Raw genomic sequence first — 111,387 nt, 5'->3', positions numbered from 1 at the left:
ATCGAGCACCTCGGGCACCTCGACTCGGCGCTCTGACCCCGCCCACCGCGCGGCCCCACCTCCGTTGCGGGCCGCGCGGGGGCCCTCCCACGGGGGGCGGTGCCCTCGGGTCTGCGGCATCGCGTGGCATTTGCCCGGCGCGGGGTAGACGGCCACCGTGAGGTTCGGCAGGTCGAGGAGAGGAACGTTTGTGATGCGTGCTCGGAGCATAGGTGCGGCAGCCGCCACGGGGCTGGCGCTGGTGGCCGCCCGCGACCTCGTGCAGAAGAAGCACGCGCTGCTGAGGAACTTCCCCCTGGTGGGACACGCCAGGTATGCGCTGGAGAAGATCGGCCCCGAGCTACGGCAGTACATCGTGACGTCCAACGACGAGGAGCGTCCCTTCAGCCGTGACCAGCGCAGCTGGATCTACGCGTCGGCGAAGGGGGAGAACAACTACTTCGGGTTCGGCACCGACAACGACATCGAGCACGTCCAGGGTTACGCATACGTGAAGCAGCGTACGTTCGCCGACGCGCTGCCCGATCTGAGCGACCCGCAGGCGGCGTTGCCCTCGGCCAAGGTGCTCGGCGGACCGCGCGGTCGCGCGAAGGCGTTCCGACCGGCGAGCGTCATCAACATCTCGGCGATGAGCTTCGGCTCGCTGTCCGCCGCGGCCGTCACGGCTCTCAACAAGGGCGCGGCGCTGGCCGGGACGATGCAGAACACCGGCGAGGGCGGCCTGTCGCCCTACCACCTCAACGGCGGGGACCTCGTCCTCCAGATCGGTACGTCGTACTTCGGCTGCCGCAACGAGGACGGGACGTTCAACCTCGACAAGCTCAAGTCCATGATCGCGGACGCGCCCGTCAAGGCGATCGAGATCAAGCTCTCGCAGGGCGCGAAGCCGGGGCTCGGCGGCATGCTGCCGGGCGCGAAGGTGAGCGACGAAATTGCCAGGATCCGCGACATTCCCGCAGGCGAGGACTGCGCCTCGCCGTCGCGGCACACCGCGTTCCACGACGTGGACTCGATGCTCGACTTCGTGGAACTTCTTGCCACGGAGACCGGGTTGCCGGTCGGGATCAAGAGCGCCATCGGGGAGATGGACTTCTGGGAGGAACTCGCCACCCTGATGGAGCGGGGCGATCGCGGGGTCGACTTCGTGACCGTCGACGGTGGCGAGGGCGGCACCGGGGCGGCTCCCCTGATCTTCTCCGACTCGGTGTCCCTGCCGTTCCGCACGGGCTTCACCCGCGTCTACGGCGTGTTCGCCGAGCGAGGCCTGACCGACGACATCACCTTCATCGGCTCCGGCAAGCTCGGCCTGCCCGAGAAAGCCGTCGTCGCCTTCGCCCTCGGCGTCGACATGATCAACGTGGGCCGTGAGGCGATGCTGTCCATCGGCTGCATCCAGGCCCAGAAGTGCCACACCGACAAGTGCCCCACCGGCATCGCCACCCAGAATCCGTGGCTGGCGCGCGGTATCGACGCATCCTCGAAGGGCGAGCGGGCCGCGATGTACCTGCGCACCCTGCGCAAGGATCTGCTGAAGGTCTCGGGCGCCGTCGGTGTCCTCCACCCGTCACTCATCACCCCCACCGACATAGACATCCTGAACGGCGACTACGACGCCCGCAGCCTGGGGAGTGTGTACGGCTACAAGGATGGCTGGGGCTCGCTCGGCCCGGAGCTCGCCGAGGAGCTCGCCGAGCTGCTCTCCACCTGAGCCGGCTGCCCGGCCACCTGTCGTCAACCACGGTCGCACCCCTCGGCGGTGGTCCGCTGACGCCCGAGGCCGACTCTTGTCGCCGTGCTCCAGGCACGGGGAGTTCGGCATGGCTCACCGGACGTCAGCCGACCAACGCTGAGATGAAGCCGACGGTCGCCCTCCTCCACGAGGTCTCGCGGGACCAGGTGACGAGTGGGGACCGTCGGCTTCGATCCCCATGAGGCCGAGGGGACGGGCGGAGAGCCGAGGGGGACCTCGGGTCACACGGTTCAGGCCGCGCTGGTGAGCCTCACCGGTTCGATGCCCGTCTCACTGTGCCGTTCGGCCCAGCTCTCCAGCGCTGTGCGGCAGGCGTGGTCGAGGTGGTGCAATCCTGAAAGGTCGAGTTCGACCGGGCGGTCCTGAGGCAGGGACTCCAGAGTGTCGAGGATCTTCGGCAGGCGGAGGAACGTGGCGTTGCCCGACACGTACGCCTCGATGGGACCCGCGCCCTTGTCGATGACTTCGAGCCTGACGTGCGAGGCCTCCCAGGCGGTCTTGGCGACGGCCAGCGCCAGACCGATCAGAACGCCTTCGAACATGTTCACCACGACGATGGCGAGAGCCGTGATGACCAGGATCGCCGCTTCGCCCTTGTGCTCTCGCCACAACCCGGCGATCTGGCGGAACGGGATCAGCTTCCAGCCCGCGTGGACGAGGATACCGGCGAGCGCGGGCAGCGGAATCAGAGCCAGGGCCGAGGGGAGTGCGGCGGCGAACAGCAGCAGCCACACGCCGTGCAGGACGCGTGACGCCTTCGTCCTCGCACCGGCGGTGACGTTGGCCGAACTGCGGACGATGACTGCGGTCATGGGCAGGGCGCCGAGCAGTCCGCAGACCGTGTTGCCCGTGCCCTGCGCGACCATCTCCTTGTCGTACTCGGTGCGCGGACCGTCGTGCATCCGGTCCACGGCGGCAGCGCTGAACAGACTCTCCGCCGAGGCGATCAGCGCAAAGGCGATGATCGTTCCCCAGATGGCGGGACTGGCCAGTTCGCCGAAGGCGGCGGCGCCGGGCGGCTGGACGACACCGAGGAGGCCTTCCACCTCGACGGTGGCGACCGGCAGTCCGAGGGTGAGTGTGAGGGCCGTCGTCAGCATCACCGCGGCGAGGGCCCCGGGCACGGACTGGGCGCGCTTCGGCAGCCTCTTCCACAGCACGATGACGGCGATGGTGCCCGCACCGATCGCGAGGGAAGCCAACGCCTCGGCGCTCCCGTACACGTCGGCGAACGCGCCGGGCAGACCCGTGATCTTCCCGACGCCGGTCTCCGGAGCCTTCAGCCCCGCCGCGGCGTAGATCTGCCCGGCGATGATCACCAGGCCGATGCCGCAGAGCATGCCCTCGACGACAGAGACGGATATCGCCCTGAACCAGCGACCGATCCGGAAGAAGCCCATGGCGAGCTGGAGCAGACCCGCGATCAGCACGATCACACCGAGAGTACCGACCCCGAACTCACTGACCGCCTCGAAGACGATCACCGTCAGCCCGGCGGCCGGCCCTGACACCTGGAGACTGCTTCCGCGCATGAAGCCGGTGACGAGGCCGCCGACGATACCGGTGATGAGCCCCAGCTCGGCGGGGACACCGGAGGCGACCGCCACTCCCACACACAGGGGCACCGCGACGAGGAAGACGACGACGGAGGCGAAGAAGTCCTGACGCAGGTAAGGGAACTTGGACAGCATAGTGATCACCCGTTCCTTCAGAGCGTCTCGAAGGAGTGCGTCCCCGTGCGGTATTCGTGTACGAGGCCGGTGTGGACCTCGTAGTACCAGCCGTGCATGCGCAGGGCGCCGGCTTGCAGGCGTTGCTCGACGCAGGGGTAGGAGCGCAGCCGCAGAAGCTGCGTCAGGACGTGGTTCTGCACAGCCTCGGCGACCGTCGGGTCGGCCGGGTCGGAGCACTCGGGCTCGTCCGCGGCGTGCGCGAGCCAGTCCCGTACGGCGGGAACGGTGTTCAGATCGTCACCGCGCACCACGGCACCGACCGCGCCGCAGTGGGAGTGGCCGCACACCACAACGTCCGTGACGCCGAGGACTTTCACGGCGTACTCGATCGTCGCTGCCTCGCCGGTGGGAGTGGCCGATACGTAGGGGGGAACGATGTTGCCGGCGGTGCGCAGCTCGAAAAGCTCGCCGGGCCGCGCACCTGTGATCAGGGCCGGTACGACCCGGGAGTCGGAGCAGGTGATGAACAGGACTTCAGGGGACTGTCCTGCGGCGAGGTCCGCGAACTCCTCGGGCCGCCGGCCGAAGGTGCGTGCGTTGTCGATGAGAGGCTGCATGGCGTGGTGAATCCTCCTGGCGCGCCGCGATGGCGCGTCGGACTTGCGTGACGGAGATGTGGGGGGCGTTCCACCGGCTGAGCAGCGGAACATCTGGCGTGTGGCCCGGAAAGGGCCGTGGATCTGCTCGACGCTCGACCACGCACAACGCTGGGCGCGGACGTGTCGAGCTTGGTCACCGTCTTCGGTTCGCGGCCGCCGGCGACCGGTCGGTCGCTCCCGACGTATGCGCGTCCGTGTGGTGGCGGACACGCGTCCGAGGCTGCCCTGCCGGGTCACCATGGGGCGGGCGGACGGAAAGGCACGGGGCCTCGTGCGGCAGTTCCAGGACGGACGAGGTGCCCCTGACCTGGATGCCGGTGTAAGGAGAGCGAACGGCGTGCGGAGGCACGGCAGGAGACGAAACCGCACGGAGCGGAGAAGCGGGCAGCAGGGTGCCGCAGAGCGCTGGTGCGCTTTGGGTCGTCGCAGCTCGCAACAGGCTCGTCCCTCCCGGCTGGTTCACGCGTATGGCTCGGACCAAGAGATGGTCATCGAATGATCAAGAACACCATAGGTAGGTAAAGCCGCGTCCAGGGTTAACTCCACGTGTCGGCCGAGAGAAAGACCTGAAAGCAAGCATCGCCTGGCCGAATCCGCGCCCGATCCTGGAACCCCGCCACCCCGAAGAGTCACGTGTTCCAGCACCCGCATATTCCGAATGAAGATGCATTGGGCACAGCCGGTCGGCCGACCGATCGGCCCGGCCGCAGATGTCGTTCGGCCGCTGTCTGCTCCAGGGGGCGCGGTGGGCGGCAATGGCCCCCGGCAGCCCTCTCGCACCTTCTTTCGAGCAGCCTGCCCGGGCGCGGTGACGGGTGTGTGGAGCGGCAGCGGGCACAGTCTTCGGCGAACCTGGACGGCCTGCGCCGCCCGGCCTGCCCGGCGAGCCCCGAACCGTGGGCGGCTCGGGGCTCGCGGGCTGTTCGCGACTCCTCCACAGGTCGAACACGCAGTGCTCGATGACGATGAAGCGCAGCTCGTCCAGGGTTCTGACGAGGCGGCGACCATCCCGGAAGTACCTTCTTCGAGTGCTCCGGTCGCCGTCTCTTGAAGGAGTTGGGTGGCGTCCTGCTCCCGGTCGGCCGTCATGCCCGGGCCGTGTGGCGCCTCGGCATCAGCCCCGGGAGATCTCACCCACGACATACGCGCCGGCCGAGATGAGGCAGACCGCGCCTACTCCCAGGAAGAGGACTCGCGTGACCGACTTGCCGATCAGCGCATTGCGCGCGTCCTGTCGCGCCGCGATCATCCTGCCTTGCGCCCGGGATGCATGGATTCCGATGGTGACGAACAGCACTCCGAGCAGGACCAGTACGACAGCGACGATCATGATGGGCCTCCTGGTGGGTAATTGCCTGTTGACGAAGTCTTCGGCGGAATGACTTCCGAATTCCGTCGCTGCGTAGCTGCCGAATCCGACCGCAAGACCCGCGCCACCCCCGTGGTGACGCCGAAGGCGGCCGCTGTTGCCCAACTGGTGGCCCCCATGAGCGTGCCACCGGTCCATGCCTGCCAGGCCGGTAAAGCCCGCTTCGGTAGCGCCGCCGGCGAATTCACTGACGACTCCGCCGATATCGAATGCCTGTTCAATCTTGTCCGCGAACCAGCCCGGTCCGAGGAGTTGGGTGGGGTCCTGATGGCCGCCGGAGAAGCGGTAGGACTGGGTGCCGTTTCCGGGGCCCCGCCTGCACCGTCCCCCGGGGCAGCCCGCGCTTCCCATTCGTCGTGGGCGCGGTCTGCCCCGTTGCCCGTGTTCCGCGTGGCGGGGAGGGTGCGAGACTGGCCGGTATGGACATCCGCCGCAGGAACAACGTCACCGTCACCGGCCGTACGGACGGGCCGGTGCTCCTGCTGGCGCACGGATTCGGCTGCGACCAGAACATGTGGCGGCTGGTCGTGCCGGCGCTGGCCGAGGACTACCGGCTGGTGCTCTTCGACTACGTGGGCTCGGGGAAGTCGCTGCCTGCCGCCTGGAGCGAGCAGCGCTACAGCTCCCTCGCGGGCTACGCACAGGACGTGCTGGAGGTCTGCGAGGAGCTGGACCTGCGGGAGGTCACGTTCGTGGGGCATTCGGTCAGCGCCATGGTGGGGGTGCTCGCCGCGGCCACAGCACCGGAACGCTTCTCGCACCTGGTGATGATCGCTCCCTCGCCCCGCTACATCGATGACGACGGCTACCGGGGCGGCTTCAGCGCCGAGGACATCGACGAGCTGCTGGAGTCGCTGGAGTCGAACTATCTGGGCTGGTCGGCGGCGATGGCCCCAGCCATCATGGGCAACCCTGAGCGGCCCGAGCTCGGCCAGGAGCTCACCACGTCGTTCTGTGCGACGGACCCGGACATGGCGCGTGTCTTCGCCCGCACCACGTTCCTGTCCGACAGCCGCGCGGACCTGAAAACGGTCACCGTGCCAACGCTGATCCTGGAGTGCCGCCAGGACGTGATCGCCCCGCCCGAGGTCGGTGCCCACGTCCGCGACGCGATCCCCGGCAGCACACTGGTCACCCTGGATGCGACCGGGCACTGCCCGCAGCTCAGTGCCCCGCAGGCCACCACTGCGGCGATCACCGACTTCCTCGGAACACGCCGGTGATGTGCCGTACCAGCCAGTCGTCCGAGCCCAGCGGGGACGAGGGCGTGGAGGCCACCGACGCGGCGTTCACGGCGCTCCTGGAGGACAGCGCCGAGGAGTTGTACGAGCAGGCGCCGTGCGGGTATCTGTCGACACTGATGGACGGCACCATCGCGAAGATCAACAGCACGCTGCTGGACTGGCTGGGCCTGGACCGCGCCGAGGTGGTGGGCCGGATGCGGTTCACCGACCTGCTCACCATGGGCGGCAAGCTCTACCACGAGACCCACTTCGCCCCGGCGCTCCAGATGCAGGGCGGGGTCAGCGGCATCGCCCTGGACATCAGGACCGCCGCCGGCCGGATGCCGGTGCTCGTCACCTCGAAGGTGAGGACCAGCACCGACGGCGAGCCGGTACTGATCCGCACCACCGTCTTCGACGCCCGCGACCGCCGCGCCTACGAGAGGGAACTGCTGCGCGGCCGTAAGGCCGCCGAGGAGGCCCGCCGCCAGGCGGAGGCCGACCGCGAGCGTCTCCAGGAGGCCCTTGCCGTCCTCCAGCAGAACCTGCTGCCCGCGGTGCTGCCCGCCATCCCGGGCCTGGAGGCCGGCTGCTACTACCACACCGCTTCCCCCGACCTGCTCGGCGGAGACTTCTACGATCTGTTCCCCCTGGACTGCGGCCGGTGGGCGTTCTTCCTGGGCGACGTGTGCGGCAAAGGTCCGCAGGCCGCCGCCGTCACCTCCCTGACCCGGTACACCCTGCGCGCCGCCGCCCTGCACGACGCCGACCCCGTCACCGTGCTGACCACGCTCAACACCGTCCTGCACGAGCGCTACCGCAGCGGCGACACCAGGTACTGCACCGCCGTGTTCGGCACCCTCGAACTGGACCCCGCGGGCGGTCACGTCGACGTCCACCTGGCCTCCGGCGGCCACCCCTCGACGCTGGTCCAGCGTGCCGACGGCAGCGCCGGATACCTGCCCACCCCTGGCGGCATGCTCATCGGTGTCCTGCCCCGGGTCCAGTTCAGCGCCGCCCGCACCCGCCTGCTGCCCGGCGACACCCTGCTGCTCTACACCGACGGCCTCACCGAAGCCCGCACCGGTCCCGGCCGGGAGATCTACGGCGAGGACGCCCTGCACGCCTTCACCACCGGACAGCCCCCAGCAGGCCCCCAGTCCCTGATCACCGCCCTGTCCGGACTCCTCGCCTCCTTCGGCGACGGCCTCGACGACGACACCGCACTCCTCGCCCTGGGCATCCCGGCCCCCGCCGGGGCCACCACCTCCGTGAGGACAACCTGAGATGACCGCGCTGACCATCACTTCCCGCTGCACCGCCACCGGCCCCGTACTGGAGGTACACGGCGGCCTCGACCACGAGTCCGCACCGGACCTGCGCAAGGCGGTGGACGGTCTCACCCTGGCCCCGGGGCACCTGCTGGTGATGGATCTCGCCGCCCTCGACTTCTGCGACTCCAGCGGCATCGCCGTCCTGCTGGCCGCCCGGAACCTGGCGGGCGAACAAGGCGCCGACATCGCCCTGGCCGCAGTCCCCGCCAACACCGCCCGCATCCTGGCCATCGTCGGTCTGGACCGGGTCTTCACCTTCCACCCGGACACGTCGGCCGCCACGATCAGCCCGGCGAAGCAGACCTCGTAACCATGCCGCGCCGTTGCCCCCCTCATATAGGAACGAGCGGTCCGTCGGCAGACGATCTCGGCGACGACCTCGGCAGGCTGTACTTCGCCTTGCCGAGGAGGAGGACGATCCGCACCGTGGACTGCCCCTTTCGATGGCCGAGGAACTCAAGGACATTCCTCACCATCGGTCACCCTTGGTTACTATGCTTCTCCATTGATTACAAGGTTGAAGAGATGGGTGGTCTGCGAAAGTGTTGCAAGAAGTCGTAGCGACTCGCTATGTCACCCCCCTGCGTGAGGGTGGCTCGCTCCCCGGGATCGTCGAGGCCGACGACCTGGGCACGTACGTCATGAAGTTCACCGGGGCGGGTCAGGGTCGCAAGACGCTCGTCGCGGAGATCATCTGCGGGGAGCTGGGCCGTCGCCTGGGGCTGCGGGTGCCGGAGCTGGTGACCATCGAGCTCGACCCCGTCATCGGCCTCGCCGAGCCCGACGAGGAGGTGCAGGAGCTGCTCCGCGCGAGCGGCGGACTGAACCTGGGGATGGACTACCTGCCCGGCTCGTTCGGGTTCGACCCCCTCGCCTACGAGGTCGGGGCGGCCGAGGCCGGTCGGATCGTCTGGTTCGACGCGCTGATCAACAACGTCGACCGCTCCTGGCGCAACCCGAACCTGCTCGTCTGGCACGGCGACCTCTGGCTCATCGACCACGGCGCGACCATGATCTGGCACCACAACTGGCCCGGCGCCCAGGCCTCCGCCGCCAAGCCGTACAACGCGTCCGACCACGTCCTGGCGCCCTTCGGGCCGGACATCGCGGCCGCGGCCGCCGAGCTCGCCCCGCTGGTCACCGAGGAGCTGCTCACCGAGGTCGCCGCGGACGTGCCGGACGTCTGGCTGGCCGACGAGCCCGGCTTCGCCTCCGCCGACGAGGTGCGCCGGGCCTACATCGCCCCGCTGCTCGCGCGGGCTGCGACCGTCCACGAGCGGATCACGCTGGACGCGCCCACCGCGACCCGGCCCTCCCAGGCTCCGGGCTGGCTCACCGACCGGCTGCCACCACGGCGGAAGCAGGCCGCGGGCGACGACCGCGCCGCGGCGGTCGCCCGCACCGGCGAGGAGGGCGGCCGATGACGCGCCGCGACGTCTTCGAGTACGCGCTCCTGCGCGTGGTGCCCCGTGTCGAGCGGGGGGAGTGCTTCAACGCCGGGGTGCTCGTCTACTGCCGGGCCCACGCGTTCGTCGCCGCCCGTACGCACCTCGACGAGGCGAAGCTGAAGGCCCTCGATCCGGACGCCGACGTCGTCGGGGTGCGGGCCGCCCTGCGCGCCGTGGAAGGGGTCTGCGGCGGTGGTGAGGGGGCCGGTCAGGCGGCGGACGACGACGCCGGGCGGCGGTTCCGCTGGCTGATCGCCCCACGCTCCACGGTCGTCCAGCCCGGCGCCGTGCACAGCGGGCTGACCACCGACCCGGCCGGTGAGGTGGACCGGCTGCTCGACCTCCTCGTGCGCTGATCCGCGCCCCGGCCGGACCCTGACGTCCCGCCGGGCGGGCGCTTGCGCCCGGTGTGACGTGCGGCCCGCCGGGGCGTGCGCCGTTGACACCGGGTGCCAGGGCTTCTAGCGTCTCGTCTGCTGAAGGTACTAAGCGGTTGCTCAGCAATCGGGAGTCTTTCTGTCAGGGAAACGCTCCGACGTCCGCTGAGCCCCGATCCAAGGGCGAGGAGAACCAAGCATGTCCACCACCGAGCAGCGCGTCGCCATCGTGACGGGAGCGGCGCGGGGCATCGGCGCCGCCACCGCCGTACGTCTCGCGGCCGAGGGCCGTTCCGTCGCCGTACTCGATCTCGACGAGGCGGCCTGCAAGGACACGGTCGAGAAGATCACCGCCGCCGGGGGCACCGCGCTCGCCGTCGGCTGCGACGTGTCGGACGCCGGCCAGGTGGAAGCCGCCGTCGCGCGGGTCGCCGCCGAGCTGGGCGCGCCGACGATCCTCGTGAACAACGCGGGCGTGCTCCGCGACAACCTGCTGTTCAAGATGAGCGAGTCCGACTGGGACGTCGTGATGAACGTGCACCTCAAGGGCGCGTTCCTGATGGCGAAGGCCGTCCAGGCCCACATGGTCGAGGCCAAGTTCGGCCGGATCGTCTCGCTCTCCTCCTCCTCGGCCCTCGGCAACCGGGGCCAGGCCAACTACTCCGCGGTCAAGGCGGGGCTCCAGGGCCTCACCAAGACGCTGGCCAAGGAGCTCGGCAAGTTCGGTGTCACCGCCAACGCCGTCGCGCCCGGCTTCATCGTCACCGAGATGACCGCGCAGACCGCCGAGCGCGTCGGCATGGGCTTCGAGGAGTTCCAGGCCGCGGCCGCCACCCAGATCCCGGTCCAGCGCGTCGGCCGTCCCGAGGACGTCGCGAACGCCATCGCCTTCTTCGCGGGCGACGACGCGGGCTTCGTCTCCGGCCAGGTCATGTACGTGGCCGGCGGACCCCTCAACTGATCCGAAGGGCAGCGGACATCATGACGGTGCAGGACAGCGGAAAGGTCGCCCTCGTCACGGGCGCCAGCCGGGGCATCGGCTACGGGATCGCCGAGGCGCTCGTCGCCCGCGGCGACCGGGTCGCGATCACCGGGCGGGGCGAGGACGCCCTGAAGGAGGCCGTGGAGCGGCTCGGCGCCGACCGGGTCATCGCCATCCCCGGCAAGGCGCACGACGAGGCGCACCAGGCCGCGGCGGTCGAGCGCACGATGGAGGCGTTCGGCCGGGTCGACTACCTGGTGAACAACGCCGGGACCAATCCGGTCTTCGGACCCATGGCGGAGCTCGACCTGAACGTCGCCCGCAAGGTCTACGAGACCAATGTGATCTCGGCGCTCGGCTTCGCCCAGCAGACCTGGAAGGCCTGGCAGAAGGAGAACGGCGGGGCGATCGTGAACATCGCCTCGGTCGCCGGCGTCGCCCCCTCGCCCTTCATCGGCGCGTACGGGATGAGCAAGGCGGCCATGATCAACCTCACCGCCCAGCTGGCGCACGAGTTCGCCCCGGTCGTCCGGGTCAACGCCATCGCCCCGGCCGTGGTCAAGACCCGGTTCGCCGAGGCCCTCTACGAGGGGCGTGAAGCGGAGGCGGCGGCAGCCTACCCGCTGGGCAGGCTCGGTGTGCCCGAGGACATCGGGGGTGCGGCGGCGTTCCTCACCTCCGCGCAATCGGACTGGATCACCGGCCAGACCCTCGTGGTCGACGGGGGAATTTTCCTCAACGCCGGCGTGGGCTGAGAGCGGCCTGGGCCGGTTTGGCCCCGATTGAGTCAAGTGCCCCGCCGGGCCAGCGGATTGACCGGTGGGGCGCTGCGGTATGGTCTGCCGACCCATGGCTGATCGAGGAGCGTGCACGTGTTCTACCGGGCCAGTCTGCAGGCTGCTGCAGCCCTAGCTTCCCTTTCTCTGCTGGCCGGCTGCGGTCTCCTTTCCGACAGCGGATCGGAAGTGGACCAGAAGATAACCGTCGGGACGACCAGCTCACCGTCCACACTCGATCCCGCGGCAGCCTGGGACGGTTCCTGGGAGCTGATGCGGAACGTCTACCAGACCCTGGTGAGCTTCCCCTCGGGCAGCACGAGCCCGGAACCGGACGCGGCGGAGTCCTGCAAGTTCACCGACGCCACGAGCATGGCGTACCGGTGCACGCTCAAGAAGAACCTGACGTTCTCCAACGGCGAGAAGCTCGACGCCGAGGCAGTGAAGTACTCGATCGACCGCATCGTGGACATCCACTTCAAGGGCGGCCCGGCCGGAATGCTCGGCTCCCTGGACCGGATCGAGACCAAGGGCGACGACACGGTCATCTTCCACCTGAACAAGTCCGACGCCACGTTCCCGTTCATCCTGGCCACGCCCGCCATGTCGCTCGTCGCCCCCGGCGACTACCGCAAGGACAAGATCCGCGACGACGGCAAGGTCACCGGCTCCGGCCCCTACCTCCTGGAGTCCTACGAGGACCGGGTCACCGCCGAGCTGAAGAAGAACCCGGACTACAAGGGCTTCGCCAACCGGAAGAACGACGCGGTCACGATCCGCTACTTCGAGAAGTCCGCCGACATGGTGAGCGCGCTCAAGGCGGACGAGATCGACGCGACCTACCGGGGTCTGACCGCCGAGGAGGTCGTCAGCCTGGAGGACAACAAGGACGACAACGCCGGCCTCCAGATCGTCGAGTCCACCGGCGCCGACATCCGCTTCCTGGTCTTCAACCCGAAGGACCCGGCCGCCGCGAACCCCGCCGTCCGCAAGGCCATCGCCCACGTCGTGGACCGCGACGCGCTGGTCGCCAAGGTCTACCGGGGAACCGCCGAGCCGCTCTACTCGATGGTCCCCAAGGGCATCGCCGGACACACCACGAGCTTCTTCGACACCTTCGGCGACCCGGACGTCGAGAAGGCGAAGAACATCCTCACCAAGGCCGGTATCACCGAGCCGGTGAAGATGAAGTTCTGGTACACCACCGACCGGTACGGATCCTCCACGGAGCCCGAGTTCGAGGAACTCAAGCGGCAGCTGGAGGACTCCGGGCTGTTCGAGATCACGCTCCGGGGCGAGCCCTGGAAGGTCTTCCAGGAAGGCTTCAACAAGGGCGAGTACCCGGTCTTCGGCCGCGGCTGGTTCCCGGACTTCCCGGACCCCGACAACTTCATCGCCCCCTTCGTGGGCAAGGAGAGCGTCACCGGCACCCCCTACATCAACAAGGAGATCACCCAGCAGCTGATCCCCGCCTCGCGGCAGGAGAGCGACCGGGGCGCGGTCAGCAAGCAGTTCGAGCGGGCCCAGGAGATCCTCGTCGAGGACGTCCGCCTGCTGCCGCTGTGGCAGGGCAAGCTCTACGTCGCCGCGGGCGAGGACATCGGCGGCGGCGAGCGCGCACTCGACCCGCAGACCGTGATGCAGCTGTGGGAGCTGTACCGCAAGGCCAGCTGGTAGACGTCGTACGGAGGGGCTCCCGGGGCCCGTTGTCAGTGGTGACCGGTAGGTTCGGGGATCAAGAACCTGTTGCTCACCGGAGGTTGTGGACGTGACCGATATCGACCTGCTGCCCGAGTCCTGGCGCGCAGTCCTCGGCGAAGAACTCCAGAAGCCGTACGTCAAGGAGCTCGCGGACTTCGTCGAGGAGGAGCGGGCCAAGGGGCCCGTGTACCCGCCCCGCGAGCAGGTCTTCGCCGCCCTGGACGCCACGCCGTACGAGAAGGTGAAGGTCCTCGTCCTCGGCCAGGACCCGTATCACGGCGAGGGCCAGGGGCACGGGCTCTGCTTCTCCGTGCGGCCCGGCGTGAAGACGCCGCCGTCGCTGCGGAACATCTACAAGGAGATGCATCAGGAGCTCGGCCTGCCGATTCCGGACAACGGCTATCTGATGCCCTGGGCCGAGCAGGGTGTCCTCCTGCTCAACGCGGTGCTCACCGTCCGGGGCGGCGAGGCCAACTCCCACAAGAACAAGGGCTGGGAGAAGATCACCGACGCCGTGATCCGCGCCGTCGCCGACCGGCCCGACCCGGCGGTCTTCGTGCTCTGGGGCAACTACGCGCAGAAGAAGCTGCCCCTGATCGACGAGGAGCGCCACGTGGTGGTGAAGGGCGCGCACCCCTCGCCGCTCTCCGCGAAGAAGTTCTTCGGCTCCCGCCCCTTCACGCAGATCAACGAAGCCGTGGCCGCCCAGGGGCACCAGCCGATCGACTGGCGGATCCCCGAGCTGGGCTGAGTACCGGCCGACGGGCCCGACGGACGGGCCTCGATGCCCGTGTCTGACCGGTTGCGGGGAAGCCCGGCGTTAGCGTCGGACCGACGGCAACCGGCTGGACCGGCGACGGAGGAGACCGCAGTGGTGGAGCAGCAGGAGGCGTCCGAGGACGCCGTCATGACCAGGATCGGCCAGGCGATCATGCTGCTCCACGGAGGTGACCGCGAGGAGGCCCGCAACCGCTTCGGCGCGCTCTGGTCGGAGCTCGGGGCGGACGGGGACGCCCTGCACCGCTGCACCCTCGCGCACTACATGGCCGACACCCAGGACGACCCCGGCGACGAGCTGGCCTGGGACCTGCGCGCCCTGACGGCCGCCGAGGCACTGAGAACCGGCGAGGGGCCGGGAGGCGGGGACGGACCGGGCGCCGCCGGGGGCGGGGGCGGCGGCCCGGGCGCGGAACACCGGGACACCCCGGCCGTCCGGGCGTTCTACCCCTCGCTGCACCTCAACCTCGCGGCGGACTACCTCAAACTCCAGCGCCCCGACTCGGCCCGCGTCCACCTCCAGCGGGCCCGCGCCGCGGCCGAGTCGCTCGCGGACGACGGGTACGGCGGCGGTGTCCGCGCCGCCATCGACCGCCTGGAGCTCCGCCTGCGGGAGCAGTGACCCGCGGCGGCGGGAGCGTCAGCGGCCGTACGCCTGCGAACAGATCCGGGACTCCGGGCTGCCCCCGGGCCAGCCGCCGTACCCCCGGCCGAGCGCGCAGACGTCCACCCCGCCGCCGTGGACGCGGGGCAGGGCGGGCACGGTCACGGAGGGGACCCCGGCGACCCGGCGCGGTGCCCGGGACTCCGGCGGGTCCGGGCGCTCCCGGGGACGGGAGGCCTCCGCCGGCGCGGTGCGCCGGGTCCGCGGCGGGTCGCCGGCGGCGGGGGAGGACGGCGGGGCAGCCGACGGGCCCGGTTCCGGCACGGCCTCCAGCGCCTGGCGGGCTGGTGGCTGCACGATCTGCGGGGCCACGTCCTGGGCCGGCCCGGTGGCGCCGGGATACGGCGGGGGAACGGCCCGGGGCTCGACCGAGACGCAGCCGGAGACGGCCGTGACCGTCAGCCCGACCAGGAGTTGCGCGGCGATTCTGGTTCTCTGCACGCGGGTAACTCTGCGGTGCGGCCCGCCCGTCGCGGGCCCGGAGGGCGCGGAATGGCCCGCACGAGTGACCCGGTCAGCAGCGCGCCCCCAAGGGCGCGTCACCCATGATCATGTCCCTGGTCAGGGGTTTCGCGAGCGGAACCGGTGCGCGGGCCCACCGTGGCCGCGGCGTATGCTGCCGGGGCGCGAACAGCCGCGTACCGCGGCGCGGCACGGCGACAGGGAGACCTCGTGAAGATCGGTTGCATCGGGCTCGGCGACATCGCGCAGAAGGCGTACCTGCCGGTGCTCACCGCCGTACCGGGGGCCGAACTGCATCTGCAGACCCGCACCCCCGCCACGCTCCACACGGTCGGCGACACCCACCGCGTGCCGGCCGACCGCCGTCACACGACCCTCGACTCGCTTCTCGCCGCCGGGCTGGACGCGGCGTTCGTGCACGCCCCCACCGCCGTGCATCCGCAGATCGTGGAACGGCTCCTCGAAGCCGGTGTCGCCACCTATGTCGACAAGCCGATCGCCTATGAGTACGCCGAAACCGAGCGGCTGGTGAACCTCGCCGAGGAACGCGGCGTCAGCCTCGCCGTCGGCTTCAACCGCCGTTTCGCCCCGGGCTACGCGCAGTGCGCGGAGCACCCGCGCGAGCTGATCCTCATGCAGAAGAACCGGGTCGGACTGCCCGAGGACCCGCGGACGATGATCCTCGACGACTTCATCCACGTCGTCGACACCCTGCGCTTCCTGGTCCCGGGCACCGTCGACCGCATCACCGTGCGGGCCCGGATCGTGGACGGGCTGATGCACCACGTGGTGCTCCAGCTCTCCGGCGACGGATTCACCGCGATCGGCATGATGAACCGGCTGAACGGGTCGACCGAGGAGATCCTCGAAGTCTCCGGCCAGGACTCCAAGCGACAGGTCCTCAACCTCGCGGACATCGTCGACCACAAGGGGCAGCCCACCGTGCGCCGGCGCGGCGACTGGGTTCCCGTGGCCCGGCAGCGCGGCATCGAAGCCTGCGTGCACGCCTTCCTCGACGCCGTGCGCCGGGGCGAGACGCTCAGTGCCCGGGACTCCCTGGCGACCCATGAGCTGTGCGAGCGGGTGGTCCGGGAGGCCCTGGAGCAGGCCTCCTGAGGGCCCGCAGCCCCTCGACGGCGCACAGCACGGCAAGCGCCGCCAGCGCCCCGTACACCGGCCAGTCGCCGAGCCGGTTGTAGAGGGTGCTCCCGCCGGCCAGCGGCAGGTCGAACACCTCCGCCGCGCTCGCGTCCGTGCCGAGCGGGCGCCCCACCCGCTCACCCCGGGGCCCGTACGCCGCGCTGATCCCGGTGAGCGTCGCATGGACCATCGGGCGGCCGTTCTCGGCGGCCCGCAGCGCCCCCAGCGAGGCGTGCTGGGCCGGGGCCCAGCTGTGCTGGAACGTGGAGGTGGCGGACTGGGCGACGATCACCTGCGCGCCGTCGCGCACCAGCCTGCGGCTCATGTCGGGGAACGCCGTCTCGAAGCAGACCAGGGGGCCGATCCGCAGCCCCCGCGCCCCGTCCGGCAGGGTCATCACCACCTGGCGGTCGCCGCGCAGCCGGTCCTCGCCCGCGGCCTTGCCCACGGAGGTCGCCCATCCCAGCAGGGAGCGGGCGGGGACGTACTCGCCGAACGGGACCAGGCGCATCTTGTCGTAACGATCCCCGGTCGGCCCGTCGGGGCCCACGAGCACCGCCGACTTGAAGATCCCCGACCGTCCCGAGCCGTCCGTCTGCCGGGCGTCCACATTGACCAGCAGATCCGCACCGACCAGGCGGGACAGCCCGGCCAGTCGCCGCGCGGTCTCCGGGCGCTCCCAGGCGCCCGCCCCGATACTGCTCTCGCCCCACACCACCAGGTCCACGCCCCGGCCCCGCAGTGCACGGGTCAGCTCCTCGCCCCGGTCGAAGCGGCGAGCGACGCTGCCCGGTCCCTCCACCACGCCCGGCTGCACCACGGCGATCCTGACCGCACCGGTCTCCGTGGGCCGCGGCGCCCAGGCCCACACCGCCGCGACGGACAGGGCGCACACCGCCAGCAGGACGCCGCCCGTCCTACGGGCCGCCCGGTCGGCGACCAGCAGGGCCACGCCGGTGTTCACCGCGAGCACCAGCAGACTCACCAGCCACACCCCGCCCACCGAGGCGACGCGCAGGGCGGGGGCGACGTCCCACTGACTCGCGCCGAGGAGCCCCCAGGGCCCGCCGAGACCCTCCCAGGACCGGACCAGCTCGATCATCAGCCACCCGGAGGGCACGACCACCACGGCGGCGACGGCTCGCCCCGCGGAAGGGGACCCGCCGAGCAGCCGCGCCACCAGCAGCCCCCAGGGCGCCCAGAGCAGCCCCAGCAGGGCGGCCAGCAGCACGATGAAGACGTGGAGGCTCGGCATCAGCCAGTGGTGCACCGCGACGACGAAGCCGATGCCGCCGATCCAGCCGTCCAGTGCCGCCCGGCGCGGCGAGCGGGCGCCGCGGATCAGCAGCAGCCAGGGGACCAGCGCCACATAGGCGAACCACCAGAGTCCGGGGGCGGGGAAGGCGAGCGCGGGCAGCGCGCCGGCCAGCAGTGCCGCAGCGCCCCGGGCCCAGGCGGACGAGAGCGCCCCCTCGCGGGCGGAGCCCCGTCCGCGGGGTCCCGGGCCGTCATCCGGAGGTCCGTCGCCGGAGGCGTCGTCCCCGGCACGGCCGCCGGATCCGCCCGCGGCAGCCGTGCCCGCCGCGTGACGACGGGCCGGGAGACGCGCGCCCCGGATTCGCATGCCGTGCCCTCCTCGGTCGTGCGCGGCGGGCGGTCGCCGTCACCGCGTCAACCCCTGGATACCCAGTGTGGGGGAGGTGATCCCCGCCGGACACAGGACACGGGCCGAGCGGGGCACGGGGGCGGGGAACCGGGGCGCGGGGGAGGGGCGCGGGCCCGGGGTCCTCGCGGTGGCGGTGCGGCGGCGGTGCGAAGGAGGGGCTATCCGCCCGGGGCCCGTCGCCACTTCTCGTGGACGGTGACCGTACGGATCAGCCAGGCCGGTTCGGCGCGGCGCAGCTCGAAGGTGTACCGCCCGCCGGTCACGAAGTCGGGCGTCGCGACGCCGGGCGGCCCGGACTCCGCCCCGTCCGCCTCCGGTCCGTCCGCCGTCCTGTGGGCCAGGCACATCGGGTTGAGGTAGTCGGCCCGCACCTCGGCCCGGTCGCCCGTGTAGCCGCCCAGGTCCTCCAGGTCGATCCGGCGGTTGACGATCAGGTGCTGACGTACGGGGAAGAGGCGCATCGTCTCCTCCAGCCACCGGGCGATCTCGTCGGCCGGGCCCTCCACGCCCCCGGCGCCCCGGTAGTCCGCGCGGCCGTCCGGGGTGAACAGGGCGCCGTAGTCCGACCAGGCCCCGTCGTCGACGGCCACCGCGTACCCGGTGATCACCGCATCGATGGCAAGCCGGTCCAGTACGGTCGCGAGTGCCACACGCTGTGTCATCGGGCAAGTCTCGGTCAAGCCGCCCGCCAGGCCAAGAGGCCCGTACCGACGGGCCGCGTCCGGCGACCCGTCGGCGCGGGGGAGAACGGCGCGGCGGGGGAACCGCCGCGCCACGGTTCACGGGCCGGAGAATTGCTCAGCAGGGCACGACGGCGACCGGCCCCAGCGCGTGCGTGACCGCTGTCTGCGCCACCGGGGACAGACCGAGCCCGAGCGACTCGCCGCCCTTGCGACGGCCGACCACCGTCAGCGCCGCCGTGGCCGACGCGGTCACCAGGGTGCGCGAGGCCGAACCGTTCACCGGCTCCCGGACGATCTCCACCTGCGGGTACTTCTCGTGCCACCCCGAGGTCAGCTCGGCCAGGGTCCGCTCGGCCGAACCCGCCGCCTCCCGCCGGTCCAGGACGGGGCCGCCCGCGAGCATCGAGGAGAACATCGTCCAGCCGTGCACGATCCGCAGCCGGGCGCCCGGCCGGGAGGCCGCGGTGGCGAAGGCGAACTCCAGGACCGCCTCGCTGCTCTCGTCGGCGGCCACCCCCGCCACGATGTCGGTGAAGGCCCCGGCGTCCCCGGGGCGGCTCTCGTCGCCCTCCGGGCGGTCCTCCTGCACGACCACGACGGGACAGCTCGCCATCGACGCGGTGGCGAGACTGTTGGAACCGACCATCAGCGAGCGGAAGCCGCCGAGCCCGCGCGAGCCGACCACGATCATCGAGGCGTCCCGGCCGAGCGAGACCAGCGCCGCCGACGGGAAGTCCAGCGGGGCCAGCGTCGAGGGCCGCAGCTCCGGAGCGATGAGCGCGCTCCGGCGCACGGACTCGGCCAGGAGGGCCTCCGCCTCGCGCCGTCCGGTCTCCTCGTCGACCTGCCGGGTGAGCGGGCGGACGTGGACGATCAGCAGGGGCAGTCCCCGCCGTACGGCTTCGTGGGTGGCCCAGTCGAGCGCCTGCCGACTGTGCGTGGAGCCGTCGACTGCGGCGATCACGGGAAGATCGTTGGTGGTCATGCCTCCGAGCGTACGTCGCCGGCCGGACGGCTCCGGCCCGTGGTGCCGGGTCCCGCCCGTGGCGCCGGGCGGATCTCACCCGTGGCGGCGGACGGTGGGCACGCACGGTGCCGGACGGCCCCTCAGTCGTGGTTGTGGGTGGAGGTGGTGTCCTTCGGGGGCACGCTGCGCCCGCCGTCGCTGCCGCTGGCCACGACGGCGACGAGAGCCGCCAGGACCGCCACCACGACGAGCCGGCCCCCCACCCGCAGAGCCCACCCGGTGCGGGCCCCGGCGGTCGCTCCCGGCCGGCCGGGCAGCTTCTCGGAGCGGCGGGCGGGCCGCATCAGGCGCAGGAGCAGCAGCGCCGCGATCGGGAGCTGGAGCAGCCAGACGCTCGTGCGGAACCACCCGTCGTACCAGACGTTGGTCCCGTACAGCAGGGTGTGCCAGACGCTGAGGACGTACACGACGATCACGCAGCGGTGCAGGATCCGCCAGGTCTTCTGGCCGATGCGGTGGCGTACGTAGAAGATCAGGCCGAGGGGGATCGCGAGGTACAGGGCCGCCTGGCCGATGGGGATGGCGATCTTGCCGGTCCCCGAGTCGTAGCCGCCGGGCACGAGAGCCTCCACGAAGGCGGTGGCGACCGCGGAGTTCCAGGACGCGGTGTCGTGCCGGACCAGTTCTGCCCCGAACAGCAGGGCGTGCGCCGCGATCAGGGCGATCGTGTTGAGGCTCGTGGTGCGGTGCAGACGTTCCAGCCGGGGGCCCGAGAGCGGCAGGCGGCCCGGCCGCGGGCCGGACAGCATCAGCCCGAGGATGACGGTCCCCCAGGCCCAGAGCAGGGCGGACCAGCCGAACGCCTGGCTGAGGAAGTACATCCAGAAGCCGCCCGCGTCGGCCATGAACGGCATCACGGTGACCGTGGAGGAGGTCTTGTTGCGGATGCGTATGTAGAGCAGGACGAAGATCGCCGCGGTGATGAGGAGCGCCACCAGGCCGTCGGGCCACGAGGCCCGCAGATCGGAGCGGAGCGTCGGGCGTCTCTGCTCCCCCCGACGGGGAGCGGGGACCTGTCCGTCGTCCGGTGCGGGACTCCCGGGGACCGCGCCCCCGGTTCCGGGCCCGGCCCCGGTGGCCGGCGCGGTGCTTCCGGGCGTCTCGGCGGCCGCTGCCGGTTCGGGGGTGGGGAGTGGGTTCGTCATGCGGCCTCTTCGGGGCGGGGGCGTGGGGTGGGGGGCGGATGCGGGCCCCGGGCCACGAGGCGTACGCAGACGCGTTGTTGGAGCAGTCGGACGCGAGGAGGGAAAAGTTCCCGCCCTTCGTGTGTGACATGGATCACGTCCCACTGCTGGTGGGGCAAACGCGGCGAACTCCCGTTGTTTCGGCATCTGGTGCTCTTCTCGCCGGGGTGGGTGCGACTGGCACGATGGCTGCCATGGGAGCCGGAACCGCACTCCGACTCGGGCGCACCGCGCTGTTCGCGGTGGTGTGCGTCGCCGTGTCCGGGCTCGGCCACGCGCTGATGTCCGGCGCGCCCCTGCCCCTGCTCGTCCAGGCCGCCGCGCTGGTGCCGGTGTGCGGGGCGGGCTGGTGGCTCGCCGCGCGGGAGCGGAGCGCTCCGGTGACCGTGACGGCCCATGTGCTGGGCCAGTTGGGGCTGCACGCCTTCTTCGCCTGCGCCGGAACCTGGCTGCCGGCCGGTCTCGGCGCGCACCACTCGGGTGGCGCACGCCGTGCGCCGGACGCGATGAACCACTCCGCCCACGAGGTCCCGATCGGCGGTTCGTCCGACCTGATGGGGCTCCTGGCCGCCTTCGACGGGGCGGTCTTCACCCTCGGCATGGCCGTCGCCCACGCGGTGGCCGGGCTGATCTGCGGCTGGTGGCTGTGGCGCGGGGACGTCGCAGTCGCCCGGCTGGGCCGCTGTCTGGTGCTGTTCCTCCGGGCACCGCTGCGGACGGCCTGGCTCCTGTGGTCCGCGACGCCGCCCGCGCCCGCGCCGCCCACCCGACGGCGCGTCCGCCGCCGGCCCCGCCGCCCCCGCGACCCCCTCGCCCTGCACGCCATCTCCCGGCGCGGGCCACCGCTCTCCCTCCGCTTCTGCTGACCTCCATCCGCCCCCCGGCCGCTGTGCGCCGGAGGCGGTACGGGTGTGCGCCGCGCACACCCGTGACAGGCATGCCGGTTCACCGTGCCGCCCCCGACGGGGCCCGGGTCCGGCCGCCGGAGCCGCGCGACCACTGCCGCGGCTCCGCAAGGACGCGAAGGACTGCTGTGACACTTCCTGCCCCCGCGCTACCGGCCTCCGCGCCGCCGACCGCCGCGCTGCCGGCCACCGCGACGGCCGTCCCACCGGCCCCCGTGCTGCCGGCCGTCGCCCGGCCCGCTGCCGCCGCGCCGCCGACCGCCGCCCGGCTGCCGGTCATCCGGGTCACCACCACCCGCTCGGCCCGCCCCCGGGTCCCGGGCGCCCGGCAGAACGACGGGCAGATCACCGACTGGGCGCTCGCCGCGGGCGGCGGGGACCGGGAGGCCGCCGACCGCTTCGTCCGGGCGACCTACGAGGACGTCCGCAGATTCGTCGCCTACCTCAGCTCCGACGTCCCCGGGGCCGACGACCTGGCTCAGGAGACCTACCTCCGGGCGATGAGCGGACTGGCCCGGTTCGGGGGGCGATCCTGCGCCCGGACCTGGCTGATGTCGATCGCGCGACGCGTCGTCATCGACCGGCACCGCGCCGCCGCCGTACGCCCCCGGACCGCCGACACCGCTGACTGGCAGACCGCCGCGGAACGCGCCCAGCCCCGCCACCTCCCCGGATTCGAGGAGTCCGTCGCGGTCCTCGACGCCCTGCGCCGCCTCGACCCGGCGCGCCGTCAGGCCTTCGTCCTCACTCAACTGCTGGGCGTCTCCTACGAGGAGGCGGCAGCCGCCGCCGGCTGCCCGATCGGCACGGTGCGCTCCCGCGTGGCCCGCGCCCGCCGCGAACTCGCCGGGCAGTGGCGCGCGGCGCCGGGCGAAGCGCACCGGCACCCCCTCCCCACATCGGCCTGATCCGGACGTCCGGCCTCACCCGGCGCCCGCCCGTGATCCCTCGGGGTCCCGGGCGGCGCGCCGCCGGCGGAGCAGCAGCACCGGCAGCAGCAGACACTGGAGGCCGACCACCGCCCAGAACCCCCGCGCCGAACCCGCCGACTCCGCCGCCCCGTACAACTGCCCGCCCACCACCCCGCTGGCGAACGCGCCGATGCCCGCCGCCAGCCGTTGACGCCCGAACACGCTCGCCGGGGCGGCCGACGAACGGGCCAGCGCCTCCAGGTCGTTCTGGAGGAAGAGCACGATCTCCCCGAGGCACAGCAGCGCCCCGCCCACCGCGATCCCCGCGTGCCCCCCGGCCCCGATCGCCGCCATCCCCAAGGCCATCGAGCCGAACCCCCACCGCAGCGCGGCCGGATAGCTCAGGGCGGCGACCCGTTCCGCCAGCAACGGCTGTCCGACGACGAGGAGCACCGCGTACCCCGTCAGCACGGCCCCGTAGAACGCCGCCGACGTCCGGGGCACCGCGTACAGCGCCAGGTAGTGCTGGAAGAACATGAACGCGTACACGCTCAGCACGGTCACCACGAACGGGGACGGCCCGGGGCGCTGCGCGCCGGACTCCGGGGCCCGGCCGGCGCCGGTCGTGGCGGAGGACCCGTCCGTGGTCCCGTCGGCGGGCCCGCCCGCCGCACCCCCGGGCAGCAGCGCGTGCCCGGCCGCCACGAGCGCGAACAGCACGGTGACGCAGGAGAACAGCACCCCGGGGGAGCCCATGACGAGCGGCGCGGCGGCCGGAGGGCCCAGCGCCATCCCCGCGTTGAACGCCGAGCCGCTCGCCGACAGCAGCCGGGGGCGCCGCTCCTCGGACGCCCCCTCCACCAGATACGCCTTGTTCGCCGGGAGGTACAGCGCCGCACCCGCCGACACCAGCAGCAGCGCCCCGACCGCCAGGACCGGACTCGTCAGCCCCGGGACGAACGCGGCGAACCCCGCCGTACGGAGTGCCAGCGCCAGCAGCATCGCGCGCCGCAGCCCGATCCGCCCGGTCACCGGCCCCGCCACGACGCCGCCGGCGAACTGGATCAGCGAGGCGACGGCCAGCACGAGGCCGACCGTGCCGAGTCCGAGGCCGAGCCGCTGGTGCAGCAGCACCGACATGTAGGGCAGGACGGCGAAGCTGCCCAGCGTGATCAGGAACGAGCCCGCGAGCAGGAACCGCTGGGGAGCGGTGAGCGGAGTCCGGACCGTCCGGCCGGAGGCGGCCCACCGCCGTGTCCGGGCCGTCCGGCCCCGGCCCGTGCCCGCCCCGGGCCCCGGAGCCCCGTCCGTGCGGTGCGGGCTCACCTGCCCGGGCTCACGCCGGGCCGGCGAGCACCGGGCGGACCCGGACGGCCGCGCTCCAGGCCCGGTGCTGGGCCAGCTCCGCCGTCCGCGCCTCGGCCAGCACCATGCCCGTGCAGCCCCGCTGGTCGCCGACGTGGAGCACACTCTCGCCGGGCTCGCGGACCGGGAACCACTCCACCGCCCCCGGGAACGTCCCGAGTTCGTCGAGGCCGTGCCACCCCTTCAGCACCCCGGGCCGCTCCGCGTACACCAGGACGAAACCGTAGGCGGGCCCTCCGGTGTGGAGCGGGGTGTCCAGCAGCGCCGGGCGACGGCCGAGCGCCTCGTCCATCATGGCCCTGTAGACATTGGTCCGCAGCGTCCTGCACAGCACCTCGCCGACCAGCGCACCGCCGATCCTGCGGTTGACCTCCACCAGCTCGGGTCCGTCGGCCGTCAGGACGAACTCCACATGGGCGAAGCCGCGGGAGTGCCCCGCCGCGGCCAGCACCTGGCCCACCCACGCCTCGATCCCGGCCCGCTCCCCCTGGGCCAGCGCCACCGGGAAAGCCGCCGCCTCCTCCCGTACCACCGCCGCCCGGGACGTCTGACGGCTCAGCACCCCGAGCAGCCGGGTGGTCCCGTCCCAGCTGAGCGTCTCCGCGCTGTACAGCGGCCCGGCGAGGAACGCCTCGGCGAACAGCTCACCGGCCAGACGCTGTCGCGCCGCCTCCGCCAGCGCCCGGTGCAGGGCCTCCTCGTCGTGCACGATCCACACGGAGCGCGATGAGGTGCCCGCCGAGTCCTTCAGGACCGCGGGCAGCCCCACCGCCCGCAGCACCTCCCCGGCGCCTTCGGGACCCGGCGGGACGGATACGGCCGCACTGCGGCTCAGCCCGCGCACGTGCAGGGCGTCCCTGACCCGGCGCTTGTTCCGCAGCAGCCGTACGGCGCCGGGATCCGCGCCCGGGAGCCCCAGTTCGGCCGCCAGCTCGGCGGCCGGCAGGCTCCAGGTGTCCGTCGTGTTGATGAGCCCGGCCAGGCCGGGCACGGCGGCCAGAGCCCGACGGGTGGCCTCCTGGTCCATCGTGTCGACGTCCACGACGTCCAGAGCCTCCGGCGGCAGCACCGCCAGCTCGTGCCGGTAGACCGAACGGTCGCCGGTGAGCAGGCACAGCCGGTGCCCCGCTTCGGCGGCGGCCTCGGCCATCCTGCCCAGCCCGAAGGAGAGGGACTCCAGTGCGACGATCGTCATGGCAGCAGCTCCGCGGTCGGTACGGGGGAGGGGGCGTCGCCCTCGACGGTCCTGGCGGCCTCCGGCGCGGCGCGCCCGGCCCATTCCAACACCGACCAGGGCGGACGCAGATCGGCCGGCGACGCGATGATCCTGGGCCGCAGCCCGGCCGGGTCCAGAGCCTCGGCGTGCCGGGCGAACACCCGCTCCGCGTACCGGTGCCCGGTGTCGGCGCCCAGCACCAGATGCAGCCGCCCGGGGTCACGGGCCGCCTCCCAGCCCGCCGCCAGCTGGGCCGCCCCGGTGGACAGCCCCGCGAACACCGCGTGTTCCCGCAGCAGTCCGACCGCCCCCGCCATCGCATGGCGGAAGTCCAGCCAGTGCACGGTGTCGTACAGCTCGTGGCGGACGTTCCCGAACGGTATCGAGCTGCCGATGCCCGCGATGATCGCTTCCGGGTCCTCGAACCGCTCGCTCCCGAACGTCACACTGCCGAACGGCTGGATGCCCACCAGCCGCACCGACCGCCCCGACTCCCGCAGCGCGCGCGCCAGTCCACCGGTCGAGGCGCCCGTGCCCACCGCGCCGACCACCGTCAGCGGCCCCCCGGGGAGCGCCCCGGTGAGCAGCTCCGCGAACTCCCGGTAGCCCTCGTGGTGGACCTGGTCGTGGTACTGCCGCATCCAGTGGAAGTCCGGGCGCTCCGCCAGGAGCCGGCGCACATGGCGCACCCGCAGCTCCTGGTCCAGGCGCAGACTCTGCGAGGGCGGCATCGCGTCGACCGTCGCGCCGAGGATCTCCAACTGCGCCCGCATGGTGGCGTCCACGGTGGTGGAGGCGACGATGTGGCAGCGCAGCCCGTAGCGGTGGCAGGCCATGGCGAGCGCCAGCGCGTAGATCCCGCTGGAGCTGTCGACCAGGGTCTGCCCGGGGACCACCCGCCCCCGGCGCAGCAGCGAGCGGACTGCGCCGAGCGCCGCGTACACCTTCATCGTCTCGAACCGGGCGAGGACGATGTCGTCGGTCAGCCGGATGAGGTCCGGGGTCTTCACGGCGTCGGTGATGTGCTCGTGGACCGTCGCGACAGCCGGCCGCGCCGAAGCGTTAGGCCCCGCGGCGCGCGGACGGGCGTCCGCCCCGGCCCTCACTTGCGCCGCCCGCGGACGATCAGCCGGTCCGAGCGCTGGTCGTAACCGGACGCGTCGAACCCGCCGAAGCACTCCACGTCGGTGAAGCCCGCGCTCTCGAAGAGGGCGTGCAACTCGGCCGCCGAGTAGAGCCAGGAGACGATGGACGCGGTGCGCGCCGTCGTACCGCGCACCAGCGTCCAGTCCGTGCGCAGCCGCCGCCAGCTGTCGAGGACGGTGTCGCGCTGGACCACGTAGGCCCCGTCCGGCAGGTCGACCGCCTTCGGCCGCCCGATCCAGCCCGCCAGCACCTCCTTGCCCATCACGTCCACCAGGAGCTGCCCGCCCGGGGCGAGGCTCTCGTGGGCGTTGCGCAGCACCCGGAGGTTGTCGTCGGCCTCGTCGAAGTAGCCGAACGACGTGAAGACGTTCAGCACCACGTCGAACGCGCCCGGCTGCCGGTACGTGAGCATGTCGGCGCGCTCCAGCCGGACCTCGGCGCCCGCCGCGTCGCAGGCGGCCCGGGCGCTCTCCAGCATGGAGGGCGACAGATCGACCCCCGTCACCTCGTACCCGCGCTCCGCCAGCGGCACCACGAAGAGACCCGGCCCGCAGCACAGGTCCAGGACTCTCGTGCCCGGTGGGAAGTCCAGCAGGGGAGAGGACGCGACCAGGGCGGCGGCGGACTCGGCCCGCGCCGCCGAGAACATCGTCGGGGCGAAATCGGACCAGAGCGCGTCGTCCTCGTACCAGTGCATGCCTCGCGGCCTCCTCCCGGGCCCGGGGCCCATGGGTGTCCTGCTGCCGTCGCCCGGCGGCCGTGTCACGTCCTCGGCCGCCGCTTCCGTCACCGGACGGGCGTCCCGCACCCGGCGTCTCTCCAGTAGTCGGCCGCCCCGGCGGGGAAGTTCCCGCGTGATCCCCGCCCGATCTCCCGGGTGCCGTGCGGGCGGTCCGGGCGAAAGGCTCACCGACGGCCTCCGGGCGGTGTGCAGGCGACGTAACCGGCGTCGTTCGCCGGGTGTCATCCCCGGGTAACGGGCCCTTCCTAGATTCGGGGGCGACCGCAGCACCGACCCCGCGTCCCTCCGGGGACGCCCGCCCCCGAAGGGCCCCCATGACCGTGCCGACCCCGCCGCCGGATGCTCCCGCCACCGACCGGGTGCGCACGGTCTGCTCGTACTGCGGCGTCGGCTGCGGGATCGTCCTCGACACCGCCGCCGGCCCCGACGGCCGCCGCACCGTCGTGAAGGCCTCGGGGGACAGGGCCCACCCGTCGAACGCCGGCCGGCTGTGCACCAAGGGCGCCACCGGGGCCGACCTCCTCGCCGCCCCCGGACGGCTGACCACCGCCCTGGCCCGCACCGACCGCGGCGAGCGCCCCGTCCCGCTCGCCCGGGACGCGGCCATCGCCGAGACCGCGCGCCGGCTGCGGTCCGTGCTGGACGCCCACGGCCCGGACGCGGTGGCCCTCTACGTCTCCGGCCAGATGACGCTGGAGGCCCAGTACCTCGCCAACAAGCTGGCCAAGGGCTTCCTGCGGACCAACACCGTCGAGTCCAACTCCCGGCTCTGCATGGCGAGCGCGGGCAGCGGCTACAAACTGTCCCTCGGCGCGGACGGGCCGCCCGGGTCCTACGACGACTTCGCCCACGCCGACGTCTTCCTGGTCACCGGCGCCAACATGGCCGACTGCCACCCGATCCTCTTCCTGCGGATGATGGAGCGCGTCAAGGCGGGCGCGAAGCTGATCGTCGTCGACCCCCGGCGCAACGCCACCGCCGCCAAGGCCGACCTGTACCTCCGGATCCGGCCCGGCACCGACCTGGCCCTCCTCAACGGCCTGCTGCACCTCCTCGTCGAGAACGGGCACACCGACCCCGCGTTCATCGCCGAGCACACCGAGGGCTGGGAGCGGATGCCCGCCTTCCTCCGCGACTACCCGCCCGCCGCGGTCGCCGAGATCACCGGCATCCCGGAGGACGACATCCGGCAGGCGGCCCGCTGGATCGGCGAGGCGGGCGAGTGGATGAGCTGCTGGACGATGGGGCTCAACCAGTCCACCCACGGCACCTGGAACACCAACGCGATCGTCAACCTCCACCTGGCGACCGGTGCGATCTGCCGCCCCGGCAGCGGCCCGTTCTCGCTCACCGGCCAGCCCAACGCCATGGGCGGCCGCGAGATGGGCTACCTGGGCCCCGGGCTGCCCGGCCAGCGATCGGTCCTGGTCGACGAGGACCGTGCCTTCACCGAGGAGCTGTGGGGCGTCCCGCCCGGCACCCTGCGCGCGGACGGCTCGGGCAGCGGCACCGTCGACATGTTCCGGCGCATGGCAAAGGGGGAGATCAAGGCCTGCTGGATCATCTGCACCAACCCGGTCGCCTCGGTCGCCAACCGCCGGACCGTCATCGAGGGCCTGGAGGCCGCCGAATTCGTCGTCACCCAGGACGTGTTCGCCGACACCGAGACCAACGCGTACGCCGATGTCGTCCTGCCCGCCGCCCTCTGGGCCGAGTCCGAGGGCGTGATGATCAACTCGGAGCGCACCCTCACCCTCTCCCGCCGGGCCACCGACCCACCCGGGGAGGCCTGGCCGGACTGGCGGATCATCGCGGAGGTGGCCCGCGCCATGGGGTACGAGGACGCCTTCGGCTACACGAGCGCCGAGGAGGTCTTCGCCGAGATCACCCGCGCCTGGAACCCGCGCACCGGCTACGACCTGCGGGGCGTGACGTACGGGCGACTGCGCGAAACGCCCGTCCAGTGGCCGAGCGCGGACGTCGAAGGCCCGGCCCGCAACCCGGTGCGCTACCTCAACGACGGCGTCAGCCAGGAGCTGACCGTGCGGCCCGACGGGAGCGTGCCGAGGATCGCCTTCCCGCTGCCCGGCGGCCGGGCCGTCTTCCACGCCCGGCCGCACCTGCCGCCGGCCGAGACGCCGGACGAGGACTTCCCGTTCGTCCTCAACACGGGCCGGCTCCAGCACCAGTGGCACACCCTCACCAAGACGGCGAGGATCGCCAAACTGAACCGGCTGGACCCCGCCCCCTTCGTGGAGATCCACCCCGACGACGCGGCGGCCCTGGGCATCGGCGAGGACGACGGCGTCGAGGTCGCCTCACGGCGCGGTCGCGCGGTGCTCCCGGCCCGGATCACCGACCGGGTCGGGGCGGGGGAGTGCTTCGCCCCCTTCCACTGGAACGACCTGTTCGGCGAGTACCTCGGGGTGAACGCCGTGACCAACGACGCGGTCGACCCCGTCTCGTTCCAGCCGGAGTTCAAGGTGTGCGCGGTCCGGCTGACGAAGGTCGCCGTGTCCGCGCCGCGCCACCCGCCCGCCGATGCGCGACGGCCCTCGCCCGCCGGCGGTCCCGGACGGGGGGACGCCCCCGACCCGGCCGGCGCATCAGGACCGGGGGAGACCCCGGGACCGGTGGTGCTGCCGGGATTCCTGGGCGCGTCGGACCGCCCGGTGGACACCTCGGGCCTGGTGGGAGTGCTGGGCCCGGCCGACACAGCCCCACCCGTTCTCACCGACCCGGAACGCCGCTATCTGGCCGGATTCCTCGCGGGCCTGGGCGCCCGGCCGGAAGGCACCCCGGTGCTTCCGGCGGGCGCCCCGTTCGCCCCGGACCACGCGCTGTGGGTCAACGGAGTGCTCGCCGGCACGTACTCCCGGCTCGCCGGGACGCCGGATCCCGGGGCGGCCCCCGCGCCATCGGCGGGCGGCCCGGAGCAACCGGGCCGCCCGGTCGTCGTGCTGTGGGCCTCCCAGACCGGCAACGCCGAGGAGGCCGCCGCGACGGCCGCCCGGACGCTGGCCGCCGAGGGGTACCGCACCACGCTGCTCGGCATGGACGACGGGACGCCCGACGCCCTCCCGAGCCCGGCCGACCTCCTCGTCGTCACCAGCACCTTCGGCGACGGCGACGCCCCCGACAACGGCTCCGGCTTCTGGGAGGCGCTCAACGCCCCTAGAACCCCGGGCCTGGAGGGTCTCCGCTACGCGGTCCTCGCGCTCGGCGACTCCAGCTACGACGACTTCTGCGGCCACGGCCGCCGACTGGACGAACGCCTCGGCGAACTGGGCGCGGAACGGCTCCTCCCGCGCACCGACTGCGAACCGGAGTACGAACAGCCCTTCGGCCAGTGGCTCAAGGAGGTGCGGGCGGCGCTGGAGGGGACGGCGGCGGCCACCCCCTCCGCCGTCACGGCGACCGCCGCGCCGGCGGGCCCGGCCCCCGACCGCCCCTCCCGGGCCGCGCCCGTCACCGCCCTCCTCACCGGGAACCGCCTGCTGAGCCTGCCCGGCGCGACGAAGGAGGTGCGCGCCTTCACGATCGACACGCGGAGCGCCGACACCCCCCTCACGTACACGGCCGGGGACGCGCTGGGCGTCCAGCCCCTCAACTCACCCGAGCTGGTGGCCGAATGGCTCGCCGTCACCGGGCTCGATCCCGCCGCCGAGGTGGACGTCCCCGGCCACGGGCCCCTCGCCCTCGGCGAGGCCCTGCGCCGCCACCTCGACATCGCCCGCATCACCCCGGACCTGCTGCGCCTGGTCGCCAACCGCACGGGAGACCGGTCCCTGAGAAAGCTCCTGCGCCCCGACAACAAGGGCGAGAGGGACCGGTGGGCCTGGGGGCGGCAGGCCGTCGACGTCCTCGCCGAACACCCGGTGCGGGCCACGGCCGCCGCCTGGGCCGAGGTGCTCGGGCCGCTGCGGCCCCGGCTGTACTCCATCGCCTCCAGCCCGCTCGTGGACCCCCACCGGATGCGGCTGACCGTCTCCGTGATCCGTTACGAGAGCCGCCGCGGCCGGATGCGCAAGGGGGTCGCCTCCGCGTTCCTCGCCGACGCCCCACCGGACAGCCCCCTGCCCGTGTTCGTCCAGCGCAACGAACGCTTCCGCCCGCCGGCCGACCCGGCCACCCCGATGATCATGGTCGGACCGGGCACGGGAGTCGCACCGTTCCTGGGCTTCCTGGAGGAGCGCCGGGCGCTCGGTCACCCCGGCCGCAACTGGCTGTTCTTCGGAGAACAGCACCGCGCCACGGACTTCTACCACCGCGACGAGTTCGACGCGCTGAGCCGCTCGGGCACCCTCACCCGGCTGGACACCGCCTTCTCCCGTGACCAGCGGAGCAAGGTCTACATCCAGGACCGCATGCGTGAGCACGGAGCGCAGCTCTGGTCCTGGCTCCGCGACGGCGCCCACCTCTACGTCTGCGGCGACGCCTCCCGCATGGCCAAGGACGTCGACCGGGCCCTGCGCGACATCGCCGTCGCCCACGGGGGGCTCGACCCCGACACGGCGGCGGCACAGGTCAAGCAGCTAGCCTCGGACCGCAGATACGTACGGGACGTGTACTGACGGGACGAGGGAGTACGGGGATGGCCTGGGCGGACGTACCGGTGGACACCGGGTCACCGGCGGTGGGCGCGGTCCTGCTGACCGGCATCCCCGGCAGCGGCAAGAGCACGGTGGCCGCGGCCCTCGCCGCCCGCTTCGCCGCCTCCGCCCACATCGAGGTGGACGCCCTCCAGGAGCTCATCGTCTCCGGCGGCCGGTGGCCCTCGCCCGAAGGGGACGAGGAGGCGGACCGGCAGATCCTCCTCCGGGCCCGCAACGCCTGCCTGCTGGCGGACAGTTTCGCCGCCGCCGGCTTCCTCCCGGTCATCGACGACGTCGTCGTGCGCCGCGCCCACCTGGACTTCTACCGCGCCACGCTGACCGGCGGACCGCTGCACCGCGTCGTCCTGGCCCCGGGCGCGGCGAAGGCCATGGAGCGCAACCTCGCCCGGGACAAGAGGCTCACGACGGACTGGTCGTTCCTGGAGACGGCGATGCGCGCCGAACTGGCCGACGAGAAGATCTGGATCGACAGCGCGGAGCTGACCGTGGCCGAGACGGTCGACGCGGTCCTGTCCGCCACCGGCCTGACGCCCGCGCCGGCCTGACGCCCGCGCCGGCCTGACGCCCCGGCGTTGTCAGACCCCCGCCGTACGGTGGGGACATCTATCCGCGCTGCTGGCTGCTGCGCTGCTGGATCGCCCCGCCCGGCTGCTCCCGGGCGGGGCGCACACCGAGGGAATCAGCCCGCCGACTCGCCCGCGTGCGGACTGAGCACCCCGGCCCAGATCAGGATGAAGAGGACGACGCCGAGCAGGATGCGGTAGATGACGAACGGCATGAAGCTCTTGGTCGTGATGAACTTCATGAACCAGGCGATGACGGCGTATCCGACGAAGAACGCCACCAGCGTCGCGAAGATCGTCGGCCCCCAGGAGACATGCCCCTCGCCCACGTCCTTGAGCTCGTAGGCGCCCGAGGCGAGCACCGCGGGGATCGCCAGCAGGAACGAGTAGCGGGCGGCCGACTCGCGGGTGTAGCCCATCAGCAGACCGCCGCTGATCGTCGCGCCCGAGCGGGAGACGCCGGGGATCAGGGCCATCGCCTGACAGAACCCGTAGATCAGACCGTCCTTGACGCCCAGGTCCTTGAGCGTCTTGCGCTCCTTGACCACCCGGTGCTTGCCGCCCGTCTCGTCGCGCGCGGCCAGCCGGTCGGCGACGCCGAGCACGATGCCCATGACGATCAGCGTCGTCGCGATCAGCCGGAGGTCCCGGAACGGCCCCTCGATCTGGTCCTTGAGCGTGATCCCCAGGACGCCGATGGGGATCGAGCCGACGATGACCAGCCAGCCCATCTGGGCGTCGTGGTCACCGCGCATCGAACGGTCCGTCAGCGAGCGGAACCAGGCCGACAGGATGCGTGCGATGTCCTTGCGGAAGTAGATGAGCACCGCCGCCTCCGTGCCGATCTGACTGATGGCGGTGAAGGCAGCCCCCGGGTCGTGCCAGCCGGCGAACGCGGCGGTCAGCCGCAGATGGGCGCTGGAGGAGATCGGCAGGAACTCGGTCAGTCCCTGAACGAGTCCCAGGACGAATGATTCGAACCAGCTCATGGGGCTTAGGCCATCCCGGAGGTGATCGTGCATCGGTCACGGGCGACTGGGCCCGCCGGCCGGGTGCGGAGTACGGAGTGCGGTCAAGGACATCGGGGTCGCGGGCAGCGTATCGCCCGAAAGTAAACGTCAGGCCTACTGCACAGGTCGTCCACGTGCCGCCGCGCCCTCAGTCCTGCGGCGTGTCCCGGCCGAGCCGGTGGCGCTTGCGCCAGGCGACCAGCGCCCCGCCGAGAGCGGACAGCACGATGAAGCCCGTGGCGGCCAGGAAGACCGGCGAGGTCGGCGACGCGGCCTCGCTGCCGGCTATCACGTACGCCGCCGTGTTCGGGATCGACCCCAGCCCGGTGGCCAGGAGGAACGGCGGAGCGCTCATCCGGGAGGTCGCCGCACAGTAGTTGGCGGCGGCGAACGGGATCCCGGGAAAGAGCCGCAGCGCCAGCACGGACCGGAAACCGTGCCGGCTCAGCACCCCGTCCGCGGCGGTCAGCAGCCTCCCGCGCAACAGGGTCCGCAGCGCGTCCTGGCCCAGCACCCGGCCCAGCATGAACGACACGCCCGCGCCCAGCACGGTGCCCGCCAGCGCAGCCGCGAGACCCGCCTGCGCGCCGAACAACGCGCCCGCGGCGATGTTGAGCAGCGGGCGCGGCACGAACGCCACCGTCAGCGCCCCGTACGCCAGCCCGAAGACCATCGCGGCCGTGGCCCCGGTCAGCTGGGGCGGCCAGCCCGACGCCAGCAGCCGCTGTGGCTCGAACAGCAGCATCGTCGACGCGGCCCCCAGCAGGACGGCCACGAGCAGCGAGAACCGGGACCACGGTGACAGCAGAGCCCTGGAGAGGCGCAGCGCGGGACCGGTGGCGGGCCGGGCGGTGGGGACGGGGTCGAACATTCGGGGAGAGTAACCGAAAAGGCTGTGTGATCGCCGTAATGTGCCTCGCGTGAACCCCGCCGCCGACGCCCCCGTCCCGCCGGACAGCACCCTCGCCGACACCGTCCTGGAGCGGCTCGTCGCCGTCTACGCCCCGGCCGCCGACCCCGTACGGGCCGAGGGGGCCGCCGCGTACATGAAGCACGTCGCCCCCTTCCTCGGGATCCCCACCCCGGAGCGGCGGGCCCTGTCGCGGACCGTGCTGGCGGGCACCGGGCGGCCGGACGAGGCGGACTGCACGGCGATCGCGCTGCGCTGCTGGCGGCTGCCGGAGCGGGAGTACCAGTACTTCGCCGCCGACTACCTGCGCCGGTACGCGGGCCGCTGCACCTCCGGCTTCCTGCCCGTTCTCCACCACCTCGTGACCACCGTCCCCTGGTGGGACACGGTCGACGTGCTGGCCGCGCATGTCGCGGGACCGCTGGTCGCCGCCGACCCGGCGCTCGCCCGCGAGATGGACCGGTGGATCGACGACCCCAGCCTCTGGGCGGCCAGGACCGCCCTCCTCCACCAGTTGCGCTACCGCGAGGCCACCGACACCGACCGCCTCTTCGGCTACTGCCTGCGCCGCGCGGACCACCCCGACTTCTTCGTCCGCAAGGCGATCGGCTGGGCCCTGCGGGAGTACGCCAAGACCGACCCGGCCGCCGTACGCGACTTCGTCGCCGGAGCCGGGAACCGGCTGTCGCCGCTCTCCGCGCGCGAGGCGCTCAAGAACCTCTGAGACGCCGGGAAAACCATTCGACGGCAACGCCCCGCCCGGCCATGATCAGGGACATGTTCCGGTACGCCTTCCCCGCAGCGCCGTCCGCAGTCGCGGACGCGCCGAAGGCTGCCGCGAACGACACGGCCCACCCGGCGGCCCTCGCCGCGGAAGCCGCGGCGTGCACCGCCGCCGCAGCGCCCTTCGGCGGCGCCCGAAGCTGACCCTCCCCCGACAGTCCGGCGGACCCCGCAAGGGGAGGGTCGGCGGGGCCCTGGGGTCTTCTCTTCGCAGCTTCGAGTTCTTCAGAAGGAACGAGCCATGTCCAAGACGGCTTACGTGCGCACCAAGCCGCACCTCAACATCGGCACCATGGGCCACGTCGACCACGGCAAGACCACCCTCACCGCCGCCATCACCAAGGTCCTCAGCGAGCGCGGTTCCAGCTCCACCTCCTACGTGTCCTTCGACCGGATCGACCGGGCCCCCGAGGAGGCCCAGCGCGGCATCACCATCAACATCGCGCACGTCGAGTACGAGACCGACACCCGCCACTACGCCCACGTCGACATGCCCGGGCACGCCGACTACATCAAGAACATGGTGACCGGAGCGGCGCAGCTCGACGGGGCGATCCTCGTCGTCTCCGCGCTCGACGGGATCATGCCGCAGACCGCCGAGCACGTGCTGCTGGCCCGTCAAGTGGGCGTCGACCACATCGTCGTCGCCCTCAACAAGGCCGACGCGGGCGACCCCGAGCTGACCGACCTGGTCGAGCTGGAGGTCCGCGAGCTGCTCTCCGCGCACGGGTACGGCGGGGACGCCGTACCCGTGGTCCGGGTCTCCGGGCTCAAGGCGCTGGAGGGCGACCCGCGGTGGACGACGGCGATCGAAGGGCTGCTGGACGCCGTCGACACGTACGTACCGATTCCGGTGCGCTACACCGACGCGCCGTTCCTGCTGTCCGTCGAGAACGTCCTGACCATCACCGGCCGGGGCACCGTCGTCACCGGCGCCGTCGAGCGCGGCACCGTCCGCGTCGGCGACCGGGTCGCGGTGCTCGGCGCGGACGTCGAGACGGTCGTCACCGGTCTGGAGACCTTCGGCAAGCCGATGGAGTCCGCCGAGGCCGGGGACAACGTCGCGCTGCTGCTGCGCGGGGTGGAGCGCGACCGGGTCCGCCGCGGCCATGTCGTGGCCGCGCCCGGCAGCGTGGTGCCGAGCCGCCGGTTCACCGCCCAGGTGTACGTGCTGTCGACGAAGGAGGGCGGCCGGTCGACCCCGGTGGCCACCGGCTACCGGCCGCAGTTCTACATCCGTACGGCGGACGTCGTCGGCGATGTCGACCTCGGCGAGGCGGCGGTCGCGCGCCCCGGCGACACGGTCACGATGACCGTGGAGCTGGGCCGTGACGTGCCGCTGGAGTCCGGTCTCGGCTTCGCGATCCGCGAGGGCGGCCGCACGGTCGGCGCGGGCACGGTCACCGCGCTGCTCTGAGCACCACCGCTGCCCGCCACCCCTCGTCCCGGGGTGGCGGGCAGCGGGGCGCGGGAGGCGACAATGGGGGCGTGAACGAGCCGATACCCGTCATCCGCGAGGTCGACTGCGGCACCGCGCGGCTGCTGCCCGACGTGGACCGCGACCGGGCCTGGCTGCTCACGGTCGACGACGCCCCCCAGTCCTACGTCGACCTCGACGACCCGTCCCACCTGGAGTTCGAGTACGTGCGCCGGCTCGCCCACGTCGTGGACGGCGCGGCCGGGCCGGGCGCGCCCCTGGACGTCCTGCACCTGGGCGGCGGGGCGCTGACCCTGCCCCGCTACGTGGCGGCGACCCGCCCCCGATCGCGCCAGGACGTCGTCGACGCGGACCGGGGGCTGCTGCGGCTGGTCCGGGAGGAGTTGCCGCTGTCCGGGGGCAGCGGCATCGCCCTGCACGCGGCCGACGCCCGGGAGTGGCTGGAGGCGGCGGCCCCCGCCTGTGCCGATCTGCTCATCGCGGACGTGTTCGGCGGCTCCCGCGTTCCGGCGCACCTGACGTCCGTCGAGTACGCGCGCGCCGCGGGCCGGGCGCTGCGCGGGGACGGGATCTACGCCGCCAACCTGGCCGACAGCGCACCGTTCGCCTTCCTGCGCTCGCAGGTGGCGAACTTCGCCGCGGTCTTCCCCGAGCTGGCGCTGATCGGGGAACCGGCCGTGCTGCGCGGGCGGCGCTTCGGCAACGTGGTGCTGCTCGCCTCGTACGCGCCCCTCGACCTGGCGCCGCTCGTCCGGGCCTGCGCCGCCGACGCCTTTCCCGCGCGGGTCACCCACGGCCCCGCGCTGACCCGGTTCCTCGGCGGGGCCCGCCCGGTGGCGGACGTGGACGCGGTCGCCTCGCCCGAACCGCCCGACGGAGCCTTCAGCGTCGGCTGAGGCTCCGTCGGGCGGTTCGGGGGCGGGAGGGGGCGGGCGCGCGGGTCAGCCGGTGGGATCGCCGGCGAGGCGGACCGTGCTCAGGATCTTCTGGATGGTGGTGTCCGGAAGCTCGTCCTTGACCCCGGCGGCGGCGTAGAGGACCCAGGTCGAGAAGTCGCCCTTGGAGTTCTTGAAGGAGAAGGCGATCGACTTCCCGTCGCTGTCGCACTTCTCCTTGTTGGCGAGGCCCAGCGCGGTGGCCTGGACGACACTGCCGGAGAGACCCGACTCCGTGGTGTACGCCTTGGGCTTGCCGACCTTGACCTTGCTCTTGGGATCCAGCTGGGCGTAGGCCGCCCACACCCAGTTGCCGGCCTCGTTCGTCGCGGCCTCGTCGGTGTTCTTGGCGCCCTGGGCGCCCTTCGTCCCGACGCCGGCCAGCCCGGTGTCCTCCTGGCTGCCGTCCCCGTCGGAGTCGTCGACGCACCACTTGCTCTTGTAGTAGGCGGGTGCGGAGAAGCCGGCGACCGGCTTGCCGGTGGGCTCCTTGGCGTCCTCGAAGCCGGAGAACATCCCCGAGCTCGCGACCTCCCAGTCACCGGGAACGTCGAACTGCGTGCCCCACTTGGGGTTGGTGACGACCTTCCAGCCCGGTACGACCGGCTTGGGGTCGCTCTCGGAGCCCCGCGGGTTCTCCGCGGGCGGCGCGGAGCCGTTGTCCGCCCCGCTGGGCTGGGCGCTCGGCGACGCGGACTTCTTGTCGTCGGCGACGGCCCTGCCGCCGTCGTCGTCCTTGCCGAGCACGAGGAAACCGGTGACGCCCGCCGTGATCACGACGGCGGTCGCCGCGACGATCGCCACGATCGTCGTCTTCTTCTTGTCGTCGCCGGGCTTCGGCCCGCCGGGCGGACCCGGAACGGCGTACTGCGGCGCCGTCGGCTGCTGGTAGGGATTGGGCTGCTGGTACCCGGGCTGCCCGGCGGGCGGGCCCTGCGGGTACCCGTAGCCCGGTTCCGTGGGCTGCCCCGGCAGGCCCTGCGGCGGATATCCCGGCTGCTGGTAGGGATTCGGCTGCTGGTACCCCGGCTGCTGGTACGGGTTCTGATTCTGGTCCTGCGGGTTCTGCTCGCCCCCGGGCGGCTGCGTTCCTGGCCACATGGCCAGTAACCATAGATGGGCCGCCCGGCCACTTCTACGGCCGCCCTGTCCCAGAGCCGTCACAAGGGGATGGCCAAACGGTTCTACTGGTGAGTAACCTTCGGGCATGAGCGCTGAACAGATGACCGTGGGCGAGATGCTCGTCGCGACGGTCCCGATGGCCCGGACCCTCAACCTCGACTTCCTGGAGACGACCCCGGAGCGCGCCGTCGTCCGGCTGCCCGACCAGGCGGATTACCACAACCACCTGGGCGGACCCCACGCCGGAGCGATGTTCACGCTCGCCGAGTCCGCCAGCGGCGCGATCGTCATCGCCGCCTTCGGCGACCAGCTGTCGCGCGCCGTGCCGCTCGCCGTGAAGGCCGAGATCGGCTACAAGAAGCTCGCCAAGGGCGAGGTCACCGCCACCGCGACCCTCGGCCGCCCCATCGCCGACGTCGTCGCCGAGCTGGACGCCGGGCAGCGGCCGGAATTCACCGTCGCCGTCGAGATCCGGCGTGGAGACGGCGCGGTCACCGGTGAGATGACCGTCGTGTGGACCCTGCGCCCCAACGGCTGAGAGGCTCCGCACGCACCCGGGCCGCCGCCCCTCCCCGAACGGGAGCGACGGCGGCCCGGGCGTACGGCGGCCGGGGCCGGGCGTCAGCCCCCGTGCGCCTCGCGGTGCGCCTTCGCCAGCTCCACGTATCCGGCCGCGTTGAAGCGGATGCCCTCCAGCTCCTCGGCGGTCAGCGGCCGCTTCACCTTCGCGGGCACCCCCGCGACGAGCGAACCCGGCGGCACCCGCATCCCCTGCGGCACCAGGGCCTGTGCCGCGACCAGCGAACCCGCCCCGATGTGCGCCCCGTTGAGCACCGTGGCGCCCATCCCCACCAGCACGTCGTCCTCGATCACACAGCCGTGCAGCACCGCGTTGTGGCCGACCGAGACCCGCGCGCCCACGGTGAGCGGGAACCCGGGGTCGGTGTGCACGCTGCAGTTGTCCTGGATGTTGCTGTCGGGTCCGAGCGAGATCGGACCGCAGTCCGCGCGCAGCACCGCCTGGTACCAGACGCTGGAGCCCGGGGCGAGCGTCACCTCGCCGATCACCACGGAGGTCGGGGCCACGAACGCGTCCACGTCGATGTCCGGCTCCTTGCCGCCCATGCCCGTGATCAACGCCTGCTCCGCCATCGCCTGCTCCTTCGCGCCGGTGTGGTGCTTCCGGGCCCTCCCGTCGAATCGGTCGGATCCGCCGGGCCGGGCCGACACACACGGTAGGGGACGGCCCCCGCGGCCGACGCCCGGTGGGGCGAACATCACAGGTCATCGCGCGGACCGCCACCGCGCCGCCGACTACCGTGAGCGCGTGCCGAAGAACCGAAACGCGTTCTCCTTCCTCGCCCGCTGGCCCCGCCGTGCCGCCTCCCGCGCGGTCCACCGCGGCTGGGCCTGGGCACAGCGGACGGGCGCGGTCACCGCCGAGCACCCCGGGCGGCTGCGATTCCGCGCGATCGGCACCGGAACCCGGCTCGCCTTCCCGCAGGGGACCGTGTTCGGAGAGCCGTGGATCGAGCTCGGCGCGCACTGCGTCATCGGCGAGCAGGTCACGCTCACGGCCGGAATGATGCCGGACCTGGACCTCGGCCCCGACACCGTGCTCACGCTGGGCGACGGCGTGGTGCTGGGGCGCGGCAGCCACGTGATCGCCGACACGACGGTGACGATCGGCCCGGACACCTACTGCGGCCCGTACGTCTACATCACCTCGACCAACCACAGCTACGACGACCCGCACGAGCCGGTGGGCAAGCAGTGGCCCCGGATGGAACCCGTGGCGATCGGGCCCGGCTGCTGGATCGGGACCGGCGCGGTGATCCTGCCCGGCGCCCGGCTCGGCCGGAACGTCGTGGTCGCGGCCGGCGCTGTCGTCCGGGGCGAGGTCCCCGACCACGCCGTGGTCGCGGGAGCCCCCGCCCGCGTCGTCCGCAGCTGGGACCCCGAGAAGGGCTGGCGGCCGCCCCTGCGCACGCCCGCGCCCGTGCCGATCCCCGAGGGCGTCACGCCCGAACAGCTCCTCGCCCTCGCGGAGCTCGACGAGGCGCCCGAGAAGCCGTAGGCCCTGTCGTAGGAGGACGGTGGCGGCAGAGCCCTCCGGACGCGGGAGCGCACCGTGGGGCCGTGCAATATTCTTGACCGCGGCACACGCCGTACCCGAGCCGGCCCACCGCACTCGGTACGCCGCACTCCGCCACCCGCACTCCGCCATCCACCGCAGGGACGGTACGTGTCCGACCTCGACCAGCTCACCCAGTCGCTGGCCCGCAACCTCAAGCGCTGGCGGGGGGAGCGCGGCTTCACCCTCGACGCCCTCGCGGCCCGCGCCGGGGTCAGCCGCGGGATGATCATCCAGATCGAGCAGGCGCGGACGAACCCGAGCGTCGGCACCACCGTCAAACTGGCCGACGCGCTCGGCGTCAGCATCACCACCCTCCTCGATCACGAGGAGGGCGCCCAGGTCCGGCTGGTGCCGGAGAGCCGGGCCGTCCGCATGTGGTCCACCGAGGCGGGCAGCTCCACCACGCTGCTCGTCGGCGCCGAGGCCCGGGGCCCGCTCGAACTGTGGACCTGCCGGCTGGTCGCGGGCGAGGGCACCACGTCCGACCCGCACCCCGAGGGCACCGTCGAACTCCTCCACGTCACCGAGGGCGAACTGACCCTGCTCGTCGACGGCCGCACCCACCCCGTCCCCGCCGGAACCTCCGCCACCTTCGAGGCGCACGTTCCGCACGGCTACCGCAACGAGGGCACCGGACCGGCCGTGTTCACCATGGCCGTCGCCATCCCGCCCGTCCGCTGAGACACCCGGCCGCCCGCCGCACCGCCGCTGTTAGCGTGAGCGCCATGCGCGCACCCATCGGCACCTTCGAGGACGCGGCTCCCGCCGCGGAACGGCTCGACCTGCTCCCCGCCCCCGTCGTCGCGGCCCTGACCGCCGGCTGGGGCGAATTCACCGCGGAGCACCTCATCCACGTCGACAGCGACCCGGCCGTCGCCGACACCGCGGTCTTCGCCGAACACCACGGCGTGGAACTGCTGGACACCTCGGCCAACTGCGTCGTCGTGGCGGGCAAGCGCGGCCAGGACATCACCCTCGCCGCCTGCGTGGTGCTCTCCCGCACCCGGGTCGACGTCAACGGCACGGTCCGCAAACACCTCGGCGCCCGCAAGGCCTCGTTCGCGTCGATGGACACGGCGGTCGGCGAGAGCGGCATGGAGTACGGCGGCATCACCCCGATCGGCCTGCCCGCAGCCTGGCCCCTCCTGCTGGACCCCGCCGTCGTGGACGAGGAGTGGGTGCTGATCGGCAGCGGCAGCCGGCGCGGCAAGCTCATCGTCCCCGGCAAGGCGCTGGCCGCCCTCCCGGGCGCCGTCCTCGTCGAGGGCCTCGGCGTCTGACCCTCTCCCCGGACGGCCCGGGGCGACCGGGTCAACTCCCGGCCCTCCGGTGCTCCGTGAGCCAGGCCGCGGCGAAGTCGACGGCGGGGCGCAGCCGCACGAGCCGGCAATCGGCGGCCCCCACGGGTCCCGCGCGTACGTCTCCGTCCGCCGCGGCATCCTCGAACGCCGTGCCCAGGGCGGCGAAGTCCCCGTCGTCCAGGGCGACGTCCTCGTACTCCCACCAACGGCGCACCCCCCGCGCCATCACCACACAGCGGTAGCCGCGCCGCGGCGGACCGGGCATCCGGTACTCGCCCAGGTGGAACGCCGTACACGTGGCGTAGCCGGTGCCGAGCAGCAGAATCCGGGCATCCGCCTCGTAGAGGCGGGCCAGCGGCGAGTCCTCCCCGAGATGGCAGTCCGCCCGGTGCCCGGCGAGCAGCCGGCCCGCCGCCGGGCCGAGCGCGGCGAACGAGGTCTGCGGATGCGCGCTGCGCCCGGCCCCCGGAGCCGTCCGTACGGTCTCGGCCAGCGCGCCCATCGACGGCGCGGGGGTGCGCGCCGGGTCGTACGCCGGCATCGCGGCGCGCACGGCGTCCACGGCCCCGGCGGCCAGCCCCCGCACCCGCTCGCGGTAGTGCGGAGAGGTGTCGGAGTTCTCCGGGGTGAAGGCGGGGACCACCACCGTCCCCGAAACCCCGACGGCCCGCCGCAACGCGTCCAGCACCCCTCGCGCCCCGCCCTCCGGCCGCCCCAGCGAGCGCAGTGAGGCGTGCACCAGGAGCACTTCGCCGGGCCGGACGCCGAGCGCGGTCAGCGCGGCCGTCGTCCGGGCCCCGTCGGTCATGTCGCGTACGTCCTCCACGGCGGAGATTCTGCCCACCTCACGGCGCCCCGCACACCCGGGCGGCTCAGGCGCGCGTGCCGAGCCGCGGGATCTCGATCGCCGGGCACCGGTCCATCACCATGTCCAGGCCCGCCGCACGGGTCCGCCCGTAGGCGTCCGGGTCCACGACGCCGAGCTGGAACCACACCGCCTTCGCGCCCACCGCCACCGCCTCGTCCGCGACGGCGCCCGCCAGCTCGCTGTTGACGAACACGTCCACCACGTCGACCGGGAAGGGGATCTCCGTGAGCGAGGCGTATCCCTGCTCCCCGTGCACCGTCTCGGCCTTCGGGTGCACCGGCACCACCCGCTTGCCGAACCGCTGGAGGACCTCCGCCACTCCGTACGCCGTCCGGGAACGGTTGCCGGAGAGGCCCACCACCGCCCAGGTGCCGCCCGTGTCCTGGAGGATCCGCCGGATCGTCGCGTCGTCCGCGTACGCGTCCACCGCGCCGCCGTCTGCCGTGCCGTCTGTGTCCATGCCCGGACAACCGACGTCCCCACCTCCCCATTCCCGCCGGGGCCCGCCCTCGCGGCGGCGCATAGGGTGGACGGATGCAGGAGCAGTACCGGACCGTCGCCCGCGCGGGTGTGCACGAGAGCGAGATCAACCGATCCCGTTTCCTCTGCTCCCTCGCCCCCGCCGCCACCGAACAGGAAGCCCAGGACTTCGTCGCCCGCGTCCGCAAGGAGCACCCGACCGCCTCCCACAACTGCTTCGCGTACGTGATCGGAGCCGACGCCGCCGTGCAGAAGGCGAGCGACGACGGCGAACCCGGCGGCACCGCCGGCGTCCCGATGCTCCAGATGCTCATGCGCCGGGAGGTGCGGTACGCCGTGGCGGTCGTGACCCGCTACTACGGCGGGGTCAAACTCGGGGCGGGCGGGCTGATCCGGGCGTACGGGGGAGTGGTCGGCGAGGCCCTCGACACGCTCGGCACCATCACCCGGCAGCGCTTCCGCCTCGCCACGATCCGGGTCGACCACCAGCGGGCCGGAAAGCTGGAGAACGACCTGCGGGCCACCGGGCGGGACGTCCGCGAGGTGCGGTACGCCGAGGCCGTCACCATCGGCATCGGGCTGCCGGACGGCGACGTCGAGGCGTTCACCGCCTGGCTGGCCGACGCGACCGCGGGGACGGCCGTGCTGGAGCTGGGCGGCGAGGCGTACGGGGACGCGAGCGCGTGAACCCCGCGAGGTGAGGCCAATCCCACGGGGCCAAAATCATGATCGATGCGGGTTCGGCGGCCCGGCGGCGATAGCGTGGCCGGTGCCGAGCGGGATCACGGGCCGCCGGTGGCGCGGCCCACGGGGTGGAGGACGACGATGCAGGCCACAACCGGCGGAGTGACGATGCCGGACGCGACCGGCCGGGTGGCGGTGCGGGCCGTGACCGGCGGAGGGACGGAGCCGGCCGGTTCCACCGGAGCGCCGGTGCCGGCCGAACCCGCCGGAGCGATGGCGTGAGGATCCTGCACACCTCGGACTGGCACCTGGGCAGGTCCTTCCACCGGGTCTCCCTCCTCGACGCCCAGGCCGCCTACCTCGACCATCTCGTGGCGACCGTCCGGGAACGCGAGGTGGACGCCGTCCTCGTCGCGGGCGACGTCTACGACCGGGCCGTCCCGCCGCTCAGCGCCGTCGAGCTGTTCGACCGCGCGCTGCACCGGCTGGCCGCCTCGGGCGTCCCCACCGTCATGATCTCCGGCAACCACGACTCGGCCCGCCGGCTCGGCGTCGGCGCCGGCCTCCTCGAACGCGCCGGGGTCCACCTGCGGACCGACCCGGAGAACTGCGCCACCCCCGTCGTGCTCGCCGACACCCACGGCGACGTGGCGTTCTACGGGCTGCCCTACCTGGAACCGGCCCTGGTCAAGGACGCCCTCCGGGCGGACAGGGCCGGTCACGAGGCGGTCCTCACCGCCGCGATGGACCGGGTCCGCGCAGACCTCGCCACCCGCCCGGAGGGCACCCGCTCCGTCGTCCTCGCCCACGCCTTCGTGGCGGGCGGGGAGCCCAGCGACAGCGAACGCGACATCACCGTCGGCGGAGTCGCCGCCGTCCCCGCAGGGGTCTTCGACGGTGTCGACTACGTGGCCCTCGGCCATCTCCACGGCTCCCAGCGGGTCACGGACCGCGTCCGCTACTCCGGATCCCCGCTCGCCTACTCCTTCTCCGAGGCCGACCACCGCAAGACCATGTGGCTCATCGACCTCGACGCCGACGGGGGCATCGCCGCCGAGGAACGGATCGACTGCCCCGTGGAGCGGCCCCTCGCCCGGCTCCGGGGCCGGCTGGACACCCTCCTGGAGGACCCCGCCCTGGACCGCCACGAGCAGGCCTGGGTGGAGGCCACCCTCACCGATCCGGTGCGCCCCGCCGAACCCATGGCCCGCCTCGCCCGGCGCTTCCCGGGCACCCTCAGCCTCGTCTTCGACCCCGAGCGACCGCCGGACGACCCGGGGGCGTCCTACGCCCAGCGCCTTCGGGGCCGCGACGACCACCAGATCGCCGAGGACTTCGTCGCCCACGTCCGCGGCGGCAGCGGCCCCAGCGACCTCGAACGCACCGTGCTGCGGGCCGCGTTCGACGACGTACGGGTCGACGAGACCGTCCGCGAGGTGTCCCGGTGAGACTGCACCGCCTGAGCATCACCGCCTTCGGGCCGTTCGGCGCCACCCAGGACGTCGACTTCGACGCCCTCTCCTCCGCCGGGCTTTTCCTGCTCCACGGCCCCACCGGAGCGGGCAAGACCTCCGTCCTGGACGCCGTCTGCTTCGCCCTGTACGGGGCCGTCCCCGGCGCCCGGCAGAGCCCCGGCGCCTCCCTGCGCAGCGACCACGCCCCGGCGGACCTGCCCACCGAGGTCCAGCTGGAGCTGACCGTCGGCGGCCGCCGCCTCGAAGTCACCCGCAGCCCCGCCCAGCCCCGCCCGAAGAAGCGCGGCGACGGCTTCACCCTGGAGAAGGCCCAGAGCCGGCTGCGCGGCCACGACCCCGAGCGCGGCTGGCAGGCGCTCAGCAAGTCGCACCAGGAGATCGGCGAGGAGCTGACCCGGCTCATCGGCATGAGCCGGGACCAGTTCTGCCAGGTGGTGCTGTTGCCGCAGGGCGACTTCGCGCGTTTCCTGCGCTCGGACGCCGAGGCCCGCGGCAAGCTCCTCGGCCGTCTCTTCGACACCCGTCGCTTCGCCGCCGTCGAGGAACGCCTCGCCGAGCTGCGCCGGGGCGGCGAGGCCAGGGTCATCGCCGCGGACGAGCGGATCCTCGCCCTCGCCCAGCGCATCGCCCAGGCGGCCGGACCCGCGGGGGGCGAGGCCACGCCGATCGCCGCCCGGCGGGGCGAACCCGGTCTCGCCGAAGCCGTGCTGGAGTGGGCCGCCGTCGCCCGGTCCACGGCCCGCGAACGGCTCGACATCGCCCACCGCGTCCTGACCGGGGCCGAGGGCCGGCAGCGCACGGCACGCCACGCCCTGGACACCGAGCGCGAACTCGCCCGCCTCCAGGAGCGGTACGAGGAGACCGTGCGCCGCGCCGCGGCCCTGGAGGAGCGACGGCCCGAACACGACCGCTGCCAGGAGGAGCTGGAGCGCGCCCGCAAGGCCGACCGGGTCGCCCCGGCGCTGGAACTGCGTGAGGAGGCGGAGCTCGCCCACCGCCGGGCGGACGCCGCCCTCGACCGGGCCAGGGCGCAGCTGCCGTCCGACCTGGCCGACGCGGGACCCGATCAACTCGCCGAGCTGGAGCGCCGGTTCCGGCAGGAGCTGGGTGGCCTGGAGTCCGCGCGCCGGGCCGAGGCGCGCAGCGCCGGCATCGACGGGGAACGGGAGCGGCTGGAGCGCGAGTCCCGGGCCGACGACGCCACCGTCCGGGACGCGGACGCCTGGCTGGCGGGCTGGGACGCCGTCCACGCCGGACTCCGGGAACGCATCGCGACGGCGCAGGAGGCCGCGACCCGCGCCGAGCGGCTCGCCGGGCTGCTCGCCCCGGCCCGTCGCAGGCTGGAGGCCGCCCGCCGCCGCGACGCGCTGGCCGACGAGCTCCTGGCCGCGGGGGAGACGCTGGCCGAGGCCCGCGAACGCGCCCTCGACGCCCACGAGAGCTGGCTCGGGCTGCGGGAGCGCCGACTGCGGGACATCGCGGCGGAGCTGGCCGCCGGACTCGTGGACGGCACGCCCTGCACCGTCTGCGGCTCCGCCGAGCACCCGGCCCCCGCCACCGAGGGCGACGGCCACGTCGACCGGGCCACCGAGGAGACGGCCCTCACCGCCCACCGGCGGGCCGAGGAGACCCGCGCCCGCGCGGAGCAGGCCCTCGGGCTCGTCCGCGAACGCCACGCCACCGCGCACGCGGAGGCCCGCGACGCGGCTGCCCCGGCGGCTGCCGACGGGGCTTCGGCCGCCGCCGTCGCCGACGGCGAAGCACAGGGCGCCCCCGGCCCGTCCGTCGACGAGCTCCGTGACACCGTCGACCGGTTGGCCGCCGAGCATGCCGCCGAGCACCTCCTCGCCGCCGGGACGCACGCCGCCCGCGAGGCCCTCGACGCCGCCGAGCGCGAGCACGCCGACCGCCTCGAACTCCGTCAGGAGGCCGAGCGCCGGGCCGCCGCCCGCACCTCCCGGCGTGAGGCGCTCGACCGTGAGCAGACCGCGCTGCACGACGAACTCGCCGCCGTCCGGGGCGCGTCCGGGTCCGTCGCCGCCCACGCGGACCGTCTCACCCGCCGGGTGGAGCTGCTGGCGGAGGCCGCCGAGGCCGTACGCGCCGAGCAGGACGCGGCCCGGCGGCGCAAGGAGGCCGACGACCGGCTCTCCGACGCGGCGTTCCGGGCCGGCTTCGACACCCCGGAGGCCGCCGCCGCGACCCTCCTCGACCCCGCCGCCCAACGCGACCTCCAGCACCGCATCGACGCCTGGCAGGCCGAGGCCGCCGCGGTGGCCGACCGCCGTGCCGAGCGCGACGCCCGCGAGGCCGCCGAACAGCCCGCCGCACGGCCATCGGCGGCGCAGGGCGCGTTCGAGACGGCGGAATGGCTGCTGCGCGAGGCGTCCTCGGCGCTCGCCGCCGCCGACCAGCGCTGCGGCGAGCTGACCCGGCTCTCCCGGCAGGCCGCCGACGAGGTACGCCGGCTGGGACCCGTGCGCCAGGAGTACGAACGGGTCGCCCGGCTCGCGGGTCTCGCCGCGGGCACCTCCGCCGACAACGAACGCAAGATGCGCCTGGAGGCGTACGTCCTGGCCGCCCGCCTGGAACAGGTGGCCGCCGCCGCCACCGCACGGCTCCAGCGGATGTCCTCGGGCCGCTACACGCTGGTCCACTCCGACGCCCGCACGGGCGGACGCCGCGCCGGACTCGGACTGCACGTGGTCGACGCCTGGACCGGCAGCGAACGCGACACCGCGACGCTCTCCGGCGGGGAGACGTTCTTCGCCTCGCTGGCCCTCGCGCTGGGCCTCGCGGACGTCGTGACCGAGGAGGCCGGCGGCGTACGCCTGGACACCCTCTTCATCGACGAGGGGTTCGGCAGCCTCGACGACCAGACGCTGGACGAGGTGCTCGACGTACTCGACTCCCTGCGGGAGCGGGACCGCAGCGTCGGCATCGTCAGCCATGTGGCCGACCTGCGCCGCCGGATCCCGGTCCGGCTCGAAGTGGTGAAGGAGCGGCAGGGCTCGTCCGTCCGGCACCGCCTGTGACGCCCGGTCTGCGCGCGGTCGTGCCCGGTGTCAGCGGCCGATCGCCCGGCGGGGGAGCGGCGAGGAGTACACGACGCTGGTGGTGACGGAGCCCAGCGCCCCGATCCGCCCGGTGGTCTCCTCCAGATGCCTCATCGAACGGGCCGTGACCTTGAGGACGAAGCAGTCGTCGCCGGTGACGTGGTGGGCCTCGATGATCTCGGGCGTGGTCTCCAGCAGATCGTGGAAGGGCTTGTAGTTCCCGTTCGGGTAGCGCAGGCGCACCAGGGCGAGGACGGGCAGTCCGAGCCGCTCGGCGTCGACCACCGCCGCGTACCCGCTGATCACCCCCAGCTCCTCCAGTCGGCGCACCCGCTCCGTCACCGCGCTCGGGGACATGGCGACGGCTCGTGCGAGCTCGGCGAACGTGGCGCGGCCGTCGCGCTGGAGGACGTCGAGGATGCGCCAGTCGGTGGCGTCCGGGGAATAGTCGGTCACTCGCCCGAGACAACAGGGAAATCCCCGGCAGATCAAGAGGAGTGCCGGGGAATCCCACTTCCCGGTCCCGTTTCACGCTCATAGATTCATGGTCATGACCTCGCACATCACGGCCATGGCCGAGAACCCCGTCCTGCGCGTCGCGCCCGCTTCCCCCGCCGCCGCGGCGGCCTACTTCGGCGCCTCGCTCGCCTTCCACGCCGACGTCTCCGACGTGGCCTCCGCACTCGCCGCCGGCGGCGAGTGCGGGTTCGTCGTCCTGGACAGCCGCTCCACCGCGTCCTGGGACCAGGGGCACGTGCCCGGTGCGGTGCACCTGCCCACCGCGCTGATCCCCGAGCGGGCGGCGGCCCTGCTGGACCCGGCCGTTCCCGTCGTCACGTACTGCTGGGGGCCGGGCTGCAACGGCGCGACCCGCGCGGCCCTGGCCCTCGCCCAGCGGGGGTACCAGGTCAAGGAGATGCTCGGCGGATTCGAGTACTGGGTGCGCGAGGGCTTCGCCTTCGAGACCCGGGAGGGCGTCGAGCGGCGCGGAGCCGACCCGCTCACCGCACCGGCCGACGCCGCCGACTGCGGCTGCTGATACCGGGGCCCGGGCGGGATCAGCGCGGGTCCGCGCCCGCCAGCGCGGCGAACAGCACCTCTGCCTCCGCCCCGGCGGGGAGGCCGCTGACCTGGCCGTCGCCGACCTCCACCACCCGCCACACCCCGTCCTCGCGCAACGCCAGGTCGGTGGTGACCCAGCGCAGCCCGAGGCGGCCCACGGCCTCCCGCCAAGGGGCCGCCCCGGGAACGGACACCGGACCCGGGGTGTCGGGGTGGGCGGTGACGAGCACCGCCTCCCCGTCCACCCACCACACCCTCGCCTCGCCGCCCGCGACGAACGGCTCGAAGGACCGCACCACCAGGCCGCCCGCGAGGAAGGAGCCCTGAAGCTCCATGAACCGGCCGACCACGGAGGCCAATCGCTCCCGGTCCACGAGGTCCGGTACGTAACAGGCCTCGTGCCACTCGTGCTTGCGGGACTTGACGAAGTCCTTCACGATGCCGGGCCCCGGCCCCAGGGGCGCCGCGAGCCGGGCCAGTTCGTCGGCGGTGGGCGGCGGCGCTCCCGGAGCCACGGGGCACCAGACACTGCGCGGCGTGAGCGCGGCGAACTCCTCGTACCAACCGGGGAGTTCATGTGCACGCCGGTAGCCGGCGGCGCCGGTGAGCAGAGTGCAGCCCCGGGTGCCGAGCGCGGCCTCCAGCTCCGCGTACCGGGCTGACGGGATCATCCAGCCCCGGTACCAGTACGGTCCGGAGTCCCGTGCGACCCGGGCCACCGCCCCGGCCGGGTCCCCGGCGAGCAGCGCGTCATGATCGAGGAGCGCGATCCGCCCGCCGGCCGCCCGCGCCGCCTCGACCTCGCCGGCGAACTGCGGATCGGGCCGGGCGGGCCGCAACGGGTCGGAGCAGAAGAGGAATCCGTTCCGCCCGCTCGTGCCGATCATGACGTGCTGCCCCTCCTCGCCCGCTTCCGATCAGAGCCGCGAGAGCTCGTCCACCAGATCGTCCAGGCCCAGCGACCCCTGCGAGAGCGCCGCCATGTGCCAGGCCTTCAGATCGAACGCGTCACCGTGCGCGGCGCGCGCGTTCTCCCGGCCGAGCAGCCAGGCGCGCTCCCCGAGCTTGTAGCCGATGGCCTGGCCCGGCATCGACAGATAGCGGGTCAGCTCGCTCTCCACGAAGTCGGCGGGACGGCCGCTGTGGTCGCCGAAGAACTCCTGGGCCAGGTCGGGCGTCCAGCGCTCGCCCGGGTGGAAGGGGGAGTCCGCCGGGATCTCCAGCTCCAGGTGCATGCCGATGTCGACGATCACCCGGCAGGCGCGCATCATCTGCGCGTCCAGGTAGCCGAGCCGCCGCTCCGCGTCGGGCAGGAAGCCCAGCTCGTCCATCAGCCGCTCCGCGTACAGCGCCCACCCCTCGGCGTTCGCGCTGACCATGCCGACCGACGCCTGGTAGCGCGAGAGGCTGTCGGCGACGTGCGTCCACTGGGCGATCTGCAGGTGATGGCCCGGAACACCCTCGTGGTACCAGGTCGATACCAGGTCGTACACCGGGAAACGGGTCTCGCCCATGGTCGGCAGCCAGGTGCGCCCGGGGCGGGAGAAGTCCTCGGAGGGGCCGGTGTAGTACGGCGCGGCGGCCCCGCCGGGCGGGGCGATGCGGGACTCCACCTTCCGCACCCGCTCCGCGAGGTCGAAGTGCGTGCCGTCCAGCGCCTCGATCGCCTCGTCCATCAGGCCCTGCAGCCACGCGCGGACCTCGTCCACGCCCTCGATGTGCTTGCCGTGCACGTCGAGGTGGGCGAGCGCCTCCCAGGGGCCGGCCCCGGGCAGGATCTTCTCGGCCTCGGTCCTCATCTCGGCGAGCAGCCGGTGGTACTCCGCCCAGCCGTACGCGTACGCCTCGTCGAGATCCAGGTCGGTGCCGTTGTACAGCCGCGACCAGAGAGCGTAGCGCTCCCGGCCCACGGGGTCAGGGGCGCCCTCGATGCCCGGGGCGTACACATCGCGCACCCAGTCACGCAGCGAGAGGACCGAGGCCGTGGCCAGCCCTGCGGCCTCGTCCAGCTCCGCCCGCAGCGACGCGGGGCCGGGGGCGACGAACTCCGTGAAGAACGCCGTGCCCTCGCCCTCCCCGCCCCACTCCGTGAGCTGACCGACGAACGTGGCGGTCGCGCGGGGGCCGCCGTACAGCTTGCGCTCCAGGCCGAGCGCGAGCGAGGCGCGGTACCCCTCGTGCGCGGCGGGCACCGCGCGCAGCCGCTCCACGACCGCCGCCCAGTCCTCGTCCGTCGCGGTCGGCGTGAGAGTGAAGACCTCGGTGATGCTGTGGGCCGGGGACTGCAGGTTGGAGACCGTCCGCAGTCCCTCCTCCGCCTCGTGCACGGCGAGTTCGGCCGTCAGGCGTTCCCGCAGGAGGCGTCCGCACCGCCGCTCGGACGCGCTGTCCGCACCGGGACGCTGTTCGGCGGCGTCCAGCTCCCGCAGCGTCGCGCGGATGAGGTCGGCGACGGCGGCCTGACCCGCCGGCGAGAAGTCGGGCAGCCGACGCGAGCTTTCGGACACACCCAGATAGGTGCCCGTGATGGGGTCGAGTTCGATGATGGCGTCGACGTAGGCGTCGGCGACCTGACGGGGCAGCGCGCTGCTCGAAGTGTCTGACATGCGGACATCCTCGTACGGACGTGGCCCCCACGTCATCATCGGGGGCCCCGCGGCGTCCGAAAGACGATCACTCCCAGCGCTGCCGTCGGCTCGTCCGACAGGCGTCGCCGCCGCGTCCCGGGCGTGATTTCGTCGCTCAGCTCCCGGCCGGGGGCAGCAGGGGCCCGCACTCCCACTGCTGGAAGATCAGCCGGGTGTCCACCCGGGCCACCTCCCGCCGTGAGGTGAACTCGTCCAGCACCAACCGCTGCAGATCGGCCGCGTCGGCCACCGCGACCTGCACCAGATAGTCGTCCGGGCCGGTGAGGTGGAAGAGGGCACGCGACTCCGGCAGGGACCTGATCCGCTCGACGAACGGCCCGATGAGCTCCCGGCGGTGCGGCCGGACCTGCACCAGCAGCAGCGCCTGGAGCCCCCGGCCGAGCTTCGCCGGGTCGAGGCGCAGTTGGTCCCCGAGGATCACCCCGGAGCGGCGCAGCCGGGCCACCCGGTCCAGGCAGGTCGAAGCGGCCACGCCGACCTCGGCCGCGAGCTCCCGGTACGTGGTCCGCGCATCGTTCTGCAACAGCCGTAGGATCTGCAGATCCACCGGATCGAGAGCGACGGAATCGGACATGTGCCGAACGTAGCACGGGATATGACCGCTACGAACCGGTAGCTGTTCAGAGTGACGGCATGGACAACGAAGTCTCGATGACGCACCCTGCCCCCACCCCGTCCAGGGCCCTCGCCACCGAAGCCGTGCACGCCGGACGCGACGACCTCGCCTCCCTCGGCCTGCACGCCCCGCCGATCGACCTGTCCACCACCTACCCGTCCCACGACTCGCGCGGCGAGGCGATGCGGATCGACGCCTTCGCCACCACCGGGGCCCGTCCCGACGGGCCGCCCGTCTACGCCCGGCTGGACAACCCCACCACGGGCCGCTTCGAGACGGCGCTCGCCCGGCTGGAGCGCACCGAGAGCGCGGTCGCCTTCGCCAGCGGGATGGCGGCGCTGACCGCGGTCCTGCTCGCCCGCGCGAGCCAGGGGCTGCGCCATGTCGTCGCGGTCCGCCCGCTCTACGGATGCAGCGACCATCTCCTCGGCACCGGGCTGCTGGGCACCGAGGTGACCTGGACCGACCCGGCGGGCATCGCCGACGCGATCCGTCCGGACACCGGGCTCGTGATGGTCGAGACGCCGGCCAATCCGACGCTGGCCGAGGTCGACATCCGGGCCGTCGCCCACGCCTGCGGAACCGTCCCGCTGCTCGTCGACAACACCTTCGCCACCCCCGTCCTCCAGCGTCCCGTCGAACACGGCGCCCGGATCGTCCTGCACAGCGCCACCAAGTACCTCGGCGGCCACGGGGACGTCATGGGCGGCGTCGTCGCCTGCGACGAGGAGTTCGCCGCCACGCTGCGCCAGGTCCGCTTCGCCACCGGCGGAGTGCTGCACCCGCTGGCCGGATACCTTCTGCTGCGCGGGCTGTCCACGCTTCCGGTGCGCGTGCGCGCGGCCTCGACGAGCGCGGCAGAACTCGTCCGCAGGCTCACCGCCGACCCGCGCATCGCCCGGGTGCACTACCCGCGGATCGGCGGCGCGATGATCTCCTTCGAGGTGTACGGCGACCCGCACCGGGTGATCTCCGGGGTGCGGCTCATCACGCCCGCCGTCAGCCTCGGCAGCGTCGACTCGCTGATCCAGCACCCGGCCTCCATCAGCCACCGCATCGTGGCGGAGGGAGACCGGCGTGCGTCCGGCGTCGGCGACCGGCTGCTGCGGATGTCGGTCGGCCTCGAAGACGTCGAGGACCTGTGGGCGGACCTGTGCCAGGCGCTCAGCGACGGGCCCCTTCCGTCGGTGCGGCCGGCCGGCCGGACCCTCCAGCCCTCGAACGGTCCGACGCCAGCCGGGCGGTGATGACGAGCGTGCCCTCCTCGATCTGGTAGTCGAGGGGAAGCCCCAGCCCGCGCATCGCCGCCACCATGCCGGTGTTGCGGGATTGCGTCACGGCGTACACGCTGTCGCAGCCCGCCTCCACGGCGAGGGCCACCAGGCGGCCGAGCAGCTCGGAGCCGATGCCCCGGCGCTGCCAGTCGTCCTCGACGAGGAGGGCGACCTCGGTCTCGTCCCCGTCCCAGAGGAGGTGGCCCAGCGCCACCAGCTTGCCGGAGGCCGTCTGCACCGCCAGGGTGCGGCCGAAACGGGGGCTCAGCAGGTGGTCGAGATAGCGGTCCGCGTCCGCGACCGGACCGTGGTAGCGCAGCCCCAGGGTCCGCTGCGAGCAGCGGTCGTGCAGGGCGCGGGCGGCGGCGAGGTCGCCGTGGTCCGCGCGGCGCACCGTGATCTCGTTGCCCTCGGGGAGCGTGAGGACGTCCTCGCCGCGCGGCACCCGGGGGCCGAGCCGGGCGTCCAGCTCGACCAGGGCACGCGCCCGCGCGAACTCGGTCGGCGTGAACGGCAGATAGGGCCGCTCCACGGAGATCACCCCGCCGGACGGGTCCCGCAGCCGCATCACCGTCTCCTCCAGCACGCCCTCGACCGGGGCGCTCTCCCCGGTCGGGCGGCCGGTGACCGAGACGGCGGGCAGCGAGTGGATGGTGCACCGGCCGAGCAGCTGCCGCAGGGCGAGGGGCAGCTCGGCCGCGTCGAGCGCGGTCCGGGTGGCCAGTGACAGCATCCGGGTCGGGACGTCGACCAGATCGTGGGCGTCCGCCCGCTCGATCCACGTGGACGTGCCGCCGGCGGCCGCGATCTCCCGGGACAGTTCCTGAGCCTGGAGCGAGGCCGGGGCCCGCAGCAGGAACTCGTCCACCGTCCCCCGCGCCAGCGGGTGGGTACCGAGAGTGAGGATGTCCACCCGGAGCCCGGCGAGGGCCAGGCACAGCGCGGCCAGACTGCCCGGGGCGTCGCGCACGGTCGTCCGCATCCGCCACAGGGCGGTCTCCTCGGCACCGGCGATCCCGCCCGCCCCGCCGCCCCGGGCCGCGCCCGCCGCTCCGCCCGCCGTCCCGTCCGGTGCCGCGGGCGTCCCGTCGGACGGGGGAGCGTGACTGTGCCGTCGCGCCCACCAGGTGTGGAACGCGGCGGTGGCCGCCAGCACCACCGCCGACGCCACGAGCAGGAAGGGCCCGTCCGGCTGGTGTCCGATCAGGTTGGCGATGGCGTCGGCCACGGCGACGGCGGTGAACAGGGCGGCCAGTTCGATCAGGTCCCGCCGCCAGTGGTGCGGACGGCGGGCGGTCTTCGCGGAGGTCACATCAGTCATATCCTCACTGTGAACGAACGGTGTTGCCTGATCACGAACGCCTTGTGACCGATGGGTTACGTGTTGATCTGGTCGCCTATCGTCGTTTTCGGCCAGATTCAGTCCTCCGTTCCGACGGGGAACGTCGCGAGCAACCGGGCGGCCTGACGGACCGTCTGGGAGGAACCCCCGCGCCCCGCCGTGGCCGCGAGCCCCGCTATCGACGGGATGCCGCCCGTACCGCAGCGTTCGGCTGACTCGGCCGCCACGGACAGCAGATCGCCGAGGCCACGAGGCGTCTTCTCGTACGCCAGGAGAACCGGCAGCATCGCGGCCAGCACGGTGAGCACCGTCCGGTACGCGCCGGTGGCGGCAGCCGTGCCGAGGGCGTCGGCCGTGCGGTTCACCTTCACCAGGTCGCGGTCGACCAGGATCGCCAGCTCCCGCCCGAGCGACGCCCCGTCCAACCTGCCGCCCGCGGCCAGCACGAGCAGGGCGTCCACCGCCGCGGTCCGGTCCTCCGGATACCGTGCGCCGAGACCGTAGGCCAACGCGAGATGCGTCGCCCCGCCCACCTCGCCCGCGCTCTCCGCCAGGGCCGGCAGGAACCCGGCGGCTCCCCGCTGTCCCTGGTCGGCGGCGAACATCAGGTCCGCAAGCAGCCAGGCCGCCGTCGCATCCGGATCCTCCGGCAGGGTCGCCGTCCAGTGCGAGCACCGGTCGGGCCCCCAGTGGTAGCACTCCTGGGGCCGGGGGAGCTGTGCCCGGCCCAGCCAGTGGAAGGCCTCCGGAAAGTCACGCAGGATCACCGGCCGCTCCCGGGTCGCCAACAGCACCTGACGGGCGCCGGTCGCCGTCCGCTGCCACCAATTGCCCGCCGAGGGACGGGAGACGGTGGTCGCCGGATGCCGGAGCACCGGGGCCACCGGCTCGTCGGCGCGGATCCAGGCGGCCAGCCGGTCGCCCTCGCCGGTGCCCAGCGCCTCCGCCGCCGCAGCCGCGTCCGCCGCCTCGGGTCCGCCGCCCCGGCGGACCCGCAGCAGGGCCTGGGCGAAGTCGGCGGGGCCGGGGCGGGCGTCCAGCTCCCGGTAGGTCCGCAGCCGTCCGACGAGCTCGCCCGGCTCGATCGCCCCGGTCTGCCAGGTCGGCGTGGCCAGCAGGAACGGCGCCTGCCCCACCGCTATCGCCTCCGCGGCCTCCCACGCCCGGTCGAGCAGCACCCCGTTCAACGCGGCATGGGCACAGGCGTCCGCCCCCTTCACGGTCGTCTTCGCCCGCCACGCGACCCTGTCCCGCTCGGAGACCAGGCCCAGCAGCGAGGCCACCACGACGGAGAGCCCGTGCGAGGTCGAGATGGCCCGAGGATCGATCATGTACGGGGACAGCCCGTTCTCGACGAAGTGCACCCCGGCCAGCGCCTCCCGCAGCGACGCCGTCAGCTCCTCCCGGTCGGTCCGGGCCAGCCGGACGAGGCCGTCGAGCGCCCGTTCGAAGCCGGTGGTCCCGGCCGAGGGGTCCAGGACGGCCGACGCCGGGATCCAACGCTCCGACGCGTGGGCCTTCACCCGGGCGGCCACCTCCTCGACGAGCTCGGCCACCGTCCCCGGTGCGGGCTCCTGACGCCGCGGCACCGGAGCGGCCGGCAGGAACTCCTCGTACGCCTCCCGCGGCTCCTCCTCCACCGCACCGCCGAACAGGGCGGCGACCGTCTCCCGGTGCAGGGGGCCCAACCGCGCGGCGGCGGAGGCCAACTGCTCCCGCACCCCCGGGTCGGCGACAGCGGGGAGATACCGCGCGACCAGCTTCAGGGACCGCTCCTGGACGTCGATGCCCTCATGGCCGAACGCCTCCGCGACCGCCGGAAGAAGCTCGTCCGCCGTCGAGGCGTCCCGCCGCAGCGCCTTGCCCAGCAGGGTCAACTGCGCCCGCACCAGCTTCTTCTCCTGACGGAAGAGCACGGCACCCGACACCTCGGCCAGCCCCCGGGTGGACAGCACGCCCCGCTCGTCGAGCCGCACCAGCACCTGCTGGGCGTGCGAGGCGACCGGGGTGATCCCGTCCGTCGCCATCGCCGTCCAGTCCCGCAGATGCCGGTCCTCCTCTTCCTCCGTCGTCCCCAGCCGCAGGAGAACGGCCAGGAAGAACCGCTGGTCGACGGATCTGCCGCCGCGCATCAGCCGGATGACGCACCGCTCCACCAGATGCGCCCGGTCCAGCGCCCCGTCCTCGACCAGCGCGCACAGCGCTCCGGGCCAGTTGTCCTGGGCATCCGGCGCGTCGTAGAAGTCGACCTGCGGTGGCAGCTCGGGCATCTCGAACAACCGGGCCGCCAGCGTGGGGGAGTGCGGATCCTCCCGCAGGATGTCGGTCAGCCGGCGCCGGGTCCGGCCGCGCCAGCGCGCCGCGCTGACCAGCTCGCTCCACCCCACGACCAGGTTGTCCGTGGCGGGGAGCGGGACCCGGGCGATCCGCGACAGCTCGCCGACGAAGGTGTACTCCGCGTCGGAGAGGGCCGCGCGACTCGCGAACCGGTGGGCGAGATCGCCCAGCCAGGCCGGATCGCGATCCTTGAGCGCGGCGAGGATCAACGGATACGGCGACCGGCCCCAGTCGCGCAGATCACGCCCCCCGAGCCAGGCGGCGCACCCCGCGGCCCCGGTGTGGCAGCCCGCGCCGGCCACCAGCAACGCCTTGCGGATCTTGTCCCGCCGCTGCCAGTCCCAGCTCCGCACCTCCTTGCGCAACTCCTTCAGCTCGGCGAGGGCGGCACGGCGGCCGGTGCGGTCCAGACCGAGCACCAGCGGCGGCACATCGTTGTGGCGTCCCGCCCGTACGGCGGTGAGCAGCTCGTTCATCGCACGCCTCCGGCGACCGTCGCACCCCGGCGGACCATGCGCACCGCGAGCGCGTGTTTGCAGGGCCCCCGCCGCCCCCGGTAGTCCGCCCACCACTGGCAGGTGCAGCTGACCTCGGAACCGCTCTCGCGCACCTGGTAGCGCCGGTCCCCCGAGGCGACCGTCGCCAGCGCACCGTCGAGGGTCACCGCCCCCTCGCCGACCAGCCCGCGGGCCGCGACGAGACGCGGGTTGTGCCGCTCCGCCCGGTCCGCGTCGTACGGCAGCTCCCGGTGGAAGTACGCCGCGTCCGCCAGGTCGTAGCCGACGCGGCCCGCCGTGCCGAGGCGGGTCAGAGCGGCCCGCACCCGCGCCACGCTCAACCCCGCCCGCTCGGCCAGCTCGGCCGGTTCGATCCGGGGCTCCCAGGCGAGGAGCACGGACACCAGCTCCGCATCGGCCGCCGCGTCGTTGGTGGCCAGCGCCTCCAGGACCCCGCCCTCGCCCGAGAACCCCCGCGCGGAGTCCGGGGAGAGCGTCAGCGTGAGCCGCATCCCCGGCAGCACCACCTCCCAGGCGCTCGCCGCCGCCGCGCCGTCGGCCACCGGCCCGTACACCCGCAGGGCCGTCGCGTCGCGCAGCACCCGCTGCAAGGCCACCAGCCGCTCCGGGCCCGGCAGGCACACCGCGCCCGGGACGGGACGGGTCGTCGGGCGCAGGGACCCGCCCGACGCCACCACCCACCGGGCGCCGCGTGCGGCACGGCCCGAGGGCGAGGAGCGGGGCAGCGACCGCAGGAAGGCCACCGCCTGCGCCGCCGTCAGCTCCGCCCGCAGATCGAACCCGGCCGACGCGACCTGCGCCTCGGCGAAACCGCGCAGCCAACGATCGGGCAGCGGCACCTTCTTCTCCACCACCGGACCCTCCAGCGTGGTCACCGCCAGCTCCTCCGGACCCACCCGCAGATGCAGCGGATCGTCCGCCGTGATCCGCGAAAGCGCCTCCCGCAGCGGAGCGTTCACGTCCACGTTCGTCGTGCCGTGGCCGGTCTCCCGGCCGTCCAGGCCCTCCTGGAGCACATCGAGGCGTGCGTACACCCCGCAGCAGCCGGAGAACGACTCGAAGCGCAGCCGGTCGCCGTTGCCGGTCACCACCGGGTCCAGGGAGGCGGGCGACGGGCGCTGGTAGTAGCGGGCGGCGGCCACGTCCGCGACCGCCAGCAGCCCGCGCGCCGCTATGCGCGGATCGGTGAGGAAACCCGCGAAGAACCGCGGGTGCGCCTCCGCCCCGCGGGGGGTGAGACCCCCCGCGGTCTCCAGACCGAGGGACGGCCCCACCTGCGATGACGTCAGGGAGGACGGGCGTGCGTAGGCCAAGGCCTGAACGGATCGGGTCATGAGAAAAAGCGTAGGACCCACCACTGACAACGAGCCCCGCCCCGGCCCCGGTTCACTGCCCCACGCGACCCGGCCGGAGCACCTGGGAGAACAGCACCGCTCCGCCCTCGGCCCGCAGCCGCACCGTCAGCTCCGCGCTGTCGCCGTCGATCTCCACCTCGCCGAAATACTGCGGGGACTCCATCGGCGAGACGTTGGCCCGGTCGGGAGCCCGCACGAAGACCCGGTCCGGGCCGAACGTGGCGTCCAGCGCGTTGGCCGGGAAGCCGCCTGCCGCCAGCGGCCCGGACACGAACTCCCAGAACGGTGCGAAGTCCTTGAACGCCGCCCGCTCCGGCGCGTAGTGCTGCGCCGAGGTGTAGTGGACGTCGGCCGTCAGCCACACGGTGCCGGTGACCCCGCGGTGCTTGACGAACCGGAGCAGTTCGGCGATCTGGAGCTCCCGCCCGAGCGGGGCCCCGGGGTCCCCCTGCGCCACGGCCTCGAAGTTCGTCGCCCCGTCCGGGACCACCAGGCCGAGCGGCATGTCCGCGGCGATCACCTTCCACTCCGCCCGGGAGGCGGCCAGCGAGCGCTTCAGCCACCGCAACTGCTCGGCGCCGAGGATGCCCGTCGTGTCGTCGGCCTGCCGATTGGGGGAGTTGGCGTTGCGGTGCGACCGCATGTCGAGCACGAAGACGTCGAGCAGCGGCCCGTGGTGCACGACCCGGTACATCCGCGAACGCCGGTCGGAACCGTACGAGGGCGCGAGCGGCACGTACTCTTGGAAGGCGCGCACGGAGCGTGCCGCGAGGATGTCCACGTTCTTCTCGGTGTAGCGCGCGTCGTCGAGGATCTGGCCGGGATACCAGTTGTTGCGCACCTCGTGGTCGTCCCACTGCACGACGGAGGGCACCTGCGCGTTGAAGCGGCGGACGTTCCGGTCGAGCAGGTTGTACCGGAAGTTGCCCCGGTACTCGTCCAGGGTCTCGGCCACCTTCGCCTTCTCCTCGGTCATGACATTGCGCCAGATCCGGCCGTCCGGCAGCGTCACGCTCGGCTCCAGCGGGCCGTCCGCGTAGATGCTGTCGCCGCTGCACAGGAAGAAGTCCGGGTCCAGACGGCGCATCTCCTCGTACACGCGGTAGCCGCCGATGTCCGGGTTGATGCCCCAGCCCTGCCCCGCGATGTCGCCCGACCACAGGAACCGGACTCCGGAGCGGCGCCGCGCCGGGGCGGTACGGAACGTCCCGTACACCGGTTTGCCGGTGCGGCGGGGATCGGCGGGATCGGCGAGCGTCACGCGGTAGTGCACCTGTTCGCCGGCGGGCAGACCGTACAGCGGTGTGGTGCCGGTGAAGTCCGTGCCGGGGCCGAGCCGCGGCCCGTGCCATCGGCGGACCCGCCGGAACGACTCGGTCGCCGAGGTCTCCACCAGCATCCGCGCCGGCCGGTCCGAGCGCACCCACAGCAGCGCCGACGAAGCGGTGACGCCACCCACCTGCACACCCCAGGACGCTTCGGGCCGCCCCGCCAGGTGCAGCGCGGGCGCCGCCGAAGCGGTCGCGGGGGAGAGGGCCAGGGCCGCGGGGGCGATCAGCGAGCCGCGCAGGACGGCACGGCGGCCGGGCGAGGGAATACGCGGACGGTAGGACATCGAAGCGCCTCCAGGGAGGTGGGCGGGTGGTGCGCCGTTGGCGGGCAGGCCATGGACCGGCGCCGGTCTTGGCCCATGCCTAGCGCTCCGCGGCGGCCGGAGCCCCAACCCCGGGTGAACGGCGCCCGTCAGCCGGGGACGGACCGGCCGGAACGCCATACGGCCGCCAGCGCGGCGACCCCCCGGGCGATGTCGCCGGGGGCGAGGTGGGCGTAGCCGAGGACGAGGGGCAGGGCGCCGTCCTCGGAGTCGGCCGTTCCGCAGTCGCGCAGCGGCCGCAGCGCGATGCCCGCCGAGGCCGCCCGCTCCAGGAAGACGTCCTCGGGGCCGTACCGCGCGGGCAGCCGGGCGATGATGTGCAGGCCCGCCGCGATGCCGCTGACCGTCGTGCCGGGGAAGTGCTCGGCGAGCGCGGACACCAGGGCGTCCCGGCGTTCCCGGTAGGCCCGCTGGCAGCGCCGCAACTGCCGGTCGTAGCCGCCGCGCGCGATGAAGTCGGCCAGGACGGCCTGGTCGACCACCGGATTGCCCAGATCCATGGTCCGTTTGCGGGCGACGATCCGCTCGGTGAGCGCGGTCGGGGCGATCAGCCAGCCGAGCCGCAGGCCCGGAGCCAGCGACTTGCTCACGGAGCCGGTGTACACGACCCGCTCGGGATCCAGCCCCTGCAGGGCCCCCACCGGCGCCCGGTCGTACCGGAAGTCCCCGTCGTAGTCGTCCTCCATGATCACGGCGTCCGCGTCCCGCGCCCAGTCGAGCAGCTCGCCGCGGCGCCGCGCGGAGTAGCCGATTCCGGTGGGGAACTGGTGCGCGGGCGTGGTCACCACGGCACGTACGCCGGAGCGCTTCAGGGGCGCGAGGGCGAGGCCGTCGTCGTCGAGGGGCAGCGGGACCGTGCCCAGACCGGTCGCCGCGAACAGCGAGGCGTGCTCCGGGCTGCCAGGGTCCTCCACCCCGACGGAGGCCACGCCCTCGTCCCGCAGCACGAAGCCGAGCAGGGTCGTCGCCTGGGCCACGCCCGAGCAGACCACCAGCCGTTCCGGGTCGGCCACCACACCCCTGCGGCGGACGAGCAGCCCGGCCAGTACCTCACGCAGTTCCGGCAGCCCGCGCGGATCGGGGTAGCCCAGCGCGTCGTGCGGCAGCCGGCCGAACACCGCTCGCTGAGCGGCGCTCCACGCGCCGCGCGGGAAGAGGGACAGATCAGGGGTGCCGGGCCGGAAGTCCACCAGCGCGCCCGCCGCGCGCGGCGCGCGGTCGCGTACCGGACGCTCCGCCGCGCGCACGCCCTCGCTCACCCAGGTGCCCGCGCCCCGTCCGCTGCGCAGATAGCTCTCGGCGGTGAGCTGCTCGTACGCCTCGGTGACCAGCCCGCGGGATACGCCCAGATCGGCGGCGAGCTCACGGCTGGAGGGCAGCCTCGTGCCGGCCGCGAGGCGGCCGGAACGAACCGCTTCCCGCAGCGCTGACCGGAGTGCGCGCCCCCGCCCCCGCGCCGGCGCCGCGGCGGCGGGCAGCAGCAACTCCCACGCCGGAGAGAGGGATTCCGCCGACGGACGATGCGCATTGGTCCCCGAAGACGTCATGGAAGTGGACCTTAAACCGGTCCTCCGCCGACCCTAGCGTCGCCCCCATGAACGCAACCTCTCTGCGCGGGGCCCTCCTCGCGGCCCTCGCGTGTGTGCTGGTGGGGGCATCCTTCACGGCCAACAGCGTCCTCGGCGACTACCCGTACGCGGGTGGCCAGGCGCTCCGCTACGGTCTCGCCGCACTGCTGCTCGTCCCGCTCCTGCGGCGTGACCCCGATTCCCCGACGGCGCGGCTCCGCCGTCTCGACCGCCGCCAGTGGGGGCGGCTCGCGTTGCTCGCCGCCGTGGGCATGGTCGGGTTCAACCTGGCGGTCCTGGCGGCCGAACAGTCGGCGGAGCCGGCCGTTCCGGGCGTCTTCGTGGGCTGTGCGCCGATCGTGGTCGGCGTGCTCGTCCCGCTGCTGGACGGTCGCCGCCCGTCCCGCGTCACGCTGTACGCGGCCGGACTCGTCGCCGTCGGGGCGTTCACCGTGCAGGGCTGGGGGCGCACCGACCTGGCGGGCGTGGTCTTCTCGGTGGGCGCGCTCGCGGGCGAGGTCGGCTTCGCGGTCCTCGCCGTCCCGGTTCTGAGGCCGCTCGGCCCGAAGCTGCTCTCCGCAGCGGTCTGCGGCGTCGCTGCCGTCGAGTCGGCGCTGCTGGGCCTGGTGCTGGACGGCGGGTCGTTCCTGCGCGTCCCGACGGGCGGCGAGGCGGCGGCCCTGCTGTGGCAGGCCGCCGTCGTCACCGTGATCGGATTCGTCTGCTGGTACAGCGGGATGCAGCGCATCGGAGCCGAACGGGCCACGCTTTTCTCCGGCCTGATCCCGGTCTCCGCCGCCCTGACCGCGCCGCTGGTCGGTGCCGGGACGTACGGACTCGCGCAGGGCGCGGGAAGCCTCCTGGTCGGTGCCGGTGTGGCGTACGGCTCCGGCGTCCTCGTTCGGCGCGGGGCCGCCGGAGCGCCTCCCGCCACCGGTTCAGCGGCTGGTGTCCAGGATGACGCGGGCCACGAGCGCCGGGTCGTCGTTCATCGGGACATGCCCGCAGCCGGGCAGCCGCACGAGCCGGGCGTGCGGGATCACCCGCTTGGCGCGGATCCCCTGCCTGGGCAGCAGTATCCGGTCCCGGGTGCCCCAGGCGACGGAGACGGGGACGCCCTTGACCTCGTCGCGAAAGAGCAGGCCCCTGCCGGTGTCCAGCGTCTGGTGGAAACCGGTGGCTCCTCGCAGGGCGAACGTCTCGGCGACGACGGCCTCCGGTGAACGCCTGCCGGGCCGGGCGTAGATGGTGCTGGTGAGGGTCGCTCGGCCGGCCGCGCTGCGCGACAGGCGCTCGATCAGTCCCGCCGGCAGGGCCAGCGCGCTGCGGCGCATGGTCCGCAGGGTGCCGAACGCGTAGCGCCGTTCCGCCTCGGTCCAGAAGCCCGCCGGGGACAGCGCGGTCACCGACCGCACCAGGCCGGTGCGCCCCAGCTCCAGGGCGAGCAGGCCGCCCAGCGAGTTGCCGGCCACATGGGGCCGGTCCAGGCCCAGTTCGGCGCAGAAGGCACCGAGCACCCGGCCGACGGTCGCGAGGTCGTAGGGGACGCCGTCCGGCAGTGCGGGCGAGGCGCCGAAGCCGGGCAGGTCCACGGCTGTCACCTCGCGCTCGGCGGCCAGGATCCGTGCCACCGGGTCCCAGGCCCGCAGATGGTGCCCGATGCCGTGCAGCAGCAGCAACGGTTCGCCCGAGCCGGTCCGTTCGTACGCGACCGAGACCGGGCGGGGGCCGTCGGCCGTTGCGACGGTGAAGGAGACCGTGGTGGTCATGCTGCTGCTCCCTGACGTGGGTAGACATCTCGTCAACAACAATTACCGTTGGGTAGCTTGTAGTTCAAGAGGCTCGGCGATTCCCGCTGGACACCGTGTGGCCGGTGGGCTGGGATGGGCCGATGACCGTCGATACCGCGACCGAGGCCTTCGAAGAACACCGGCCCGTTCTCACCGGTGTCGCGTATCGCATGCTCGGCCGCGTCGCCGACGCCGAGGACGTGGTCCAGGAGGCGTGGCTGAGGTGGTCGGCGGCGTCGCGCGAGGACGTCCGGGAGCCGCGGGCCTTCCTGGTGCGGATCACCACCCGCCTCGCCATCGACCGGCTCCGGCACCTCCGGTCGCGCCGGGAGTCGTACCCGGGGACCTGGCTGCCCGAGCCGGTGGTCACGGATTTCGGCCCGGCCGTGCCGGACACCGCGGAGCGCGCCGTCCTCGCCGACTCCGTGTCGCTGGCCGTGCTGGTCGTCCTCGAATCGCTCTCGCCGCTGGAACGTGCGGTGTTCGTGCTCCGGGAGGCCTTCGGGTTTCCGTACGCCGAGATCGCCACCGCCCTGGACCGCTCCGAGGAGGCCGTCCGGCAGCTCGCCGGCCGGGCCAGGCGGCACGTGGAGGGGCGCAAGCCGCGGTACGACGTGGACCCGGCCGAGCGGCGCGACCTCACCGAACGCTTCCTCGCCGCCGCCTCCGGGGGCGGCATCGAGCAGCTGCTCGCGCTGCTGGCCCCGGACGTCCGACTGGTCAGCGACAGCGGTGGCAAGGCGAAGGCGCCGCGGCGGATCATCGAGAGTGCCGACAAGGTCGGCCGCTTCCTCTTCGCGGTGGCCGGGGAACTCGGCCCGGACGGGGAGATCCGCGTCGTGGAGCTCAACGGCGGGCCCGCCGCCGTCTACTTCATCGGAGGGAGGGTGGACACCGTCTTTCAGATCGAAGTCAGCCAAGGTGTTATTCAATGCGCCTATATCATTCGTAATCCGGACAAGCTTTCCGGACTGTCCGCCGTATAGCCAAAAGCGCCACCGGCCCCATCGGTCCCCGGAGCCCCTCGGGTCGACCAAGGGCCTGGTCAGAGCCCCGCCGTCCATCGCGGCTGCGGGGCTTCGTGCTGCGTTCTCCTCACGGCACCGCGAACGTCGTGTGAACGCTCTGCGCCAGAGTTCCGTTTCGTTCCGTTACGGACTAAGGATTGGTCTTGACCAAGGGGGTATGCCGTCCTAGGGTCTCCACTTAAGACAGGAACCTTTAATAAATAACGTCGCGGAAAGACACCGGGCGATTGCGGAGGATCAGGGTGGGGACCACGCAGCTGGAATCGGTACAGGAGCCGAAGTACTGGCACCTCAAGACCGTGCTCAGTGAGGCACTCGACTCGGACTTTGCGGTGGGGGAGATCCTGCCCAACGAGCGGGACCTCGCTGCGCGGTTCGGTGTCGCGCGAGCCACGCTCCGGCAGGCTCTGGAGCAGCTCGAGCTCGAAGGCAGACTGCAGCGCCGCCGCGGCGTGGGGACGACCGTCGCCCCACCGCGCGTGGGCATCGCCGTCTCCACCGCCCAGCACGAATGGACCGGCGGCGTCAGCGGCGAGGCCTGGCAGCCGGTCGACAGCGCCATGGACAAGGCCCCTGCCGCGGTGGCCTCCATGCTCGGCACGGACCCCGCGGAACCGGTGCACGTGGTGCGCCGTATCCGCGACACCCAGGGGCAGGCGGTGGCGGCGGAACTCCTCTACATCCCCGCCTCCTCGGTGCCCGACCTCTCCGCCATAGAAGCCCCGTCGGGTGCCGTCCGCGCCCGCGGCGTGCTGCGTGAGCTGCACCGGCTCGACCTCCAGGGCCAGGACCGCTCCGTGGAGCTCGGCTCGGCGCGCGCGGACGACGCCAAGGAGCTGGACCGGCTCCCCGGCGCCCCCGTCCTCGTCGTCACCACCCGCTACCTCACCGCGGACGGAACGGCGGCCGTGTCCGTCGCCACCTACCGCGCGGACACCTGCCGGCTCACCTTCGGGGACTCCGGCGCGCTGGAGATCAGCCACGACGAACAGCCGCAGCGCCAGGCCTCCTGACGCCTCCGGCCCGCCCGGCACCATGCCCGCCGCTTCTCCAGGCTCCCGACCCGGAGAACCGGCGGGCGCACGCGTCTCCAGCCCGATCCGGTGCCGGACGACCGATCCGGCACCGGACGGCCCGGGCGATGCGCCCGGCGCCGGGGCAGCGCAGTTGACCCGCCCCGCTCCCGGGGGGACGCCCATGGCCCGGCGACGCGCACCCGGCCCCGGGAACCGGCCCTCCCCGCGGGGTCAGTCAGCGGCGGGCCGTCACGGCCCCCTCGACGGCGAACAGCTGCTCCTCGACGTGGTCCAGGGCGAGCCGCAGCGCACCCGTCGCGACGGCGGCCTCCCCGAGCAGCGACAGGGTCACCCGGGGCGGGCGCAGGCAGTAGCGGGCCAGCTCCCTGCGCAGGGGCTCCAGCACCCCGTCCAGCCCCGCGGCCCAGCCCCCGACGACGACCAGCTCCGGGTCGAGGGCCAGCACCAGCGCCGCCACATCGTGCACCAGCCGCTGCAGGAAGCGCTCGACCGCGGCCTGGGCCCCCGCGTCGCCCTCCCGGGCCTTGGCGAACACCGCGGCCACCGCAAGCTCGTCCAGCGGGTCCAGCGGCGTGTCCGTCGTCGACAGCAGATGCTCCGGGGTCACGTCCCGCCCCAGCAGGTGCAGAGCGCCGATCTCCCCGGCGGCCCCGCCGAACCCCCGGTGCAGCCGCCCGCCGATCAAGGAGCCCGCGCCGGGGCTCAGCCCCGCCAGGACGAAGACCACGTCGTCGGACTCGGTGGCGGCGCCCTTCCAGTGCTCCGCCACCGCGGCGGCGTTGGCGTCGTTCTCGACGAGCACGGGGCAGCGGAACGAACGGCGCAGCCGCTCCCCGAGCGCGAGACCGGTCCAGTCCGGCAACGCCGTACCCAGCCGCACGGTGCCGTCGGCCTCCACGATCCCGGGACTGCCCACGCCGACCGCGCGCAGACTGCTCCGGGCCACCCCGGTGCGCCGCAGCACGTCCGCGATGACGGCCCGCACCTGGTCGAGCCGGTCGTCCGCGCCGGCGGTCTCCGACACCACGCGGGAGCCCGCCCCGATGATCCGGCCGTCGAGCCCCGAGATGAGTGCCGACACCCGGTGCGGACCGATCTCCACCCCGAGCAGATGCCCCGCCTCGGCCCGGAAACGGAACCTCCGGGCGGGACGCCCCTGCCGCCGTGCCTCGCCCTCGTCGGGCAGCGCCTCGACCACGAGCCCCGCTTCGAACAGCCCCTCGACGACCCCCTCGACCGTCGGCCGGGACAGTCCCGTGATCCGCGTCAGATCCGTCAGCGTCGGCGCGCCGGCCCCTCTCAGGGCGTGCAGTACTACCGCGGAATTGATCCGCCGCAACAGCGAGGGGTCCCCACCGGTCAGCCGGCCCACGGTATGTCCTCCCAGCTCGTGCGCATGTCTGCCGGATCGTACTCGCTGGCCGGGAGCCCTGCGACCAGCCAGGAAAGCCGGTATCGAGCCGCAACCTCGGTCACCCCGGAGCGACGAACCCGGACTCGTACGCCGCGATGACCGCCTGGGTGCGATCCCTGGCCCCCAACTTCGCCAGGACCGAGCTGACATGGGTCTTCACCGTCTCCGTCCCGACGACGAGGGCAGCCGCGATCTCCGCGTTCGACAGACCTCGGGCCATCAACCGGAGCACCGCCGCCTCCCGCTCCGTGAGCGCCGCCCGGTCGAGAGCGGCCCGCGCCTTGTCCGTCCCGTACTCGGCGGCGAGCTGCCGGACCGCCGCCGGGAACAGCAGGGACTCCCCCTCGGCCACCAGACGCACAGCGTGCACGATCTCCGCCGGCCTGGCCCGCTTGAGCAGAAAGCCGTCCGCCCCCGCCCTCAACGCCTCGTACACGTACTCGTCGTTCTCGAACGTCGTCACCACCAGGATCTTCGGGGGATGCGGCACCGTACGCAGCACCAGCCGGGTCGCCTCGATGCCGTCCATCAGCGGCATCCGCACATCCATCGCCACCACGTCGGGCCGCAACCGGTTCACCAGGGGGAGCACCGCCGCGCCGTCCGCGGCCTCGCCCACCACCTCGATATCGGGCTGGGCCTCCAGCACGGCACGCAGCCCGGCGCGTACCAGCGGCTCGTCATCGACCAGAAGAACGGTGAAGGGCATCCGACCAGCGTATGCCGTCCAGGGGCAGGCTCACGCGCACCCGCCAATCGCCCTCCCGCGACTCCATCCGTGCCTTTCCGCCCAGCAACGCGGCGCGCTCCCGCATACCGCGCAGCCCACTGCCGCTCCCCGGCAGGCCGGCCGTCCCGGAGAGCGGGTTGACCACCTCCAACTCCAGCCGCCCGTCGGCCACCAGGATGCTCACCCGGATGGGTACCGGTCCCGCGTGACGCAGCACGTTGGTGAGGCTCTCCTGAAGGATCCGATACCCCTCCCGCGAGACCGGCGCCGGGACCAGTCCCAGGTCCCCGGTCACCCGCGCGTCCACCTTCGCCCCGGAACTCCTCGCGGAGTCCAGCAGCCGCTTCGCCTCTCCCAGCGTCGGCCGACGGCTCACGGGTGTGCCGGACTCACGCAGCACCCGCAGCACCCGCTCCAGGTCCTCCAGCGCATCCCGCCCCGTCTCCTCGATGGCGGCCAGCGCCCGCTCGGTGAACGCCGGATCGTTCGCCGCCCGCGCCGCACCGGCCTGCACCACCGCCACCGTCAGCGCATGGCCGATGGAATCGTGCAGCTCCCGCGCCATGCGATTGCGCTCCAGCAACTGCTCGGTCAGCTCCTCCAGCACACTGAGCCGGTCCGTCGGCGACGGGCCGAGCAGCCACCGGGCGGCCGCCGTGCTGACCCGGCCGCCGAGGACCACCAGAACGAGCAGCGGAACGATCGGCAGCGGTGCGAGCAACGCGTTCCACCAGTGCGGGTCCATGCCCTCGACCAGCCCGCCCGGAGGCCTGCCCGTCACCGACAGGGCGAGCTCGATCGACGCCACGGGCAGCCAGAGGGCCATGATCGCCGCGGCCGAGATCAGGAGCCGCAACTCCAGCCAGAGCACGGTCCGCCAGCGCTCCGCCCAACTCGTCGAGGAGGCGACCGAGATGGAGGCGTCGGGCTGCCCACGCTCGGACGGGGTCAGCAGCAACTGCGCCTGGAGTCCCTCCTCTAGCCGCATCGCGGGTATGAGGCCCACCGGCACCGCGAAGAGCAGGGGCATCCAGAGCTGGTCGGAGATGAAGAACCACAGACTGGCCGCGGCAGCCGGAATGAACATGTGCAACCAGCGGCTGTAGGTGACCGCGCTGGTCAACGGGGTGAGGATGCGGTGCATGTCCTCATCGTCCCAGCGGGCCGGGCGCACCGGCTCCCCCATGAGAGGGAGACGATCCCCGCTGACGGGGGAGGCGGGTCGCCCGGCGTACCGGCCAGGCTTGAGGACATGACCAGCATCGACGTCCACGAGCTCACCAAGGAGTACGGAACCACCCGTGCGGTGGACCGCCTCAGCTTTCGCGTGCAACCGGGCAGGGTCACCGGATTCCTCGGCCCCAACGGCGCCGGCAAATCCACGACCATGCGTCTCGTCCTCGGCCTGGACCGGCCGACCAGCGGCTCGGCCACCATCGGCGGGAGGTCCTGTGCCCAGCTCACCGAACCGCTGCGCACCGTCGGCGCCCTGCTCGACGCCCACGCGGCCCACGGCGGGCGCACACCGCGCAGCCATCTGGCCGTTCTCGCCGCGAGCAACGGGATACCCGGGTCACGGGTGCGGGCCGTGCTGGAGGAGACCGGGCTCGGCGACGTGGGCGCACGGCGGATCAAGTCCTTCTCCCTCGGCATGCGCCAGCGTCTCGGCATCGCGGCCGCCCTGCTCGGCGACCCGCGGGTGATCATGCTCGACGAGCCGTCGAACGGCCTGGATCCCGAAGGCATCATCTGGATCCGCGAACTCATGAAGCGGCTCGCCCGCGAAGGCCGGACAGTGCTGGTCTCCAGCCACCTCATGAACGAGACCGCCTCCTTCGCCGACCATCTGGTGGTGCTCGGCCGGGGCAGACTGCTCGCCGATATGCCGATGAAGCAGTTCCTGGACTCCCGCAGCCGCCCCCGCGTACGCCTGCGAACGACCGAACCGGCCAGGCTCCACGCGTCGCTGGCCTCCAAGGGGCTGACCGGAGTGCCGGCCGAGGACGGGCGCTGGGTGATCGACGGCGTCACGGCGGCGGAGATCGGCGCGCTCGTCGCCGGAGAAGGCATTCCCCTGCTCGAACTGGGCGATGAGCGCGCCACATTGGAGCAGGCCTACCTCGACCTCACGGCGGAGGACACCCCGTTCGCCGCTTCCCCCGCCCGCAACCGTCAGGAGGCGTGACCATGACCCCCACGGCCGTGCTCCACTCCGAGTGGCTCAAGATCAGGTCGATACGGTCGATCCACGGCTCCCTGCTGGCGGTCCTCGCCACCACCCTCGGCATCACCGTGCTCATCCTGGGCACCACCGGCCAGGAGCAAGCGGAGCGGCCCGGATCCGATGTGCTCCTCAACGCCTTCTTCGCGCTGACCTTCGGGCAGATCGCGGCCATCGTGTTCGGCGCGACCGCGGTCTCCTCCGAGTTTCTCAACGGAGCGCTGCGCATATCCCTCGCCGCGGTTCCCCGGCGCTCCCTCTTCTACGCGGCGAAGATGACGGCGATCGGCGGATCGGCGCTCGTCGTCGGCCTGGTGACCAGCTTCACGTCCTTCCTGGTCGGCCAGCTGTTCCTGGGGGAGCACGCGATCGGCCTGGGACACCCGGGCGCGCTGCGTGCCGTCTTGGGCGGGGGGATCTATCTGGCGCTGATGGCACTGCTCGCGGCGGGCCTCGCGGCGCTCCTGCGGAGCGCGGTGGCGGTGCTCGGCCTGCTCATACCACTCTTTCTCATCGTCCCCTTCGTGTTGGTGGACGTTGCCACCGAGGTCGTCGCCTATCTGCCCGACCGCGCGGGGCAGGCGGTGCTCCACCAGAACCCGGCGGACGGCCCGGGGCCGTGGGCCGGCCTGGGCGTGACCGCCGTATGGGCGGCGGCAGCGCTCCTGGCGGGCTGGTGGGCGATCCGCAACCGGGACGCGTAGGCAGGCGGGCCGGGGGAGGGGCGCGGCCCGGAGCGGTTCAGCCGGCCCGGGTGGGGCCGGAGACCGGCGGGTCGGCCGGGGGCCGGGTGAGGACGGCGTCCCGGAGGCGGGCGTACTCCTCGGCCATGGTCCGGACCGTCCAGTGGGCGTTCAGGCCGCTGGGGTTGGGCAGCGCCCACACGCGGGCACCGCCGACCGTGCGGTCCTGGGGGCCGATCCGGGCACGGGGCTCCCGGAACGCCGTGCGGTAGGCCGTGATCCCGACCACCGCGAGCCACTGGGGCGCGAGCCGTTCGACCTTGGCCGTCAGAGCCGCACCGCCCTCCCGGAACTCGTCCGCTCCGAGCTCGTCGGCCCGGGCCGTGGCCCGGGCCACCACGTTGGTGATGCCGAGCCCGAGCCCGAGCAACTCGGCCTGTTCGGACGGACGCAGCTGCCGGGGCGTGAAACCCGAGCGGTGCAGAACCGGCCAGAACCGGTTCCCGGGGTGAGCGAAATGGTGACCCGTCACCGCCGTCGTGAGGCTCGGGTTGATGCCGCAGAAGAGGACGCGCAGACCGCCCGTGACCACATCGGGGACGACGCGGTCACGGGCGGCGCTCAACTCTTCGGGGGTCATGCGGTGAGGACGGGGCCGGTCAGAGAATCGAGCCGGGGGTGTACTTCGCGGCCTCGGGGTACTGCTCGGTGATCTTCTCGATCCGGTCGACCAGCGACGTCACCTGATCGCCGGCGGCGCCCGTGAACGAGAGCTTGTCGGCCATCAGCTCGTCCAGCTGCGCCCGGTCCAGCGGGATCCGGTCGTCCGCGGCGAGCTTGTCGAGCAGCTCGTTGCGCTCGGCGCCCTGCTCCCGCATCGCGAGGGCGGAGGCGACCGCGTGCTCCTTGATCGCCTCGTGCGCCTCCTCGCGGCCGACCCCGGCCCGTACGGCGCCCATCAGGACCTTGGTGGTGGCCAGGAACGGAAGGTAGCGGTCCAGCTCGCGCGCCACGACGGCGGGGAACGCGCCGAACTCGTCCAGCACCGTCAGGAAGGTCTCCAGGAGGCCGTCGAACGCGAAGAAGGCGTCCGGGAGGGCCACGCGGCGGACCACGGAGCAGGACACGTCGCCCTCGTTCCACTGGTCGCCCGCCAGCTCGCCGGTCATCGAGGCGTAGCCGCGCAGGATCACCATCAGGCCGTTCACCCGCTCGCAGGAGCGCGTGTTCATCTTGTGCGGCATGGCGGACGAGCCGACCTGGCCGGGCTTGAAGCCCTCGGTCACCAGCTCGTGGCCGGCCATCAGGCGGATGGTCTTCGCCACCGAGGAGGGCGCCGCGGCGAGCTGCACCAGCGCGGTGACCACGTCGTAGTCGAGCGATCGGGGGTAGACCTGGCCGACCGAGGTGAACGCCTCGGCGAAGCCGAGGTGCCCGGCGATGCGCTGCTCCAGGTCGGCGAGCTTGCCCGCGTCGCCACCGAGCAGGTCCAGCATGTCCTGCGCCGTGCCGACCGGGCCCTTGATGCCGCGCAGCGGGTAGCGGGAGAGGAGGTCCTCCAGCCGGCCGTGGGCGACCAGCAGCTCGTCGGCCGCGGTCGCGAAGCGCTTGCCCAGCGTCGTCGCCTGCGCGGCCACGTTGTGGGAGCGTCCGGCGATGACGAGCTCGCGGTATTCCGCCGCGAGCTTGCCGAGCCGGGCCAGTACGGCCACGGTGCGGTCGCGCATCAGCTCCAGCGACAGACGGATCTGGAGCTGCTCGACGTTCTCCGTCAGGTCCCGGGAGGTCATGCCCTTGTGGACCTGCTCATGGCCGGCGAGGGCGTTGAACTCCTCGATCCGGGCCTTCACGTCATGCCGGGTGACCTTCTCGCGCTCGGCGATCGAGGCCAGGTCCACCTGGTCCAGCACCCGCTCGTAGTCGGCGAGCGCCGCATCGGGCACCTCGATCCCGAGGTCCTTCTGAGCGCGCAGCACCGCCAGCCACAGCTGACGCTCCAGCTTCACCTTCTGCTCGGGGGACCAGAGGACGGCGAGCTCCGCGGAGGCGTAGCGGCCGGCCAGGACATTGGGGATGCGAGGCTTCGCAGACACAGCAGTCACGTGGAGGGATTGTACTGGCGGTTTGTGCAGGCCAGCGACCCGCCCCGGTTTGTGGCTTGCTACGAAGCAGCGGGGGAGGGCGCCGGCCCGGGTGACCGGTTCAGCCGGTCTCCGCGATGCCCGCCGCGGTGTCGGGCGAGACGACGCGGCGCCATCCCGTCACCGGGCCCGGGGTGTCCACGTCCTCCGGCGTGATCCAGAAGGCCCGGCCCGTGGTCGCGTCGAACTGGGCGCCCCAGCGCCCGTCGCCGGAGGAGCGGCCGGTGAGCCGCCGCCCGATCCAGGGGGCCAGGTGCTGACGGGCGAAGCGGATGTCCTCCGTTCGCCGGGCCGCCCAGCGCGGCGGCGCGGTCGCGGGCATCCGCGCACGCCAGTCCAGCTCCGCCGGCAGCCCCAGCGTCTGCCAGACGGCCTCGGCGACGCGCCGGTGGCCCTCGGCGGTGAGATGGAGCCGGTCGACGTCCCACATCCGGGGATCGGCGATCGAGGGCGCGGAGTAGAGGTCCACGACCGCCGCGCCGTGCTGCCCGGCCAGATCGTCGATCAGGGCGAACAGCGCCTCCACCCGGGGGCGGAACCGGTCGAACACCGGCCCGCTCCGCCCGGGGCTGCGCATCAGCACCAACTGCTTGCAGGTCGGCGCGAGACGCTCCACGGCCTCTTCGAGCCGCCCCCTGACCATCCCCATGTCGCACTTCGGGCGCAGCGTGTCGTTGAGCCCGCCGACGAGGGTGACCACATCGGCCCGGAGCGAGGCCGCCGCCTCCACCTGCTCGTCGACGATCTGGCCGATCAGCTTTCCGCGTACGGCGAGATTGGCGTAGCGGAAACCGGGGGACCGGACCGCGAGCCGGGCGGCGAGGAGGTCGGCCCAGCCCCGGTAGGTGCCGTCGGGGAGCAGGTCCGACATGCCCTCGGTGAACGAGTCGCCGACCGCGACGAGACTGGTGTAGGAGGCATTCAATTCCATGGCCCGATGAGCGTACCGGTCGGTAGGCCGGGAGGCCAGCAGGTCAGCGGGACCCCGGCCGTCCGACCAGTTCGCGCAGTACGTCCTCCATGGTGACCATGCCGGCCAACCGGTCGTCCTCGTCGAGAACGGCCGCCAGATGGGTCCGGCTGCGCCGCAGGGCGGTGAGCACGTCATCCAGCGGAGTCGCCGCCCGGACGCGGGCGATCGGCCGCATCGCTGTCACCGGGAAGGGGACGTCCCGGGGCATCGCGTCCAGGGCGTCCTTCACATGGAGGTAGCCGAGGATCCGCTGCTCGCTGTCCATCACCGGGAAGCGGGAGAACCCGGACTCGGACGAGAGCCGCTCCAGCTCCTCCGGTGTGGTGCCGACCCGGGCGTACAGCACCCGGTCGACGGGCATGACCACATCCCGCACCGGCCGGCGCCCCAGCTCCAGGGCGTGGTGCAGGCGCTGCGCGGAGCGGTCGTCGACCAGCCCGGCATCTCCGGCGTCCTGGACCAGCCGGGCCAGTTCGTCGTCCGAGAACGTCGCCGAGACCTCGTCCTTCGTCTCCACTCGCAACAGCTTGAGCAGGGTGTTGGCGAACGCGTTGATCGCGAAGATCACCGGCCGCAGGGCGCGGGCCATCGCCACCAGCGGTGGACCCAGCAGCAGGGCGCTCCGAGCCGGTTCGGCCAGTGAGATGTTCTTCGGCACCATCTCGCCGAGCAGCATGTGCAGATAGGTGGCCACGCTCAGCGCGATGACGAACGACAACGGGTGGACCAGTCCGTGCGGCACCCCCACCGCGTCGAAGACCGGCTCCAGCAGGTGGGCGATGGCCGGTTCGGCGACGATGCCCAGCACCAGGGTGCAGAGGGTGATGCCGAGCTGGGCGGCGGCGAGCAGCGCGGAGACGTGTTCCAGCCCCCAGATGACACTGCGGGCCCGCCGGTTCCCGGCCTCGGCCTCCGGTTCGATCTGGCTGCGGCGCACGGAGATCAGCGCGAATTCGGCGCCCACGAAGAAGGCGTTGGCCACGAGGGTCAGCAGACCGATGAACAACTGGAGAACGATCACCGCGCGTCCTCCGTCCGCTCGTCGTCCGACCCCGGCAGCGGCGCGTGCAGCAGGGCCCGCGCGGCACGACGGCCCGAGGCGTCGACCACGTCGATCCGCCATCCCTCCAGCTCGACGCTGTCGTCCACCGTGGGGATCCTTCCGATCTCGGCGGCGATCAGCCCCGCGAGCGTCTCGTAGGGGCCGTCCGGCACCCGTAGCCCGATCCTGCGGAGCTGATCGGTGCGCGCCGCCCCGTCGGCCGACCACAGGGTCCGACCGTCGGCGTCCTCACCGGCCGCGGCGAGGTCCGGCGTCTCGTGCGGATCGTGCTCGTCCCGGACCTCGCCGACGACTTCCTCCACGATGTCCTCCAGCGTCGCGACTCCGGCCGTCCCGCCGTACTCGTCGATCACCACGGCCATGGCGAGCCTGCCGGACAGCCGGTCCAGCAGCCGGTCCACGGTGAGCGTCTCCGGTACGAGCAGGGGCTCGCGCAGCAGCTCCGAGATCCGGGTGTGGGGCCGCCGGTCGGCGGGGATCGCCAGCACGTCCTTGATGTGGGCCACGCCGACCACCGTGTCCAGGCTGCCCCGGTAGACCGGGAAACGGGACAGGCCGGTCGCCCGGGTGGCGTTGGCGACGTCCTCGGCCGTCGCGCGCACCTCCAGTGCGGTGACCTGCACCCGCGGTGTCATCACGTTCTCCGCGGTCAGCTCCGAGAGGTTCAGGGTGCGGACGAACAGCTCGGCCGTGTCCGCCTCCAGCGCGCCCGCCTTCGCGGAGTGCCGGGCCAGGGCCACCAGCTCCTGCGGACTGCGGGCGGAGGCCAGCTCCTCGGTCGGCTCCAGACCGAACCGGCGCACGATCCGGTTGGCCGTGTTGTTGAGATGGCTGATGAAGGGCCGGAACAGCGCGGTGAAGACGCGTTGCGGTGTGGCCACCGCCTTGGCCACGGCGAGCGGGGAGGAGATCGCCCAGTTCTTCGGGACCAGTTCGCCGACCACCATCAGGACCACCGTGGACAGCGCCGTACCGAGCACGAGCGCCAGGGTGGACGCGGCGGCGGGAGGCAGCCCAGCCGCCTCGACGGGGCCTCGGATCAACTTGGCGATGGACGGTTCGGAGAGCATGCCGATCACCAGATTGGTGACCGTGATGCCGAGCTGGGCCCCCGAGAGCTGGAAGGTGAGGCTCCGGACCGCTTTGAGCGCGCTCGCCGCGCCCCGGTCGCCCCGCTCGACAGCCCGTTCGAGATCGCCGCGTTCCACCGTGGTCAGGGAGAACTCCGCCGCGACGAACGCGCCGCAGGCGACGCAGAGCAGCAGGGCGACGAGCAGCAGCAGCACTTCGATCATCGGTTCACCTCCGTCCCATGATCGGGCAGGGGCGGGGGGACCGCGCGGTGTCGGCGGTATCGGCTACGGGGAGGCTCGCCCATGGACGGACGTTCACACCTTTCGGCAGGGTGACGGAGAGCGGATCATCGTAGGGCGTCTGCCCAGCCGCGCCCCGCCCACCGCGTCAATGTCCCGCCGGAAGGGTCCGGAAGGGTCCGGAAAGGTCCGGAAGCAGCCCAGAGGCAGCCGGAAGCCGTCGGAGGCCGTCGTCAGCCCCCCCGTACCGCGCCGGAGAGGCCTGCGGCATCGCTGCCGCACCCGCCCGCCCTGCCGCTCAGCACCGCTCAGCCGGTCAGGTGCTTCACCCAGCGGCTCCACTGCGGCTCGGCCTCGTAGCCGGCCGCGCGCCAGGCGTGGTGGGCCGACGTGTTGCGGTCGAGGACCATGGCGTCGGCGCGCCGCCCGCCCAGTGCGACGAACCGTTCCCCGGCCGCCGCCAGGAGGGCGCCGCCCACGCCCCGGCGCCGCTGGTCCGGGTGGACCGCGAGCCGGTAGAGGTGACAGCGCCAGCCGTCGAAGCCCGCGATGACCGTCCCCACCAGCGCTCCCTCCCGCTCCGCGAGTATCAAGGCGTCCGGGTCGCGTTCGACCAGCCGTGCGACCCCGTCCCCGTCGTCGCTGATGCTGGTGCCCTCGGCGGCCACCTTCCAGAAGGCGAGGACCGCGTCCAGATCGGCCGGGGTCGCGGCCCGTAGTGAAAGATCGTCCATGGTGGCCATCCCACCATCCGCCGCGCCGGGGCGGCGAGCGCGTTTCGCTGGGCGGACACGCTCCCCTTGCCGGTGCTAGCGCGACCGCGCTAGCGTGGTCGGGTGCCCAAGACCCAGCTGAACGTTCGAGTGGACGAGGCCACCGCCGAGGCCGCGCGGCAGCGCGCGCTGCAGAGGGGGATGAGCGTGAACCGCTACATAGAAGAACTCGTCCAGCAGGACGCCGGCGAGGTGGGACACACCTTCGTCGAGGCCGCGGCCGACTTCATGAAGCAGTACGAGTCGGTGTTCGCCGAGGAGTTCGGCCCGGAGCGCGAAGGCAGCCGTTGAACCTGCGGATCGACCTCTCCTGGCTGCTGATGGTCGCCGAGCACAAGACGCCCGGAGACCCGCAGGTCTCCGACTGGGGTGCGCTCGTCGCCGCCGTCGCCCGGCATGACGCGGAGATCTTCGGCAGCGCCGTCTACAGCGACCCGCACGCGCGGGCGGCCGCCCTGTTGCAGCTGCTCCTGCACGTACCCGCGCTCGAACACTCCAACGCGATGTTCGCCTCGGCCGTCGCCTACGGCTATCTCGTCGCCTCCGGGCTCAAGGTCACCACCTCGCCCGAGCAGGTCCGCGATCTGGCGCTGCTGGTGAAGCAGGGCAAGGCGGACGTGCGCGCCATCGCCGACGAGCTGCGGCAGTGGAGCGTGTGAGGGCGGGCGGAGCGACCCCCAGCACTCAGTCCTCGGTGAACGGCTTGCGGGCCACGCCCAGCACGCAGGGGGAGGAGGGCACCTGGAGGCCCCTCTCCGGAATCCGCAGTCTGCGGTACGTGCCGACCTCGAAGCCGGCCGCCGCGATCGCGGCCAGCGGGTCCCGGGCCGTGTGACAGCCGCCGAAGACCAGCGGCCACAGGGTCCGGTCGGCCACCCGCTGCGCCGCGGCCAGCGCCCGGCCCGGCGCCAGCCCGTGCTCGAAGAACCGCAGTTCGCCGCCGGGCCGCAGGACCCTCCTGATCTCGGCCAGCGCCCGGGGCAGATCCCGTACGGTGCACAGGACCAGGGAGGCCACCGCTCCGTCGAAGGCCTCGCTCTTGACCGGCAGCGCCTCGGCCGCCCCCGGCACCACGTCCACCGGCACCTCCGCGCGCAGGGCGGAGCGGACGGCGAGCTGCCGCAGCGAGCGTTCCGGCTCCAGCGCCACGACCTCCGAGACGGCGCCGGGATAGCGGGCGAAGTTCAGCCCGTTCCCCGCGCCGATCTCGATGACCCGGCCGGAGAGCCCCGAAAGCAGCTCCTCGCGGTACGCGGCGATGCCGCCCCTCAGGTCCGCCGTCACGCTCATCCGTGCGTAGAACCGGGCGAAGACCGGGTGGTGCACGGCGTCCCGGGGAAGCTTCCTGTTGCGCAACTGCATGACGGACCTCCGCTGCGGAGTGGACGTGGCGCTCGAGGAGCGGACGTGACGTTCCTCCACGATTCTCCCCCGGATCACCCCGGCGGGAATCCCCGAGGACCGCCCGGACGCCCCCGGAGGGCCCGTCAGCGCGTGGCCGCCCAGCTCCCTCCGAGCTCCGGAGCCAGCCAGTCCGGCGCGCGTGCCGCGAAGACGGCCCCCGGCAAGGAGCCCGCACCGGCCGGTACCGCGCCGAGCAGCGGTGCCCCGGCCGCCACCGGCAGGTCCTCGACGTTGCAGCGGGAGGCGAGGTCCGGTTCCGCCGGCATGCTGCCGATCACGACGCCCCGGCAGGCCAGCCCCCGGTTGCGCAGTGCCTCGGCCGTGAGCGCGGTGGCGTTCAGCGTGCCCAGGCCCGCGGGGGCCACCAGCAGTACCGGCGCGGACAGCAGACGGGCCGCGTCCGCGAGCGTGCCGCCCTCGTCGTCGAACCGCACGAGCAGCCCGCCCGCACCCTCCACCAGCACGAGGTCGTGCTCGGTGGCCAGCTTCTCCGCGGCCTCGGCCACCTCGTACGGCCGCACGGGTGCGAGCCCCGCCCGCCGGGCGGCCGTGGCCGGAGCCAACGGCTCCGGGAAGCGGGCCAGTTCGACCGCCGTCACCCGGCTCCCCGCCAGCCGCGCGACCTCCGCCGCGTCGCCCGGCTCCCCGGGGGCGAGCCCGGTCTGCGCGGGCTTGAGCACCGCGATCCGGCCCCGCGCGGCGGCCGCCACCGCGGCGGTCACCACGGTCTTGCCGATCTCCGTGCCCGTACCGGACACCACCAGAATCGTCGACATGTCGGCTCAGCCCTCCCGTGCCGCCGCGCACACGGCCCGGCAGATCCGCGCCACGTCCTCGTCCTCGGTGACGTACGGCGGCATCGTGTAGACGAGGTCGCGGAACGGCCGCAGCCAGACGCCCTCGCGCACGGCCGCGCGGGTCGCCGCCGCCATGTCCACCTCGTGGTCGAGCTGGACGACCCCGATCGCACCCAGCACGCGTACGTCCACCACTGCGGCGAGGTCCGCGGCGGGCGCGAGCCCCGAGCGCAGGCCCGCGCCGATCCGCGCCACCTCGCCCTCCCAGTCCTGCCCGAGCAGCAGGTCCACCGAGGCCGAGGCCACCGAGGCGGCCAGCGGATTGCCCATGAACGTCGGTCCGTGCGCCAGCACCGGCACCTCGCCGCTGGAGATGCCCTCGGCCACCCGGGTCGTGCACAGCGTCGCCGCCATCGTGAGATAACCGCCGGTCAGCGCCTTGCCGACGCACATGACGTCCGGCGAGATCCCCGCGTGTCCGGCGGCGAACAGCTTGCCCGTACGCCCGAAACCGGTCGCGATCTCGTCGAGGACCAGCAGGACGTCGTGCTCGTCGCAGGCCTCGCGCAGGACCCGCAGATAGGCGGGGGAGTGGAACCGCATCCCGCCGGCCCCCTGGACCACCGGCTCCACGATGACCGCCGCGAGCTCGTCGGCGTGCTCGGCGATCCCCTCCCGCAACCGCCTCGCGTACGCGGGGTCCGGCTCCGCGTCGAAGCCGTCCGGCGGGGCGTCGACGAAGACCTGACGGGGCAGCGAGCCCGACCACAGCTCGTGCATCCCGCCCTCCGGGTCGCACACCGACATCGGCTGCCAGGTGTCCCCGTGGTAGCCCCCGCGCCAGGTCAGCAGCCGCCGTTTGGCCGGGCGCCCGGCCGAACGCCAGTATTGGAGGCACATCTTGACCGCGACCTCCACGGAGACGGACCCCGAGTCGGCGAGGAAGACGTGCTGGAGCGGCCCGGGGGTGATCTCCACCAGCCGGGTCGCCAGCCGGACGGCGGGCTCATGGGTGAGCCCGCCGAACATCACATGGCTCATCCGGTCCAGCTGGCCGCGTGCCGCCTCGTTGAGGACCGGGTGGTTGTAGCCGTGCACCGCCGACCACCAGGACGACATGCCGTCCACCAACTCGCGCTGCCCCTCGACGGGTTCGGCGAGCCGGAGCCGAACCCCGGAGGCCGACTCCACGATCAGCGGCTCCTGGCGGCCCGGCATCGGACCGTACGGGTGCCAGACGTGCGCCCGGTCGAGCGCCCGCAGTTCGTCGGGGGCGTACGGCTTCGGCGCGGCGGACCGGGGGAGTGCGGCGGCGTACGGCTCAGGCATTGGGTGCGAGATCCGTTCCCGCACCGCGCCGGCGTACCGCCACCAGATCCGTACGCGCCGCACCGCTGGTCTCCGTGCGCGCCCCCGGGACGCTCTCCCCGGCGGCGGAGTCGGCGACCGCCACCGGCTCCCGCTCCCCGTGGCCACCGCACGGACCGCAGCCCGCGCCGCCGCCGTGCGAACCGCAGCCACCCGCCCCGGAGTCCTCGTGCGACCCGCAGCCCGAACCCGCCGTGGCGTCCCGCGTCCCGCAGCCGCCGCTCAGGGCGTCGGCCCGGTGGCGCGGAAGCGTGGTCGTGCCCGCGCCCTCCACCTCGAAACCGGCGTCCGCGATCATGTCCAGGTCGGTCTGGCCGGCCTGGCCCTCGCTCGTCAGGTAGTCGCCCAGGAAGATGGAGTTGACCAGGTGGAGCGCCAGCGGCTGCATCGAGCGCAGATGCACCTCACGGCCTCCGGCGAGCCGCACCTCGACGTCGGGGCAGACGAAGCGGACCATCGCCAGAATGCGCAGGCAGCGCTGCGGAGTGAGGTTCCACTCCTTGGCGAGCGGCGTTCCCTCGAACGGGATCAGGAAGTTGACCGGCACCGAGTCGGGGTCAAGGTCCCGCAGGGCGAACACGACGTCGACGAGGTCCTTGTCGCTCTCGCCCATACCGGCGATCAGCCCGGAGCACGCCGAGAGCCCGGCGGCCTGGGCCTGCTGCACGGTCTCCACCCGGTCCGCGTACGTGTGGGTGGTGGTGATCGCCCCGTACGTCTCCTCGGACGTGTTGAGGTTGTGGTTGTAGGCGTCGGCGCCCGCCGAACGCAGCCGGTCGGCCTGTCCGTCGGAGAGGAGACCGAGGCAGGCGCAGACCTCGATGCCCTCGTTCTCCTCCTTGATCGCCTCGATGGTCTTCGAGACGCGGTCGACGTCCCGGTCCGTCGGGCCGCGCCCGCTCGCCACCAGGCAGACCCGCTTGGCGCCGCCCGCGACCCCGGCGGCGGCGGCCCTGGACGCCTCCTCCGGCTTCAGCCAGGTGTACTTGAGGATTCCGGCCTTCGAGCCGAGCCGCTGCGAGCAGTAGGAGCAGTCCTCGGGGCAGAGCCCCGATTTGAGGTTGACCAGATAGTTGAGCTTGACGCGCCGCCCGAACCACTGACGGCGCACCTTCCCGGCGGCCGCCACCACGTCGAGCAGCTCGTCGTCGGAGGTCGCCAGTACGGCGAGCGCTTCTTCGCGGGTCGGCGGTTCGCGCCGCAGCCCCTTGTCCACCAGCGTGTTCAGCAGGTCCATGAAAGATGATCCTGACGTACGGCACCGCCTCCAGCCAAGGAGGAACCAGACAGGAGACCCGGGCGAGGGTGTGTGTATTGCCACACCCTGACCTGCTGCGCACCCGGCTAGGGTCTGTTGGCTGCCTACAAAGCGACCGTCCGCACCGGACCGTCCACGCGGAGCCGCCCGCCGAGCGCCCGCCTACCCAAGGGACCGCCCCATGTCCTTCGCCCCGTTCGACTGGATCGACGCCGAGGCCCGCAACAGGGCCGCCGCCGGACTCGTGCGGACCCTGCGCCCGCGCGGCGCCGGGCCGGAGCCGCTGGACCTCGCGAGCAACGACTACCTCGGCCTCACCCGGCACCCGGAGGTCACGGCCGCCGCCGGTGCCGCCGCGCACCGCTGGGGTGCCGGGGCGACGGGGTCCCGGCTGGTCACCGGCTCCACCGCGCTGCACGCCGAACTCGAACGCGAACTGGCCGCGTTCTGCGGCTTCGAGGCCGCCCTCGTGCTCTCCTCCGGATACGCGGCCAACCTCGCCGCGCTGACCGCGCTGACCGGGCGCGGCTCCCTCATCGTCTCCGACGCGGGCAACCACGCCTCGATCGTGGACGGCTGCCGGCTCTCCCGCGCCGGGACCGCCGTCGTGCCCCATGCGGACGCGGACGCGTTCGAGAAGGCCCTGCGGGAACACGGCGGGCGGGCCCTCGCCGTCACCGACTCGGTCTTCTCCGTCGATGGCGACGCCGCACCGCTCACCGCCCTGGCCGAGGTCTGCCGCGCCGCGAACGCCGCCCTGCTGGTCGACGACGCCCACGGCCTCGGAGTGCTGGGCGAGGGCGGCCGCGGCGCGCTCGCCGCAGCCGGGCTGGCGGGCCACGGCGGGGTCGTGGCCACGCTCACCCTGTCCAAGTCCCTGGGCAGCCAGGGCGGAGCGGTACTGGGACCCGCCCGGGTCATCGACCACCTGGTCAACACCGCCCGCACGTTCATCTTCGACACCGGACTCGCCCCGGCGGCGGCCGGCGGCGCGCTCGGGGCCCTCGGGATCCTGCGCCGGGAGCCCGAACGGGCGGCCCGCGCCCGGGAGGTGGCCACCGCGCTGTTCACCCGGCTCACCGCCGCCGGGCTGAGCGCGGTCCGGCCCGACGCGGCCGTCGTCTCCGTCCGGGCGCCCTCGGCGGACGCGGCCGTGCGCTGGGCGGCCGACTGCCGCGCGGCCGGGACGGCGGTGGGCTGCTTCCGCCCGCCGTCGGTGCCGGACGGCGTTTCGCGGCTGCGGTTGACGGCGCGCGCCGACCTGACCGAGGAACAGATCACGACCGCGGTGGCCACGGTCCTCGCCACCGCTCCCCGGCAGGCGGACGCTCCGGTCAGGTGAAGATCCGCGGCTCGGCTCCGTCCGGGCCGAGCCCGTCCACGAAGGTGTTCCAGGCCGCCGCCGAGAAGCGCAGCGGAGGCCGGCGCACGTCCTTGGAGTCGCGTACGGCGAGGAGCGCGCCGCCCAACAGGGCAGCCTCCACGCAGTTGTTCATTCCGGTGGAGCGGCTGCTGCGCCGCCACCGCGGGGCGGGCGGCGCGCCGGGCGGCGGCGGTGCGGTGGACTCTGCGAGACGGTCCGACATGGCGGCCCCTTAGCTGCGTCTGATCTCGGTCATGAGGTCCAGCGAGCGTTCTGGTGACAGCGCGTGTGCCTGCAAGGAACGGAAGGCCGAGCTGTACGCGTCGAGGTCTTCTTTCCGCTCCAGATAGAGGCTACTCGTCAAGTGGTCAAGAACGACCACATCCAGATCAGAAATGTTCGGAAAGGAGAAGATAACGAAAGGCCCGGTGAGTCCGACGTACCCGCCGACCGAGAACGGCAGCAACTGAATGTGCACGTGCGGCAGTTGGGCGACACAGGTCAGGTGGAGCAGTTGGTCCCTCATCACCTCCCGTCCGCCCACCTCGCGGTGGAGGACCGCCTCGTCGAGCACGGCGGTGAAGCGCAGCGGCGGACTCGCGCGCAGCACCCGCTGGCGGGTCAGCCGGACCTCGACCAGCGAGTCCAGCCGGCCGTCCGGTAAGCCGTCCAGCGAGGCGCGGGTCACGGCGCGCGCGTATCCGGCGGTCTGGAGCAGCCCCGGCACCACCGAGGTCTCCAGGGTCCGGACCGCACTGGCCTGCGACTCCAGGCTGATGAAGTCCCGGTACTGCGGCGGGATCAGCCCCCGGTAGGCATGCCACCAACCCGAACCGCCCCCGCCCGCCGACCCGGCGAGCACTTCGAGCAGGGAGCGCAACTGGGTGTCGCACACCGCGTAGGCGTCCAGCAGCCGTGACACGTCGGCGGGCGTCACCCCGCTCGCGCCCGTCTCGATGCGGCTCACCTTCGACTGGTGCCAGCCGAGCAGCCGCGCCGCGTCCCGGCTGGTCAGCCCGGAGGCGTGGCGCAGACTCCGCAGCTCCTCACCGAGCTTGCGGCGCCGGACGGCGGGGCCGTGCGTCATGCCGGTCTCCTTCTGCTGTCGGGAGGGGCCGGCCCGTCGCCGGGACCGGCCCGCAGAGGGGTCAGTGTGCCGTCCGTCCACGCCGCACGGGTCCCGAATTCACCGCTTCGAGCGACAGATATATGCATATCTTGGCCGAACGCCGTTACAGGGAGCTGCATCAATGGCAGTCTGGCGCGAAGCACAATCCTGGTCGGCCGCCGGTCGACCAGGGCGGGAAAGGGACGGCGTCGCCATGGCAGACCATCAGGAAGCAACCGTCACGCTGCCGACCGATCCGGTCTCGGTCTCATCGGCCCGCAGACATGTCGCCAGGACCCTGGCCCAATGGGGCCTGCCCGACGACTCCGAGTTCGCCGAAACCATCCGGCTGATCGTCTCGGAACTGGCCACCAACGCGGTCCAGCACACCTTCGGCCAGTCGCCCACCTTCACCGTGGACCTGCGTCTGGAACGGGACGAGGAGCTGTATCTCGGCGTCACGGACAGTCACCCCCGCTGGCCCCAGCGGCTGCCCGCCGCCGTACGGCAGGACAACGGCCGCGGCATGGTCATCATCCGGGCCCTGGCCAAGGAGCGCGGCGGGCGGCTCCAGGTGACCCCGACCGCCGAGGGCGGCAAAACGGTCTGGATCGCCCTTCCCTGGGTCGTCCCGATCCAGGGCTGACCCCGGCGGAGCTCAGCGCGCGGGGGCCGTGCTCCCGCGCCCGAAGCCGCTGCGCAGCAGCGCGAGCAGCGTCGCCGCCGCCGCGGTCGACCGCTCACCCCGGTGCACGACGGAGATGGTCCGGCGGAACGAAGCGGGTTCCAGCCGCCGGACCGACAGCGGGGCGGTCGCCATCGAGGCGACCATCTCCGGCACCACCGCCACCCCGAGGCCCGCGCTGACCAGCGCGCACACCAGCGCGTACCCGGGCGACTCGCACACCACCGCAGGTGTCGCCCCGGCCTCGGCGAGCGCTTTTTCGACCCCGCGCCGGGGCGGATGGGTCGGCGCGCTGCTGATCAACGGCCGCCCCGCCAGCTCGCCGACGGGCAGCCGCCCGGTGCCCTCGGAGAGCCGGTGGCCCACCGAGGCGACCAGCACCAGCTCCTCGACCAGCAGGGGTTCGACGAGAACGCCCGCCGGTGGGGGCTCGGCCGCCGCCGGCTCGTAGGCGTGGGTCAGGGCGAGATCCACCTCGCCCGCGACCACCGCTCCGATCCCGCCCGGCGGTTCGTAGTCCGCGACGGCCAGCTCGACCTCCGGATGGGCCCGCCGGAACGCGCTGAGGACCGGTGGCAGCAGATGGATCCCGGCCGTGGTGAAGGTCCCCACCCGCAGCCTGCCGCCTGAGAGCCCGGCCAGCCGGGCCAGCTCGTGCCGCGCCTGCTCCAACTCGTCCAGGACCCGCCGGGCCCGGCCCGCCAGCAGTTCGCCCGCCGCCGTCAGCCGCGCCCCGCGATGGTGGCGCACCAGCAGCGCCGCCCCGGCCTCCCGCTCCAGCTTGGCCAGCTGCTGGGAGAGCGCGGGCGCGGTGTAGCCCAGCCGGGCGGCGGCCCGGGTGATCGACCCGGCCTCCGCGACCGCCACGAGCGCCGCCAGCCTTGTGGGGTCGTACATGAAGCGTTCCTTTAGGCAGACCCAGAAGATTGCAAGTACACGCTAAAGGCTCCGCAGGCCCAAGGTGGACCCATGGACGCACAGCTGATCGCCTTCACCGGGGTCGCCGCCGGCATGGTCGCGCTGCCCGGCGCCGACTTCACCGTCGTCGTACGCAACGCCCTGGCCTCCCGCACCGCCGGTCTGGCCACCGCCCTCGGCGTCGCCGGAGGGCTGCTGGTGCACACCGCGCTCGCGGTCGCCGGACTCGCCGCGGTGCTGGTGACCGTGCCGGTGATCTTCCGCACCGTCCAACTGCTCGGCGGCGCGTACGTCCTCTACCTCGGGATCAGCGCGCTGTACGCGATCCGTCGCCGGTCCTCGCGGGACGGCTCGTCCTCCCCCGTACCGGAGGAGGACGAGTCGGGGCGGCCCGTGCCCAGGGAGTTCCGACGCGCGCTGCGCCAGGGGTTCCTGACCAACGCGCTCAACCCGAAGGCCCCGGTCCTCTTCCTCAGCCTGCTGCCGCAGTTCGTGCCCCACGGTCAGCCGCCGCTGCCCAGGACCCTGCTGCTCGCGGCCCTGGTGGTGGTGCTGGCACTGATCTGGTTCCCGGCCGTCGCCCTGCTCGTGGACCGGCTGGGCCGGTGGCTGCGCCGCCCGCGTACCGCCCGCGCCATCGAGGGCGGCAGCGGTGTGGCGCTCACCGGTCTGGGGCTGGCGCTGGTCACCGGCCCGCTGTTGCGCTGAGGGCGCGGGCGGCCCCGGGGGCGGGCCGGGCCGCCCGCACGGAAAGAGCGTCCGGTGAGCGGGTCAGCGGACCCGTCCGTACCAGACGCTCTTGGACCAGATTTTCGCCAGTCGCACCACGTCCCCCGATTTGGGGGAGTGCCAGATCTTCCCGGCCCCGGCGTAGATGCCCACGTGGTAGACGCTGCGCCCCGAATGGAAGAAGACGAGGTCGCCGCGTTTGCGCTGCGACTTCCCGATATGGCGGGTCTTGTTGTACTGCTGCTGTGCCGTGCGGGGAAGCTTCTTGCCGGCCTTCTTGAACGAGTAGACCGTCAGCCCCGAACAGTCGAAGCGGCTGGGACCGGCCGCTCCGTACTTGTAGGGGGCCCCCTTCTTCGACGCGGCGACCTTCAGGGCCTTCGTCGCATGGGTGGCGGCCTCGGCTTCGTTCACCAGGCCGGGCGCCAGCATCGTGGACGTCACGGCCAGGGTGAGTGCCGAGGCCGTGCCGACCCGGGCGAACAGAGACGGGACATGAACCTGCGCAGACATGCGCAACCCTTCGTCAGCCGCCTGTGAAGGATGACCTGTCGGGTTCGGGCTGGCGAAGTTGCCCGGCCGCTGTCGCGGCTTCACCCCGAGGGCTTCCCGGTCTCCCGGTCGGCCCGTTGTGCTCGGGTCCTCCACTCCTGCCGATCCACTCCTGTCGACCAGTCATCCGGGCGGCGGCAGGACTCGGCGTCCGCCCGGACCGCCCCGCCGCGGTGGCGGGGGCTTGTCGTCCCAGGGATCTTGACTCACCCGGTGCCGGATTTCCGAGCCGAAACAGCGGTTTGTGAGTCTCCTCACCACTGATCCATTCGGGTGGACAGGTCGGATTCGCGCTCGCCCGCGAGCCCGGCGCACACCCTCGTACCAGCGACGAAAGGGAGCATTTCGAGTACGGGCCGGGTGCCGAACGCAAGTTGAGCCGTCGCTCGGGAGGGTGATCGTCTACGCCGAACGAGCGAGGCGAATCGGACCCGGGGCCGGGCGTGTCGTGCGCGCGGCCGACCGGGCGGCTCCCGTAGCGCGCTCCCCGCGCGGGGAGCCGGTCAGGTGACGGGCGGTGGCATCGCGACCCGGCCCGCCCGGCGCTCGCCGTCGAGGACGCGCAGGGCCCGCGCCAGGGTGGCGGCATGGATCCGCGACTCGCCGCGCTCGTGCATCAGGGCCAGGGCGTCGCGCAGCGCGGCAGCCCGGGAGGCCAGGGCCTGGGCGGCCCGCAGCGCGCTGTAGGTGTCGCTGCCACGGGCCGGGTTGATCCGGCCCACCTGGTCGAGCACGGCCAGGTAGCAGTCGACCAACTCCCCCTCGGCGCGGGTCAGTGCGGGCAGGGGCGGGAAGTCGGTTGGCTCCATCGGTTTCACCTCGCGTCGTACGGCGGCCGGGAGAGTCAGCGGTTCGCCACGACGTGGTCGACCAGCCCGTGGGCCAGGGCGGCCTCGGCGTCGAGGATGGTGTCGCGCTCGATGTCGGCGGTGATCTGCTCCGCGGTCCGGCCCGTGTCCCGGACCAGCATGGCCGCGAACATCTCGCGGGTGCGCACCAGTTCGCGCGCGTGGATCTCCAGGTCGGACGGCTGGCCCCGCATCGGCTCCTCCATCGCGGGCTGCTGAATGACTACCCGCGCGCCCGGCAGCGCATGTCGGCGCCCCTTCGTCCCGCCGGCCAGCAGGGCCGCCGCGTAGGAGCCGGCCTGCCCCAGGCAGAAGGTCTCCACCTCGCAGGTCAGGAACCGCATCGTGTCGTAGACCGCCGCCATCGCCTGGAACGTGCCGCCGGGGGAGTTGATGTAGAGCGAGAGGGGCCGGTCCGGATCGGCGTGCTCCAGGTACATGAGCTGGGCGATGAGGTCGCTCGCGGCGATGTCGTCGATCGGGCTCCCGAGGAAGACGATCCGCTCGGACAGCAGCTTGGAATACGGGTCCAGCGTCCGGGTTCCGGTCGCGGTGCGCTCGGTGAACTCGGGGAGTACGTAGCGGGCGGCGGGGCGGATCATGGTGGTGCCTCTCTCCTGGAGCCGGCCATCGTCTGCCCGTCCGTAAAAAATGTACAGGACGTACAGAAGTTATGGTGGGGACTATGGCCTACGAGATTCCGGTGACGCAAGCACGGGCGGAGCTCGCCGAACTGATCAACCGCGTTGTCTACGGCGGCGAACGCGTGGTGGTGACGCGGCACGGCAAGCCGCTCATCGCCCTGGTTTCCGCCGCTGACCTGCAACGACTTGAAGCCGATGAAGCCGCGGCCGAGGAGCGGGTGATCCGCTCGGTCTCCTCGATCGGCTCCGCGCCATCCGCTCAGGGCGAACGGCGCAGCTTCGGCATCGCCGCCGAGCACCGCCCCCGCGACGGCCGGGACGACTAGGGCCTGTCGTCGGACTGCCGCCTGCCGGGCGATGCCTGGCACGCGCGCTCGCGGCGTTGGGCGCCGACCGCCTCCGGGCGGCACGGAGCCGGGCACCCCTCCGTGGAGGAGGGGTGCCCGGCTCCGTCGGTGTGGACCCGGAGCTCAGCCGGTCAGGGCCGGCTCCCGGGCGGGTGCTGCCGGTGCTTCGGGTGCGGGCGACGGCGTCCGGCGGACGAACAGCACCGCCGCCAGTCCGGCCAGCGACCACAGCGACAGCGTCAGCACCGCACCGCCGGCGGCGCTTCCGTCGAAGAAGGCGACCGAGCGGAGCAGTGAGCCGCCCGCGCCCGGCGGAAGCAACTGGCCGATCGTGCCGACGGGCTCGGGGAGCAACTGCGGTGCGCTGGTGACGCCGGAGAAGGAGTTGCCCAGCAGGACCATCAGCAGCGCGCCGAGCCCGATGCCGCGCGGCCCGAGCAGGGTGGCGAGGCCCGCCACCGCCGAACCGATGGCCAGCACGGTGAGCGTGAGCGCTCCCGCCTCCGCCCACCAGTCGCCCGCGAACGCGCCGAGCCAGTTGTGCGCGATCGCGGTGACGGCGATGCCCGCCAGCGAGGCCGAGGCGACCAGGGTCAGCGCGGCGCGCGCCCCGCGCAGTCCCAGCAGGGTGACGACGGATCCGGCCGCCATGCCCGCCAGGGCCAGGGGCAGCATGCTCGCGCCGAGCACGCTGCCCCTCGGGTCCCCGGGCGGCGCGGCGACCACATCGGTCACCCGGACCGGGGCGCCTTCGGGGGCGGACGCCGTCACGGCCTCGCGCAGCAACTGCGCGACCACGGGGCTCGCCGCCGAGGCGGTGAGCAGGTGCGGTCCCTGCGGGGTGGCGACGACGGCTCCGTATACGACCCGGTCCTCGATCGCGGTGCGGGCGGCGGCCTCGTCGTCGAAGCGGTGCACGTCGAACGCGCCGGCGCGCTGCTCGAAGCGCTGTTCCAGCTGCTGGGCCGCCGAGGCCGGGCCCGCGACCCCGACCGGAAGGTCGCGCGGCGCCGTCCGGGCGGCGGGCCAGGCGAAGGCCCAGAGGGCGAGCGTCACCAGCAGGGGGATCAGCAGGATCACCGCCACCGCGCGGCGGTTGGGTGCGGTGGGCATGAGGGGCCTCGATTCGTGCGGCGACGGAGTGCGATAGAGAAGGATCGTTCGTTTTACGGCTTGCCCCACTGTCGGCACGGCAGTGCGGGATTGTCAAGAAGGAACGTTCGTTTTAGATTGGAGTCATGGCTCGTGTATCCCAGGAACACCTCGACGCCCGTCGCCGCCAGATCCTCGACGGTGCGGCGCGCTGCTTCGCCCGCAACGGATTCCACGGCACGTCCATGCAGGACGTCCTCAAGGAGGTGGGCCTGTCCGCCGGAGCGGTCTACCGCTACTTCCCGGGCAAGGAGGACATCATCGCGGCCATCACGGAGGAGACCTTCGCCGCCATCCGCGGCGCCTTCGAGGAGGCCTCCCGGATGACGCCGCCGCCCACCCCGGACGCATTGCTCGGCCGGGTGCTCGGCGGCGTGCTCGCGGGGGAGGTGCACGGGCTGGAGCGCCGGTCCTTCGCCGCGCTCGTCGTCCAGCTCTGGTCCGAGACGCTGCGCGACGAACGGCTCGCCGCCCTCCTCGAGGACGGCTACGCCACGATGCGCGTCGCCTGGGCGAAGCTCGTCGACGCCTATCGCTCCGCCGGGATCCTGGTGAGTGATGTGCCCGGCGACGACGTGGCGCGCACGATGATCGCGACGGCTCAGGGCTTCATCGTGCAGGAGGCACTCTTCGGGGACGTGCACCCCGAGGTGCTGGAGAACGGGTTGTGCGGGCTGATGTCCATGAACCCGCAAAAGATCAGTTAACGCAATGGAAAAACTTCCGCCCTAACGTGCAATGCCTGGTCGCGGGAGCCTCGTTCCCGTTCAACGAATTGTTGAACGGGGATAAGGTCCCGCTGCGTCCGGAGTCGGAGCCGGACGGAAGACGATGAGGTGGAAGCGTGCAACTGACCCCGCACGAGCAGGAGCGTCTGCTCATCCATGTGGCCGCCGACGTGGCCGAGAAGCGCCGGGCACGCGGGCTGCGGCTCAATCACCCGGAAGCCGTCGCCCTGATCACCTCCCATCTGCTGGAAGGCGCCCGGGACGGCCGTACCGTCGCCGAACTCATGGTGTCCGGGCGTACGTTGCTCACCAGGGACGACGTGATGGAAGGCATCCCCGAGATGCTCCACGACGTCCAGGTCGAGGCGACCTTCCCGGACGGTACGAAGCTCGTCACCGTCCACGACCCGATCGTCTGACGGGGGAGCGCCGATGATTCCCGGAGAGATCCTTCACGGGGACGGGGACATCCCCCTCAACGCGGGCCGCCCGGTCACCCGCCTCACCGTCCTCAACGCCGCCGACCGCCCCGTCCAGGTCGGCTCCCACTACCACTTCGCCGAGGCCAACCCCGGGCTCCGGTTCGACCGCGCCGCGGCCCACGGGCTGCGGCTGAACATCGCCGCCGGTACGGCGGTCCGCTTCGAACCCGGCATCCCCGCCGACGTCGAACTCGTCCCCCTCACCGGCCGCCGCGTCGTCCCCGGCCTGCGCGGCGAAACCGGAGGTGCCCTCGATGCCTGACCTCAAGAGAGCCGTGTACGCCGACCTGTTCGGGCCCACCACCGGCGACCGCATCCGGCTCGCCGACACCGATCTGCTCGTCGAGATCGAGGAGGACCGCTCGGGCGGCCCCGGACGCGCGGGGGACGAGGCGGTGTTCGGCGGCGGCAAGGTGATCCGCGAGTCCATGGGCCAGGCCCGCACCACCCGGGCCGAGGGCGCGCCCGACACCGTCATCACCGGGGCCGTCGTCATCGACCACTGGGGCATCGTCAAGGCCGACATCGGCATCCGGGACGGCCGGATCACCGGCATCGGCAAGGCCGGGAACCCGGACACCATGGACGGCGTCCACCCCGACCTGGTGATCGGCCCCGAGACCGAGATCATCGCGGGCAACGGGAAGCTGCTCACGGCCGGAGCGGTCGACGCCCACGTCCACTTCATCTCACCCACCCTCGTCGACCAGGCGCTCTCCAGCGGCATCACCACCCTCGTCGGCGGCGGCACCGGCCCCGCCGAGGGCACCAAGGCCACCACCATCACCCCGGGACCCTGGCACCTGGCCCGGATGTTCGAGGCGCTGGAGACCTTCCCGGTCAACATCGGGCTGCTCGGCAAGGGCAACACGATGTCCCACGAGGCCATGCACTCCCAACTGCGCGGCGGGGCACTGGGATTCAAGATCCACGAAGACTGGGGTGCGACGCCCGCCGTGATCGACGCCTGCCTCACCGTCTGCGAGCGGACGGGCGCGCAGCTCGCCATCCACACCGACACCCTCAACGAGGCCGGCTTCGTCGCCGACACCCTCGCCGCCATCGCCGGCCGGACGATCCACGCTTACCACACCGAGGGGGCGGGCGGCGGACACGCGCCCGACATCATCAGCGTGGTCTCCGAGCCGTACGTCCTGCCCAGCTCGACCAACCCCACCCGGCCGCACACCGTCAACACCATCGAGGAACACCTCGACATGCTGATGGTCTGCCACCACCTGAACCCCGCCGTCCCCGAGGACCTGGCCTTCGCGGAGTCCCGGATCCGGCCCTCCACCATCGCGGCCGAGGACATCCTGCACGACCTCGGGGCGATCTCGATCATCTCCTCGGACTCCCAGGCCATGGGCCGGATCGGCGAGGTGATCCTGCGGACCTGGCAGACCGCCCACGTCATGAAGAAGCGGCGCGGAGCCCTGCCCGGAGACGGACGGGCCGACAACCACCGGGCCCGTCGCTATGTCGCCAAATACACCATCAACCCGGCCGTCGCCCAGGGCATGGGCGACGAGATCGGCTCCGTGGAGACCGGCAAGCTCGCCGACCTCGTCCTCTGGGACCCGGCGTTCTTCGGCGTGAAGCCGACGACCGTCATCAAGGGGGGCCAGATCGCCTACGCGCAGATGGGCGACGCCAACGCGTCCATCCCGACGCCCCAGCCGGTGATGCCCCGGCCGATGTTCGGCGCGCTGGGCCGGGCCGCCGCGCGCGGCTCGTTCAACTTCGTCTCCGCCGCCGCGATCGAGGACGGGCTGCCCGAACGGCTCGCCCTGGAGAAGCGGTTCGTGCCGATCACCAGCACCCGGGGGGTCACCAAGGCGGACATGCGGGAGAACGACGCCGTGCCCCGCGTCGACGTCGACCCCGACAGCTTCGCCGTCACCATCGACGGCGATCCGGTCGAGCCGGCCCCGGCGGCGGAACTGCCCATGGCCCAGCGCTACTTCCTCTTCTGAGCGGATCCGGCCATGTCACGCGCAGCACTCCTCGTCCTCGCCGACGGCCGGTTCCCCGCCGGAGGCCACGCCCACTCCGGCGGCGCCGAACCCGCCGTCGCCGATGGCCGTGTCCGCGACGCCGACTCCCTCGCGGACTTCTGCCGGGGCCGCCTGCACACCGCGGGCCTCACCGCCGCCGCACTCGCCGCGGCGGCGGCCCACGGCCTCGACCCGCTCGCCCTCGACGAGGCCGCCGACGCCCGCACGCCCTCGCCCGCCCTGCGGGCCACCGCCCGCAAGCTGGGCCGGCAGATGATGCGGGCCGCCCGCGCCACCTGGCCGGGCCCCGAACTGGACGCGCTCGCCCGGGCCCGGCCGCGCGGCGCCCACCAGCCCGTCGTCCTCGGACTCACCGCACGGTCGGCGGGCCTCGGCCCCGAGGACGCCGCCCACTGCGTCGCGTACGAGACCGTCAGCGGCCCCGCCACCGCCGTCGTCCGCCTCCTCTCCCTCGACCCCTTCCACGCCACCGCCGTACTCGCCCGGCTCGCCCCCGAGTTGGACCGGGTCGCGGAGCAGGCCGCCGAGGCGGCCCGGCAGGGCATCGACGCCCTGCCCGCCGCCTCGGCCCCGCTCCTCGACATCACGGCCGAGGCGCACGCCGCCTGGCCGGTCCGCCTCTTCGCCTCGTGACCCGCACACCCACAGGAGTCCCCATGCACCTCGGCCACACCCACGACGCCCCCGCCGCCGTCAGCGCCGACGCCACCCGGCCCGACGGCACCCGGCGCGCCCTGCGCATCGGCCTCGGCGGCCCCGTCGGCTCCGGCAAGACGGCCACCGTCGCCGCCCTCTGCCGGGAACTGCGCGACCGGCTCTCCATCGCCGTCGTCACCAACGACATCTACACCCGCGAGGACGCCGACTTCCTCCTGAAGAACGCCGTCCTGCCGCCCGAGCGGATCCAGGCCGTCGAGACCGGCGCCTGCCCGCACACCGCGATCCGCGACGACATCTCCGCCAACCTCGAAGCCGTCGAGGACCTGGAGGACGCGGTCGGACCGCTCGACCTGATCCTCGTCGAGTCCGGCGGCGACAACCTCACCGCCACCTTCTCCAAGGGGCTGGTCGACGCGCAGATCTTCGTCATCGACGTCGCGGGCGGCGACGACATCCCGCGCAAGGGCGGCCCCGGCGTCACCACCGCCGACCTCCTCGTCGTCAACAAGACCGACCTCGCCCCGTACGTCGGCTCCGACCTGGAGCGGATGGCCCTGGACGCCAAGAAGCAGCGCGGCGACCTCCCCGTCGCCTTCACCTCCCTGACCTCGGCCGAGGGCGTCGGACCGGTCGCCGACTGGGTGCGGGCACAGCTCGCCGCCTGGGCCGCGTGAGCGTCCGCGCGACGGCCCGGCTCCGGGCCGAGCCCGACGGGCGGGACGGGACAGCCCTGCCCGTCCTGGCCGGTGAGGGCCCGCTCGCCCTGCGCCGCACCCGCTCGCCGCAGGCCGCGTACGCCCGGGTCACCGTGGTCGGTGCGATGAGCGCCCCGCTGAACGGCGACCGCCTCGCCGTCGAGGCCGAGGTGACCGACGGCGCACACCTCACCGTCGACGCGGCGGCGGCCACCGTCGCCCTCCCGGGCCCCCGGCCGGACGCCGATCCGTCCACGTACGGGGTGGACCTGACCGTGGGGGAGGGAGCCGTCCTGCACTGGCTCCCCGAACAACTGGTCTCCGCCCACGGCAGCGACCTGCGCATGACCACCCGGGTCCGACTCGCCCCCACCGCCCGCCTGCTGCTGCGCGAGGAGCAGATCCTCGGCCGCCACGGCGAGCCCACCGGGGCGCTCACCACCCGGCTCACCGTCCACCACGCGGGCCGCCCGCTCCTGGACCAGCAACTGGCCTACGGGCCCGGCGCGCCCGGCGGCTGGGACGGCCCCGCCGTCCTCGCCGGCCACCGGGCCGTCGGCCAACTCCTGCTGGCCGACCCGTCCTTCGGCGACGCCCCGCTCCCCGCCCGCCTCCTCGGCCCCACCGCCGCCCTCACCCCGCTGGCCGGCCCCGCCGTCCTGGTCACCGCCGTGGCCGCCGACGCCCGTCTGCTGCGCGGGATGCTGGACGAGGCGATGCGCGAACTGCTGGACACCCTGAAGGCCTGAGTGCGGGCCGCGCGTACGCCGGGGAGAAGCTCCCCGGCGGCAGGCGGGTCGCCACCGCCGCCGCCGCCGACTCCGCTCAGCGGACTTCCTTCACCGGTTATGGGTTCGGTAAAGAAACAGGTGTACGCCCTGGCCCCCGGTGCCCCGCAGACGAAAGGATCCCCGCGATGGACCGATGACCACGCCGCCCTCCGGCGGCGGATCGGACGAAGGGGGAGGTTCCACGTGAGACGTACCAAGGTGCTCGGTTCGGCCGGGGCTCTCGTCGCGGGCACGCTCATAGCGGGGGCGATGGCCGCACCCGCGGCGAGCGCCGACGGCCGTCACCACGGCCGGGGCGACGCGGAAGCACGCGGGGTCGCCGTCGCTGCGCACCGGGCGGCGAACGCCGGGATCGACTGGCGGGACTGCCCCGAGGACTGGGGCCTGGCCACCCCCATCCAGTGCGGCTGGGTGTCCGTGCCGCTCGACTACGCCAAGCCGAACGGCAAGAAGATCAAGCTCGCCGTCGACCGGCACGTCAGCACCGGCACGAAGGGCGAGCGCCAGGGCGCACTGCTCTACAACCCGGGCGGACCCGGCGGTTCGGGACTGCGCTTCCCCGCCCGGATCACCTCCAAGAACCCGCTCTGGACGAAGACCGCGAAGGCGTACGACTTCGTCGGCTTCGACCCGCGCGGCGTCGGCCACTCGGCCCCCATCTCCTGCGCCGACCCGCAGGAGTTCGTCAAGGCCCCCAAGGCCGACCCGGTCCCCGACAGCGAGGCCGACAAGCGCGCCCAGCGCAAGCTGGCCCGCGAGTACGCCGAGGGGTGCGGCGAGCGCAGCGGTGAGATGCTCCCGCACATGACGACGCCGAACACGGCACGGGACCTGGACGTCATCCGGGCCGCGCTCGGGGAGAAGAAGCTCAACTTCCTCGGCGTCTCGTACGGCACCTACCTGGGCGCCGTCTACGGCACCCTCTTCCCGACCCACGTCCGGCGCATGGTCGTCGACAGCGTGGTCGACCCGTCGCGGAAGAACATCTGGTACCGGGCGAACCTCAACCAGGACATCGCCTTCCAGACGCGCTGGGACGACTGGAAGGCCTGGGTGGCGAAGCACGACTCCGTCTACGGCATCGGCGACACCCCGCAGAAGGTCGAGAAGGCCTGGCTGGAGCTGCGGGCCGCCGCCAAGAAGGAGCCCATCGGAGGTCTCGTCGGGCCCGCCGAGCTCATCGGCTTCTTCCAGGGCGCGCCGTACTACGACTCCGCCTGGGCCCCCACCGCCAAGACCTGGAGCGCCTACCGGGCCGGTGACACCCAGGCGCTGATCGACGCCGCCGCCCCCGACATGAGCGACCTCGCGGGCAACGCCGCCGCCGAGAACGGCAACGCGGTCTACAACGCCGTCGAGTGCGCCGACGCCCAGTGGCCCACCGACTGGCGCACCTGGGACCGGGACAACACCCGGCTGCACGAGAAGTACCCGTTCATGACCTGGGCCAACGCCTGGATGAACCTCCCTTGCGCCACCTGGCCCGCCAAGCAGCGGACCCCGCTGGACGTGAGGACCGGCAAGGGCCTGCCGCCGGTCCTCATCGTGCAGTCCACCCGCGACGCCGCCACCCCGTACCAGGGCGCTGTCGAGCTGCACAAGCGGTTCAAGGGCTCCCGGCTCATCACCGAGAAGGACGCCGGATCCCACGGCGTCACCGGACTGGTCAACCCCTGCGTCAACGAGCGGGTGGACACCTACCTGCTCACCGGGAAGACCGACCGGCGCGACGTGACGTGCACCCCGCACGCCACGCCGAAGCCGTAGAACCCTTCGTGGGACCGGGGCCGCTCAGCGGCGGCCCCGGTCGTACGCCGCCAGCCAGGCGTCCTCCGCCGCGTAGTCGAAGAGACCCTCTCCGTAGCCCCTGAGCAGCTTCGGGAACGCCTCCCGCCAGTCGCGCCCCGCCAGCTCCCCGGCCAGCCACTCGACCGTCTCCGGCAGCGACTCCACGTACCCCGTCACGGGGCGGTAGCCGAGCTGTTCACCGGCGGCCGTCATGTCGTAGACCACGGGGTGGGCGCCGCTCCACGGTGTCTCCCCGACATGTCCCTCCGGGGGAGCGCCGTCGATCAGGACCGTCTCCGTCTCCCGCCCGAGCACCGTGTCGATCGCCGACGCGATCTCCGCGACCGTGGGCGCCTCGGGGTCCGCCGCGTTCAGCACGCGCGACCCCGGCTTCCCGGCCGCCAGCCGGATCAGCTCCGCCGCGTTGGACACGTGCACCGGATGGAAGCGGCTCTCCCCGCGGTACGCGAGGACCCGGCGCCGGCGCCCGTCCAGCAGCCGCTTCACCACGTACAGCTCGCGAGGTGTGCGGCAGTGCGGGCCGTGCACCGCGCCCGCGCGCAGCAGCGTCACCGGCAGGTCCTCGCCCGCCGCCAGCAGCTCCCGCTCCAGCCGGATCTTCCGCGTCCCGTACGTGGCGTCCCCGGGCGCCACCGTCGGCTGGGTCTCCGGCAGCGGCACCGGATAGCGCGGGAAGCCGTCCGGCTCGGCCTGGGTGTCGAAGCCGCGGCCCCGCTCGTCCTCGTACACCGCCCCGCTGGAGATCACCACGGCGGACCCGATCCGGCCGGCCGACGCCGTCAGCTGCCGGGCGTGCGCACCGTCGAACGCCACCAGGTCGACCAGCACGTCGCAGCCGTCGCCCAGCGCCTTGTCCAGCGCCCCCTCCTCGTCACGGTCGAGCGCCACCGCCCGGACCCCGGGATCCCACCCCTCGTCCCGGCCGCCGCCGCGCGAGGCCGCCGTCACCTCCCAGCCGTCCCCGGTCAGCGCCCGCACCGCGGCCCGCCCGATCTGGCCGGTCGCTCCCAGCACCCATGCGTGTCCTCTGCTCATGACCCGACGCTAGGCGCGGCGGACCCGCCGGGGCGAGAGCGCTCTGCCGGGGGCGTATTCGCGCTCAGCGTCGCAGCTTGGGGAACTTCCTCGGCGGCGCGGCCTCCTGCTCGGCCGCCTTCACCTTGGCCGCGTACTCGTCCACGTACTCCTGGCCGGAGAGTTCGAGGATCGCGTACATGATCTCGTCCGTCACGGCCCGGATCGCGGCCTTTTGGTTCTCCAGGCCGGCGTAGCGGGAGAAGTCCAGCGGTTCGCCGAAGCGGATCGCGACCCGTTTGATCTTCGGCAGGACCTGGCCGGGCGGCTGGATCTCGAAGGTGCCGACCATGGCGCAGGGGACCACCGGCACCTGGGCGGTGATCGCCATCACGGCGACCCCGACCTTGCCCTTGTAGAGCCGGCCGTCGTGCGAGCGGGTGCCCTCCGGGTAGATCCCCAGCAGCTCGCCCTTGCCCAGCACGCCCAGCCCCTCGCGGATGGCGGCCTGCCCGGCGTCCTTGCCCGACCGGTCCACCGGGATCTGGCCCGCGCTGCGGAAGAAGGCCGCGGTGAGCCGGCCCTTGACGCCCGGGCCCGTGAAGTACTCGGCCTTCGCCAGGAAGGTGATGCGGCGCTTGATGATGGCCGGCATCAGGAAATGGTCCGAGAAGGAGAGGTGGTTGCCCGCGACGATCGCCGCGCCGTCGGCGGGAATGTTCTCCAGACCCTCGATCCGGGGCCGGAACAGCAGCCGCAGGACGGGTCCGAGCACGACATATTTCAGGACGTAATAGAACACCTTGTGGGTGCACCTCGCTCTGTCGGGCCGGCGTCCGGGCTGCGTATTACCAGGTCATGGTCGTGCGGGAAACCGTCAGTGTAGGTCTCCCGCACCACCGTGCGACCGTAGTGAACCGGTCTTCCGGCTCGTACCCGCCTCCGGGCCCCTCAGGCGTCGTCACCCACCGCGGGGCTCAGGTGTCCTGGGTGGCCAGCATGCCGAGGGTGCACAGTCCCAGCACCACCCAGCCGAACCAGAGCCAGCCGCTGCTTCCCAGCGCCACCGTGTACGCGGTCACCGCTATCAGTGCCCCGCCGGTCATGTATCCCATGGTCTTCGTCGATCCGGACATGCGCGCACGCTCCTCGTCGGCCGCGCGGCCGTTCTCCCCATGGTCACCCCGTATGCGCCCTCCGCGCTACTGTCCGCGCGCCTGCAAAGACGCGAGATAGGCGTTGTACGCCGCCAGCTCCTTGTCACCGTCGCGGTCCGCGGCCCGGTCCGTGCGCCGCGCGGTGCGCTGCTCGGAGCGGTACCACTGGAAGACCAGCGCGATCAGCACCAGCACGGAGGGGATCTCGCTGAACGCCCACGCGATGCCGCCCGCCCAGTTCTGGTCGCTCAGGGCGTCGATGCCGAGCGAGGCCGGCGGGTTCTTGTACGTCTCCACCATCGGCGTCGACGCCATCATCAGCGCGATCCCGAAGAAGGCGTGGAACGGCATCCCGGCGAACAGCTCCAGCATCCTCATCAGATAGCCGGGCCGGTGCGGGCCCGGGTCCACGCCCATGATCGGCCAGAAGAAGACCAGGCCCACCGCGAGGAAGTGCACCATCATCCCGATGTGGCCCGGCTTCGAGCTCATCAGGAAGTCGAAGAGCGGCGTGAAGTAGAGCGCGTAGAGGCTGGCGATGAACAGCGGGATCGTGAACACGGGATGCGAGATGATCTTCATGTACCGGCTGTGCAGCAGCTTCAGCAGCAGCTCACGGGGCCCGGTCCGCCCCCGCCCGGCCGGCGGCAGCGCCCGCAGCGCCAGGGTCACCGGGGCGCCCAGCAACAGCAGGATCGGCGACAGCATGCTGATCACCATGTGCTGCACCATGTGCACGCTGAACATGACCATGCCGTAGTCGTTGAGCTTGGTGCACATCACCAGCGCGATGCTCAGCACGCCCACGACGAAGAACACGATCCGGTTCACCGGCCAGCCGTCCCCGCGCCGACGCAGCCGCACCACGCCGTACCCGTACAGGGCGAGCGCCAGGACGCAGCCGGTCAGGAAGAACGGGTCGACGGAGAGCTCCAGCCCCCGTCCCAGCGTGAACGGCGGCAGATCCATGTTCATGCCGTGCCCGCTGTGATCCATCTGTTCACTCCCGATGGGGACCCGTCCCCGTTTCGTGCCGGTTGTCCGGTCCAGAGTAGAACTGCCCCCGGCCGCGGGTGCGGCCGGGGGCAGTTCTGGGCGACGTGTCCCGGGGAAGTGTTCCGAGGGGGTGTTCTAGAGCACGCACTCCGCCTCGGCGTACCGCTCGGCGGGGACCGTCTTCAGCGTCTCGACGGCCTCGCCCAGCGGGACCATCACGATGTCGGTGCCGCGCAGCGCGGTCAGCATCCCGAACTCGCCCCGGTGCGCCGCCTCCACCGCGTGCCAGCCGAACCGGGTCGCCAGGACCCGGTCGTACGCGGTGGGCGTGCCGCCGCGCTGGACGTGGCCGAGGATGACCGGGCGGGCCTCCTTGCCGAGCCGCTGCTCCAGCTCCCCGGAGAGCTGCGTGGCCACCCCGGCGAACCGCTCGTGGCCGTAGATGTCCTTGACGCCCTGCTCGAACTGCATGGAGCCCTCGCGCGGCTTGGCGCCCTCGGCGACCACCACGATGGCGAACTTCTTGCCCGCCGAGAAGCGCTTGCCGACCAGCTCGGTCAGCTCGTCGATGTCGAAGGGGCGCTCGGGCACCACGATGGCGTGGGCTCCGGCGGCCATGCCGGAGTGCAGGGCGATCCAGCCGGTGTGCCGTCCCATGACCTCGACGATCAGCACCCGCTGGTGCGACTCGGCGGTGGTCTTCAACCGGTCCAGGGCCTCGGTGGCGACGCCGACGGCGGTGTCGAAGCCGAAGGTGACGTCGGTGGAGGCGATGTCGTTGTCGATGGTCTTGGGGACGCCGACGATCGGGAGACCGGCCTCGGAGAGGAGATTCGCCGCCTTGAGGGTGCCCTCGCCGCCTATCGGGATGATGGCGTCCAGGCCGAGGTCCGCGACATGGCCGCGGGCGCGCTCCACGCCGTCGCGCAGATGCGCGGGCTGGACCCGGGAGGAACCGAGGATCGTGCCGCCGCGGGCCAGGATGCCGCCCACCGCGTCAAGGTCGAGCTTGCGGTAGTCGCACTCCAGCAGGCCCTTCCAGCCGTCGTGGAAGCCGATGACCTCGTCGCCGTGGTCCACCACCGCGCGGTGCACGACGGAACGGATGACGGCGTTGAGGCCGGGGCAGTCGCCGCCGGAGGTGAGTACGCCAATGCGCATGGCCCGAAAACCTTTGCAACGTGAAGTCGACGACCGGACCACGTCGTCCGGTTGGATCCCCGCCACCCTACCGGCGCAGGGTGGCGGGACCGAACCGGCCGTCCGCCTGCTGGACTTCGCTCAAGCGAGCGGAAAACCCCTCAGGCGGACACCGCTCAAGCGAGCGGAAAGCGCCTCAGGCGGGCTGGGTCGCCGAGGCGATCCGCTCGGCGCGCAGCGCCTCGTACCAGCGGTCGTCGGTGGGCGGCAGCGCGTTCACGTCGAGGGCCAGCTTCAGCAGCAGATCGGCGATCTGCGGGTTGCGGGCCATCACGGGGCCGTGCATGTACGTCCCGAAGACCGTGTCGTTGTACGCGCCCTCCGTGCCGTCCCCGGTGCCGTTGCCCCGGCCGAACTGCACCCGGGCGAACGGCCGTGCCGTCGGGCCGAGATGGGTGACGCCCTGGTGGTTCTCGAACCCGGTCAGTGGCGGCAGCCCGAGGTGCGGGTCGATGTCCGCCAGCACGTCGCCGACGCACCGCGCGCCCTCGCCGCGGGTGGAGACCACGTCGAGCAGACCGAGACCTGCCTCGCGCTCACCGAGGTCGTTGACGAACTCGTGCCCGAGGATCTGGTAGCCCGCGCAGACCGAGAAGATGATCGCGCCGTTGGAAGCGGCCCGGCTCAGCCCGCCGTCGCGGCGCAGCCGCTCGGCCGCCAGCCGCTGCGGCCGGTCCTCACCGCCGCCGATCAGGTAGATGTCGCCGGACGTCGGCACCGGCTGGTCGCTGCGCACGTCGACGCGCTGCACGTCCAGACCGCGCTGCCGGGCACGCCGCTCCACGACCAGGGCGTTGCCCTGGTCGCCGTAGGTGCTGAGCAGGTCGGGGTAGACCCAGACCAGACGCAGACCGTTGTTGCTCATGCTTCGTCCTCTCCGGAGGTGGCCGGGGCCGGGGTCAGTTGCCGACACGACGGCGCAGATCCTGGAAGGCGGTGTAGTTGGCGATGACCTCGATGCGGCCGGGCGGTGCGTACTGCACGGCCTCGTCGAGCGTCTCGCAGACCCGGAAGTCGAGACCGGCCACTTCGAGGCGGACCGCGAGGTCCAGCTTGCGGTCGCCGAGCACGAAGATCGGGTGACCGGCCAGCTGCGTGTAGTCCACGTCCCACAGCCAGGAGGTGTCCGTGCCGTCCGCGCCGCGCGCGTTCACCGAGAGGATCACCGGCGTCGGCGGCGGGTCGATCAGCGAGAACGTCTCCAGCCAGCCGGCCGGGTTCTTCGCCAGCAGCAGACGCAGCTCACGGTTCTGGAAGGCGACCACGTCGTAGCGTCCGGCCACCGCCTGCACCTGGTACATCCGCTCCAGCGCGACCTGCGGCGGCACGCCGAAGACGGCGGCGACGGCGGCGGAACTGGTGGCGTTCGCCTTGTTCGCCCGGCCCGGCAGCTGGAGGTGGATCGGCCACGCCGAACCGTGCGGGTCCAGGACGTAGTCGCCGTTCAGCGCCCAGCTCGGGGCCGGACGGCGGAAGCCGCACTGCCCGCAGAACCAGTCGTCGCCCGGGCGCTGCATCACACCGCCGCAGGACGGGCAGGACCAGGCGTCGTCCTTCCACGCCTGGCCGGCCGCCACCCACACCACGTTGGGCGAGGAGGAGGCCGCCCAGACGACCAGCGGGTCGTCCGCGTTCGCGATGACCACGGCCTTCGAGCCGGAGAGGCCCTCGCGCCAGTGCTCGGCCATCATCCGGGTCTCCGCCGCGCGGTCCAGCTGGTCGCGCGAGAGGTTGAGCAGGGCGATCGCCTTGGGCGTGGTGTCGCGCGCGACACCCGCCAGATACTTCTCGTCGACCTCGATCACGCCGAACTTCGCGTCCGAGCCGCCGGCCAGCGCCGAGGTGATGCCCGCGGGCATGTTCGCGCCGAGCGCGTTCGACACGACGGGCCCGGCGGCCCGCAGTGCCTCGGCGATCAGCCGGGTGGTGGTCGTCTTGCCGTTCGTCGCCGACACGAGGATCACGTCCAGGTGCTGCGCCAGTCGCCCCAGCAGGTCGGGGTCGAGTTTGAGCGCCACCCGGCCGCCGATCACCGATCCGCTGCCCCGCCCCGCGGCGCGTGACACCGCCGCCGCGGCCTTGCCCGCCGTCACGGCCAGTTTGGCCCGCGGCGACAACGGCTCCGTGTTGCCTGCCATCGTCCTAGATCCTCCTTGCATCGGTCCGCGCCCAGCCTATCGATGTCCGCCGCATCGACCGCACCGCGGCACCACGGGAACTGACCGGCCGCGGCGGAACGTACGCTTGCCGCCATGCGAAACCGCCCGATCCCCGGCAGTTCCGGACTCGTCCGTGAGATGAGTCTGCTCGGCGACCCGTTGCTCCACCGGCCCTGCGAGGACGTCACGGACTTCGGCCCGCCGCTCGCGAAGCTGGTCGAGGACATGTTCGCCACGATGTACGCCGCACAGGGTGTCGGGCTCGCCGCCAACCAGATCGGCGTCCCGCTCAAGGTGTTCGTCTACGACTGCCCGGACGACGACGATGTCCGCCATCTGGGACACGTGGTCAATCCCGAACTGGTCGAGGCGGACGGACTCACCGTACGCGGACCGGAGGGCTGTCTGTCACTTCCCGGCCTGGAAGCGGGCACGGATCGCTTCGACCACGCGGTCGTCGAGGGCCTCACGATGACCGGTGAGCCGGTCCGGATCGCCGGGACGGGCTGGTTCGCCCGGTGCCTCCAGCACGAGTGCGATCACCTGGAGGGCACGGTCTACACCGATCGGCTGACCGGGCTGCGGCGCACCCGGGCGCTGCGCGCGGCGCGCCGCGCTCCCTGGGCGCGCGAGGGCTGAGCGGCCGGGGCGGAGGGGGTTCAGAACCCTGGGCCGCCCTGGCGGTCGCCTGCCTCCGCGAGCCTGCCCCACAGCAGATCGGCGAGGCTGCTCACCAGCCGTTCGCGGGAGCAGGGCCGGTCGCCGAGCCACCAGTCGCCCGCCGCGTGCATCATGCCGACGATCCCGTGCCCCCAGATGCGGGCCATCTGCTCGCTGTCCGGTCCCAGGTCGACGCGCTCGGCGATCACCTGGCCCAGCTCCTCGCCGAGGCGGCGCAGCAGCGGGGCGGAGTGGCGGCCGACGTCGAAGCCCTGCTCGGGGGAGGGGGCGGCGTCGGCGTTGTCGGACGGGTGCATCAGGAAGCGGTAGACCTGGGGGCGGGCCTCGATCGCGGCGAGATAGGTGTCGAGCGTCGACTCGACCCGCTCGCGCCGGTCGGCGGGCGCGTCCAGGGCGGCACGCAGGGCGATCAGCAGCGCGTCGGTGTGGCGCTTGGCGAGGGCGCGGTAGAGGCCGCCCTTGTCCCCGAAGTGGCGGTAGAGGATGGGTTTGGTGATCCCGGCCTCGGCGGCGATGGCGTTCATCGAGGCCTGCGGTCCGTCCCGGAGCACCACCCGGTCCGCCGCTTCCAGCAACTCGCGGCGACGGCTCTCGGCCGCGGTCCGCTGCCGCTCGGCGCTTCGTGCGGTCTCCATGTCGTCTCTTCTCCCACCCCTGGCCACGCGATGCCGTCGCATCGCCTCTGCACGCCCGCGCAACGTAACACTCCGCAGGGTGGGCGCCTGATCGGCTCCATGGCGGTTGACAGTACCTACTTGTCGGTAACAGACTGTGGTTACCGCAAGTAACACTTGGTTTTCGCCGCAGTGCCTGGAGGGGAACATGGCCGAGTTCACGCTTGAGCTCAACGACGACCAGAAGCAGGTCAAGGAGTGGCTCCACGGCTTCGCGGCGGATGTCATCCGCCCCGCCGCCGCGGAGTGGGACGAGCGTGAGGAAACGCCCTGGCCCGTCATCCAGGAAGCGGCCAAGATCGGCATCTACTCCCTGGACTTCTACGCCCAGCAGTTCTTCGACCCTACGGGGCTCGGCATCCCGGTGGCCATGGAGGAGCTCTTCTGGGGCGACGCCGGCATCGCCCTGTCGATCGTCGGTACGGGCCTGGCGGCCGTCGGCGTCCTCGCCAACGGCACCGAGGAGCAGATCGGCACCTGGATCCCGCAGATGTACGGCGACGCCGACGACGTGAAAGTCGCCGCCTTCTGCTCCTCCGAGCCCGACGCCGGATCCGACGTCGCCTCCATGCGGACCCGCGCCGTCTACGACGAGGCCAAGGACGAGTGGGTCCTCAACGGCACCAAGACCTGGGCGACCAACGGCGGTATAGCGGGCGTCCACGTCGTCGTCGCCGTCGTCGACCCCGACATCGGATCCAAGGGCCACGCCTCCTTCATCGTGCCGCCGAACACCCCCGGCCTCTCCCAGGGCCAGAAGTTCAAGAAGCACGGCATCCGCGCCTCGCACACGGCCGAGGTGGTCCTGGAGGACGTCCGCGTCCCCGGACACTGCCTGCTCGGCGGCAAGGAGAAGCTCGACGAGCGCCTCGCCCGCGCCCGGGAGCGGGCCAAGTCCGGCGGCGAGCGCGTCAAGAACGCGGCGATGGCCACCTTCGAGGCCTCCCGCCCGGCCGTCGGCGCGATGGCCGTGGGCACCGCCCGCGCCGCCTACGAGGTCGCCCTCGACTACGCGAAGACCCGCAGCCAGTTCGGCCGCCCGATCATCGACAACCAGGGCATCGCCTTCCAGCTCGCCGACATGCGCACCCGGATCGACGCCGCCCGGCTGCTGGTCTGGCGGGCCTCCTGGATGGCCACCACCGGAAAGCCGTTCACCTCGGCCGAGGGCTCCATGTCGAAGCTGTACGCGAGCGAGACCGCCCGGGACGTCACCGCCCAGGCCATCCAGATCCTCGGCGGCAACGGTTTCACCCGTGAGTACCCGGTCGAGCGCATGCACCGCGACGCGGCCATCTACACCATCTTCGAGGGCACCAGCGAGATCCAGCGCCTGGTGATCGCCCGCACGCTCTCGGACATGCCGATCCGCTGACGGCGCGAGGGGGCGGTCCGGGACACGGCTCCCGGACCGCCCCTTCCGGCCCGCTCAGCGGGGCAACTGCGCCTCGATCGCCGCCACGACCTCCGTGGCCTCGGGCTCGGCGCGCGGCCGGAGCCGGGCGACGGGCTCACCGGCCGGCGAGATGAGGAACTTCTCGAAGTTCCACTGGACGTCCCCGGCCTCCCCGTCCGCGTCCGCCAGCTTCGTCAGCTCCGCGTACAGCGGGTGCCGGTCCGCGCCGTTCACGTCGATCTTCTCCAGCAGCGGGAAGGTGACCCCGTACGTCGTCGAGCAGAAGGTCTGGATCTCCTCCGCGCTGCCCGGCTCCTGGCCGGCGAACTGGTTGCACGGGACGCCGAGCACGGTCAGGCCCCGGTCCCCGTAGTTCTGCTGCAACCGCTCCAGGCCCTCGTACTGCGGGGTGAGCCCGCACTTGGAGGCCACGTTCACCAAGAGGACGGCCCGGCCGCTGTACGCGCCCAGCGTGGTCGGCTCGCCCGCGAGGGTGCGCAGCGGAATGTCGTGCAGCGTCATGAAACTCTCCCTGATCATTGCGTGGTGGTGCCCATGGTGCCGCCCGCCGCTCACGGAGCGACGAGCTCCTTGTAGTAGAAAGTGGTCGGCTTGAGGCTGCCCGCCGGATCCGCCGCGTATCCCGGTACGCTCCCGACCTTCGTCCAGCCCGCCTTGCGGTAGACCTGCTCGGCCAGGCTGCCGCTCTCGGTGTCCAGGATCAGCAGGGTGATGCCCTCGGTCGCCGCGTACGCCTCGACCGCGGCCAGCAGCGCCCCGCCGAGCCCCTGGCCGCGCGCGGAGGGGCGGACCATCAGCTTGGCGACCTCGGCGCGGTGCCGGGCGTTCGGCAGCGGGGCACGGACCAGGGCGATCGTCCCCGAGACCCGCCCGCCCTCGCGGGCGATCCAGATGCCGATCCGGCCCGCCTCCACGTCGGCGGCCCGCTCACGCCACCAGGCGGCGGCCGTCTGGCGGTCCAACGGGGCGAGGAAGCCCACCGAGGACCCCTCGTCGACGGTCTCGGCCAGCAGGCCGGCCAGGTCGTCGGCGTACGTGACCAGTTCGGGGGCGGACACGTGGACGATCTCGGTCATGCGCGGGGGTCCTTTCACAGGGCAGGGGTCGGAGGAACCGTACGGCCCGCGGGCGAGGCTCTCGCCTCCAGGGTGCACGGGTGCTCCACCCCGGCGACGCCACCCCCCGCGGTGCCGTCCATCCCCTACCCGGATGCGCCGCACCGCACCGGGCGCGCGTGAGGTCACCCGGTCTCCGGCGGCGCCCCCGCCCGGCAACCGGGGGACGGCCAGGCCGACCCGGGGGATCCGCGAACCGAGCAGCGGTGCGGGCCACCACGACGGCGACTCCTCGACCCCCGTCGCCCTCGGCGGCTCCGCGTACGTGAGCGGCCGGAGCTCCGAGACCAGGTCCGGGAACCGAACGCGACCGCGGGGACCCGCCCGCGGTGCGGAAGGTCAGCCGCCCGGCCCCGGAGAACCGTTCGCGCCATCGCCGGGGACGCCCGCGGGCAGCCGCCCCGAGGCCACCGCCTCTACCAGCGCCCGGTGGTCGAGCTCGTTGCGGTCCGCGTACGACTCCGCGAACGCCGCGATCGCACGGTCGAAGACGTCCCCCCGCCCCAGATAGCCGGCGATGGCGATCCGGTCCCCGGACCTGGCGTGCGCGCGGGCCAACGTGGCGCCGCACACCTCGCCGAACGCGCGCATCCCCTTCGGCACCATCGACTCCGGCTCCGCGATGCCCTTCCAGTCGCGCAACTGGCGCACATAGAAGTCCCGGCGCCGGCCGTCGACGCCGTCGGCCCGCTCCCAGCCCAGGAAGATGTCGCTGGAGGCCTGCATCAGCCGCTGCCCCGTGACCACCCGCTCGCCCTGATTGCCGCCCCGGCCCGCCCCGGTGTGCTCGGCCAGCACCGAGGGGCCCGCCTCCTTGGCCTGGAGGAGGAGCGGATCCCCGCCGTCCCGGCCGAGCAGCAGGATGATCCAGCACCGGGTGCCGACACTGCCCACGCCGACGACCTTCCGGGCCACGTCCACCAACGCGAAGTCCTCCAGCAGACTGCGCCGGTCGGAGGCCAGGCTGCGGGCGTAACCCGCCACCATGGCCCGGAAATCCCGGTGGAGCGTCTCCCGCTCCACCCCGGGCATCAGATCGGTGAGCGGGACGACCACGGGCGGGTCCGCGACGATCCGCAGCCGTCCGTCGACCACCTCGGCGAGCTTGCCGACGGCCTGCCGACTGTCCCGGGAGCGGGCCTTGCCCAGCGCCCGGTCGACGTTCCTGCGTCCCCGCCCGCCCAACTGCTCCGCGGCCACCGTCCGCAGCCGCTCGGCGTCGGTCCGCGCGTACCACACCTCCAGATTGCGCATCCCGGCGAACCGGGCCATCGCCTCCCGGTACGAGCGGACAGCGGCCCGTACGATCCCGGCCCGCTCCCGGTCCGTGAAGCTGTTCGCACGCCCCGCGATCACGAGACTCGCCGCCAGCCGTTTGACGTCCCACTCCCAGGGACCCGGCAGCGTCTCGTCGAAGTCGTTGATGTCGAAGAGGAGGTTCCGCTCGGGCGAGGCCAGCAGCCGGAAGTTCAGCAGATGCGCGTCACCGCACAACTGCGCCCGGATCCCCGAGACCGGAGTGCCCGCCAGATCGGCGGCCATCAGGGCCGCCGCGCCCCGGTAGAAGCGGAACGGGGACTCGGTCATCCGGGCGTACCGGATCGGGACCAGCTCGGGAACCCGGTCCGCGGACTGCGCTTCGAGGACGGCCGGCGGGTCGGGGCGCCGGGGCGACGGAGCGAACTCCGCATGGCTCGACCGGGGAGCGTCCCGCCGGGCGGCCCGGCCGAGCGCCGCCCGTTCGGCAGGTGTCGCGTGAGGTGCGGCGCGCAGCGGCGCCGTGGCTTCCCGTTCCATGAGGTGCTCCCTTCCGGAGTGCGTCAGGCCTCTTCGGCGAGCCCGCGGGCACGGTCGCGGTCACGCCGGAGACCGACCCGCCGCCAGATCGCCCGCTGGGCCTTGAGCGCGGCCGTGCCCACCGCGATCAGCACCAGGATGTTCACCACGAGCTGGACGGCCGAGCCCCACACGTCGGACCAGCTGGTGAACGCCGTGGAGACGGCGATGTCCGCCGCGGCCGGGATCGTCGTCACGGAGATGAACACGCCGAGCAGAGCGCTGCTCCGGGCTTCGGTCAGCGACACGATCCCGACGATCCCGGCCAGGGTCGCGACGGCGACCGAGAAGAAGTTCGGCGTGTTGATGAGGTTGGAGACGGGACGCAGACCCCGGTCGAAGGCCTCCGACTGCAACCCGAAACCGCGGATGAGGAGCGCGAAGAGGAAGGTGACGACGATGGTCACGAGGAAACCGGAGCCCAGGGCGGCCAGCCCGCCGCGCACCATGGCCCGATGTCCCCGGTCGATCCCCAGCGCCACGCTGACGATGGCGCCGTACTCCGGTCCGACGACCATCGCCGCCACGATCAGGATCTGCGAGTTGGTGACGATGCCGACCGAACCGATCAGCCCGGCGACCACCAGATAGAGGAAGAAGCTCGGAGGGTAGCGCCCGCCGGACCTGATGCGCGCCTCGACCTGCTCCCAGACCGGGGCCCGGCTCAGCCGCCCCAGCTCGCGC

110 protein-coding genes and 1 pseudogene (2 of these 111 running past the window's edge) are annotated in these 111,387 nt (G+C 72.8%); 51 read left to right on the top strand and 60 right to left on the bottom strand.

Annotated elements, in window-relative coordinates:
• On the top strand, window positions 1-36 hold the 3' portion of the coding sequence (locus tag DTB53_RS02375) for an acetolactate synthase large subunit (RefSeq protein WP_003970523.1). It extends 1,659 nt beyond the left edge of the window; the window shows 36 of its 1,695 coding nt (coding positions 1,660-1,695); its start codon lies off the left edge, out of view; the stop codon is at window positions 34-36.
• Window positions 37-193: 157 nt separating this feature from the next.
• Window positions 194-1,708, top strand: coding sequence for an FMN-binding glutamate synthase family protein (locus DTB53_RS02370; RefSeq protein ID WP_003970524.1), 1,515 nt, complete (start codon window positions 194-196; stop codon window positions 1,706-1,708).
• Window positions 1,709-1,980: 272 nt separating this feature from the next.
• On the opposite strand, the gene DTB53_RS02365 is transcribed toward DTB53_RS02370, so the two are convergent.
• From DTB53_RS02365 to DTB53_RS02355, 3 genes are all read right to left on the bottom strand, one after another.
• Entirely contained in the window at window positions 1,981-3,441 is a 1,461-nt protein-coding gene (locus DTB53_RS02365) for a SulP family inorganic anion transporter (RefSeq protein WP_042497597.1), read from the bottom strand.
• A gap of 17 nt (window positions 3,442-3,458) precedes the next feature.
• Window positions 3,459-4,040: a carbonic anhydrase gene (locus DTB53_RS02360; protein WP_003970526.1), complete on the bottom strand. Its 582-nt coding sequence runs from the start codon at window positions 4,038-4,040 to the stop codon at window positions 3,459-3,461.
• Between the two features lie 1,156 nt (window positions 4,041-5,196).
• Window positions 5,197-5,412 (bottom strand): hypothetical protein, encoded by a 216-nt coding sequence (locus tag DTB53_RS02355; RefSeq protein WP_042497600.1) that lies wholly within the window; start codon window positions 5,410-5,412, stop codon window positions 5,197-5,199.
• A gap of 458 nt (window positions 5,413-5,870) precedes the next feature.
• Between DTB53_RS02355 and DTB53_RS02350 the strand changes: the two genes are divergently transcribed.
• From DTB53_RS02350 to DTB53_RS02305, 10 genes are all read left to right on the top strand, one after another.
• Window positions 5,871-6,674, top strand: coding sequence for an alpha/beta fold hydrolase (locus DTB53_RS02350; RefSeq protein ID WP_012381791.1), 804 nt, complete (start codon window positions 5,871-5,873; stop codon window positions 6,672-6,674).
• Window positions 6,674-7,960 carry a PP2C family protein-serine/threonine phosphatase gene (locus DTB53_RS02345; protein WP_042497603.1) on the top strand — a complete coding sequence of 429 codons (1,287 nt, stop codon included), beginning with the start codon at window positions 6,674-6,676 and terminating at the stop codon, window positions 7,958-7,960. Before DTB53_RS02350 ends, DTB53_RS02345 begins: the two co-directional genes overlap by 1 nt.
• 1 nt (window position 7,961) lies before the next feature.
• Window positions 7,962-8,318 carry an STAS domain-containing protein gene (locus DTB53_RS02340; protein WP_012381793.1) on the top strand — a complete coding sequence of 119 codons (357 nt, stop codon included), beginning with the start codon at window positions 7,962-7,964 and terminating at the stop codon, window positions 8,316-8,318.
• A 232-nt stretch (window positions 8,319-8,550) separates the two neighbouring features.
• Entirely contained in the window at window positions 8,551-9,432 is an 882-nt protein-coding gene (locus tag DTB53_RS02335) for a HipA family kinase (RefSeq protein WP_003970531.1), read from the top strand.
• The gene (locus DTB53_RS02330) at window positions 9,429-9,812 is read left to right on the top strand and encodes a DUF3037 domain-containing protein (RefSeq protein WP_003970532.1); all 384 of its coding nucleotides are present in this window, start codon (window positions 9,429-9,431) and stop codon (window positions 9,810-9,812) included. Before DTB53_RS02335 ends, DTB53_RS02330 begins: the two co-directional genes overlap by 4 nt.
• Before the next feature lie 220 nt (window positions 9,813-10,032).
• Window positions 10,033-10,794, top strand: a complete 762-nt coding sequence (gene fabG / locus DTB53_RS02325; protein ID WP_003970533.1) for a 3-oxoacyl-ACP reductase FabG — start codon at window positions 10,033-10,035, stop codon at window positions 10,792-10,794.
• A 20-nt stretch (window positions 10,795-10,814) separates the two neighbouring features.
• Window positions 10,815-11,570 (top strand): SDR family oxidoreductase, encoded by a 756-nt coding sequence (locus tag DTB53_RS02320; RefSeq protein ID WP_003970534.1) that lies wholly within the window; start codon window positions 10,815-10,817, stop codon window positions 11,568-11,570.
• 117 nt (window positions 11,571-11,687) lie between these two features.
• Entirely contained in the window at window positions 11,688-13,268 is a 1,581-nt protein-coding gene (locus DTB53_RS02315) for an ABC transporter substrate-binding protein (RefSeq protein WP_030704259.1), read from the top strand.
• A gap of 91 nt (window positions 13,269-13,359) precedes the next feature.
• Window positions 13,360-14,043, top strand: a complete 684-nt coding sequence (locus DTB53_RS02310) for a uracil-DNA glycosylase (RefSeq protein WP_042498897.1) — start codon at window positions 13,360-13,362, stop codon at window positions 14,041-14,043.
• 120 nt (window positions 14,044-14,163) lie between these two features.
• The gene (locus DTB53_RS02305) at window positions 14,164-14,691 is read left to right on the top strand and encodes a hypothetical protein (RefSeq protein WP_042497607.1); all 528 of its coding nucleotides are present in this window, start codon (window positions 14,164-14,166) and stop codon (window positions 14,689-14,691) included.
• 18 nt (window positions 14,692-14,709) lie between these two features.
• Here DTB53_RS02305 and DTB53_RS02300 read toward each other — a convergent pair whose 3' ends face one another.
• A complete protein-coding gene (locus tag DTB53_RS02300) occupies window positions 14,710-15,174 on the bottom strand; it encodes a hypothetical protein (protein WP_012381797.1) in 465 nt (154 codons plus the stop codon).
• Between the two features lie 231 nt (window positions 15,175-15,405).
• On the opposite strand from DTB53_RS02300, the gene DTB53_RS02295 reads away from it, so the two are divergent.
• Window positions 15,406-16,311, top strand: coding sequence for a Gfo/Idh/MocA family protein (locus DTB53_RS02295; protein ID WP_003970539.1), 906 nt, complete (start codon window positions 15,406-15,408; stop codon window positions 16,309-16,311).
• Here the strand turns inward: DTB53_RS02295 and lnt are convergent.
• The 4 genes from lnt to DTB53_RS02270 all read right to left on the bottom strand — a co-directional run bounded on the left by lnt (window position 16,235) and on the right by DTB53_RS02270 (window position 20,856).
• The gene (gene lnt / locus DTB53_RS02290; RefSeq protein WP_012381798.1) at window positions 16,235-17,959 is read right to left on the bottom strand and encodes an apolipoprotein N-acyltransferase; all 1,725 of its coding nucleotides are present in this window, start codon (window positions 17,957-17,959) and stop codon (window positions 16,235-16,237) included. The two genes, DTB53_RS02295 and lnt, sit on opposite strands and share 77 nt — an antisense overlap.
• A gap of 200 nt (window positions 17,960-18,159) precedes the next feature.
• Window positions 18,160-18,663: a nuclear transport factor 2 family protein gene (locus DTB53_RS02280; RefSeq protein ID WP_012381799.1), complete on the bottom strand. Its 504-nt coding sequence runs from the start codon at window positions 18,661-18,663 to the stop codon at window positions 18,160-18,162.
• 136 nt (window positions 18,664-18,799) lie between these two features.
• On the bottom strand, window positions 18,800-19,669 hold the full coding sequence (locus DTB53_RS02275) for a universal stress protein (protein ID WP_003970542.1): 870 nt from the start codon (window positions 19,667-19,669) through the stop codon (window positions 18,800-18,802).
• Between the two features lie 122 nt (window positions 19,670-19,791).
• Window positions 19,792-20,856 (bottom strand): ferric reductase-like transmembrane domain-containing protein, encoded by a 1,065-nt coding sequence (locus DTB53_RS02270; protein ID WP_042497610.1) that lies wholly within the window; start codon window positions 20,854-20,856, stop codon window positions 19,792-19,794.
• A gap of 233 nt (window positions 20,857-21,089) precedes the next feature.
• On the opposite strand from DTB53_RS02270, the gene DTB53_RS02265 reads away from it, so the two are divergent.
• Together DTB53_RS02265 and DTB53_RS02260 are read left to right on the top strand one after the other, a co-directional pair.
• Window positions 21,090-21,761, top strand: a complete 672-nt coding sequence (locus DTB53_RS02265; RefSeq protein ID WP_012381801.1) for a hypothetical protein — start codon at window positions 21,090-21,092, stop codon at window positions 21,759-21,761.
• Window positions 21,762-22,069: 308 nt separating this feature from the next.
• Window positions 22,070-22,708 (top strand): sigma-70 family RNA polymerase sigma factor, encoded by a 639-nt coding sequence (locus tag DTB53_RS02260; protein ID WP_042498899.1) that lies wholly within the window; start codon window positions 22,070-22,072, stop codon window positions 22,706-22,708.
• 15 nt (window positions 22,709-22,723) lie between these two features.
• On the opposite strand, the gene DTB53_RS02255 is transcribed toward DTB53_RS02260, so the two are convergent.
• Genes DTB53_RS02255 through DTB53_RS02240 form a run of 4 tightly spaced genes read right to left on the bottom strand, consistent with a single transcriptional unit; the run spans window position 22,724 to window position 27,135 of the window.
• Window positions 22,724-24,037: an MFS transporter gene (locus tag DTB53_RS02255; protein ID WP_012381803.1), complete on the bottom strand. Its 1,314-nt coding sequence runs from the start codon at window positions 24,035-24,037 to the stop codon at window positions 22,724-22,726.
• Between the two features lie 10 nt (window positions 24,038-24,047).
• Window positions 24,048-25,271 carry an ATP-grasp domain-containing protein gene (locus DTB53_RS02250; RefSeq protein WP_012381804.1) on the bottom strand — a complete coding sequence of 408 codons (1,224 nt, stop codon included), beginning with the start codon at window positions 25,269-25,271 and terminating at the stop codon, window positions 24,048-24,050.
• Complete coding sequence (locus tag DTB53_RS02245) at window positions 25,268-26,398, bottom strand: pyridoxal-phosphate dependent enzyme (protein ID WP_012381805.1); 1,131 nt, start codon at window positions 26,396-26,398, stop codon at window positions 25,268-25,270. Before DTB53_RS02245 ends, DTB53_RS02250 begins: the two co-directional genes overlap by 4 nt.
• On the bottom strand, window positions 26,395-27,135 hold the full coding sequence (locus tag DTB53_RS02240) for a class I SAM-dependent methyltransferase (protein ID WP_003970549.1): 741 nt from the start codon (window positions 27,133-27,135) through the stop codon (window positions 26,395-26,397). The genes DTB53_RS02245 and DTB53_RS02240 overlap by 4 nt, the downstream gene beginning before the upstream one ends.
• 359 nt (window positions 27,136-27,494) lie before the next feature.
• Between DTB53_RS02240 and DTB53_RS02235 the strand changes: the two genes are divergently transcribed.
• Together DTB53_RS02235 and DTB53_RS02230 are read left to right on the top strand one after the other, a co-directional pair.
• Complete coding sequence (locus DTB53_RS02235; RefSeq protein WP_012381807.1) at window positions 27,495-31,754, top strand: bifunctional nitrate reductase/sulfite reductase flavoprotein subunit alpha; 4,260 nt, start codon at window positions 27,495-27,497, stop codon at window positions 31,752-31,754.
• 20 nt (window positions 31,755-31,774) lie between these two features.
• A complete protein-coding gene (locus tag DTB53_RS02230) occupies window positions 31,775-32,341 on the top strand; it encodes an AAA family ATPase (protein WP_012381808.1) in 567 nt (188 codons plus the stop codon).
• A 134-nt stretch (window positions 32,342-32,475) separates the two neighbouring features.
• On the opposite strand, the gene DTB53_RS02225 is transcribed toward DTB53_RS02230, so the two are convergent.
• On the bottom strand, window positions 32,476-33,348 hold the full coding sequence (locus DTB53_RS02225) for an undecaprenyl-diphosphate phosphatase (protein ID WP_003970552.1): 873 nt from the start codon (window positions 33,346-33,348) through the stop codon (window positions 32,476-32,478).
• A gap of 169 nt (window positions 33,349-33,517) precedes the next feature.
• The gene (locus DTB53_RS02220; protein ID WP_012381809.1) at window positions 33,518-34,240 is read right to left on the bottom strand and encodes a TVP38/TMEM64 family protein; all 723 of its coding nucleotides are present in this window, start codon (window positions 34,238-34,240) and stop codon (window positions 33,518-33,520) included.
• 49 nt (window positions 34,241-34,289) lie between these two features.
• Between DTB53_RS02220 and DTB53_RS02215 the strand changes: the two genes are divergently transcribed.
• The 3 genes from DTB53_RS02215 to DTB53_RS02205 all read left to right on the top strand — a co-directional run bounded on the left by DTB53_RS02215 (window position 34,290) and on the right by DTB53_RS02205 (window position 37,396).
• On the top strand, window positions 34,290-35,003 hold the full coding sequence (locus DTB53_RS02215; protein ID WP_030704280.1) for a DNA alkylation repair protein: 714 nt from the start codon (window positions 34,290-34,292) through the stop codon (window positions 35,001-35,003).
• 300 nt (window positions 35,004-35,303) lie between these two features.
• Complete coding sequence (tuf, locus tag DTB53_RS02210) at window positions 35,304-36,479, top strand: elongation factor Tu (protein ID WP_003970556.1); 1,176 nt, start codon at window positions 35,304-35,306, stop codon at window positions 36,477-36,479.
• A gap of 71 nt (window positions 36,480-36,550) precedes the next feature.
• Entirely contained in the window at window positions 36,551-37,396 is an 846-nt protein-coding gene (locus DTB53_RS02205) for a spermidine synthase (RefSeq protein ID WP_003970557.1), read from the top strand.
• Window positions 37,397-37,441: 45 nt separating this feature from the next.
• On the opposite strand, the gene DTB53_RS02200 is transcribed toward DTB53_RS02205, so the two are convergent.
• Window positions 37,442-38,536: a DUF8017 domain-containing protein gene (locus DTB53_RS02200; protein WP_012381810.1), complete on the bottom strand. Its 1,095-nt coding sequence runs from the start codon at window positions 38,534-38,536 to the stop codon at window positions 37,442-37,444.
• A gap of 121 nt (window positions 38,537-38,657) precedes the next feature.
• Here DTB53_RS02200 and DTB53_RS02195 point away from each other — a divergent pair, with 121 nt between their 5' ends.
• Window positions 38,658-39,095 (top strand): DUF4442 domain-containing protein, encoded by a 438-nt coding sequence (locus DTB53_RS02195; RefSeq protein WP_003970559.1) that lies wholly within the window; start codon window positions 38,658-38,660, stop codon window positions 39,093-39,095.
• An 83-nt stretch (window positions 39,096-39,178) separates the two neighbouring features.
• On the opposite strand, the gene DTB53_RS02190 is transcribed toward DTB53_RS02195, so the two are convergent.
• The gene (locus tag DTB53_RS02190; RefSeq protein ID WP_012381811.1) at window positions 39,179-39,709 is read right to left on the bottom strand and encodes a gamma carbonic anhydrase family protein; all 531 of its coding nucleotides are present in this window, start codon (window positions 39,707-39,709) and stop codon (window positions 39,179-39,181) included.
• Between the two features lie 175 nt (window positions 39,710-39,884).
• Here DTB53_RS02190 and DTB53_RS02185 point away from each other — a divergent pair, with 175 nt between their 5' ends.
• The 3 genes from DTB53_RS02185 to DTB53_RS02175 all read left to right on the top strand — a co-directional run bounded on the left by DTB53_RS02185 (window position 39,885) and on the right by DTB53_RS02175 (window position 41,974).
• Window positions 39,885-40,634 (top strand): acyltransferase, encoded by a 750-nt coding sequence (locus tag DTB53_RS02185; protein WP_003970561.1) that lies wholly within the window; start codon window positions 39,885-39,887, stop codon window positions 40,632-40,634.
• Between the two features lie 168 nt (window positions 40,635-40,802).
• Complete coding sequence (locus tag DTB53_RS02180) at window positions 40,803-41,375, top strand: helix-turn-helix domain-containing protein (protein ID WP_003970562.1); 573 nt, start codon at window positions 40,803-40,805, stop codon at window positions 41,373-41,375.
• Between the two features lie 44 nt (window positions 41,376-41,419).
• Window positions 41,420-41,974, top strand: a complete 555-nt coding sequence (locus DTB53_RS02175; RefSeq protein ID WP_003970563.1) for a YbaK/EbsC family protein — start codon at window positions 41,420-41,422, stop codon at window positions 41,972-41,974.
• 31 nt (window positions 41,975-42,005) lie between these two features.
• On the opposite strand, the gene DTB53_RS02170 is transcribed toward DTB53_RS02175, so the two are convergent.
• A complete protein-coding gene (locus DTB53_RS02170; RefSeq protein ID WP_012381812.1) occupies window positions 42,006-42,803 on the bottom strand; it encodes an AAC(3) family N-acetyltransferase in 798 nt (265 codons plus the stop codon).
• 64 nt (window positions 42,804-42,867) lie between these two features.
• On the bottom strand, window positions 42,868-43,323 hold the full coding sequence (locus DTB53_RS02165; protein WP_012381813.1) for a CoA-binding protein: 456 nt from the start codon (window positions 43,321-43,323) through the stop codon (window positions 42,868-42,870).
• A gap of 74 nt (window positions 43,324-43,397) precedes the next feature.
• Here DTB53_RS02165 and DTB53_RS02160 point away from each other — a divergent pair, with 74 nt between their 5' ends.
• From DTB53_RS02160 to DTB53_RS02145, 4 genes are all read left to right on the top strand, one after another.
• Window positions 43,398-44,030, top strand: coding sequence for a YigZ family protein (locus tag DTB53_RS02160; protein WP_012381814.1), 633 nt, complete (start codon window positions 43,398-43,400; stop codon window positions 44,028-44,030).
• Window positions 44,031-44,168: 138 nt separating this feature from the next.
• Entirely contained in the window at window positions 44,169-44,309 is a 141-nt protein-coding gene (locus DTB53_RS36770; protein ID WP_003970567.1) for a hypothetical protein, read from the top strand.
• The gene (locus tag DTB53_RS02150; protein WP_012381815.1) at window positions 44,306-45,475 is read left to right on the top strand and encodes an exonuclease SbcCD subunit D; all 1,170 of its coding nucleotides are present in this window, start codon (window positions 44,306-44,308) and stop codon (window positions 45,473-45,475) included. Before DTB53_RS36770 ends, DTB53_RS02150 begins: the two co-directional genes overlap by 4 nt.
• Complete coding sequence (locus DTB53_RS02145) at window positions 45,472-48,537, top strand: AAA family ATPase (protein ID WP_012381816.1); 3,066 nt, start codon at window positions 45,472-45,474, stop codon at window positions 48,535-48,537. The genes DTB53_RS02150 and DTB53_RS02145 overlap by 4 nt, the downstream gene beginning before the upstream one ends.
• A 30-nt stretch (window positions 48,538-48,567) precedes the next feature.
• Here the strand turns inward: DTB53_RS02145 and DTB53_RS02140 are convergent, their stop codons facing one another.
• On the bottom strand, window positions 48,568-49,014 hold the full coding sequence (locus DTB53_RS02140; RefSeq protein ID WP_012381817.1) for an Lrp/AsnC family transcriptional regulator: 447 nt from the start codon (window positions 49,012-49,014) through the stop codon (window positions 48,568-48,570).
• An 88-nt stretch (window positions 49,015-49,102) separates the two neighbouring features.
• Here DTB53_RS02140 and DTB53_RS02135 point away from each other — a divergent pair, with 88 nt between their 5' ends.
• On the top strand, window positions 49,103-49,597 hold the full coding sequence (locus DTB53_RS02135; protein WP_003970571.1) for a rhodanese-like domain-containing protein: 495 nt from the start codon (window positions 49,103-49,105) through the stop codon (window positions 49,595-49,597).
• A 19-nt stretch (window positions 49,598-49,616) separates the two neighbouring features.
• On the opposite strand, the gene DTB53_RS02130 is transcribed toward DTB53_RS02135, so the two are convergent.
• The 3 genes from DTB53_RS02130 to DTB53_RS02120 form a co-directional block, all read right to left on the bottom strand.
• A complete protein-coding gene (locus DTB53_RS02130; RefSeq protein ID WP_003970572.1) occupies window positions 49,617-50,507 on the bottom strand; it encodes an ATP-grasp domain-containing protein in 891 nt (296 codons plus the stop codon).
• Window positions 50,508-50,537: 30 nt separating this feature from the next.
• The gene (locus tag DTB53_RS02125) at window positions 50,538-52,226 is read right to left on the bottom strand and encodes a DUF885 domain-containing protein (protein WP_012381818.1); all 1,689 of its coding nucleotides are present in this window, start codon (window positions 52,224-52,226) and stop codon (window positions 50,538-50,540) included.
• A gap of 136 nt (window positions 52,227-52,362) precedes the next feature.
• On the bottom strand, window positions 52,363-52,842 hold the full coding sequence (locus tag DTB53_RS02120; RefSeq protein ID WP_012381819.1) for an Lrp/AsnC family transcriptional regulator: 480 nt from the start codon (window positions 52,840-52,842) through the stop codon (window positions 52,363-52,365).
• Between the two features lie 59 nt (window positions 52,843-52,901).
• Between DTB53_RS02120 and DTB53_RS02115 the strand changes: the two genes are divergently transcribed.
• Window positions 52,902-54,131 carry a trans-sulfuration enzyme family protein gene (locus DTB53_RS02115; RefSeq protein WP_012381820.1) on the top strand — a complete coding sequence of 410 codons (1,230 nt, stop codon included), beginning with the start codon at window positions 52,902-52,904 and terminating at the stop codon, window positions 54,129-54,131.
• Here DTB53_RS02115 and DTB53_RS02110 read toward each other — a convergent pair.
• The 5 genes from DTB53_RS02110 to pdxR all read right to left on the bottom strand — a co-directional run bounded on the left by DTB53_RS02110 (window position 54,049) and on the right by pdxR (window position 62,911).
• A complete protein-coding gene (locus tag DTB53_RS02110; RefSeq protein WP_030704302.1) occupies window positions 54,049-55,470 on the bottom strand; it encodes a GNAT family N-acetyltransferase in 1,422 nt (473 codons plus the stop codon). The genes DTB53_RS02115 and DTB53_RS02110 overlap by 83 nt on opposite strands.
• 107 nt (window positions 55,471-55,577) lie before the next feature.
• The gene (locus DTB53_RS02105) at window positions 55,578-58,313 is read right to left on the bottom strand and encodes a DUF7825 domain-containing protein (protein ID WP_012381822.1); all 2,736 of its coding nucleotides are present in this window, start codon (window positions 58,311-58,313) and stop codon (window positions 55,578-55,580) included.
• A complete protein-coding gene (locus tag DTB53_RS02100) occupies window positions 58,310-59,689 on the bottom strand; it encodes an SWIM zinc finger family protein (protein WP_003970578.1) in 1,380 nt (459 codons plus the stop codon). The genes DTB53_RS02105 and DTB53_RS02100 overlap by 4 nt, the downstream gene beginning before the upstream one ends.
• Window positions 59,690-59,741: 52 nt before the next feature.
• Complete coding sequence (locus DTB53_RS02095) at window positions 59,742-61,325, bottom strand: alkaline phosphatase D family protein (protein ID WP_012381823.1); 1,584 nt, start codon at window positions 61,323-61,325, stop codon at window positions 59,742-59,744.
• A gap of 128 nt (window positions 61,326-61,453) precedes the next feature.
• Complete coding sequence (gene pdxR, locus DTB53_RS02090) at window positions 61,454-62,911, bottom strand: MocR-like pyridoxine biosynthesis transcription factor PdxR (RefSeq protein WP_003970580.1); 1,458 nt, start codon at window positions 62,909-62,911, stop codon at window positions 61,454-61,456.
• Between the two features lie 47 nt (window positions 62,912-62,958).
• On the opposite strand from pdxR, the pseudogene DTB53_RS38095 reads away from it, so the two are divergent.
• A pseudogene (locus tag DTB53_RS38095) lies at window positions 62,959-63,372 on the top strand (EamA family transporter); the annotation flags it as partial.
• 498 nt (window positions 63,373-63,870) lie between these two features.
• Here DTB53_RS38095 and DTB53_RS02080 read toward each other — a convergent pair.
• Window positions 63,871-64,701 carry an alpha/beta fold hydrolase gene (locus tag DTB53_RS02080; protein ID WP_012381826.1) on the bottom strand — a complete coding sequence of 277 codons (831 nt, stop codon included), beginning with the start codon at window positions 64,699-64,701 and terminating at the stop codon, window positions 63,871-63,873.
• A gap of 122 nt (window positions 64,702-64,823) precedes the next feature.
• On the opposite strand from DTB53_RS02080, the gene sigJ reads away from it, so the two are divergent.
• Window positions 64,824-65,708, top strand: a complete 885-nt coding sequence (gene sigJ, locus DTB53_RS02075) for an RNA polymerase sigma factor SigJ (protein WP_012381827.1) — start codon at window positions 64,824-64,826, stop codon at window positions 65,706-65,708.
• A gap of 284 nt (window positions 65,709-65,992) precedes the next feature.
• Entirely contained in the window at window positions 65,993-66,763 is a 771-nt protein-coding gene (locus tag DTB53_RS02070; RefSeq protein WP_003970583.1) for a GntR family transcriptional regulator, read from the top strand.
• A 238-nt stretch (window positions 66,764-67,001) separates the two neighbouring features.
• On the opposite strand, the gene DTB53_RS02065 is transcribed toward DTB53_RS02070, so the two are convergent.
• The 3 genes from DTB53_RS02065 to DTB53_RS02055 form a co-directional block, all read right to left on the bottom strand.
• Window positions 67,002-68,159 carry an ROK family transcriptional regulator gene (locus tag DTB53_RS02065; protein ID WP_012381828.1) on the bottom strand — a complete coding sequence of 386 codons (1,158 nt, stop codon included), beginning with the start codon at window positions 68,157-68,159 and terminating at the stop codon, window positions 67,002-67,004.
• A gap of 100 nt (window positions 68,160-68,259) precedes the next feature.
• Window positions 68,260-68,910 carry a response regulator transcription factor gene (locus DTB53_RS02060; protein WP_003970585.1) on the bottom strand — a complete coding sequence of 217 codons (651 nt, stop codon included), beginning with the start codon at window positions 68,908-68,910 and terminating at the stop codon, window positions 68,260-68,262.
• Entirely contained in the window at window positions 68,882-70,075 is a 1,194-nt protein-coding gene (locus DTB53_RS02055; protein ID WP_012381829.1) for a sensor histidine kinase, read from the bottom strand. Before DTB53_RS02055 ends, DTB53_RS02060 begins: the two co-directional genes overlap by 29 nt.
• A gap of 108 nt (window positions 70,076-70,183) precedes the next feature.
• Here DTB53_RS02055 and DTB53_RS02050 point away from each other — a divergent pair, with 108 nt between their 5' ends.
• Both DTB53_RS02050 and DTB53_RS02045 read left to right on the top strand, forming a co-directional pair.
• Window positions 70,184-71,116 (top strand): ABC transporter ATP-binding protein, encoded by a 933-nt coding sequence (locus DTB53_RS02050; RefSeq protein ID WP_012381830.1) that lies wholly within the window; start codon window positions 70,184-70,186, stop codon window positions 71,114-71,116.
• Between the two features lie 2 nt (window positions 71,117-71,118).
• Window positions 71,119-71,856, top strand: coding sequence for an ABC transporter permease (locus DTB53_RS02045; RefSeq protein WP_172595240.1), 738 nt, complete (start codon window positions 71,119-71,121; stop codon window positions 71,854-71,856).
• Window positions 71,857-71,893: 37 nt separating this feature from the next.
• Here DTB53_RS02045 and mug read toward each other — a convergent pair whose 3' ends face one another.
• The 6 genes from mug to DTB53_RS02015 all read right to left on the bottom strand — a co-directional run bounded on the left by mug (window position 71,894) and on the right by DTB53_RS02015 (window position 78,068).
• Window positions 71,894-72,475, bottom strand: a complete 582-nt coding sequence (gene mug, locus DTB53_RS02040) for a G/U mismatch-specific DNA glycosylase (protein ID WP_012381832.1) — start codon at window positions 72,473-72,475, stop codon at window positions 71,894-71,896.
• Window positions 72,476-72,494: 19 nt separating this feature from the next.
• The gene (gene purB, locus DTB53_RS02035; protein WP_012381833.1) at window positions 72,495-73,937 is read right to left on the bottom strand and encodes an adenylosuccinate lyase; all 1,443 of its coding nucleotides are present in this window, start codon (window positions 73,935-73,937) and stop codon (window positions 72,495-72,497) included.
• Between the two features lie 100 nt (window positions 73,938-74,037).
• Entirely contained in the window at window positions 74,038-74,907 is an 870-nt protein-coding gene (locus tag DTB53_RS02030; RefSeq protein WP_003970591.1) for an SGNH/GDSL hydrolase family protein, read from the bottom strand.
• A gap of 43 nt (window positions 74,908-74,950) precedes the next feature.
• Window positions 74,951-75,970 (bottom strand): hemolysin family protein, encoded by a 1,020-nt coding sequence (locus tag DTB53_RS02025; protein ID WP_003970592.1) that lies wholly within the window; start codon window positions 75,968-75,970, stop codon window positions 74,951-74,953.
• The gene (locus DTB53_RS02020; RefSeq protein ID WP_003970593.1) at window positions 75,967-77,307 is read right to left on the bottom strand and encodes a hemolysin family protein; all 1,341 of its coding nucleotides are present in this window, start codon (window positions 77,305-77,307) and stop codon (window positions 75,967-75,969) included. Before DTB53_RS02020 ends, DTB53_RS02025 begins: the two co-directional genes overlap by 4 nt.
• 326 nt (window positions 77,308-77,633) lie before the next feature.
• Window positions 77,634-78,068, bottom strand: a complete 435-nt coding sequence (locus tag DTB53_RS02015; RefSeq protein WP_042497619.1) for a GNAT family N-acetyltransferase — start codon at window positions 78,066-78,068, stop codon at window positions 77,634-77,636.
• A 93-nt stretch (window positions 78,069-78,161) separates the two neighbouring features.
• Between DTB53_RS02015 and DTB53_RS02010 the strand changes: the two genes are divergently transcribed.
• Both DTB53_RS02010 and DTB53_RS02005 read left to right on the top strand, forming a co-directional pair.
• Entirely contained in the window at window positions 78,162-78,389 is a 228-nt protein-coding gene (locus DTB53_RS02010) for a hypothetical protein (RefSeq protein WP_003970595.1), read from the top strand.
• The gene (locus tag DTB53_RS02005) at window positions 78,386-78,757 is read left to right on the top strand and encodes a hypothetical protein (RefSeq protein ID WP_003970596.1); all 372 of its coding nucleotides are present in this window, start codon (window positions 78,386-78,388) and stop codon (window positions 78,755-78,757) included. Before DTB53_RS02010 ends, DTB53_RS02005 begins: the two co-directional genes overlap by 4 nt.
• A gap of 25 nt (window positions 78,758-78,782) precedes the next feature.
• On the opposite strand, the gene DTB53_RS02000 is transcribed toward DTB53_RS02005, so the two are convergent.
• From DTB53_RS02000 to bioB, 4 genes are all read right to left on the bottom strand, one after another.
• Window positions 78,783-79,460, bottom strand: a complete 678-nt coding sequence (locus DTB53_RS02000) for a class I SAM-dependent methyltransferase (RefSeq protein ID WP_003970597.1) — start codon at window positions 79,458-79,460, stop codon at window positions 78,783-78,785.
• A gap of 125 nt (window positions 79,461-79,585) precedes the next feature.
• Window positions 79,586-80,278, bottom strand: a complete 693-nt coding sequence (bioD, locus tag DTB53_RS01995; protein ID WP_003970598.1) for a dethiobiotin synthase — start codon at window positions 80,276-80,278, stop codon at window positions 79,586-79,588.
• 6 nt (window positions 80,279-80,284) lie between these two features.
• Window positions 80,285-81,628: an adenosylmethionine--8-amino-7-oxononanoate transaminase gene (locus DTB53_RS01990; RefSeq protein WP_012381836.1), complete on the bottom strand. Its 1,344-nt coding sequence runs from the start codon at window positions 81,626-81,628 to the stop codon at window positions 80,285-80,287.
• On the bottom strand, window positions 81,621-82,904 hold the full coding sequence (gene bioB, locus DTB53_RS01985) for a biotin synthase BioB (protein ID WP_012381837.1): 1,284 nt from the start codon (window positions 82,902-82,904) through the stop codon (window positions 81,621-81,623). The genes DTB53_RS01990 and bioB overlap by 8 nt, the downstream gene beginning before the upstream one ends.
• 202 nt (window positions 82,905-83,106) lie before the next feature.
• Here bioB and DTB53_RS01980 point away from each other — a divergent pair, with 202 nt between their 5' ends.
• Entirely contained in the window at window positions 83,107-84,267 is a 1,161-nt protein-coding gene (locus tag DTB53_RS01980) for an 8-amino-7-oxononanoate synthase (protein WP_012381838.1), read from the top strand.
• Here DTB53_RS01980 and DTB53_RS01975 read toward each other — a convergent pair.
• Together DTB53_RS01975 and DTB53_RS01970 are read right to left on the bottom strand one after the other, a co-directional pair.
• Window positions 84,260-84,511: a DUF397 domain-containing protein gene (locus DTB53_RS01975; protein WP_003970602.1), complete on the bottom strand. Its 252-nt coding sequence runs from the start codon at window positions 84,509-84,511 to the stop codon at window positions 84,260-84,262. The two genes, DTB53_RS01980 and DTB53_RS01975, sit on opposite strands and share 8 nt — an antisense overlap.
• A gap of 9 nt (window positions 84,512-84,520) precedes the next feature.
• Complete coding sequence (locus DTB53_RS01970; protein WP_012381839.1) at window positions 84,521-85,375, bottom strand: helix-turn-helix domain-containing protein; 855 nt, start codon at window positions 85,373-85,375, stop codon at window positions 84,521-84,523.
• A gap of 235 nt (window positions 85,376-85,610) precedes the next feature.
• Here DTB53_RS01970 and DTB53_RS01965 point away from each other — a divergent pair, with 235 nt between their 5' ends.
• Window positions 85,611-86,042 (top strand): ATP-binding protein, encoded by a 432-nt coding sequence (locus tag DTB53_RS01965; RefSeq protein ID WP_003970604.1) that lies wholly within the window; start codon window positions 85,611-85,613, stop codon window positions 86,040-86,042.
• A gap of 12 nt (window positions 86,043-86,054) precedes the next feature.
• On the opposite strand, the gene DTB53_RS01960 is transcribed toward DTB53_RS01965, so the two are convergent.
• Window positions 86,055-86,978, bottom strand: coding sequence for a LysR family transcriptional regulator (locus DTB53_RS01960; RefSeq protein ID WP_012381840.1), 924 nt, complete (start codon window positions 86,976-86,978; stop codon window positions 86,055-86,057).
• Window positions 86,979-87,050: 72 nt separating this feature from the next.
• On the opposite strand from DTB53_RS01960, the gene DTB53_RS01955 reads away from it, so the two are divergent.
• Window positions 87,051-87,707, top strand: a complete 657-nt coding sequence (locus tag DTB53_RS01955; RefSeq protein ID WP_012381841.1) for a LysE family translocator — start codon at window positions 87,051-87,053, stop codon at window positions 87,705-87,707.
• Window positions 87,708-87,770: 63 nt separating this feature from the next.
• Here the strand turns inward: DTB53_RS01955 and DTB53_RS01950 are convergent, their stop codons facing one another.
• From DTB53_RS01950 to DTB53_RS01940, 3 genes are all read right to left on the bottom strand, one after another.
• Entirely contained in the window at window positions 87,771-88,241 is a 471-nt protein-coding gene (locus tag DTB53_RS01950) for a C40 family peptidase (RefSeq protein WP_003970607.1), read from the bottom strand.
• Between the two features lie 542 nt (window positions 88,242-88,783).
• Entirely contained in the window at window positions 88,784-89,089 is a 306-nt protein-coding gene (locus DTB53_RS01945; protein WP_012381842.1) for a hypothetical protein, read from the bottom strand.
• A 35-nt stretch (window positions 89,090-89,124) separates the two neighbouring features.
• Window positions 89,125-89,730, bottom strand: coding sequence for an ATP-dependent Clp protease proteolytic subunit (locus DTB53_RS01940; RefSeq protein WP_012381843.1), 606 nt, complete (start codon window positions 89,728-89,730; stop codon window positions 89,125-89,127).
• Between the two features lie 83 nt (window positions 89,731-89,813).
• Here DTB53_RS01940 and DTB53_RS01935 point away from each other — a divergent pair, with 83 nt between their 5' ends.
• Window positions 89,814-90,098, top strand: coding sequence for a type II toxin-antitoxin system Phd/YefM family antitoxin (locus tag DTB53_RS01935; RefSeq protein ID WP_003970610.1), 285 nt, complete (start codon window positions 89,814-89,816; stop codon window positions 90,096-90,098).
• 144 nt (window positions 90,099-90,242) lie between these two features.
• Here DTB53_RS01935 and DTB53_RS01930 read toward each other — a convergent pair whose 3' ends face one another.
• Window positions 90,243-91,232, bottom strand: coding sequence for an ABC transporter permease family protein (locus tag DTB53_RS01930; RefSeq protein ID WP_012381844.1), 990 nt, complete (start codon window positions 91,230-91,232; stop codon window positions 90,243-90,245).
• A gap of 125 nt (window positions 91,233-91,357) precedes the next feature.
• Between DTB53_RS01930 and DTB53_RS01925 the strand changes: the two genes are divergently transcribed.
• From DTB53_RS01925 to DTB53_RS01890, 8 genes are all read left to right on the top strand, one after another.
• On the top strand, window positions 91,358-91,978 hold the full coding sequence (locus tag DTB53_RS01925; RefSeq protein ID WP_003970612.1) for a TetR/AcrR family transcriptional regulator: 621 nt from the start codon (window positions 91,358-91,360) through the stop codon (window positions 91,976-91,978).
• Window positions 91,979-92,115: 137 nt separating this feature from the next.
• The gene (locus DTB53_RS01920) at window positions 92,116-92,418 is read left to right on the top strand and encodes an urease subunit gamma (RefSeq protein ID WP_003970613.1); all 303 of its coding nucleotides are present in this window, start codon (window positions 92,116-92,118) and stop codon (window positions 92,416-92,418) included.
• A gap of 13 nt (window positions 92,419-92,431) precedes the next feature.
• On the top strand, window positions 92,432-92,743 hold the full coding sequence (locus DTB53_RS01915) for an urease subunit beta (RefSeq protein WP_003970614.1): 312 nt from the start codon (window positions 92,432-92,434) through the stop codon (window positions 92,741-92,743).
• Window positions 92,736-94,457, top strand: a complete 1,722-nt coding sequence (locus tag DTB53_RS01910) for an urease subunit alpha (RefSeq protein WP_003970615.1) — start codon at window positions 92,736-92,738, stop codon at window positions 94,455-94,457. Before DTB53_RS01915 ends, DTB53_RS01910 begins: the two co-directional genes overlap by 8 nt.
• Window positions 94,458-94,469: 12 nt before the next feature.
• Window positions 94,470-95,132 carry an urease accessory protein UreF gene (locus DTB53_RS01905; protein ID WP_012381845.1) on the top strand — a complete coding sequence of 221 codons (663 nt, stop codon included), beginning with the start codon at window positions 94,470-94,472 and terminating at the stop codon, window positions 95,130-95,132.
• A 23-nt stretch (window positions 95,133-95,155) separates the two neighbouring features.
• On the top strand, window positions 95,156-95,833 hold the full coding sequence (gene ureG, locus DTB53_RS01900) for an urease accessory protein UreG (protein ID WP_030704335.1): 678 nt from the start codon (window positions 95,156-95,158) through the stop codon (window positions 95,831-95,833).
• On the top strand, window positions 95,830-96,603 hold the full coding sequence (locus DTB53_RS01895) for an urease accessory protein UreD (RefSeq protein WP_012381847.1): 774 nt from the start codon (window positions 95,830-95,832) through the stop codon (window positions 96,601-96,603). The genes ureG and DTB53_RS01895 overlap by 4 nt, the downstream gene beginning before the upstream one ends.
• A gap of 291 nt (window positions 96,604-96,894) precedes the next feature.
• The gene (locus DTB53_RS01890; protein ID WP_202465107.1) at window positions 96,895-98,412 is read left to right on the top strand and encodes an alpha/beta hydrolase; all 1,518 of its coding nucleotides are present in this window, start codon (window positions 96,895-96,897) and stop codon (window positions 98,410-98,412) included.
• A gap of 24 nt (window positions 98,413-98,436) precedes the next feature.
• On the opposite strand, the gene DTB53_RS01885 is transcribed toward DTB53_RS01890, so the two are convergent.
• The 7 genes from DTB53_RS01885 to DTB53_RS01860 all read right to left on the bottom strand — a co-directional run bounded on the left by DTB53_RS01885 (window position 98,437) and on the right by DTB53_RS01860 (window position 104,959).
• Window positions 98,437-99,468 (bottom strand): NAD-dependent epimerase/dehydratase family protein, encoded by a 1,032-nt coding sequence (locus DTB53_RS01885; protein ID WP_042497624.1) that lies wholly within the window; start codon window positions 99,466-99,468, stop codon window positions 98,437-98,439.
• 85 nt (window positions 99,469-99,553) lie between these two features.
• Entirely contained in the window at window positions 99,554-100,270 is a 717-nt protein-coding gene (locus DTB53_RS01880) for a lysophospholipid acyltransferase family protein (protein ID WP_003970621.1), read from the bottom strand.
• 175 nt (window positions 100,271-100,445) lie between these two features.
• Window positions 100,446-100,604, bottom strand: a complete 159-nt coding sequence (locus DTB53_RS36765; RefSeq protein WP_003970622.1) for a hypothetical protein — start codon at window positions 100,602-100,604, stop codon at window positions 100,446-100,448.
• Between the two features lie 66 nt (window positions 100,605-100,670).
• A complete protein-coding gene (locus DTB53_RS01875) occupies window positions 100,671-101,621 on the bottom strand; it encodes a cytochrome c oxidase assembly protein (RefSeq protein WP_012381850.1) in 951 nt (316 codons plus the stop codon).
• A gap of 135 nt (window positions 101,622-101,756) precedes the next feature.
• Window positions 101,757-102,782: a 6-phosphofructokinase gene (locus DTB53_RS01870; protein WP_003970624.1), complete on the bottom strand. Its 1,026-nt coding sequence runs from the start codon at window positions 102,780-102,782 to the stop codon at window positions 101,757-101,759.
• A 175-nt stretch (window positions 102,783-102,957) separates the two neighbouring features.
• Window positions 102,958-103,686 carry a type 1 glutamine amidotransferase gene (locus tag DTB53_RS01865; protein ID WP_003970625.1) on the bottom strand — a complete coding sequence of 243 codons (729 nt, stop codon included), beginning with the start codon at window positions 103,684-103,686 and terminating at the stop codon, window positions 102,958-102,960.
• Window positions 103,687-103,720: 34 nt separating this feature from the next.
• Window positions 103,721-104,959: a MurT ligase domain-containing protein gene (locus DTB53_RS01860; RefSeq protein WP_003970626.1), complete on the bottom strand. Its 1,239-nt coding sequence runs from the start codon at window positions 104,957-104,959 to the stop codon at window positions 103,721-103,723.
• A 114-nt stretch (window positions 104,960-105,073) separates the two neighbouring features.
• On the opposite strand from DTB53_RS01860, the gene def reads away from it, so the two are divergent.
• Window positions 105,074-105,619 (top strand): peptide deformylase, encoded by a 546-nt coding sequence (gene def / locus DTB53_RS01855; RefSeq protein WP_003970627.1) that lies wholly within the window; start codon window positions 105,074-105,076, stop codon window positions 105,617-105,619.
• A 20-nt stretch (window positions 105,620-105,639) separates the two neighbouring features.
• On the opposite strand, the gene DTB53_RS01850 is transcribed toward def, so the two are convergent.
• Entirely contained in the window at window positions 105,640-106,296 is a 657-nt protein-coding gene (locus tag DTB53_RS01850) for a TetR/AcrR family transcriptional regulator (RefSeq protein WP_003970628.1), read from the bottom strand.
• A gap of 187 nt (window positions 106,297-106,483) precedes the next feature.
• Here DTB53_RS01850 and DTB53_RS01845 point away from each other — a divergent pair, with 187 nt between their 5' ends.
• Window positions 106,484-107,710 carry an acyl-CoA dehydrogenase family protein gene (locus tag DTB53_RS01845; protein WP_012381851.1) on the top strand — a complete coding sequence of 409 codons (1,227 nt, stop codon included), beginning with the start codon at window positions 106,484-106,486 and terminating at the stop codon, window positions 107,708-107,710.
• A gap of 54 nt (window positions 107,711-107,764) precedes the next feature.
• Here the strand turns inward: DTB53_RS01845 and DTB53_RS01840 are convergent, their stop codons facing one another.
• The 4 genes from DTB53_RS01840 to DTB53_RS01825 all read right to left on the bottom strand — a co-directional run.
• Entirely contained in the window at window positions 107,765-108,253 is a 489-nt protein-coding gene (locus DTB53_RS01840; RefSeq protein ID WP_003970630.1) for a glutathione peroxidase, read from the bottom strand.
• Window positions 108,254-108,303: 50 nt separating this feature from the next.
• Window positions 108,304-108,828 carry a GNAT family N-acetyltransferase gene (locus DTB53_RS01835; protein ID WP_003970631.1) on the bottom strand — a complete coding sequence of 175 codons (525 nt, stop codon included), beginning with the start codon at window positions 108,826-108,828 and terminating at the stop codon, window positions 108,304-108,306.
• A 378-nt stretch (window positions 108,829-109,206) separates the two neighbouring features.
• Window positions 109,207-110,664 (bottom strand): DUF2252 domain-containing protein, encoded by a 1,458-nt coding sequence (locus tag DTB53_RS01830; protein WP_012381852.1) that lies wholly within the window; start codon window positions 110,662-110,664, stop codon window positions 109,207-109,209.
• Between the two features lie 23 nt (window positions 110,665-110,687).
• On the bottom strand, window positions 110,688-111,387 hold the 3' portion of the coding sequence (locus DTB53_RS01825; protein WP_003970633.1) for a DUF389 domain-containing protein. It continues 272 nt past the right edge of the window; 700 of the gene's 972 nt are visible here — the last part of the coding sequence; its start codon lies off the right edge, out of view; it ends in the stop codon at window positions 110,688-110,690.

It is taken from the genome of Streptomyces griseus (genome assembly GCF_900460065.1).
GTDB lineage: Bacteria > Actinomycetota > Actinomycetes > Streptomycetales > Streptomycetaceae > Streptomyces > Streptomyces griseus.
The sequence above is the reverse complement of the archived record's forward strand: the minus strand, read 5'-3'. Positions and strand labels throughout refer to the sequence as shown.

Bases quoted from the DNA above. Each gene is read 5' to 3' on its own strand.
- lnt (WP_012381798.1), bottom strand. From the start codon at position 17,959: ATGCGAATCCGGGGCGCGCGTCTCCCGGCCCGTCGTCACGCGGCGGGC.
- DTB53_RS02220 (WP_012381809.1), bottom strand. From the start codon at position 34,240: ATGTTCGACCCCGTCCCCACCGCCCGGCCCGCCACCGGTCCCGCGCTG.
- DTB53_RS01850 (WP_003970628.1), bottom strand. From the start codon at position 106,296: ATGGAGACCGCACGAAGCGCCGAGCGGCAGCGGACCGCGGCCGAGAGC.
- DTB53_RS02120 (WP_012381819.1), bottom strand. From the start codon at position 52,842: ATGTCCGATTCCGTCGCTCTCGATCCGGTGGATCTGCAGATCCTACGG.
- DTB53_RS02170 (WP_012381812.1), bottom strand. From the start codon at position 42,803: ATGACCGACGGGGCCCGGACGACGGCCGCGCTGACCGCGCTCGGCGTC.
- DTB53_RS01835 (WP_003970631.1), bottom strand. From the start codon at position 108,828: ATGACCGAGATCGTCCACGTGTCCGCCCCCGAACTGGTCACGTACGCC.
- DTB53_RS01910 (WP_003970615.1), top strand. From the start codon at position 92,736: ATGCCTGACCTCAAGAGAGCCGTGTACGCCGACCTGTTCGGGCCCACC.
- DTB53_RS02160 (WP_012381814.1), top strand. From the start codon at position 43,398: ATGCAGGAGCAGTACCGGACCGTCGCCCGCGCGGGTGTGCACGAGAGC.
- DTB53_RS02225 (WP_003970552.1), bottom strand. From the start codon at position 33,348: ATGAGCTGGTTCGAATCATTCGTCCTGGGACTCGTTCAGGGACTGACC.
- DTB53_RS01865 (WP_003970625.1), bottom strand. From the start codon at position 103,686: ATGAGCAACAACGGTCTGCGTCTGGTCTGGGTCTACCCCGACCTGCTC.
- DTB53_RS02330 (WP_003970532.1), top strand. From the start codon at position 9,429: ATGACGCGCCGCGACGTCTTCGAGTACGCGCTCCTGCGCGTGGTGCCC.
- DTB53_RS01935 (WP_003970610.1), top strand. From the start codon at position 89,814: ATGGCCTACGAGATTCCGGTGACGCAAGCACGGGCGGAGCTCGCCGAA.
- fabG (WP_003970533.1), top strand. From the start codon at position 10,033: ATGTCCACCACCGAGCAGCGCGTCGCCATCGTGACGGGAGCGGCGCGG.
- DTB53_RS01930 (WP_012381844.1), bottom strand. From the start codon at position 91,232: ATGCCCACCGCACCCAACCGCCGCGCGGTGGCGGTGATCCTGCTGATC.
- bioD (WP_003970598.1), bottom strand. From the start codon at position 80,278: ATGTCGACGATTCTGGTGGTGTCCGGTACGGGCACGGAGATCGGCAAG.
- DTB53_RS02190 (WP_012381811.1), bottom strand. From the start codon at position 39,709: ATGGCGGAGCAGGCGTTGATCACGGGCATGGGCGGCAAGGAGCCGGAC.
- pdxR (WP_003970580.1), bottom strand. From the start codon at position 62,911: ATGACGTCTTCGGGGACCAATGCGCATCGTCCGTCGGCGGAATCCCTC.
- DTB53_RS01960 (WP_012381840.1), bottom strand. From the start codon at position 86,978: ATGTACGACCCCACAAGGCTGGCGGCGCTCGTGGCGGTCGCGGAGGCC.
- DTB53_RS02125 (WP_012381818.1), bottom strand. From the start codon at position 52,226: ATGTCAGACACTTCGAGCAGCGCGCTGCCCCGTCAGGTCGCCGACGCC.
- DTB53_RS02015 (WP_042497619.1), bottom strand. From the start codon at position 78,068: ATGGCCACCATGGACGATCTTTCACTACGGGCCGCGACCCCGGCCGAT.
- DTB53_RS01970 (WP_012381839.1), bottom strand. From the start codon at position 85,375: ATGACGCACGGCCCCGCCGTCCGGCGCCGCAAGCTCGGTGAGGAGCTG.
- sigJ (WP_012381827.1), top strand. From the start codon at position 64,824: ATGACCGTCGATACCGCGACCGAGGCCTTCGAAGAACACCGGCCCGTT.
- def (WP_003970627.1), top strand. From the start codon at position 105,074: ATGCGAAACCGCCCGATCCCCGGCAGTTCCGGACTCGTCCGTGAGATG.
- DTB53_RS02135 (WP_003970571.1), top strand. From the start codon at position 49,103: ATGGTCATGACCTCGCACATCACGGCCATGGCCGAGAACCCCGTCCTG.
- DTB53_RS02365 (WP_042497597.1), bottom strand. From the start codon at position 3,441: ATGCTGTCCAAGTTCCCTTACCTGCGTCAGGACTTCTTCGCCTCCGTC.
- DTB53_RS02280 (WP_012381799.1), bottom strand. From the start codon at position 18,663: ATGACACAGCGTGTGGCACTCGCGACCGTACTGGACCGGCTTGCCATC.
- bioB (WP_012381837.1), bottom strand. From the start codon at position 82,904: ATGGACCTGCTGAACACGCTGGTGGACAAGGGGCTGCGGCGCGAACCG.
- DTB53_RS01925 (WP_003970612.1), top strand. From the start codon at position 91,358: ATGGCTCGTGTATCCCAGGAACACCTCGACGCCCGTCGCCGCCAGATC.
- DTB53_RS01975 (WP_003970602.1), bottom strand. From the start codon at position 84,511: ATGTCGGACCGTCTCGCAGAGTCCACCGCACCGCCGCCGCCCGGCGCG.
- DTB53_RS02030 (WP_003970591.1), bottom strand. From the start codon at position 74,907: ATGGAATTGAATGCCTCCTACACCAGTCTCGTCGCGGTCGGCGACTCG.
- DTB53_RS02275 (WP_003970542.1), bottom strand. From the start codon at position 19,669: ATGACCACCAACGATCTTCCCGTGATCGCCGCAGTCGACGGCTCCACG.
- DTB53_RS01860 (WP_003970626.1), bottom strand. From the start codon at position 104,959: ATGGCAGGCAACACGGAGCCGTTGTCGCCGCGGGCCAAACTGGCCGTG.
- DTB53_RS02355 (WP_042497600.1), bottom strand. From the start codon at position 5,412: ATGATCGTCGCTGTCGTACTGGTCCTGCTCGGAGTGCTGTTCGTCACC.
- DTB53_RS02240 (WP_003970549.1), bottom strand. From the start codon at position 27,135: ATGCACTGGTACGAGGACGACGCGCTCTGGTCCGATTTCGCCCCGACG.
- DTB53_RS02270 (WP_042497610.1), bottom strand. From the start codon at position 20,856: ATGACGAACCCACTCCCCACCCCCGAACCGGCAGCGGCCGCCGAGACG.
- tuf (WP_003970556.1), top strand. From the start codon at position 35,304: ATGTCCAAGACGGCTTACGTGCGCACCAAGCCGCACCTCAACATCGGC.
- DTB53_RS02055 (WP_012381829.1), bottom strand. From the start codon at position 70,075: ATGCACCGCATCCTCACCCCGTTGACCAGCGCGGTCACCTACAGCCGC.
- DTB53_RS01845 (WP_012381851.1), top strand. From the start codon at position 106,484: ATGGCCGAGTTCACGCTTGAGCTCAACGACGACCAGAAGCAGGTCAAG.
- DTB53_RS01965 (WP_003970604.1), top strand. From the start codon at position 85,611: ATGGCAGACCATCAGGAAGCAACCGTCACGCTGCCGACCGATCCGGTC.
- DTB53_RS01905 (WP_012381845.1), top strand. From the start codon at position 94,470: ATGTCACGCGCAGCACTCCTCGTCCTCGCCGACGGCCGGTTCCCCGCC.
- DTB53_RS02195 (WP_003970559.1), top strand. From the start codon at position 38,658: ATGACCGTGGGCGAGATGCTCGTCGCGACGGTCCCGATGGCCCGGACC.
- DTB53_RS02080 (WP_012381826.1), bottom strand. From the start codon at position 64,701: ATGACCACCACGGTCTCCTTCACCGTCGCAACGGCCGACGGCCCCCGC.
- DTB53_RS02235 (WP_012381807.1), top strand. From the start codon at position 27,495: ATGACCGTGCCGACCCCGCCGCCGGATGCTCCCGCCACCGACCGGGTG.
- DTB53_RS01890 (WP_202465107.1), top strand. From the start codon at position 96,895: ATGGCCGCACCCGCGGCGAGCGCCGACGGCCGTCACCACGGCCGGGGC.
- DTB53_RS01950 (WP_003970607.1), bottom strand. From the start codon at position 88,241: ATGTCTGCGCAGGTTCATGTCCCGTCTCTGTTCGCCCGGGTCGGCACG.
- DTB53_RS02000 (WP_003970597.1), bottom strand. From the start codon at position 79,460: ATGCAGTTGCGCAACAGGAAGCTTCCCCGGGACGCCGTGCACCACCCG.
- mug (WP_012381832.1), bottom strand. From the start codon at position 72,475: ATGACCCCCGAAGAGTTGAGCGCCGCCCGTGACCGCGTCGTCCCCGAT.
- DTB53_RS02320 (WP_003970534.1), top strand. From the start codon at position 10,815: ATGACGGTGCAGGACAGCGGAAAGGTCGCCCTCGTCACGGGCGCCAGC.
- DTB53_RS01870 (WP_003970624.1), bottom strand. From the start codon at position 102,782: ATGCGCATTGGCGTACTCACCTCCGGCGGCGACTGCCCCGGCCTCAAC.
- DTB53_RS01945 (WP_012381842.1), bottom strand. From the start codon at position 89,089: ATGGAGCCAACCGACTTCCCGCCCCTGCCCGCACTGACCCGCGCCGAG.
- DTB53_RS02360 (WP_003970526.1), bottom strand. From the start codon at position 4,040: ATGCAGCCTCTCATCGACAACGCACGCACCTTCGGCCGGCGGCCCGAG.
- DTB53_RS01980 (WP_012381838.1), top strand. From the start codon at position 83,107: ATGTCCTTCGCCCCGTTCGACTGGATCGACGCCGAGGCCCGCAACAGG.
- DTB53_RS02105 (WP_012381822.1), bottom strand. From the start codon at position 58,313: ATGAACGAGCTGCTCACCGCCGTACGGGCGGGACGCCACAACGATGTG.
- DTB53_RS02130 (WP_003970572.1), bottom strand. From the start codon at position 50,507: ATGATCGGCACGAGCGGGCGGAACGGATTCCTCTTCTGCTCCGACCCG.
- DTB53_RS01915 (WP_003970614.1), top strand. From the start codon at position 92,432: ATGATTCCCGGAGAGATCCTTCACGGGGACGGGGACATCCCCCTCAAC.
- DTB53_RS02175 (WP_003970563.1), top strand. From the start codon at position 41,420: ATGCGCGCACCCATCGGCACCTTCGAGGACGCGGCTCCCGCCGCGGAA.
- DTB53_RS02050 (WP_012381830.1), top strand. From the start codon at position 70,184: ATGACCAGCATCGACGTCCACGAGCTCACCAAGGAGTACGGAACCACC.
- DTB53_RS02345 (WP_042497603.1), top strand. From the start codon at position 6,674: ATGTGCCGTACCAGCCAGTCGTCCGAGCCCAGCGGGGACGAGGGCGTG.
- DTB53_RS01940 (WP_012381843.1), bottom strand. From the start codon at position 89,730: ATGATCCGCCCCGCCGCCCGCTACGTACTCCCCGAGTTCACCGAGCGC.
- DTB53_RS01830 (WP_012381852.1), bottom strand. From the start codon at position 110,664: ATGGAACGGGAAGCCACGGCGCCGCTGCGCGCCGCACCTCACGCGACA.
- DTB53_RS36770 (WP_003970567.1), top strand. From the start codon at position 44,169: ATGCAGGCCACAACCGGCGGAGTGACGATGCCGGACGCGACCGGCCGG.
- DTB53_RS02020 (WP_003970593.1), bottom strand. From the start codon at position 77,307: ATGATCGAAGTGCTGCTGCTGCTCGTCGCCCTGCTGCTCTGCGTCGCC.
- DTB53_RS02165 (WP_012381813.1), bottom strand. From the start codon at position 43,323: ATGGACACAGACGGCACGGCAGACGGCGGCGCGGTGGACGCGTACGCG.
- ureG (WP_030704335.1), top strand. From the start codon at position 95,156: ATGCACCTCGGCCACACCCACGACGCCCCCGCCGCCGTCAGCGCCGAC.
- DTB53_RS01955 (WP_012381841.1), top strand. From the start codon at position 87,051: ATGGACGCACAGCTGATCGCCTTCACCGGGGTCGCCGCCGGCATGGTC.
- DTB53_RS02265 (WP_012381801.1), top strand. From the start codon at position 21,090: ATGGGAGCCGGAACCGCACTCCGACTCGGGCGCACCGCGCTGTTCGCG.
- DTB53_RS02045 (WP_172595240.1), top strand. From the start codon at position 71,119: ATGACCCCCACGGCCGTGCTCCACTCCGAGTGGCTCAAGATCAGGTCG.
- DTB53_RS02250 (WP_012381804.1), bottom strand. From the start codon at position 25,271: ATGACGATCGTCGCACTGGAGTCCCTCTCCTTCGGGCTGGGCAGGATG.
- DTB53_RS02200 (WP_012381810.1), bottom strand. From the start codon at position 38,536: ATGTGGCCAGGAACGCAGCCGCCCGGGGGCGAGCAGAACCCGCAGGAC.
- DTB53_RS02100 (WP_003970578.1), bottom strand. From the start codon at position 59,689: ATGACCCGATCCGTTCAGGCCTTGGCCTACGCACGCCCGTCCTCCCTG.
- DTB53_RS01990 (WP_012381836.1), bottom strand. From the start codon at position 81,628: ATGCCTGAGCCGTACGCCGCCGCACTCCCCCGGTCCGCCGCGCCGAAG.
- DTB53_RS01840 (WP_003970630.1), bottom strand. From the start codon at position 108,253: ATGACGCTGCACGACATTCCGCTGCGCACCCTCGCGGGCGAGCCGACC.
- DTB53_RS36765 (WP_003970622.1), bottom strand. From the start codon at position 100,604: ATGTCCGGATCGACGAAGACCATGGGATACATGACCGGCGGGGCACTG.
- DTB53_RS01875 (WP_012381850.1), bottom strand. From the start codon at position 101,621: ATGGATCACAGCGGGCACGGCATGAACATGGATCTGCCGCCGTTCACG.
- DTB53_RS02115 (WP_012381820.1), top strand. From the start codon at position 52,902: ATGGACAACGAAGTCTCGATGACGCACCCTGCCCCCACCCCGTCCAGG.
- DTB53_RS02350 (WP_012381791.1), top strand. From the start codon at position 5,871: ATGGACATCCGCCGCAGGAACAACGTCACCGTCACCGGCCGTACGGAC.
- DTB53_RS02370 (WP_003970524.1), top strand. From the start codon at position 194: ATGCGTGCTCGGAGCATAGGTGCGGCAGCCGCCACGGGGCTGGCGCTG.
- DTB53_RS02095 (WP_012381823.1), bottom strand. From the start codon at position 61,325: ATGTCCTACCGTCCGCGTATTCCCTCGCCCGGCCGCCGTGCCGTCCTG.
- DTB53_RS02340 (WP_012381793.1), top strand. From the start codon at position 7,962: ATGACCGCGCTGACCATCACTTCCCGCTGCACCGCCACCGGCCCCGTA.
- DTB53_RS02230 (WP_012381808.1), top strand. From the start codon at position 31,775: ATGGCCTGGGCGGACGTACCGGTGGACACCGGGTCACCGGCGGTGGGC.
- DTB53_RS02060 (WP_003970585.1), bottom strand. From the start codon at position 68,910: ATGCCCTTCACCGTTCTTCTGGTCGATGACGAGCCGCTGGTACGCGCC.